Consider the following 91,026-nt stretch of genomic DNA (forward strand, 5'->3'; position numbering starts at 1 on the left):
CCTCTCACCCCAGAGTTTATTCCCTTACTCAGACACAAGCGGGCTTGCTCGCGAAAGCGGTGAACCAGTCGCTTAAAGATGACTGTACTGCCGCCATCGCGAGCAAGCTGTGCTCCCACAGGGGATCTGCGGTGGTCATGGAATCAAAGTCAGCCCCGGTCCATGTGGGAGCGAGCCTGCTCGCGATGGTGGCACATTCGATATCAATGCAGGCAAATCCACCGCTATCGTGAGCAAGCTCAGTTCCCACAGAGGTCAGGGTTCGATACGGGAATCAGGCAAACACGATGTTGTCTCCAACCTGCCCCACCCCTACCCCCACCAAGGTCACGGTACTGTCGCCCACCGTGAGCAACGTGTCGGCACCCACCTGCGACAGGTGCTGGCTGTACTCATAACCCGCCCCGGCCCCCTGTACGCCAATGAACACCAACTTGTCTCCCCCGTCGTAGCCGCTGATCCGGTCCTGGCCGAACACGCCGCTGAAGATGAAGGTGTCGTTGCCGCCACCCGATTGCATCACATCATTGCCTGAACCGCCGACGAAGGTGTCGTTCCCCGCACCTCCCACCAGTCTGTCGTTACCGCCCAGGCCGAACAGCCAGTCACCGGTCGCCCGTGCCACCAGGGTGTCGTCAGCCGCGCTGCCGTTGACCGATGAGGCATACGCCGTCAGGTTGCCCCCGGCCACCAGGCCGTTGGCGGTCACGCTGTGGCTGACCTCATCCTTGAGCATTCCCCAGAGCGATCCGGGCTCCTGGCTGACCAGCGTACCGATGTCACGGGTGATGCTGATCCCGCCATGAGCATCACGCACGTACAACGTACCGGCCCCATCATGGGCAAAACTGAAAGCCTTCACCGATTGCTGCAGGTGCAAACTGTTGTTGCCCTGCCCGCCCAGGATCACGTTATAGCCGCCGCCATCGCGGAACGTATCGTTGCCGGCGCGGCCTTCCAGGTAATCGTTGCCCTGGCCGCCCTGGATCAGATCGGCCTGGTCGCTGCCAATGATGAAGGTGCTGCCGGTGTGGGCTTCGGCATTGCGATTGAGGTCCTGCACCCAGGTATTGCCCCGTGCCGGGTCCGACAGGTTGGCGACGATGACAGTGGAGTCCTTTTCGGTCAGGTCGTAGAACGCCGAGCCCATGATCCGGCCCATGCCATCGCCGTAACCAGTAGGCAGGTGGGAAATCCAGGTGGGGATGTTGAGGATGGAAAATGGCAACACGTTCCAGGCCGTCGAAGCGTAGTGATCATTGAAGCTGACAATGTTGTCAGTGGTCGATTCCCGCTGCGCATCGTGCACACCCACCGACGACAGATTGAACGCCGAGCCGTCCAGCGCCCGGAAGACCGGGTCGTTTTCATAGCCGATGTTCAGCACTTTGTCGGTGCCACTCTGGGTCGGTGAGGCATAGGCGACGTAGTTGGCGCTGTTGTAGAACCCCGACCACTTGCCCGCGCTCAAGTCCGCCATGCTGTTGACCGCCAAGCCGCCCAGGCTGTGACCGCTGACCAGTACGTCCTTGCCCGTCAAACCGTGGGCCTGGGCAAACTTGGCGACATCCCCGAGCAGGTTGCCGAAGGCTTCACCGGCGTAGTTTTTCGCATAGTCCTTGGGACCCAGGGCGGCCATCAGGTCGTTGATCACATCACCTATGGAGTCGGTGATCAGGTTTTCCCGGGGGCCGCTGGTGCCACGAAACGACACGCCGATTTCCTGCAGGTGTCCATCAGCGTCGTACTTGCCAAGGATCTCCACCTGCGCGGTGGTGTAACCGGTTTTCTCGCCAAAAAACGTTCCGCGACCATCCACCTTGCCGGTATAACCCAGTTGCGAGGCGCTGATGGGGGTCCATCCGGCCTTTTGCACCGCTTCGAGGGCAAGCTTTTCCGAGTCGGGGTTCCACGGCACGCCGGGAATCACTCCCTGGGAGTCGGTGCCGCCCAGCAGTGCCGTGACCAGGGTTGCCGGCAAACCGGCACCGAAGCCATTGTGCTGGTACCCGGAGGCAAAGCCGTTGTCGAGGTTATGGTAGGAATACAGCATGATCGCCATTGCATCGCTGACCAATGCCTTGGACTCGGTGGTGCCGAGGTTCTTGTAATCGTAGATACCCATGTGTTGCTGCCTCTCTTTTTGTTGTTGGAATAGGTGCAAAGTAAAGCGGTCTTCCGGTCATTTCTCCCGGGCTCAAAACTGCCAATCCAACGTCAGGCCCACGCCATGGCTTTTGTCCCGGGCACCGAGCAGGCCGTTGTAGTCCAGGTTGACGCGCACATCCTTGGCCACCGCGAGCCCGGCCCGAGCGCCGATCACCGCCGCGTTGCGGTCCATGGACACGCTCTGCACCGCGAAAGTGTCCGCGCTACCGGCAAACGCCAGGTCCTGTTCGGAACGGGTGTTGCTCAAGTTGTGCTGCCAACCAAGGGACCCGGAGAGTTGCAATTGCTGCGTCTGCGACAGCGCCAGGGTATGGCTGGCCCGCATGCCCAGCGTCGACAGCAGTGCATCGCGACGGTCGTCGCCACCGTGCAGGGCTGCGCTGTCGCCTTTCTCATGGAAACTGTCGCTGTCCAGGTGCACGTAGGCCAGGTTGGCGAACGGCTCCAGGGCCACGGGTTGCAGATCGAGGCGATACGCCGCTTCGGTGAAGAGCTGGCCGGTGCGGGCATCGCGCTTGGTTTTCTCCCGGCCACTGACCTCGGCCCACTGCAACTCACGTTTGACGTCGATGCGATGCCAGCTGTAGGCGCCACCGACGGTCAGGCGCAGCGCGTCGACCTCATGCCCCAGGTAAGCCCCCAGGTGATAGCTGTCGGCATCGGCCGACGAATGGGTGCCATCCCCCATGCTCAATGAACTGTCGCTGTATCCGGTGACGAAGCCCAGGCGTGTCCGTTCGCCGATCAAGCCGTCGCCACCGATCAGCAGCCCGCCGATGGAGCTGTTGGAGCTGGCGTTGTCATGCCCCCCATCGCTTTTGCCCCAGGCGCCGAGTGCCTTGACCCAGAGGTTGCTGTCCACATCGGTTGGCGTACTGGCGTCGTACAGTGCGTCCTGGCGCAGGCGATCACCCACGGCGTCTCGCAGGTAACGGCTGTGGTTGATCAACAGTGTGCCGATGGCCGGATGGATCTCGCCGGACAATTGCTGGAACGCCTGCTGGGCCACGGCGGTGCTGGGGGACAGCAACAAGGTTTCGTAGAGGGCGTTGCCGGCGCCCAACTGCTCCGCCGCAGACGCTACGGAACGCTGGTTGGGGGTCAGGCCAAGGCTGCTGAAGGACGTCGCGTTGCGCGCCACCGTCAGTTGAACACCGCTGGCGGAGTACGCCAGGTTTCCTCCCAGGAACGCATAGTTGGGCAGTACCTGGCCAAAACGCCCTTCGATACCGTCGGCCGCCTGCAGGATGTCGAGCTGGCGCCCCAACAAACTGGTCACTCCGCTGGCGGCCAGCAGCGTCGGGCTGTTTTCCAGGGACAGCGACACTGTCGCGCCGTCGACCGTGGCCTTGCCGCCGGAAATGATCAGGTCGCTGGAGGTCGGCGATACCTCCACCGCGTAGGTCGAGCCTGGTTGGAAGGTCACATCCCCGGCCACCTGCAACGTGCCAATGGAATTGCCCGGCGCCACGCTGCCGCCCTGGTTGGCCGTCAGGCTGGCGATGCGTCCGTTCCCGCCCAGCACACCGCCGTCATTGACGGTAACGGCCGACGCCAATGAACCGTTGATTGCCAGGCGTCCCTCGTTGACCAGGGTCGGCCCGCTGTAGGTGTTGTCACCGGTGAGTACCAAGGTGCCGATGCCTTCCTTGGTCAGGCCACCGTGACCGGTTATGTCGTTGCGCCATACATCCAGCCCGCACTGGATTCCGCTGCACACCCGTTCCGTGGGTTTGCCGGCATCGACGATCGCACCGACGCCCGGCAGGTCCGCCACGAATTGCCCGCTGCCGTAGGCGCCGTCCACGCGGAACTCCACCGGAATGTCCCGCTCGGTCACCAGCATCGATGGACCGTCGATGGCCTTGCCCAGGTTGATCATGCCCCAGCCGTACAGCGAATCGACGCCAGGGGCGCCCATGTCGGTGGCCGTGGTACGCAGCACGCTGGCGACCTGGGCGCCGGTCATGTAGGGGAAGCGCTCCATCAACACCGCTACACTGCCGGCGACATGGGGCGCCGCCATGGAGGTGCCGCTCTTGTTGCCGTAGCCAACCGTCAGGTCATCGGCGTTGGTGCCGCCGATCACGGCGCTATAGACCCGGGTGCCTGGCGCCGATACGCAGAAACTGGCGGTATAGCCACAGCGCGACGAGAAGGTGCTGATGGTGTATGGATCAGGGCTGCTGGTATCGGGGTTGATCTGAAGGGCAGCGACCGTGAGCCAGTTCGGCGCGATGTCCGGCACGAAGTACGCCAGGCCCGCGATGGCGTCGGGGTTGTTGAGGTTGTAGTCGTTGCCGGCGGCGAAAATGGTCACGATTCCACTGCGGGCGGCGGCGATGGCGCCTTCGTAGGCGCCGCCCGGCCGGGTGCCCAGCAGCGGCTGGATCTGGTCGAACTGCAGTTGCGCGTCCTGCACGGTGAAGTGCGGGAAGGCTGGGTCCCGGCCGCCCTGGTCGAAGCGGTCGGTGATGCCGATGCCCCAACTGTTGTTGATGATCCGCGCGCCGCTGGCGATCAGCGCATCCCAACCGGCCTTGTACACAGCACCGTCGTTGCCCAGGATGATGCCGTCCTCGGGGCCGGGGTCACCGTTGTCGGCGCTGATGATCTGCGCATCGAACGCCACGCCGTGCATCGGGCTGCCGTCACGGCTGCCGGCGGCGATCCCGCCGACATGGGTGCCATGGGAGCCCAGCTTGCCATCGGAGCCCACCGTGGGAGAGCCGTCGTAGCGGAATGGGTCACCGGCCTTCACCGGAATGTATGGGTCGGTGTATTCGCGGATGCCGCTGGTGACCAGGGTCACGACTTTGTCGGTGCCGGAAAATTCCGGATGTGCGGCATAGACCGGCTGGTCGAAGATCCCCAGCTTGACGCCCTTGCCGGTGTAGCCAGCGGCATAGGCCTGCTGCGCATTGATCGCACCCAGCCCCCACTCGGCGTTGAATTCGGCGCTGCGCCAACTGTCCGGGTCCCCGGACCTGCCACCCTCGACATAAGGCGCCGCCTGGGCCGTGCCCAGGGTCGCCACCGCGCAGAGCATGGCCTGATTCAAGGTTTTGAGCAGGAACAGGCTACGTGTTTTTCCGGGGTACTTTTTGTTATCGATTTTCATGAACCATCCTTAGTTGTTGCAAAGTCCTGTGGTTTTTGCCGCTCTTTGTCGCTTAGGCCCCTGTGGCTCAGCTGGCTGGCACTGGCTCCTGTGGCGAGGGGATTTATCCCCGTTCGACTGCAAAGCAGTCGCCAGCCTTGGTGTCGCTGCGCGACCCAGCGGGGCGGCGCGACGTTTCGCTAAATCCCCTCGCCACAGGAGGCCCGTCCGGTCAATGGATCAGCGGGTGACAAATGCCTCATCCACCTTCGCCAGGTCCTGCTCCCCCAACGTGCCGGCGTAGTAATGCAATTTGACCCAGGCCATGAGGTAGTCATAACGGGCCTGGGCGAGGTCGCGGCGGGTGGTGTAGAGCTGTTGCTCGGCGTTGAGCGCGTCAAGGTTGACCCGCTCGCCGCCAAGAATGCTTTGCCGAGTCGACACCACCAGCGCTTCGGCGGAGACCAGGGCTTTCTGGTAGGCCCGCAGTTTGTTCACCCCCGACACGCAGGCGCTGAACTGCCGGCGCAGTTCGATCAGGGTTTCCCGGGTCTTGGCGTCCAGCTCGTATTCGGCCTGTTCCATGGTGCGGCTGGCCTGGCGAGTCGAAGCCGACACCCCGCCACCGGCATACAAGGGCACGCTGACTTCCAGGCCAATGGTGTTGGTGTCGTAGCGCTGGTTGTAGGTGTTGCCGCTTTCCGACTCGTTCTGGCGCATCGTCGCGTAGGCGCTGACCTTGGGCAGATGCCCGGCGCGGTTGCGCTCTACCTCGTAGCGCGCCACGTCCACGGCCTGGCGCTGGGAGGCCAGGTTGGGGTTGTTGCTCACAGCCAGTTCGTGCCAGGTATCGAAACCGGCGGGCTGCAAGGCGAAGGTCTGGAAGCTTTCGTTCAACGGCGCCAGGTCGCCGATGGCCAGGGTGGGCACGCCGATCAGCGAACCCAGCTCACGCAGGGAGGCATCCTGTTCGTTGTGCGCTTCGATTTCTTCGGCGGTGGCCAGCTCGTAGCGTGACTCGGCCTCGAGGATATCGGTACGGGTGCCTTCGCCCTGGCGGAACAGATGCTCATTCTGGCGGAACTGCTGTTCGAAAGCCTTCTTCTTGGCCTGGGCAATGTCGATCTGGTCCTGGGCGAACAGTGCCTGGGTGTAATGGCTCAGCACCCGCACCAACAACTCCTGGCTCTTGCCGCGGAAATTCTCATCGGCGAACAGCGCCTGCGCCACGCCCTTGCGATAGGCCGCGTAAGCCTCGTAGTCCAGCAGCGGCTGTTGCAGGGTCAGGCTGGAGCCGTAACTGCTGTAGTTGCGATCGTCATGCTGGCTGGCACCGCGGTCATTGAGGTAGGTGACCTTGGACTGGTTGCGGCCCTTGTTGTAGCTGTAGCCCAGGTGCGGCAACAGCCCGGCGCGGCCAATGGCACGATTCTCCAGGCCCGCGTCGCGCTCCTTGATCGCCCCGAGGTAGACCGGGTCGTTGCGCAGGGCCTGTTCGTAGAATTCGAACGGCCCCATGGCCCAGGCAGGGTTGCAGGTAGAAACGGCCAGCAGTGCCAACCCGTAGAAACACTTCATACAGCGGACATCCTTATTCCTCGGTCAACGCAGAGCCGGCCCGGTCGAGCAGCGGTTTGAACAGGTAGTTGAGCAGCGAGCGCTCGCCGGTGCGCACGAACATTTCCGCCGGCATCCCGGGCTTGATCACCAGGCCATTGAGTTTTTCCAGCGCCGCATCGCCAACGCTGCTGCGCAGCACGTAGTACGGCGTACCGGTTTTTTCATCGATCATCTGGTCGGCGGACACCAGGCTGACCTCCCCCGACACCCTTGGTGTGCGACTCTGGTTGAAGGCGGTAAACAGAATGTCCACTGGCAGATGGATACCGACCTTGTCGATCAGGTTCACCGGCAGGTGCCCTTCCACCTCCAGCCGGGTGCCCTGGGGCACGATCTCCAGCAAGGTGTCGCCCTGGCGCACCACGGCGCCTTCGGTGTGCACCCCCAGGTTGACGGCGATGCCATCGGCGGTGGCGAGGATCTCGCTGTGTTGCAGCTCGAACCCGGCCGACGCGAGCTGCTGTTGCAGGGTTTCGCTCTTGAGCTGGGCCTCGGCCAATTGGCTGCGGACCTCCTTCTGGTACTCCTCGCTGTGTTGCTGCAGCTTCAGCCGAGACTCGATGATCCCCTGCTCCACCCGACCGCTTTCGCCGCTGTTCTGCGCCAGTTCCTGCTGCACCTGGGACAATTGCCGTTGATAGTCCAGCAGACGGTTGCGCGGGATATAGCCGTTATCCGCCAGGGGTTGCAGGTTGCCCAGTTGCTGGCGCAGGGACTCGGCCTGGGCCGTCAGGTCGCCACGGGCCCGGCGCATCCCCGCTAACTGCGCGGTGGCACCTTCGATGCTGGCGCGCAACGCGGCCTGCTCCCGAGCGAAGGCTTCGCGACGACTGCTGAACAGTTGTCGCTGGCCTTCGAGCACCAATGCCAGGCGTGGGTCCGGGTCCTGGCTCAACGCGTTCGGAAAACTCACTTGTGCCAGGTTGTCCCGCTCGCTTTGCCAGCGCGCCAGGCTGGCCCAGGCCATCCGGTACTGGGCTTGCAGCGATTGCACATCCGCCGAGGCCTGGGTCTGGTCGAGGCGAAACAGCGGTTGCCCTTGCTTGACCGCTTCGCCTTCACGCACCAGGATCCGGCTGACCATGCCGCTGCTCATCGATTGCACGGCCTTGCGCTTGCCGGAAACCACCACCGTGCCCTGCACGGGAATGCCCTGATCCAACGGGGCCAGGCTCGCCCAGGTAAAGAAGCTGCCCGCGCCAAGGATCGCCAGGGCCCAGCCCATGCGCATGAAGAAGCGGGCGTCACGTTCGGGGTGCTCGTGGAGTCGACTGTGTTCGAGGTTCATGTCGCGATCCTTGCTCATGCGTTGCCGGGTTTGCTGGCGGCCTGGTATTGACGACTCATGCTCAATCCGTTGGGCGTCGCCTGGGGTTTGTCTCGCGGAGTGTCCGATTGGCCGGACAGCGCCCGCAGCACTTCCTGGCTCGGTCCGAAGGCTTGCAACCGACCTTCGTTGAGCACCAGCAACTTGTCGGCCTGAGCCAGTGCCGAAGAGCGATGGGTCACCAGCACGACGCTGCTGCCCTGGGCTTTCAACTGCGCGATGGCGCTGGCCAGCGCCGCCTCACCAACCGTGTCCAGGTTGGAGTTGGGTTCGTCGAGCACCACCAGGCTCGGCCGGTCGTACAGGGCCCGGGCCAGGGCGACCCGTTGTTTCTGTCCGCCGGACAAACCGCAACCGTCCTCCCCCAACACCGTGTCGTAGCCTTGGGGCATGCGCAGGATCAGCTCATGCACACCGGCCTGCTGCGCGGCAGCGACGACTTTCTGTGGGTCGGCCTCGCGAAAGCGGGCGATGTTCTCGGCGATGCTGCCGCTGAACAGCTCGATGTCCTGGGGCAAATAGCCGATGTAGGGGCCGAGTTGGTCACGGTTCCAGCGATGGATATCGGCACCGTCCAGGCGCACCGCGCCACCGAGGATCGGCCACACGCCCACCAGCACACGGGCCAGGGTGGATTTGCCGGAGCCCGACGCGCCCAAGACCCCCAGCACCTCGCCGGCACCGAGACTGAAACTGACTTGATGTAAGGTCGCCTGGCGTTGCCCCGGCGGTCCGGCGCTGACCTGTTCGAAACTCACCTGGCCCTTGGGCGGCGGCAATGGCATCCCATCGTCCTCGGGCGGATAGGCCTGCAACAGTGCGTCGAGACGACGATAGGCCAGCTTCGCGCCGCTCCACTGCTTCCACACGGCAATCAATTGATCGATGGGGCTCAATACCCGCCCCATCAGGATCGAGCCGGCAATCATCATCCCGGCGGTCATGTCGCCCTTGATCACCAGCAGCGCCCCCAGACCCAGCACGAGCGATTGCAGGCACAGGCGCAAGGTCTTGCTGAAGGCGCTGATGACCGCGCCGGTGTCGCTGGCCTGGTTCTGCAAGCCGAGAAAGCGCGAGTGCACGGCAAACCAGCGGTTGCGCAGCGCGTCGAGCATGCCCATGGCCTGGATCGATTCGGCGTTGTGCAAGTGGCTGGTGGCCAGTTGACTGGACTGCTGCGAGTAACCGCTGGCCTGCCCCAACGGCTTGCGGGTCATGACCTCGTTCAGGCATGCCAGCCCGATGAGCAGCAGCGTACCGATGCTGGCGAACACGCCTAGCCAGACGTTGAACAGATAGATCACCAGCAGATAGACCGGGAACCAGGGGGCGTCGAAGAAGGCGAACAGCGCCGGCCCGGTGACGAACTGGCGCAGATGGGTCAAGTCGCCCAGGGATTGCCCGGCGTTGCCTTCGCCCTGCAGCAGGTTGCGCTCGAACGCCGCTTTGTAGACCTGGAGGTTGAAACGCCTTTCCAATTGGCTGCCGATGCGGATGACGATGAAGCTGCGCACCATCTCCAGCAGCCCGATGAAGACAAAGAACCCCACCACCATCAACGACAACATCACCAGAGTGGTTTCGTTTTGCGAGGACAATCCGCGGTCATACACTTGAAGCATGTAAATGGAAGGCGCAAGCATCAGGACGTTAATCAGCGCGGTAAAACAACCGACACTGAGCAGGATGTTTTTATAATCGCCCAGTGCCTTGAACAGCGGCACCGCGGTGGCGGTCTTTGCCCTCTTCATCATTCTTCCCTGCTATTGGCTTCGCCACAGAGTTGGCAAACACTTGAACTTGCCAATCTTTTAATAATTGAACCTGAGCACACCAAAGTGCACGCTTGATGGAACAAGCGCGCGGATTATTGGTAAACAGGCTCAGGCCGTACACATACGTTAGCGAGCGTTCTCTTGGATATTGCGCTCGAGCGTAACGCTCAGTCCTGACTTCAAATTGACTTGATAAGAATGGCCCTGGCGTAGTCCCAGATGAACTCTGGCCTCTTGTTTGCCAAGCAGCGAAAGACCATCGGGTTCCGGAAACCAATGAACCGGCTCATCCCCGAGCCAATGGCCCAGGCAATCGGTTTGCCCACCCACGGTCTGGTCCGCTTTGAGTTCGATGATGCAGATATTCGACGGCTTGTCCTGCAATGCCTGGGTTTGCGCATTGTCCTGGGGGCCTGCCAAAACGGCCCGCCACTGACCGGCCAATTGAGAGGGTTCTGCTAACAACAGGCTGCGCGCCATGGCGACTTCTCCAGAAAACAGCATCAACGTAGCGAGTAACCAGGCGATTGCCGAGAAGCTACAGGGCGTAAAATTTTTTTCCATCTTGTCCATTCCAACGGAGCTCCCGTAGGAGCTGGCGAAGCCTGCGATCTTTTTGCTCATTTGAGCCTCGAATGAAGATCGCAGGCTTCTCCAGCCCCTGCGGGGTGGTTCAGGCCACGATGTCCGAAATCGCTGCCTGGCCGACGGTACTGACCAGGAAATCGGCCACGCCATGCCCGGAGAAGTCCACCGACAGCAGGCTGTTGCCACCCGATGTCGACAGCACCGCATCACCCGCCGCGCCGGTGAACGCGTTCACGAAGTGCAGGCCCGCACCGTTGGTGATACCGGTCAGGTCGATCTTGTCCAGGCCGCTGACGAAATCGAGGATCTGGTCCGTGGCACCCGGCCGAGAGTCGGAGCTCGCGGCGAACACGAACGTGTCGGCACCCGAACCGCCCGACAGCTTGTCCGCACCGCCGCCGCCCCAGAGGATGTCATTGCCGGCTCCCCCCTTGAGCTCGTTGGCCACTTCGTTGCCGATCAGCAGATCGCTGCCCGAGCCGCCGATGGCATTTTCGATGGTGGCGCCCTGGGCGATGGACACGTTGCCCACCATGCCGCCAACGTCGGAGAACGAGGCATCATTGAGGTTTATTTTCTGGTTCTGGGTGAAACCGGAGAAGTCCAGGGTATCGCGACCGCCCGCATCCCATACCGAGAACACCACCTTGTCCGACGAGGAGGACGCACTGAGGAAGTCGCGGCCGGCGTTGGAATTGAAGCCGTAGGTGGTGTCACCGGTACGGGTGCTCATGTTGGCACCGTAGAGCTTCTGGATCGCCGCGATGTCGTCCATCAACGGGCCCGAAGAGTAGGCTTCCACTCCGCCCTTGCTGAAGTTCTGGTCGGTATTGCTTTCGCTCCAGTAGCTCATGACGCTGTAGCCACGGGTGTCCTGGCCGTACGTGGCGTCATCGTAGGTCGGGCTGCCTTCGCCGGCGTTGTAGTCGCCAGGGTGCGCCAGGCCCAGGGTGTGGCCGATTTCGTGGGTCAGCGTCTGCCGGCCATAGTTGTTCAGGTCCGGGTTCTTGTTCTGGGTATAGCTGCTATTGATCAGGTACCAGGATGTCCCGTCATACCCGGCGCCGGTGCCCGGCAGGTAGGCGAACGCCGCTGCGCCGTCCTGGCCGCCGCTGTAGTTGCCGAAGGTCATGTGCCCGTCGCCACCGCTGCTCTTCTCGGTAAAGGTGACATTGGCCACGTCCGCCCAGGATTGCATGGCCAACGCAGCCTGGCCCTTCTGCTGGGCACTGAACTGGCTGAAACCACTGATTCCGTGCTTGTTCATGGTGCTGGAGGACGCGGAGGTGAGAAAGGTATAGGTCAGCTCGATCTTGCCGCTGCCGTCCTTGTCCTGATAGGCCGCGCCGTCGCGCAGCAATTGAGTAGCCGCCTCGTCCACTGAGTACGACGGTTTGCCATTGACGGTGAGATTGCCGCCACGGTCGTATTGATGGCTGAAACTATTGATCTGGTTGAATGCATTACTGGGCGCGGCCAATGATTGCGGTGCCCAGAAGAGTTGTTCGGCAGAATCAATAGTGCTGCTTTTGACTTTCGACATAAACACACTTCCTTGTTTGCAATGGAACAGTTTTTGTCAGACAGACAATCTCTGGCGAGATCGTCCTATCACTCGCCCAATTGAGGACGCAAGAAAACTGACACAATTCGAAATCAAACGTCTAGCAATTTTTTCGACGCATATGAACAACAACTCTGACGACACGCGGGGCACTAGGCGCCCGCCCCGTTAATACAGGCAGCACAGCCTCAGGATCAAGAATTGTCGGACAAAACCCTATTTAAATATTAAATATCGCCCTATGTCGAGCAGCACACTTTCAGCAACTAAGTGCCAGTGAAGTGCTATTAATTAATATGAATTAGTGGCCTATTTGCTCCCCAGTGTTGCGCGCGCAAACCTCACGCAAACAACCTCGCAGCCAGCGGTGTACCGGATCGGCATCCATTCGTGGATGCCAGAGCATGGCAATCGTGAATATCGGCACCGGGAACGGCAGCGCAAAGCTGTGCAGGCCGGCGCGCAGGCGGGTGGTATAGCGTTCGGGCACACTGGCGATCAGGTCACTGGACCGCGCGAGCCCCAACGCCGTGGAAAAACCGGGGACGGTGGTGATGATCTCTCGCGTCAGGTTCAAGGGCTCCAATGCCCGATCGATGGGGCCGTGGTCGAGGTCGCGCAAGGCGACAGCGATATGCCCGCCCTCGGCATAAGCAGCGGCGGTAACCTCGGCCTGGCTCAGCGGATGCCCCAGGCGTACCACGCCGATAAGTCGGTCGACAAACAATGCCTGGGTGCGTAGCTCCGGTCGGGTGTCCTTGTCCACGACGGCGGTTTCCAGGTCCACGGTCCCCTCGCGCAGTGCCGTACTGCTCTTGTCAGCCTTGTCCACGAAGCGCATTCGGACACCGGGGGCCTCCTCGCCGATGCGGGTAATCAGGTCGATCCCGAAGTTTTCCACGAACCCTTCCCGGGTGCGCAGCGTAAAGGTCCGATTCAACCGCCGCAGGTCCGGGGCCTCGACCGGGCGCAGTACTGTCTGGGCATCCTGCACCAGTTGACTGACCTGCTCGCGCAGTTCCAAGGCACGGGGCGTGGCCACCAGCCCTCGCCCGGCCCGCACTAACAGCGGGTCACCGGTGGTATCGCGCAATCGCGCCAACGCCCGGCTCATCGCCGAAGGACTGAGCCGCAGCCGTTGGGCCGCTCGGGCAACGCTGCCTTCCGCCAACAGCACGTCAAGGGTGATCAACAGGTTGAGGTCGGGAATGGACATGGTCAGGCCTCGGGCTCATAGATGGCGTCGTATGCAGCTATAAAGTGCAAATGCTGCGTCTTCCGCCATGTTATGCCCGGGCGTACTGTTCTGACAGTCCAGTTTTTGTGAACCGTTCCGGAGAACAGCATGAAACCAGTCCATACGCCGCCGGACATTCCCGGCGCTCCCCAGGCCTCCTCGTCGCGCTGGGCGTTGACCAGCCTTGCCCTGGCAACCTTGCTCGCCTCGCTGGGCACCAGCGTCGCCACAGTCGGCCTGCCCGCCTTGGCCGAAGCGTTCGGCGCCTCTTTCCAGGCAGTCCAATGGGTGGTGCTGGCTTATCTGCTGGCGATCTCCACGCTGATTGTCAGCGTCGGGCGCCTGGGTGATCTGTTGGGACGCCGGCAACTACTATTGGCCGGGATTCTGCTGTTCACCCTGGCGTCCGTCCTCTGCGGACTCGCCCCTTCCCTTTGGCTATTGATCGCAGGCCGGACGCTGCAAGGCCTGGGAGCGGCGGTCATGATGACCCTGACCCTGGCCCTGGTCGGTGAAACGGTCGACAAGGACCGAACCGGTCGCGCCATGGGCTTGCTGGCCACGCTGTCAGCGGTGGGCACCGCCCTTGGTCCTTCGCTCGGCGGTACGCTGGTCAGCGCCTTTGGCTGGCACGCCATCTTCCTGATCAACGTACCCCTCGGGCTCCTGACGTGGCTGTTGGCCTGGCGTTCCTTGCCCACCCATCGCCCGCAGACGAGTGCCGCAAGACCCGGCTTCGATATCCCGGGCACAGTGCTGCTGGCGACGGCGCTGGGCGCTTATGCACTGGCCATGACCCTGGGACGCGGTCATTTTGGTGGCCTCAATCTCGCCTTGCTGCTGGTGGCAATCCTCGGCGGCGGGCTGTTTGTCCTGGCCCAGCGCCGGGTAACGTCGCCGTTGATCCCCCTGGCATTGTTCCGTGACCGGCTGCTGGTATCAGGCCTGGCAACGAGTGCATTGGTCGCGACGGTCATGATGGCGACGCTGCTGGTAGGGCCTTTCTACTTGTCCATCAGCCTTGGACTGCCGACCGCATTGGTAGGATTGGTGTTGGCCGTGGGTCCCTGCGTTGCTGCGTTGACCGGCGTGCCTGCCGGGCGCCTCACGGATCGGTTCGGCGTGCGGCCCATGCGGCTCGTCGGGTTGGCGACCATGGGACTCGGCTGCTTGATGCTGACACTGGTGCCACCCGCGCTGGGCATGGCTGGCTACATCATGGCTATCGTGGTCACCACCTTGGGCTACGCGCTGTTTCAGACCGCCAACAACACCGCCGTGATGGCGGATATACCTGCGCAGAAGCGCGGCGTCATTGCCGGGTTGCTCAACCTGTCGCGCAACCTGGGCTTCTTTACCGGCGCGGCGGTGCTCGGTGCGATATTCGCCTCAGCGTTACCGGCGAGTGGCGTTTCCGCCGCCAGCCCCGAGGAGGTCGCAAATGGCCTGCATTTCACCTTTGTCGTCGCCCTATCGATGGTGATTTTGGCATTGCTCATCGCCCTGCAATACCGCGCACCAGAGCCGCTGACGGATTCCCAGGCGGCGCCGGACAAAGGATGATGGCATTCTGAGCCCTGACCTTTAAGTCATGATCCAGATCAAAAAAAGTGAACCAATCGCAAAACGGACTGAAAAAAGCCACATGACTTTCATTATCCAATGCTATTTTTAGTTCTCACTGGTAGAGCCATGATGGCTCTTCCTTCCTGACAAGAGCAAACGGAAGCGCTTGATGAAGAAGGTGGGCAACAGATGAATAAAGGATCGTTCAGCAAGGTTACGTTTCCCAACGCTTGCCAGCTGATGCGCTGGCATTTCCATCCAATGGGCTTCGAGGCCAGTATGGATGCACCGGGCAGCATGGTCGCCCGGTTGTTCGATCGCGCCAGCGGTGAAACCATGATCGCGATTGCGGGCATCCCCTGCGCGACCGTGATGAACGCCCCTGACGTGGAACGAATAATCGAAGCGGTGGAAGCCGAGCTGGAAGCCTTCGTACCACCGGTTGGTTTGAGGCGGTTCGCCTCCTGAGCAAAAAAGCCCACATTACGTGGGCTTTTTTGTGGGCGCTGTTTCTAAATATGTGGCTAGCCGTCCCGCCGCTATCGCGAGCAGGCTCGCTCCCACAGGGGGTTGGGTGAACACACTGACTGAAGCCATCCCCGGGACCTTGTGGGAGCGAGCCTGCTCGCGATGGCGATCTTCCAGGCAACCACCAGTCCGGTCCAGCCCACTCAACCCCGGGCGCGGCGATGGTCTGCGAAGAACGGTTTGCCTTTATCGATACGGTCCGAAGCCTTGGGCGCGTTTGCGGCCTGGCTGTCCGGCTCATCGACGTACCAGTAGCAATGCTGCACCGCACGGGTGATGCCCACGTAGGCCAGGCGCAGGATCTCGTCCCTTTGCGCCGTGTCGTACGGCTCGGCGTCACCGTCCTGACCCAGCCCAGCCATTCGATAGACCTGATTCTTGTAGGGTGAACGGGTCAGATGCTGGCAGTCGCCCAACAGGAACACGGCATCGGCTTGGAGCCCCTTGGCGCTGTGATAGGTCATCTGCCTCAGGCGCCTCGCATCATAAGGCAAGCTAGAATCCACATTAACTGTTGGCTTAATATACTTTTCTATCAATGACTTATCGCTGCTTTTTCGATACAACATTAATATCGAATCACCCTTGCGATAGTGCTCATCCAACCGCTGGGCCAAACCTTCATCGTCCCGATCCAGCACGTTGACCGGGCTCAGTAATGTGGATTTACCGCCGGCCTTGGCCTTTTTGCCAGGAATCGCAGCCGCCGCACGGACAATATGCTCAGCCGCGTCAATGATGTGCTGATGACTGCGGTAGTTGTCGGTGAGCATCACTCGGGTATTGGCCGGCGACGGAAATTGTTGGGTGAACCCCATGAAATAGCTCGGTGAGCTGCCGCGCCAGCCATAGATCGACTGCCAATCGTCGCCGACACACAGCAATGAAGAATGTTGGGCGCCACGTCCCACGTGCATGGCAGGCCCTCGGCGGCGCACTTCTCGCAGGCTTGCGCGAAGCCAGGAAACGATCTGCGGGGAAACGTCCTGAAATTCATCGATCATCAGGTGCGACATAGGCCTGAGAAGCGCATCGCCCAATAACTTGAAGTTTTCCGGGGAGTGCTCGCTGAACAGCGCAAACATGCGGTTGTAGGTCATGACGGGAGGCGACTGGTCGAGCAGATGGTCTTCGAATACCCGCCAATAGCGGCTCAACGCCTCGAAAAAATACCGATCAGGGTCATCCTGGGCGAAACGCATCCGCCCTACGGCATCCGGGACATCCAGGCCGAGGTTCTCGATAAAACCGGCAGCGGCGACGAAACAATCCAGCAGCGGCGCCGAACTCAGCTCTCCTTTGACCTTGTAATCGAAGCCCGGCCCGGCGCTGGCATCTCCCGCCAATGAGGCTAGCAAACGCTTGGAGGATTCGTAGCTTTCAATCCAAATCAATGGCTTACGGCAAAAAGCTTGAAACAGGGTACGCTTTACCGCCCATTCCGCACGAAGACTCAGCCGCGCGCCTGGACGACTGAGTCGGGCATCCTCCCGCGAATCGAATCCCAGCATGACCCAGGCGTCCAGGGATGGGATGTAACCATGACAATGGAATGTCGAACCGTTGATCTCGAACGTCTGACGCTTGGGCTCGACGCCCTTGATGGGCCACGCCCCGGCACGAAACCACAAATCCTCGATGGCATCGCACAGTTCTTCGTCGCGCTGGGCAGCCAGCTCGGTCACGGCTATGCGCTTCTGCACGTCGGGGTGATCACGCTCCAGCGCCTTGAGCTGAAAAGCGTGCCGGGACAGCGGTTTGATCAGCTCCCGAAAGCGCTCGTCGCGTTGATAAAGGCGGTGATAACAGGCATTGAGCTGCTGGCGCTGAGCCTCGTTGATGCGCAAGTCGAACGGGTTGCCGTCGGCGTCGTCATCGCCCGGCCCCGTGCGATGGCTCAGGGTTTCAAAGGCCTGGAGCCGCTCGAATCCCGGCAAACTGCGCACCATGGGCAAGATGCGCGAATGAAAGGTCCGTACCAGGTCGCGAGCGTCCTTGGCGCTGACCGTTCGCCCCCACAGGGCAAACACCTCGACCAGCTTCTGGATGAAGTCCTTGCGCGACTCTCGGGTGAACGTCACCACGGTCATCGAATCCAGCTCAAAACCCAGGTACTGGGATAGCAGTACGATGCGCAGCACCAGGGTCGTGGACTTGCCCGCACCCGCGCCGGCAACCACCGAGGTGGAAGGCGTATCGCTGAAGATCATCTTCCATTGAGCTGCACTGGGCTGTGCATTGGCCGGCAGCAATCGGGCAACATCTGCCTTTACGCGTTTCTTGAGTTCGGGGGTCAAGGGCAGGCGCCAGTCGTCAAACAGCAGGTGATCGACCTTGGGAGCCGGGTGTTCCGTATTGCGGGAGTCGCGGATCAACAGGACCTGACGCCCTTCTTCCAAGCCCTCGGCCTTGCCCTCTTTGAAGCCGTAATCGAAACCAGCGGTATGTCCGCTGCGAAAACCATCGGCCTGGCCGTGCAGCCAGGAAGCCCTGTGCTGGGCGCGCAGGCGTGTCAGGCCGTGACCGAAAAAGCGGGCAGCCAGACGTTTGAGCAGCGGCATTTGCGCCAAGGGAAGCAATTCGGGAGGCAGATCGGGAGAGTGTTGCGGCACGCTTTGAGACTCCGGTGTTCAGAACCATGGCCTATGGTGTCTGTATTTACCACGGAGTGCCACCCAAAAGCTTTGAAGTCATGGGGTTAGGCGATGAAGTGAAAGTGGTGTCGCATCGACATGATTGTGGTCTGAACCACCGCTATCGCGAGCAGGCTCGCTCCCACAGGGTATCTGTGGCAGACGACCTTTATACGTACGCAGCAAAACCTGTGGGAGCCGAGCTTGCTCGCGATGACGTCGGCACATTCAACATCGACGTAACTGACCCACCGCTATCGCGAGTAGGCTCGCTCCCACACACGCATCACTTGCCGCTGATAGCGCCATCCACCAGCGTCTGCGCCTCACTCACCAACTGCTTGAGGTGCTCGTCGCCAAGGAAGCTTTCGGCGTAGATCTTGTAGATATCCTCGGTGCCGGACGGACGCGCTGCGAACCAGCCGTTTTCGGTCATCACCTTCAGGCCGCCGATGGCCTGATCGTTCCCCGGTGCATGGCTGAGAATGCTTTGGATCGCCTCACCGGCCAGCTGGGTAGACGCGACCTGATCCGGTGAGAGCTTGCTCAACAAGGCCTTCTGCTGCGGCGTAGCCTTCGCATCGACGCGTACCGAGAACGGCTCGCCCAGTTCTTCCGTCAGGGCACGGTAGGCCTGGCTTGGGTCGCGTCCGGTGCGAGCGGTCATTTCAGCCGCCAGCAACGCCGGGATCAGGCCGTCCTTGTCGGTACTCCACACGCCACCGTCCTTGCGCAGGAACGAAGCGCCGGCGCTTTCCTCGCCGCCGAAGCCCAGGGAGCCGTCGAACAGCCCATCGGCGAACCACTTGAAGCCTACCGGCACTTCATAGAGACGACGACCCAGGCGCTTGGCCACGCGGTCGATCAACCCGCTGCTGACCACCGTCTTGCCGACGCCAGCATCGGCGCGCCATTGCGGACGGTTCTGGAACAGGTAATCGATGGACACCGCCAGGTAATTGTTCGGCGCCAGCAGACCGCCGGACGGTGTCACGATGCCATGGCGGTCGTGATCCGGGTCACAGGCGAAGGCCACGTCGAAGCGCTCCTTCAGGCCGATCAGCCCCTGCATGGCATGGCTGGAAGAAGGATCCATGCGGATCTGCCCGTCCCAGTCGACTGTCATGAAGCGAAACGTCGAATCCACCTGGGTGTTCACCACGTCCAGGTCAAGGCGGTAATGCTCGGCAATGACCGGCCAGTAGCGTACCCCTGCTCCGCCCAGCGGATCGACGCCCAAACGCAACCCAGCGGCGCGGATGACGTCGAAATCGATGACATTGACCAGGTCCGCTACGTAGGTATTGAGGTAGTCGTGACGGTGAGTGGTCTCGGCCTTCAGGGCCTGCTCGTAGCTGATGCGCTTGACGCCGGCCAGTTGGTTGGCCAGCAGCTCGTTGGCCTTGGCTTCGATCCACTTGGTGATATGGGTATCGGCCGGGCCACCGTTGGTGGGGTTGTACTTGTAGCCGCCACTCTGCGGCGGGTTATGGGACGGCGTGATGACGATGCCGTCCGCCAGGCCCGTGGTGCGGCCGCGGTTGTAGCAGATGATCGCGTGGGAAACCGCCGGTGTCGGAGTGTATTCATCGCCTTCGGCGATCATCACGGTCACGCCGTTGGCGGCGAGCACCTCCAGTGCACTGGCACCGGCAGGGGTGGAGAGCGCATGGGTATCGATACCGACGAACAAGGGCCCATCAATGCCCTGGGCTTCACGGTACATGCAAATGGCCTGACTGATAGCCAGTACATGCCATTCGTTGAACCCCAGGTCGAAGGAACTGCCACGGTGACCGGAGGTGCCGAAAGCCACACGCTGGGTTGCAACCGAGGCATCGGGCCGGCCGGTGTAGTAGGCCGTCACCAGTCGCGGGATATCGATCAACAACTCTGCCGGTGCCGGCTTGCCCGCAAATGGACTGACTGTCATGCAAAACCTCTGGATGGAGTGGCTTGTGGAATGGGATGCAGTTTACTGACAGTTCGACCGTGGCGCGATGGGTTCGATCCATCACCCCTCTTACGATTGCTCAAGCCTCAACGCGTTGGCCAACACGCAGAGCGCAGTGTCCAGGTCGGTTGCACCACTCAAGGCATGCGTCACGCGCAAGTGCTGGGTATAAAGCCCTTGGATACTGAACAGTTCACCAGGGGCGATGACGATGCGCTGGGCCAGCAAACGCTGGAAAACCTGTCGCAGGTCCACCCGGCGCGATGATCGAATCCAGATCGTCGCGCCTCCCTGGGCTTCAACCCATTGCAGGCTATCCCCCAGCCGTTCTCGCAGCAGTTGTGTTGTCGAGGTCGCGCTTTCACGCAGCAGCCGCCGCAACACCAGCAGATGCTGGTCGATCCGACCGTTACTGTACAAACGCGCGATGGCCTTCTGCCGGATGGGCGACAGGCGAAACGCGCGCAGCAGGAAATGCCGCTGCAGTTGCAGGGTCAACTGGCGCGATAGCACATAACCATAGGGGGCTTCAGGACCGATGGTTTTCTCGAAAGTGGAGTAGACGATCAGCCGGTCAGGGTCGAGCAGGTCGCGAAAAGGCACCACCCCGGCTTCGAAGACCAGGTCCGTGTAGCTGTCGTTCTCCAGCACCCAGGTACCGTGCAGATCCAGCAAACTCGCCACAGCCTGGCGGTTGTCCTCGGGAATGCGCGTCCCTCTGGGCATGTTCAACACCGAAGACAGCACCACCAGGCGCACGGTTTCGTTCTGTAGAAGCTGCTCCAGTTGCTCGAGACTGATGCCGCCGTCCGCCAACAACGGCAGCTCGATCACCTTGACGTCGGCGGCTTGCAGCAAGCGCAGAATCGTCCAGTCGCAAGGCGATTCGATCAGTACGGTGGCGCCCCTGAGCCCCAGCACGGCGATCAGGATCTCCAGCACACCCCGCAGATCGGCACCGATGTACACGTCATCGGCCTTCCAGCAGCGCGCCGGCGAGGAGGTGTAACGGGCCGCCAAGGCCGCGCGCAGTTCCAGCTCGCCCCAGGGCTGTGAAGGCATCTGAGAGGCGCGCGGGTACTGCCGCAGCAGCTCGCGCTCGAGCAGCAACAGCGGGCTGTCCAGGGGTTGCATCGACGCCGGTTCGTCCGCGCTGAGCACCAGCATGCCTGGTCGCCGGGCATTGACGTAGAGCGTCTCGAGCAGATCGTCACCGCCGCCCAGGGCGACCACGCTGGGCACTGGCAGCGCGTAATAACCGGACTTGGCGACGGAGTAGACCCGCCCTTCCTTTTCCAGCAGCGAATAAGCGTACTGGATAGTAGAAATCGACACGCTCAACCGGTCGGCCAGTTGCCGTAAAGACGGCAGTCGGACCCGGGAATCGCTCCCCAGCTCACTGATCAGGGCCGTCAGGTAACGATAGACCGCCTGGTAGGCGAAATCTGTTTCCCGTGAGCCCTTCATGGCTTCAGACCCGTTGGATGGGCCGCGACCGACCACGGCGAAGCACCAGCAGTGGCGGCCGGATACAAGGTGGGTGAAGCCGTCAAACCGCCCCCCTCAATATCTGCCCGAGCCTTCGCGCAGGCCGTCGCTACCCAGCCCGGGCGTTTCGGTATCGGCGTTGTCGATGGCCTGTTGGGGGTCTATTCCCAGGGTGGTTTCGTGTTCCGGCAGTGCTACGCGCGCCCCATAGAGCCTGCCGAGCATGTCGATCGACAGGCCGCTGACATCCACCATCCATTGCGCCACCTGGTCGGCGACTGTCGCGCCCTGCATGGCCTTGTGCAGGTCCGGCATCGCCACCAGCATGCCGGGGTGACAACAACGCAGGAAATGCTCCAGCCCCGCGCCCTTCTCGACAAAGGGTGCGAACAGCATGCACACCAATTGCGCCTCGTTGAGCCCCAGGGTCGTTTGCGCTTCGGCGGCGGCCTGGGCACGGCGCTCCGCAATGGCCGAAGGCGGGCCGAACAGCTCCCGAGCCTGTTCGCAGACGTGTTCCGGCAGTTGCTTGCGGTGCATGATCATGATTGCCCGCTGCACATAGTCTCCGTAGCCCGCTTCGTAACTGCGTCCCTGCAGGCAAGCCGCTTGCAGGCCATGCAAATGGGCCGACAGCAGCGGACTGAGGTATTCGTTTTCCGGTGCCGAGGCGATAAGGTCGTCGGTCCGCACCCGCAGGAACTCACTGAACAGCAGCCAGTTCATTTCTTCGCAGCGATCGACGATCAGGTCATCGATGCCGATATGCCCTACTCGCCGGCATGCCTCGAAATGGCCCTCGGGTTTCCACATGCCGAGGCGGTGCGATCCATAGAAATGCCGATAGAGATCGTCTCCCAGGGTATCGAGCTGCGCAAAGAGGTTGTCAAAGGTGGTAGTCGTTTCGATACCCAGGCCGATCTTGCGGGTCGCACGTCGCAGGCCCGCCATGAACTGTCTCTGCTGGCGCGGCGTATCGCTGCTGACCAGGGAGTCCACTCCCGATTCCCAGCGCGCCATGTGGCGGTAGAACTCCGCCATGGCCAGGTAGCCGTCATCACCAATCTCCAAAGGGCTGTCGACCGAGCGAAGGTGACCCAGGACCAGCATGTCCATGCGGTTGGACTCGTGCCCGGCCACCGACAATGGCTGCCTGTGGTTGAACGGCACCACTTCGCGGTTATCCGCCATCAGCAGCTCTACACGGGGATCGTCATAGACGAACAGCGCGCTGTAGCAACGATGGATGTTTTCCAGGGTCGCCTGGGTGGTCTCGCTCAACCGCGGCGTGGCAACACGCAGGTCGAAGGTCACGGGATTTCTGCCGGCGATGCTCAGTTGCGCGGCTCTCAGCGCCGTCAGCACGTAAAAGCTGTCCCGGCTCCCGTTCAGGACCGTCAGTACGCGGTATTCACCGATCCGCTCAATGCCACCAGCGGCGACGATCAAACGCTGGATCAAGAGCTGCAACGCCGTACGCTCCGCACGAGAATAAAAACCCAACAGCCGCTGCAGTATCTGTTGATACACGTGAATCATTGCCTGCTCATGAATTGCGCTCATAACCATTTACCTGGAAGTTCAAATATCAGTGTCGCCCCACCCACGTGATCGCGCGACGTGTTCGGATGGAAGACTTATTTCACTACTGCGAAGAGTATTAGCAATACGCCCGAGCTTTGCTCGTCGTAACTATTTGATACATACAAGGGGCGTCGACCGCCGTCCGTGTCGCCAAAGCCTGAAAGCCGCCAATTCATTGGGCCTGACGTCCGTCTCGACGTGTCCTAGGAGAATTCCGACAGCGTCCCACAGACAATGAGTACGAGAAATAAAGAACTTACCGAACTTTAATTGACCGCTTACCTCATACTGTTTTCCCGATAATCGATAGAGGACCCCGCCCCCATTAACGCCTGAAGCATCTTGAACAGACATTGATGGATCAAGCCTTTCTGGAAACATGTATTGAGCCATGACTTCTTCCTTGAGCTGAAAACCAGCATTCAATTATCAGGACTTCAATAATGATTAGAAGATACAGATTGAGGGCAAAAACCAGTTCAGTTGCCGGCAAGGTAAACGGAGTCGTTGTGGACAGGCAGCCGGACACCCTCGCAAGTCGTTCGAGGGCTGAAGCAGAAAAGGAGAGAAGAGGCCCGATCAGGCCGGAGGCAGCGCAAGAGCCAGGGACAATGACTCTTGCGCAGGACAGGAATCAGGCGGGATCGACAACCTGAAGGGCAACGCGCTCACGGCAAGGACATTCGTCCATGTAACGGTGAGCCTCGACAAACTCGGCGAACGGAAAGACCCGGGTCTTGAGTGGCAGCAGGACACGGTCGGCAGTCAGTTGATTGATATCGCGCAGTGCCCGCTGCACCGCCACCTGGTCCTGGATAATGCCCAGTTCCGGCTTGCCGGTGAAATTGCCGATGCAATGCACGAAGAACTGAATGTTCTTCTGAAACGCCGCGCAGGCCGGGAACGGTGTCTGGTTCCCCCCTTGCAGGCCATACAACACCAGGCTGCCTCGTGGGGCCAGGACATCGCCGAGCAGCGACATTTGCGGCCCGCCCAAGCCGTCGAACACCACGTCGACGCCACGATTGTCGGTGAGCTTGTTGATTTGCATCAGCAAGTCCTGCTCTTCCGTGACGATGACTTTCTCGGCCCCCAGGGACAACAGGTACTCTCGCTCGTCAGCGGTCTTGGTGGCCGCGATCACCCGTACACCCAGCGCCTTGCCGAGCTGTACGAAGGAAGGGCCGGCGCAATGGCTGGCATCGGTGACCAGGGCGAACTGCCCGGGTTTGACTCGCGCCAGATCAACATAGGCAAAATAGGCGACCAGCAGCGGCGTGTAGTGCACCGCGGCTTCGATCGGGCTCAAGACGTCCGGGTATCGGGTCAGCGCGGTGCGCGGCAACACGATGATCTCACCGTACACCGGATAATCGTTCGCGCTTTGTGCGGGGAAGCTGGCGACCTTGTCGCCCACGGCCAGATCGTCCACACCGTCGCCGACGGCCGTCACCACGCCGGCCATTTCATGGCCCAGGCCGGAAGGCAGGCGGGCCTGGGACGGCGCCAGGTTCTGGCGCCACAGGGTGTCATGCCAACTGATGCCGATCGCTTCGACACGGACCTGCACTTCTCCTGGCGCAGGGAGAGCCGCCGGCTGCTCTTCGCATTTGAGCACCTCGGCACCACCAAACTTGTGAAAACGGATCGTGCGGGACATCGCAAACCTCGTCAAAGTAACCTCTAATGCCATGAACTCTATCCGGGCTTTGTACCCAAGACCATCAGTGGCTATTAATAGTCGACATGCCTGTCATTGATTCCGCAGCAAGAAAATCAATCAGCCCCGCGGGGCAAATCCTACAAAAATTCATTTAGCCAGTGCAGAGTACCAGTCTTTCCCCGTAAGATTCATGCCGGTCATTGTTCGCATATGGCCGCTCACGTCAAGCTCGCCGAATCTGCCAGGACCCCAGATGAATCGCAATGACCTGCGTCGTGTCGACCTGAACCTGTTGATCGTATTCGAAACACTGATGCATGAACGCAGCGTGACCCGCGCCGCCGAGAAACTGTTCCTCGGCCAGCCGGCCATCAGCGCCGCGCTGTCGCGCCTGCGCAGCCTGTTCGATGACCCGCTGTTCGTGCGTACCGGGCGCAGCATGGAACCCTCGGCCCGGGCGATCGAAATCTTCGCCCTGCTCTCCCCGGCCCTGGATTCGATTTCCACGGCGGTCAGCCGCGCGGCGGAATTCGACCCGGCCACCAGCACCTCGGTGTTTCGCATCGGCCTGTCGGACGATGCCGAATTCGCCCTGCTGCCCATGCTGCTCAAGCGCCTGCGCGCCGAAGCCCCTGGCATCGTGCTGGTGGTGCGCCGGGTCAACTACATCCTGATGCCGAGCCTGCTGGCGTCCGGCGAGATATCCATCGGCGTCAGCTACACCGACGACCTGCCGGCCAACGCCAAGCGCAAGGTGCTGCGCCGCAGCTCGCCCAAGGTGCTGCGGGCCGACACCGCACCGGGGCAACTGACCCTGGACGAATTCTGCGCACGCCCCCACGCCCTGGTGTCCTTCGCGGGCGACCTGAGCGGTTTCATCGATGAAGAGTTGGAAAAACTCGGCCGCAAGCGCCATGTGGTACTGGCGGTGCCGCAGTTCAATGGGCTGAGCACCCTGCTGGCAGGCACGGACATCATCGCCACCGTCCCCGACTACACCGCCGACGCACTGACCGCCGCTGGCGGCGTGCGTGCAGAAGACCCTCCGATCCCGGTGCGCAGCTTTGAACTGCACATGGCTTGGCGTGGGTCCCAGGACAATGACCCGGGGGAACGCTGGTTGCGGTCGCGGATTCAGATGTTTTTTGGCGACCCTGAGAGTCTCTAGGGGCCGGATGGCGGGCTGTTTATCCGATCACTTCTGCCTTTTCAAGGACCATGGAGATCCATCCACCTCCAGTGCATTGCTACATTGGGGGCATATCTGAGGGCATGCTTTGGATGGTTCGAAAAGGATGCCCCCAGTCTAAGGTCTAGCAGCCCAAATCTCGAAAAATCACACGCTGATGACGGGATTGGCAGGGGCAAACTCGGCGTAGGACTACAGGAAGTTGGCGATGGAAAACATCCCATTGAGCGCGATCCAGTCCCACGAGATGAGAATCAAATAAGCCAGAAAATTCAGCTAAAGAACCCAATGACGAATAGCTTATGAACACTTAAGCTGCGAGCTATTACAAGCAGCTCGAGGGTCGACTGATGTCATTTGATTTCCACCACCTTCTACTCGTTTTTACCGCCTACATTGTTGGAGCGGCAAGCCCGGGGCCCAGCAATATGCGGATCATGGGCGTTGCCATGCACCAAGGCAGAAAACCTGCGCTGATGCTTGCAGCCGGAGTGATCAGTGGTTCTTTTTTTTGGGGATCGATGGCCGCCACAGGCGTCTCGGCCATTCTGCTTCAGTTCGCAGAGGCACTCTTCGTGCTCAAGATCGTCGGCGGAGCATACTTGCTGTTCCTAGCCCTGAAAGCGGGACGTTCTGCCCTGACACCTGACGAGAAAATTGAGAAAGCGCTGGGCGCAGCACCGCCTATCTCGGGTTTTGGCCTCTACCGGCGGGGCTTGCTTATGCACCTGACCAACCCAAAGGCATTACTGGGTTGGATCGCCACGATGACGCTCGGCCTGGGACCACAAGCGACACCTGTAACAGTTATGATCATCCTGGCTGGCTGTGCCGTGTTGAGCATTTCTATTTTCTGCGGTTATGCGATCGTTTTCTCCACGGCACCGATGATTCGGGGTTATCGCAGGGCGCGCCGATGGATTGAAGGCACCCTTGCGTTGGTCTTTGGCGCAGCAGGTTTTAAGCTGCTGTTCTCGCGCGCGTGATTCAATGCCTGCTCTTGTAGGGATGGCCTAAGTTCGAAAGCCATCCACCAGCTGCTTGAGTCGTGTGGCTTGTCGTTCAAGATCGTCACAAGCAAGCAGTGTGGCCTGCAGGTTTTCCACCCCTTCCTGGTTGAGGTTTTTGATCTCGGTGATGTCGATGTTCAGTGAACCGATGACCGAAGTTTGCTCTTCAGTTGCTGTCGCCACCGACTGGTTGATTCCGTCAATCTCGCCGATGCGCTGACTGACGCTGCCCAGCCGCTCACCGGCCTGGTTGGCGATAATCACGCCGTCCTTACTGTAGCGCTCGCTTTCGTTCATGGTGAGTACCGCCTCACGTGCGCCCATCTGAAGCTCTGCAATCATTGTATGGATCTCTTGGGCTGACGTCTGCGTGCGGTAAGCCAGGCTGCGAACTTCGTCAGCTACAACAGCAAACCCACGCCCGGCTTCACCCGCCCGCGCGGCCTCGATCGCGGCATTGAGTGCCAGCAGGTTGGTCTGTTCGGAAATGCCCTTGATGACTTCAAGAATTCGACCGATATTTTCGGTCTTACCATTCAGCGCCTCTATGTTGCTGCATGACGTGCGGATTTTCCCAGAGAGCGCGCCCATGGCATTTATCGTTTGGGTCACCACCTCGCGGCCATCTTCAGCCTGGCACCGGGCATCCGACGCCTGAAGGGAAGCGTCACCCGCGTTACGCGCGATTTCCTGGGCCGCCGCGCCGAGTTCGTTAATCGCGGCCGCAATACTGTTGGTGCGATTGGCCTGGTCGTCCGAGTTCGACATTGACGCACTAGAGGTCTGCGTTACACGCCTGGCCACTTCATTGACATGCTCGGTAGCAGAAGACACTTCACGTATTGAGTGCTGAATACGTTCCACGAAAAGGTTGAAGTCTGCGGCCAGTTCTCCGAACTCATCTTTCGAATGCGCACTCAAGCGGCGGGTAAGGTCGCCCTCTCCCTGGGCGATATCCCGCATGGTTGTACCTATCAACCTCAGGGGCCGCATCAGTACGCGAATAAGCAAGCCCAGCAAAAGCAGCGTGGTCGCAACGGCAATAACCATCGACAAAATGGCGGAAGTGCGAAAATCATCAAGTGCCGCATAAGCTTTGCTTTTGTCGATGGACAAACCGATATACCAGTTCACCGAAGGCAGTCCCTTGATCGGCGAGAACATCAAAATTTGAGGTTTTCCGTCCTGCTCCGTCTCGCTGATATGGGAGCTAAGTGATGGCGTGTTCAGGGGGTAAATATCGCTCAATTGCTTCATCACCCGTTCTTTTTCTGGATGAACCAACACCCTGCCATCTGCGTTGACCAGAAAGGCATAGCCAATTCCACCTAGGTCGAGCGAGCTGACAATGGTCGCCAGCGTCTCCAGTGTAAGATCCCCGCCTACCACTCCAAGCGGCTGGCCGTCCTGACTGACCGGCGTTGCAATGGTCATCATCAGTTGCCCTGTCGTCACATCGAGGTAAGGCTCAGTCAGCGTTGTCCCTCCTGCAGCCATTGCGTCGGTATACCAAGGCCGGGTGCGAGGATCGTAATCAGCAGGTAGATCGTCCTTTGGCCGGATGACGAAACTACCGTTACGACTGCCTAGATAAGTGAAGGTAAACGTCGATAGCAACGACCTCTGCTCCAGCAGCCGCGTGATGTTTTGCGACGCGGGATCATTGGCAACCGCCTGGGCAACATGATCTATTAGAAGTACCCGCCCAGAGAGCCAGGACTGAACGCTTGCAGCCGTGATCTTGCTCATTTCCTCTAGGTGGTTTTCAAGGTTCGAGCGAATGGTTTTGCGCTGAATCGAGTCGTTGTAAAGCGTAAAAAGCGAAAACGCTGCGACAACAACGAATGATGCTGCAAGCAATACCTTATGACTGAACTTCAGGTTCGCAATCATCATGGTTTATCTCTAGGCGTGAAGTGTTGCAATTGTTATTCGATACCAAGGTGCGTCGATGAAGGCTTGATGACGGCCAGCTGTGGATAGGCCACCAGTTTCTCGAGGTGCAGTTCAGTGCTCTCCAGCCATGATTCAGTGATTGATCGGAAATGCTCCATATCCCGGCAGCGTATTCGGAGGCAGTAATCAAGCGCACCACTCACCAAGTGACACTCAATGACTTGCGGGCAAGCACTGACAAGCGCCTCAAATACCTTTTGCGTGCTGCATCTCCTGCCCTCAGCCAGTGTCACTAGAACCACCAGTGATAAACCTGGTAATAGCTTGCGCTCGTCAATAAATGCCCCGTAACCGCGGATGACGCCCAGCCTCTCCAGCTTGCGAACGCGTTGCTGACAAGGGCTCTCGCTCAAGTGCACCAGTGAGGCGAGTTTTTTATAGGTGATGCGCCCATTGCGGCGCAATACGTCGACGATGGCCGCGTCGATGCGTCCCAAACCCTCATGGGCCGCGTGGTTCTTTGTTCCGCTGGTCATAGCCAAAGCATTTCACTTAAGCCCGTTGGACAGAAACTGCTGCAGGCGCTCGCTTCTGGGGTTATCCAGAATTTCAGGTCCGCCCTGCTCTTCAACCAGTCCTTGATGAAGGAACAGCAGTTGGTTCGACACTTTGCGTGCAAACCCCATTTCATGGGTCACCATGATCATGGTGCGCCCCTCTTCAGCAAGCCCCTGGATGACTTTGAGCACCTCGCCCACCACCTCAGGGTCAAGCGCCGAGGTGGGTTCGTCGAACAGCATGACTTCGGGCTCCATGGCGAGGGCGCGGGCGATCGCTACCCGCTGCTGTTGACCACCGGAAAGAAATGCAGGGAACTGATCGGCAACACGGGCAGGCAAGCCGACTTTATCCAAGTATCGCCGCGCACGGTCTTCTGCGTCTTTTTTGCTGATGCCTAGCACCCGACGCGGGGCAATGGTGATGTTTTCCAACACGGTCATGTGTCCCCACAGGTTGAAATGCTGGAAGACCATGGCCAAGCGGGTACGCAGTCGTTGCAGCTCGCGGTCATCCGCCACACGTAATCCAGCATGATTTTTAACCATGCAAATTGGTTTGCCATCCAAACTCATGGCACCGTCGTTGGGTGTTTCGAGAAAATTGATACAGCGCAGGAACGTACTCTTTCCCGAACCGCTCGCGCCGATCAGGCTAATGACATCGCCCGTTTTGGCCTGCAGGGAAACACCCTTGAGTACTTCATGGGTACCGTAACTCTTGTGTAGTCCGTCAACCGTCAATTTGTACATGTTCGCAATCATCCTCTAAGCGGGTTGGGAGCGGCCCTGTCAGATACAGGGCTCAGTGAGTCGGCCCTAAAAAGGCCAGCCAATGACGTTCGGCAATTCGGAACACTCCGACCAACGCAAAGGTGACCGCCAGGTAAATCAGTGCCGCAATCCCAAACGATTGAAAGGTTAAAAAGGTCGCTGAGTTCGCGTCACGGGCAACTTTGAGAATGTCCGGCACCGTGGCGGTGAATGCCACCGTGGTTGAGTGCAGCATCAAGATCACTTCGTTGCTGTAATACGGCAGCGAGCGACGCAAGGCTGACGGCATGATCACAAACGCATAGAGTTTCCATCCCGAGAGGCCATACGCTTTTGCCGCCTCGACTTCGCCATGAGCGATGTTGCGAATGGCCCCGGCAAATATCTCGGTGGTGTAAGCGCACGTGTTCAGAGCGAAGGCAAGAATGGTGCAGTTCATTGCATCGCGAAAGAATGCGTCCAACACAGGCTGAGCGCGTATTGCGGCGAGGCTGTAGATTCCGGTGTAGCAGATCAGCAGTTGGATGTAGAGCGGTGTCCCCCTGAACAGGTAGGTATAAAACTGCACTGGCCAGCGCACGTAAAACCTGGGGGACACGCGTGCGATGGACAATGGAATAGATACGATAAAGCCGATGAAAAGCGATGCGCTGAGCAACCATAGTGTCATGGCCAGACCAGTGATTTGCTGGCCATCGCTGTAGACGAATGACCTCCAGTACTCCTGCAGTAGTTCGATCATCGCACTGCCTCCCGTAAACCCGCGGCGTAGTGTTTTTCCAGACAGCGCAGGACGAAGTTGGAGATGCTGGTGATGATCAGATAGGTCAGTGCAGCCAGTACTAGGAAAAAGAACAATTGATAGGTACTTTTTCCTGCGTCCTGGGCAGCCTTTACCAAATCAGCCAGGCCGATGATCGACACCAATGCGGTGGCTTTAAGAATTACCATCCAGTTATTACCCAGCCCCGGGAGGGCAAACCGCATCATTTGCGGGAATACCACAAAGCGAAAACGCTGGGCGCGACTTAACCCATAGGCAGTAGCGGCTTCGACCTGTCCACGGGGTACGGCCAGCATGGCGCCGCGGAAAGTTTCGGTGAAATAGGCGCCGTAGATAAAACCAAGGGTGATGATTCCTGCGACGAAGGGATTGATTTCGATGTACTGCCAGCCCAATGCCACTGTGATGACCGTCAGCCAGGTTTGCAGACTGTAGAAAATCAACAGCATCAGCACCAGATCCGGCACCCCACGAATCAGTGTGGTGTAGAGCTGCGCGGGCATACGCAGCAGCTTGAGACTGGACAGTTTAGCGCTGGCGCCCATCAACCCGAGCAATACGCTAAGCAAAAGAGAGCACAGGGACAGCTTGACGGTCATCCAGGTGCCTTCGAGCAGCAGCGGGCCGAAGCCTTGCAAGCTGAATGCAGAGAGCCCCAATGCGCCTAATAATGGTTCAAACATGATCAACAACCTATAGCGAAAACGCCCATCCAGCGGACGAGCGCCGGGTGGTTATTTGCCGCTGTAAAGATTCAGATCGCCAAAATGCTGCTTCTGGATCGAATCATAGGTGCCATCGTCGTGAAGAGCCTGGATCGCTTTATCCAGCAAGGCCTTGAGCTCTGTATTGCCCTTGGCGATGCCGATGGCTGTTTTGGAGGGAAGATAAGGGCTCTCGACCGACGGGCTCATTTCGTAGTCAGCGCCCTGGGGGGAGTTGATAAAACCCAGTTGGGCTTGAAGCGCATCCTGAAGGGATGCATCCAGCCGCCCCGCTACCAGGTCGTAATACACCTGATCCTGGTTCTGATAGGACTGGATTTTTACCCCGGCTTTGTCCAGCACGGCCTTGGCGTAAGCTTCCTGGATACTGCCTTGAAAATAGCCAACCGTTTTGCCTTTGAGTGATGCCACATCCGTGCTCAGGTCCGATCCCTTCTTGAACACATAGGACGTGAATCCGGAGAAAAGCTCGCTTGAAAAATCAATGGCTTTTTCACGAGTGGCCGTCACGGTCATGGATGACAGGATGCCGTCGAACTTGCCGGCCCTGAGGCCTGGAATCAGGCCATCAAAATCGCTTTCCACCCAGATGCATTTGACTGAAAGCTTGGCGCAAATCGCGTTGCCCAAGTCAATATCAAATCCCTTGAGGCTGCCATCGGCGGCCTTGGACTCAAACGGCGCGTAATTGGCATCTACGCCGAAACGCAAGGTGGAGTATTCTTTGGCAGACACTGCACTTGTGCACAACGCCAAGCCCATTACTAAACATAGCTTTTTTAGCGAAATCATAATTACATCCCTAGATATTGTAGTTGGATTAAGGGCAGTAAACATCCGACAGCATTAACCATGACGCTCGTTATTATTTAGCGAGACCTGCGTCTCGACTTGAACGTTACCTGAGTACGGCGACTTTACGAATATGGCAAATTGAACGTTATCACGAGCAAAATGCTCGCCTTTCAAGCAGACACCAATTTCATCATTAACAGTCCACTGACAATCAATACGGCGGCCACGATACGCAACAGCGTGGCGGGTTCACCCATGAAGAAAATACCTGCAGCAAAAGCCCCCACAGCGCCGATCCCCGTCCAGATGGTGTATGCCGTACCCAGCGGCAAGCTCTTCATCGAGAAGGATAAAAGCGCGAAACTGGCAACCACGGTGACAAATGTAATGACCGTGGGCACCAATCGCGTAAACCCTTCAGATTGTTTCATCGAAAAAGCCCACACAACTTCAAATATCCCCGCAACTATCAAACTCACCCAAGCCATGAGCAACTCCCAATCAATAAAAAACACCAAGACTGTTTGCGCCAGGCGCAATTAACACGTCAACGTTATTAAAAAGCCCCCCGCGAGGACGGGGGTAAAGACGGGTTGACCAAACCCTGGTTACATAGCGCCCGTATTCAAATCACTTGAATGTTGCGTCCAGCGCGAACGCAATATCCTTGATCAAGTCTTCTGGGTCTTCCAGCCCTACAGAAAACCGCAAATGACCGTACTGGCGGAACTCTTCGGGGTACTTGTCAAAGCCACCTCGACCCTCTGCACCTACGTGCACGATCAGTGATTCGTCATGCCCTAATGAAACGGCCGACGTGATGATGCGCAGGTTCGAGACAAAGCGATTCTGGGTATCAGGATCACCCTCTACGGCAAACGCCATCACAGCACCATAGCCCTTGCCCGCAAATTGCCGGCGCGCCAACTCATGCTGCGGGTGGGAGGGCAAACCGGGGTAGTAGACGTAGGCAATCCGATCATCGCTATCCAGAAACTGAGCCAACTTTTCGGCCGAGTTCAATAATTGCTTCAAGCGCAGAGGCAACGTGACCGAGCCGCGCATGATCATCCACGCGTTGAACGGCGAAATGGTCGCGCCGAGGTCAACCAAGGCATCATTCTTGATCTTGTTGATCAACTGGTTGGAGCCGATCACTACCCCGCCCATGGCATCACCATGGCCATTGATGTACTTGGTCAATGAGTGAATGACGAAGTCGACACCGTGTTGACTTGCACGAAAAAATGGAGGCGGCGTGAATGTGGCATCCACAGAGATCAGCGCGCCATGAGCGTGTGCAATCTCAGCCAATGCCGCAATGTCTGCAACTTTCGTGGTGGGGTTGGCGATCGTTTCAGTGTGGATCAGCTTGGTATTGGGGCGAATGGCGTTACGTACCGATTCAAGGTCACCTACGTCTACGAAGGTTGCCTCAATGCCGTAACGTTCAGGCAGTAGTTCGGCGAAAAGCCGCCAGACTGCCTGGTAGGTGATGTCACTGACGATGACGTGATCACCACTTTTCAAGAATGAAAAAAATACCGAGTGCAAGGCAGCAACACCGGTCGCGAATACCACCGCGTCTTCACAACCCTCAAGGGCTGCGAGTTTTTTCTCAAGGCAAACCTGGTTGTGGCCTTGATTGCGTGTGTACACGAGCCCGTCCGGGCTCGACCAGTCCATGGTCGCCGGATCTTCCGGCAAGAGATAGGAGTTCGCCATGACCAATGGTGTACGGACGGCGCCACTGGTGACATCCGCGACATTGCCGCCATGAACAGCAAGTGTCGCTGCAGATAATGTCGAAAGGTTGTGCTTATCGGGGCGCATGTCGTTTCCTCTTTATTGTTGTGTGTTTCATTCTTGAGTTGAGAGAGTTGCTTAGCTTCCACTCACACCGTTAATGCAAACGACCTTGGGTTGCGTCATGTCTTCGTAAGCGAAACGTACGCCCTCACGACCCATGCTCCCGTACTTGAAGCCGCCGAAAGGCATTGCATCAAAACGATAGTCGGAAGAGTCGTTGATCATCACCCCGCCCGCCTCCAGTCGTTTAGCGGCGGTCATTGCAACCTTTAGATTGCTGGTGAAGATCCCAGCATGCAGGCTGTATTCAGGTTCGTTAGCCAGCGCCAATGCTTCATCCAGGGAGGCGACGCTCTGAAGGATGACTACCGGACTGAACACCTCTTCGCACCACAACTTGCATTGGCGGTCGACGCCTTCCAGCACGGTAGGTGAATAGAGCGAGCCGTTACATGTGTTGCCAAACAACAACGTGGCGCCTTTGGCAATGGCGTCATTGACCACTTCCTCGGTACGCTTGGCTGACGCCTCGGTAATCATCGGCCCTACGTCCGTCTGCTCATCTGCAGGGTTACCGACGATCAACTTAGAGGTCTGTTCAACAAAGCGCGTTTTGAAGGTTTCATAGAGTGAGGCCTCGATGAGGATCCGTTGGGTACCGATGCAGTTTTGTCCGGCCGCCCAGAAAGCCCCCGACACGCATGAATCAACGGTTTCATCCAAATCACAATCAGCCATCACGATGACCGGCGCATTACCGCCAAGGTCCATCGCTAGCTTCTTGAGGCCAGCTGTACGAGCGATCTGCTCACCCGTGACAAAGCCGCCAGTGAAAGACACCATGCGCACCGCACGGTGGGCCACAAGAGCCTTGCCCAGGGCGGCGCCGCCTGTTGCGACGGTGGCAACAACCGGAGGCAGACCCGCGTCGATCAAGCACTCCACCAGCTTGATCGCTGATAGCGGTGTGAGCTCAGACGGCTTGAGAACAACTGCATTTCCTCCTGCAATGGCAGGCCCCAATTTATGCGCGACCAGGTTAAGCGGGTCGTTGTAAGGGGTGATGGCAACGATGACGCCCAACGGTTCACGGGTGAACCAGCCCTGACGGGATTCAGACCCGACATAGGCGTCAAAAGGAATGACTTCACCGGCATTGCGCTTGGCTTCTTCGGCAGACAACTTCAAGGTATTGACGCATCGCAACACCTCCTTTCGCGCCTGCTTCAGCGTTTTTCCTGACTCCGCGACGATCAGTTTGGCAAAGGAGTCCTTGTCACGCTCGACTGAGCTTGCGGCCTTTTCCAAGATACGCGCACGCTCATGGCGCGGCAGATCCTTGACAATCAAGGCACCTAAAATGGCGGTGTCAACTATCGTGGTAGCGGATGATGCGGGTATGTCTGCCACTTCACCCACTTTGCTGCCGTCAAACGGGCTGAGCACCGTAATGGCCTTATAATCAGCAGCGAGCGAGAGACTCAAGCTATTCATGATTACTTACCTGACGTGGTTTTGTGGTTGTGGATGCTTACGATGTCGGCGAGCAAGGCAAATGCGGTTTCAAAACGACCTGCCCCCGCACCCACTACAGTGACGGGACCGAGAATGGCCGTGTTGAAGGTAATTGCGTTGGTGGCTCCGCTCACGGCTGAGAGCGCGTCGCTCGCCGGCAAGAGCTTCGGACTCACTGATGCTGAAATCGAACCATCGCTCCGTTTCTCTGCGCTGCCAATCAGCTTCCAGCGGGCATTTGCTTTCGTCGCCTCGGCAATATCCTTGGCCGTGATTTCAGAAATCCCTTTGCACAGGACGTCGCTTGGTTTGAGTTTTGCGCCTAGCAGTTCATTGGCGAGGATGACAACCTTCAAGCGCACATCGTGCCCTTCTACATCCGCTGTTGGGTCAGCTTCGGCATACCCCAATTCCTGCGCTTTTGCGACAGCACTGGAGAAGTCCAACCCCGTCTCCATGCTGGAGAGGACAAAGTTTGAAGTACCGTTGAGGATCCCCTTGAAGCCGGTGATTTCCGAGCCTGCCAGTGACTCCTTGGCCAAACGGATAACCGGGGTCCCGCTCATGACAGAACCTTCAAATTCAAAGCGGGCGCCGGTGCTATCGGCCAGCGTCTTCAAGCTTTGTGCATGCAGCGCCACGGGCCCTTTGTTGGTGGTCACGACACTGACGCCCTTTTCCAGAGCCCAGCGGCAGAAGGTCGTAGCCGGTTCACCATCCACAGGATTGGTGAACGTTGCCTCAGCGACAATATCGGCGCCAGAGAAGCGGATAACGGTTTCGTTTGCCGGCTCAGCAGTCCCGCCGGCCAGGGTCCTGAAACTGCCTTTAGCAGCAGGCACTGCTGCCAATTCACGAGCGTCCAGGCCGTCTTTGTTAATGATCGAACCGAGGTAAAGGTCACTGACACCGACAATCTTCAAGGTAAAACCTAATTCATCGGCCCAACGCGAATTCTTATCGGCAATAAGCTGGGTCAGCGCGCGGTTAACGCCACCAAATCCAAGCAACGCAATTTTGTATTCAGTCACGACAGGGTTCTCATTGTTATGTTGTGGTGCTGAGATAGTAAGCCGCCAACTTAACTTTACGAATATGGCAAACAGAACGTTGTTGCGAGCAAAATGCTCGTACAACAGCGCAACTTGCTATTTTGTGCTCGACAGAACAAAAGACGTTACGGTATTCAGGACTCCCGGCAGCGTCGAGATCTCACTCCATACCCTGTGGATACGATCTGCATTCATCGCCTGAACCGTCAGTACAATATCGAGGTCGCCACTCATCACATTGCAGGAAATAACTTCAGGCATTGCACCAACGGAGCGAACAACTTCTGAATCTCGCATACGATCCTTACGATAAACGAAGATTAATGCATTAATGGGTCCTGCATCAGCTGAAGGCATACCTTTAATAATTGTGTAGCCTCGGACATACCCATCGCGCTCCAATCGCTCAATCCGCAGCCTGACTGCGTTCCTGGACAAATTGACTTTTAGGGCAATATCGTTGTGGGCCAACCGTGCATTGCGAGTTAGCTCCTCCAAAATCTTTTCATCAACTTTATCTAAAACACGTTTCATCTCTGGCTCCGGACTTATAACGAGTGAGACTCCGTGTCTTTTGATAATGCCCTGACCAGTGAGATCAGCGACCTGACGTCGTTGGGAATTGAAGTACAGTCTTGTTCAGCAACTACAGGAACACCAATTGTATTTAGGTGGCCAACAATCTCTGACTTTTGGGTTGCAGTGCCAACTTTCGACGGATGTGTGGTTGCCAGGCAAATCATGGGGATCATCAAGCTGCGTCTGCTTACACGCGCAGCGCGCAAGCCGATAGCGGTATTGGGACTGACCAGATATCCACTCTCTGCAAAGACCTCATGAATACAACTGAATGCGTCTGCATCGTCCACAGCCAGTGAGTCAAACAGTTTGCGTGCATCCAACCATTCATCCTGCGCTAACTGAATAGTTCCCTCACCTTCTAGCAACTGCATATTACGAGCTACTTTTTCTCCGCATCGATTTAAAATGCTCCACTGTAGGCGCTCAAAATTAGAGGCTAATGAAACATTCATAGTGGGAATTTTGGTAGCACGAATTTCATTTCGACTGTACAGATTTGATTGGAGAAAGTTATGCAGTCCGGCGTTAGCATTCGTGGCAACGATAAGCTGTCGAATCGGCAGTCCCATTTGCTTGGCAATATAACCAGCGTACAGGGCGCCAAAATTTCCAGTCGGGACACTGAAAGCAATCTCTCTTTTAGGCGCACCGAGCTGAAGAGCAGAATAGAAATAGAAGGAGAGGTGCGCAAGTACGCGAACCCAGTGCACTGAGTTAAACGAAATAAGATGCTGCTGTGCATTACTACTTTGTTTCAGGAACTGCTCACACAAACGATGACAATCAGAATAGTCTCCGTCGACCGCAACATTCACAACATTATCTTCGTGCGTACCCAGTAAGCGTAGGCGATCCTCCGCCGTTAACCCCATGGAAGGATGCAATACCAACAACGTAACGCCCTTCATTCCCGAAAATGCTTTTATTGCTGCGGCGCCAGTATCTCCACCTGTACAACCTATAATCAGCGCCTTCTTACCAGACCTGAGTAAATCATGATCGATAAAGCGAGACATCAACTGAAGGCCAACGTCTTGGTAGACGCCTGACGGCCCATGAAACAATTCGAGTATCCACTCGTTACTTGCGGTCTGGTACAGCGGTGTCACTGCGTTGCTTTTAAAACAATCAAAAATCTCCTCAAGCATCCGAGACAACAGATCCTGCTCGATCCATCCCCCCAGAAAGGGCTCGATTACGTAGCGAGCCAATTCATGGAAGGGCAACCATTCGAGCTTTGAGAGCTCCTCCTTTTTGAAGCGGGGAACCTTGTGCGGCACGTACAAGCCACCGTCAGGCGCGTACGCCCCCATCAGCACCTCGCTGAATTCGTACGTTCTACCTGGGGTCCGTGTGCTGACGTATTTCATGATCCAAGACACCCTCAAGCCATTTCCGAGCCGGCCACCTGCAAGCTGGGGCTTCTCCGGAATTCAATGCGGTAGCGTTAATCGCCTTTGATCCAGCTTCATACCAATGACCATAAAAGTCAATATATCGACCATCATACCTCGCTAACGGTACTCCGTTCCCGTTACACGAACCCCCCTTTTGTCCAAGCCCATGGGATGTGCGAGGGCCGACAATGCTTAGAAATGGGAGAACACCATGTGTGCCAAGAATCTGCTGCACTCGCTTTATCAGTACAAGGCATGGTCTGAGGAGGTGTTATTCAGGTGCTTGAAAGCGCCCATTTCGCAGTCGTTTCCTGGGGAAATGGAAGAAGGCCTGTTATTGGCTCAGGCACATCAATATTGTGGACCAACTATTCATCGCCAGACTGCAGGGAAAACCGGAGGAATTTGACGACGTCGTCACTGAGCAGCGGCAAGACACTCGTCAGTTGGAAGAGGCTTTCACAACGGCAAATCAATGGTTTGTCGATTACACGAATTCAGTCACTGCAAAGGAGCTGTCTGAACCGGTGGAATTTATTTTCAAGGATGGCAAACCCGGCAACATGACCAAAGAACAAATCCTTGCTCACGTGCTTTCTCATGGCCTGCAGCATCGAGGAAGTGTTAGCACGATCCTTCCCAGGGAAATCCTGGAGGGACACCAAGATCATTTCCCAACGTTTTTGAAACTGTAGGCAGTTGGATTTCTGCCTCCGCAACTGTGATGAGGCAGAGTGTTCACCGCAGTGCTCAGCTCAATTCGAGCGCGTCTATCACCGCTGCAATTTGCTTGCGTCCTTCCCCTTCGATGGTTCTAAGCGGCAAAGGCACGCTCGGAGAGTGAGTAATACCGCGTAGCTCCGCTGCAGTGGCTATCACGCGAAAGCTACCGCCGAATTGGCTGAACAATGCCCAAAGCGGCTTCAAGGATTCGGAGAGGCGCATAGCCTCAAAGGCGTCACCTGACAATGCTGCTCGTGTGATGGCGAGCGCCGTATTGGGGAACAAACCGCCCATGACCGAATACCAGGCATCGCAGCCGGCATTCATTCCAACAGCGGCAAACGCATCGCCGCTTATTCCAATAGTCACGTGACTCGGAATCAATTTCCGCAGGCGCACCACACGCTCCCTGGCCAGATGCGGCGCCTCGGGGACGCCAGGGATTTTGATTGAGCTGACATTGGGTAGCTCTGCAATACGCCCGTGTAACTCATCGGTAAATTCGAAATGAGTGGTACCAGGATTGTCATAGATACATAGCGGGATTGAGACGTTGGCCGAAACCATTTCGTACATCGAGAACACATCGTCCTGAGTCAGTTTTTGATATGACACGGGTGGCAGCAGCAAGGCTTTGACCCCCACGGCTTGCGCATCCTCAGCCAGCAGCAAAACGTCGCGTGTACGCAGCGCGCCGATGCTCACCATCACAGGCACGTCCTCCGCAGCCTCTACTGCCAACTGAGCAACTCGAGAACGTTCGGCTCGAGAAAGATACGCATAGCTTCCGGTGGATCCTAGAGCCCCGATGGAATCTACTTTAGCTGCCACCAATTGCTGCACAAGACAAGTAAAAGCATTTTCGTCCACACCCTGCTCATCCATAGGGGTCAGAGGAAATGCACTAAGACCGGTAAACATCGTCATCACTCCTTGCAGTGGTCTATCGACTATTTGGCCCCAGGACCAATCAGTGAGCTTTCGATCTGGACGCCTGGCATCATTTGCTGCAACCCTTCGATGAGTTTGTCCCCCGCTTCCGTCAAGGCTTCAAGCGGCATCGCCGGCAGACTCTCCAGAATGAACCACATGCTCCTCGCGTCAGCACCGAGACGGGTCCTGACACCTTGCCGCCAATTCCAGCGACGGCAGGTCACGCCTTTGTCATCGCGCCAGACAACCTCGCCGGCATCCGGATACTCGAAGGCAGCAGCACCCTCTTTCATCGTGTCAAAAGGCTCAGTGCCATCAGCGACTACCAGCCGTGGGGAGCCCACATAGGCTTCAATGTTTTCCCCGCCAACCGGGATGGCGTACTCAATGCTGATTGCGTTGTAGAGATCGACGATGGGATCCAGGCTAGGCAAGCTGCCGTCACGTAAAACTCGTTTACGCAGCGCTTCAGCTGAACAAGGTGTGCGCTGCGGCTTGGCCCCAAACTTTCGAAAGGTCTCAGCCCATGCAGCCAGATGGCCTTCTCCCCAGCTTGGCCCACCTTCCTGCACAGCCTTGCAAGCACGGTCCAGCGCAGCCTGGGCCACCTCAGGATGAGCCAGTGGTGCAGCTTCCACCACGATACTCAGGGCCCTGAACTCCGGCGCCAGCTCGGCAACGGCTTGATCGATTAACGGCAGTACGGACAGCATCAAAGACCTCCAGGAACCTAAATGTCATTTCATGCTAGTCAGCGACGACCAATAAAGTCAATATAATGACCATTATCATCTGCTATAACGGCTGAGCCGATTGACGGAGCTACTTATAAAGGCCGAGAATCCCAGCACTTTTTTCTCATGACCTTCATCAATGACCACCAATACCAGTCTGTCGACTACCCCTGGCGCTGATGCTCATGCCGTCAACCTGGCCGTTGCGCGCACACTTAAACAGGCACGCAAAACACAGAAGATCACGTTGGATGAACTTTCCCGCCGTGCTGGCGTGAGCAAAGGAATGGTTGTTGAAATAGAGAAATGTACGGCGAACCCCAGTATCGGCATCCTTTGCAAAATCGCCGCCGCGCTGGGCCTGTCCGTTGCAGACATCGTCAATGTGAGCGAGGCCCCATCCGCCCATATCATCGACAGCCAAGATATCCCCACGCTCTGGACCGGGGACCTGGGAGGAACGGCGCGCCTTCTGGCTGGAACGTCCGGACCTAATATGATCGAACTGTGGCGTTGGGAAATGCACCCAGGCGAATCCTTCTCTTCACAGGGGCATCCTCAGGGCACGCTTGAGCTGTTTCATGTGGAAAAAGGCGCGCTGAAATGTGTGGTAGGGGAAACAGAGTTGGTCATTCCTGCGGGGAGTTCGGCAGTGGCCAAAACCGATGTCCCCCATTCCTATTCCAACGCTGGCAGATCGAAGTTGGTATTCACTATGTCCGTGACGGAGATGCATCAGTAGATAGCAGCAGGCTGGCAGTCAGTAAGCATCTGCAAAGTGGACGAACCTGCCAATTTCAAAGGGGTTGTACCACTGAACCCGATCAATTACTGCGGTGGATCACCGCCAAGGCGCGCATTCACAATTGCTCGAGCAGCGCATGTGACTGGGGGCAAAATTGGGGGCACATTTAGCGTTTTTCAGCCTTAAAATACCGTTCTAGAGCCCTGTTAAAATGTTCTTTGGCGACCCTGAGAGTCTTTAGGTTTCGTCGGACAGGCTGTTCGGCTGATCATTTCTGCCTTTCCCGCTGCTGTTCACAAACGCCACGCAAGGACGTTCTCACATCTGCCGGCGCAGCGGGCGAGGAAAATTTCAGATCTACTGCCGCTTAGAGGGCCCCCCTCTCCAAGCGTTGTACATTCACATGTCTATGAGAAAAATTATCGCCCTACGGCGACGCATTTGATCTCCACGAGAAGGCCGGGGCGAGCCAGCTCGGCGACACCTATGCATGTCCATGCACAAGTACTCCGAGGAAAGACTTCATCTTTCACGCGTCTGAAAATTGGCATGTGGAGGTGCATATCGACGTGATAAGTTGTCATTTCGACGACATCTTCAAATGTGCAGCCACCGGCTTCCAAGACAAGCCGGAGATTGTCCCATGCTGCCAGAAACTGCTGCTCAGGGTCTTCGATAACTGATAATTCGGGCGTCCGGCCTACCTGGCCAGCGCAATAGAGCGTTTTTCCTACCTTTACAGCTGGTGCATAACCAGCATGCTCGCAGAGCAATCTCATGCTATCTGGAACGATGATCTGACGATCAGTCATGATTGTGGAATCCAATATATAAACGGATACGAAAGCTGACTCATATGCCAGAGCGGCGTCCACCCGGGTCACACGCGGAATCTGAACAATTGACCCGCCGCCTGCTTCCTTCAATGGGTAGGATAATCAGAGGTCCACAGTAATCGCCGAAGCTGCATTCCCCGTAGAAATTCTAGCCCGCGGCGAAAGAGCTATCGAGAGCCGTCTGTTTCCCTCCTTCCTCTGAATCTGACTGGTCGAAAAGATGGATCAAGGCTGGAGAGGGTTTGCGACGGTGCGAAATCCGAATATTGGGGGATCGCAGTGGCGCTCGCATAATCTCAATCGGCATCCAAGTAAGGGTTATCGCGGACAGAGCCACTGCAATGGCGAATGCGTTCAGCCCTCCTCCGCAGATAACGTCAGAGGATATTTCGCTTTCTTCGCCACCAGAAGTACATGTGGTCCGGTCATCAAAGGACTGCAAGTAGAGTGGCCTATCCTCTTCATTCAGGCAGCGCTGTTGGGTAACCTCACTGCTAGCCAAAACGCCTCGAACGGGGAAGTTGAAGTTCCCCCTATCCAGGCCACTGGCTCGCGTACCTGGCGCTGATCGACCTGGTCTGCTCGGAGCGCTGTCCGCACGCTTGCGCCATGCCAACATTTGAAGCATTGCTTCCATCTCCGGTCGGCGTGACAAGTTCGTGGTTGAGTCTGATAACAGCTGTGCACTTGGTGTATCCGGCTGCTGCACATGTGACCTGGACTGAGCCTGCAAGAGGGAGCGGAAATCAGCTCCATTGGCAGGAGCTTGCATTTTGCTTTCTGAAGGCGGCAGCACTGTTGGAGCTGGCACCACCGCAGAAATACCGGTCATAAGAGCACCTCATACAATTACGGATGGCATTACTCACTCCGATGCTCCTGCGTTGCCATGCACTAGCAGGACGGAACTGCGCTACTTCGACCTGCCTTATCAGATCCCGCTGAACCAGTTATATCCCTGGTCTTCCCAATACCCGCCCGGGTTGTCGTTGCTCACGACAATCTCGACAACATGCTTGGGGTTTTTAAAGCCTAACTTGGTGGGTACTCGAACCCTGAGGGGATAGCCATACTCGGGCGGCAATGCGACGTCAGCGTAATCCAGTGCCAGCAGCGTTTGTGGGTGCAAGGCTGTTGGCATGTCCAGACTGGAGTAATAACGATCAGCACATTTGAAACCGACAAATTTCGCTGTGGTGTCGGCCCCGATGTGTTCCAGAAAGGTTTTGAGCGGTACACCTCCCCATTGCCCGATCGCGCTCCAGCCTTCAACACAGATCAAACGGGTGATATCGCTACGTTGCGGCAGCTTGCGTAAGCTTTCGAGTGTCCAGGGTGCCTTGTCCCTGACCCGGCCGGAGACGGCGAGCGAGTAACTTGCCGAGTCCACCTCTGGAATGTCGTCCTGACCATAGAATGCGTTGAACGGAAATGGCGTGGTGATCTGCGCCCTTGTGAAGGTCGGGGCCAGTTTCCGTCCGCTGAACAGCCAGGCCTGGACCTGATCGTTCCAGCGCGACATGGCCCAAAGGACCTTGTCGACCTGATCGCCGTCCTGCAAGTTGCAACCGGTCAGCATCGACATCGCGCCCACGGTCAAACCAGCACGAAGAAAATGGCGGCGCTGGATATTTTCCAGCTCAAGCTGTTGCGAAGGTTCAAGCCTGATGCGCTGAGCAGTTCTTTCTTTGCGTTCAATCATGGCCTTTTTTCCCGGTTTCCAAAGACCGCACACCACCTGTAATCATTGGCAGCAGGGTCCTGGGCACCAGCATTACCAACGCAAGATGAATCACGACGAATGCAGCAATCACCGCCATCGCCCCGAAATGTACATAACGTGCAATGTCATAGCCGCCCAGCAGCGCGACCAACGCTTGAAGTTGAATGGGCTTCCAGATCGCCACGCCCGAGATAACGACGAGTGCGCCTGCCACCAGCACCATCCAGTACATCAGACGCTGCACTGCGTTATAGACGCCCTTTTCATGCACCAGCCGTAAGCGCAAAGCGTCCGTCAAATCATGCTTCAACGCAGCAAGCCCTATGGGCAGCAACTCACGTTTGAAATGCCCACTGGCGAACCCATACAGCATATAAATGGCGCCGTTGATCAGCAGCAGCCACATGAATGCGAAATGCCATGCCAGCGCTCCACCCAGCCAACCGCCCACGGTCACTGCCAACGGAAACCTGAAGCCGAACAGTGGCGAGGCGTTGTAAATGGCCCAACCGCTCATGAACATGCAGGCCATGCAGGCAGCGTTGAGCCAGTGGGTGAGGCGAACCGGCCAGGGATGAAGCTTTTTCTGTCTCACGTGTTTCCCCTTGGAAGCCATCCATGTAGCGGAGCGTTGCCAAACGGCAGCGCCCTGCCTTTCAAGTGATTACATCGGCGGTTGGAAGCCATCCTTGCCAACCGCAATGCCGCGCGCGGTGGTTCCATCTGCTGCCGGGAACACGACAATTTTCGTACCTTTGACCAGTTCATCGGCTTTGCCTGGCTCGACGTAGGCGATTGGCACATCATCCGGTACGACGATTTGTTTCTCGCCGCCCTTGTAGTTGACGGTCAATGTACGGCCGTCCGCCTTGGACAGTTTCCCCACGGTACCGTTGGTCATGGTGCCTGTGCTGCCATCCGCGTTCTGCCAGCCGTAATGACCTTCGCCGCTGCCCTTGAGGCTGGCGTCGAATACCGTGACCTCCAGCGCCTTCAATGTTCCGTTGGCCTGAGGGATGGCCGCAGAACCAATGAAACTGTCGGATTTGATCGAGTCGATATTGGCCTTCGATACCCGGTTGATACCGGTCTTGTCTGTCAGTCCGATAGTCTGCTGAGCGCCAGAGCGGACAGTGAATGTCAGAGTATTGTTGCTGACGCTTTCCACCGTGCCACGCAGAGGTTTGATTACCGGCATGTCGGCCGCGGTGGCGATGACGGCAGCACTGAGCATCAACAGACCGAACGTGGTAGATAGGGCGTGTTTGCGTTGCATGGCGACGATTCCTCATTGGTTGATGTGCCGCCATCCTCGTCCGCAGACCGGGACGTCACGATGACCGCCGAATGACATTTTTGTCATTCGCCAGCCCCTTCCAATGAATGACAGAAATGTAACCAACTGCGCCGGCTCATCTCGTTACACTGCGCAGCCGATATACCGATGTCGCGGGCTGAATCCCGTCATGAAGAGACCCGAGCGCGCCTCACGATGCATATCCTGCTGATCGAAGATGACACCAAAACAGGTGAGTACCTCAAAAAGGGGCTCGGCGAGTCCGGTTACAACGTCGACTGGACCCAGCATGGTGCCGACGGCCTGCACATGGCCTTGCATACCACCTACGACCTGATCGTGCTGGACGTCATGTTGCCCGGGATCGACGGGTTCCAGATCATTGAGCTCTTGCGCGCCAGACAAGACGTACCCGTGCTGTTCCTCACCGCGCGCGACCAATTGCATGACCGCATTCGCGGCCTGGAACTGGGCGCCGATGATTACCTGGTCAAACCTTTTTCGTTTACCGAACTGCTGTTACGCATCCGCACCATTTTGCGTCGCGGAGTAGCGCGCGAAGCCGACCATTTCCACCTCGCAGACTTGGAGCTGGATCTGGTGCGGCGCCGCGTTACGCGCCAACAGCAGGTGATCGTGCTGACCAACAAAGAGTTCGCCCTGCTGCATCTGTTTCTGCGCCGGGCAGGCGATGTGCTGTCAAGGACACAGATCGCTTCGGAAGTCTGGGACATGAATTTCGACAGCGATACCAACGTGGTGGACGTAGCGGTCAAGCGTCTGCGCAACAAGGTCGACCAGCCCTATCCGATCAAGCTGATCCATACCATTCGCGGTATCGGCTATGTCTGCGAGGTGAGGCCATGCGGTCCCGACGCCCACCCTCTCTGACCCTGCGATCGACCGTGGCGTTTTCCATGGTAGCGATGCTGGCCGTGGCCGGTGCGGGCGTCTATCTGTATCAGACGATGAAAGCCTCGGTATTGATATACAGCGATCATGCGGTCATGGGCCGTTTGGAGCACTTTCGTAAGCTGCTGCACTACGAACTCGCCATCGAGAAACTGCGCGACAGCCCGCAGATTTTCAAGAACATGCTCGACAGCGAAGACGACATATTCATCATTGAAGAATCCGGACAGCAACCGGTCATCCAGGTAAATCCACTCAACGTCACGTTGCCTGAACTGCCCGTGATCGGCCAGGATACAAAGCTGAGCGTCAGTGACCTGCGCAGCGGCGTGACCGATTCGGGAACAATGCTGCGCGCCGCCACCGTCGTCACCACGTCAGGTGGGCGCGAAGTCCGACTGACGGCAGCGCACCTCATGGGCAAGGAAATGGCTATGCTCGCGGCGTATCGCGAACGTATCTACCTGGCCGTTGCCCTTGCCTTTCTAGCGACAGCGTTGCTGGGTTACCTGGTGCTGCGTCGAGGGCTGCGCCCGTTGCGAAAAATGGCCGCCCATGCGGCAGCCATAACACCCGAACGTCTCCACAGCCGCATGGACAGCGCCGATACGCCGGTTGAACTGCAACAACTGAGTGACGCCTATAATGCGATGCTCGATCGCCTTGCTCAGGGTTATCAGCGATTGACGCAATTTTCCGCGGACCTGGCCCATGAAATCCGCACGCCGGTGGGGTCGCTCATGGGGCATTGCCAAGTCGCACTACGCCAGCGCCGCAGCGAGGACGACTATCAGGCACTGATCGCGTCGAACCTTGAAGAGCTCGAACGGATCTCGCGCATCGTCGAAAGCATTCTGTTCCTTGCACGCGCCGATGAGTCGCACGCGGTGGTGGAGCGCCAGCAACTATCGCTCCATGACGAATCACAGCGCATTGCCGAATATTTTGAGGGCTTGGCTGAAGAGCGGCGAATGACCGTACAGATAACAGGCGATGGCAACGTGCTCGCAGACCCTTTGCTGCTGCGCAGAGCCTTGAGCAACCTGGTGGCAAACGCCGTTCGCTATGCCTACGAGGGCACCGAGATCCAGATGCGGGTGATGGAAACTCCCGGTGGAGCCCGCATTGAAGTGGAGAACCAGGGGCCTGTGCTGAGTGACGAAACCTTGGGCAAACTCTTCGACCGCTTTTACCGCGGCGATGCGTCTCGCCACCAGAACTCTGACTCCTACGGCCTTGGCCTCGCCATCGTCGTGGCAATCATGCAACTGCATGGAGGTCACGTGCGTGTCGAACAGCCAAAGCCCGGGATTATCCGTTTTACGCTGTCATTCCCTGCAGCTTGAACGACATCAGCGGGCATCGCTTGTCGTTCGCGGCTCTTACTGAACATCATGTCATCGCTTTGAAAGCGTACTCAGGCTCTGATGTTGGCTCACTGCGTACTTTTCATCGCCCGCTACGGGTACCCAATCTTTCAACGGTGTCAGGAAGTGCAGTTCAAAACGACGTGACAAGAACGCCCATCTTCCATCCCGCCGTTCAAACCTGTCGTGGTACAGCCCGCTGACTTGAACCGGGCCTTTTTCAATGTCATGAAACAGGCAATCCGCAGCTACCGTACCCGCCGCGCTGTCACCTTCGATTTCAATCAGCGGGTTAGCCATCCAGTGATGCATGTGTGGCATCTGTCGCCAGCTGTTTTGCGCCATCGCGAGGATTTCTTCTCGGTTCCCGGCCTGGCCGAAACCCGGAAGATCCAGTGTCGATTCTTCATGCCAGATACCGCTCAGGAGCGACACGTCGATGCGGTCGAAGGCATTGGCGTAAGCGCTGATCAGCGACTCCAGAGCGACGCGGCTTTCCAGTGCGTCCAGTCGGAGAGTCAGTTCTTCAATGTTCATGATGAGGTTTCCTGCCGAGGCTTTGCAAAAGCGACAAAGGCAGCCCTTGTCAGGGCTGCGCTACGGTTCAACAAGTATTCAGATCTGCGACAGGCCGCCATCGACCATCAGCTCCACACCGTTCACATATTTCGCATCGGCAGACGCAAGGAACAGCGCTGACGAGGCGATTTCTTCAGGTTGGGCCATATACCCCAGCGGAGTGATCTGCTCGACGTGTTGGCGCAGCGCGGCAATGTCGCTTTCGCTCATCTTCAAGCCGTTATCCATCAGAGGCGTGCGGGTGAAGCCAGGGCTCAGAACATTCGCTCGAATTTTGCGCCCCTTGAGTTCGTTCGCCCAAGTCCTGGCGAAGGACCGCACTGCAGCCTTGGATGCGTTGTAGAGGCTCAGTCCTTCCATGCCATTGCTGGAACAGATCGAGGCCGTCAGCACGATCGAAGCGCCATTTCTCAACAACGGCATCAATGTCTGCACGGTAAAAAAGACCCCCTTCACGTTAATGTCGAACATGTTGAAATAGGCGGCCTCGGTGGTCTCGCCCAGCGGGTTCTTTTCGCAAATACCTGCGTTGGCAAACACTGAGTCCAGTTGATCGTTGCGCGCCTCAATCGTCGCCTTGAGCTTGTCTAGATCAGCCTGGCGGGCGACATCGGAAATGACCGCGACCGCCCTATCGCCAAGCTTGGCCACCGCCGCCTCCAGCGTAGCTGCCGAGCGCCCGGTGAGGTAAACGCGCTTGGCGCCCTCGGCAATCAAACCCTGCGCAATTGCAAACCCGATCCCGCTGGACGCCCCGGTGACGACGGCAACCTGATCAGCGAATTTACCTGACATATCTGACTCCTCAATCTCGGTTATGTGGCTCGATTGGAGCCACAGTGCTGCCATTTTGCGAGGAGTCAGGGGCTGGGCGGCACTGCCATAAATGAACATTGGACGTTCATTTATGTGAGGCGTAAGGGACGGTTTGATCGTTTAGATTGGAGTCAGCTGATTCAGAGCATGACCCGCAATCGAGAATATTCTGGAACCGAAGGGTTCCAGGAAGGAGACCTTATGCCTCAGAAAGAAATCGCCCTCCCGGAACCGCGGCGCTGGTTGATGTTTGCCATCTTGCTAGTCGGTGCATTTTTACCGCCGCTGGATTTTTTCATCGTCAATGTAGCGCTGCCTTCAATTCAGCAATCGCTGGGCACGGCTTCCTCCGCAGAACAGTTGATCATCTCCTCGTATGCGGCGCTTTATGCCGTGACGCTGATTACCGGCGGACGACTGGGAGACATCTTTGGCCGCATGAGAATGTTCTTCGTTGGCCTGATTGGCTTTGCCATTGCCTCACTGATCTGCGGTGTCGCCGAGTCCCCCTGGGTGTTGATCGCCGGACGCTCGCTGCAAGGCGTGACGGCAGCCATCATGGCGCCTCAGGCACTCGCATCGGTGCAGGCGATATTTCCCGACTCCGAAAAGCCCTTGGCACTGAGCCTGTATGGCGCGGTCTTTGGTCTGGCATCGGTAGTCGGCCAGGCACTTGGCGGAATATTGATATCGCTCAACCTGATGGATTTGGGCTGGCGGGCGATATTTCTGGTGAATTTACCGATTGCGCTGCTGGTCATCCTGATCGCCATTCCTGTGGTCAAGGAAACACGCGCGCAACAGGCCAGCAAGCTGGATCTGGGCGGAACGCTACTGTCCATGGTGACGCTTGCGGCTCTGATCATTCCACTGATCGAAGGGCGCGAAGCGGGCTGGCCTTTGTGGGCCTGGCTGTCGCTTGCAGCGGTGCCGCTGCTGGCCTGGCTGTTCTGGCGCTACGAAGCCCGTTTGCATCAAGCGCAAGGCGTACCGTTGCTTGATCCTGCCGCACTGCGCGCGCCCGGGCTGGGCCGGGCTTTGCTCGTCGCGCTGACCTTTTACGCGATCGGCGTGTTCTTCCTGCTGTTTTCCATTTATTTACAGGGAGCGCTGCACACGAGCCCACTCAATGCAGGCCTCATCTTCCTTCCTTTCGGCGCTGGATTTTTGCTGGGACCGCTTTCCACCCCTCAGTTCAGGCGTTTTCTGGGGGCATACGTCAATCCGCTCGGCATGGGGCTTGAAGTGTTGGGATTCATTCTCCTGGCCTGGCTCGTGGCGCACACGCCGATGTCCGTCAGCCCCGCTGCGCGGCCCCTTGCCGTCGTCCTCTTTCTGATCGGCTTTGGACAGGGGCTGGCACTCCCGACACTCATGCGCATGATCACAGGACGTGTGGCACCGATGTATTCCGGCATGATTGCGGGCGTTACCAGCTCCACCCTGCAAATCAGCACGTCACTGAGCGTGGCAATAATAGGCGGCATTTTTTACACCCTTCTGGGCACGGATACGAACGCGTCTGCCATCACCCACGCCTTCACCGTCTCCATCCTCTGCATCGCAGCATGCCTGGCGGTAGGCGCGGGACTAAGCCTGACCCTGGCGCGCCAACCTGCTGCAGAGCTGCAAACGGCGGCCATGCGCCCAGCAGAGTGAGTCAACCGTCTGCCTGATTGCCGATCATGATGGCGGCAAGATCGGCAAGCGCACGAAGGCTGTCCATCTGGCGCATGTCCTGGTGGTAGCCCATCCATATGTCGCGGCCCGGTGGCGGCTCGTGCGAATCAATCAGCCTCAGCGCCGTCAATTGGTCGCCCAGGGCGCGGGGCAATACGGCAACGCCCTGCCCCTGCGCGCACATTTGCGCCTGGACTGTGCGGCTGCTACTGGTGAACACGGTACGCGCCAGAGGGTAACGCTGCTGCAGCCACTGCACATCGGGATAATGAGACTGGGCAACACTCATGGTGATCAAACCAACCCCTTCGCCCTGTGGCTCGGGGTCAGCAGTTCCGACGGCCGTGTATAACCCGTAGCTCAGGGAGATCAGCTTGCGGTGGACAATATCGGGTTCGGTGAAAGGGACGATTCGAAACGCGATATCGGCGTCGCGACGAGCCAGGTCAAACAATCGATGCCCAGCGATAACCTCAGGCACTATCAGAGGGTAACGTCGCCCCAGTTCACTCAGGACGGGGGCCAGCACATAGCAGGCAAACCAGTCAGCGCAAGAAATGCGCAGCACACCTTCTGGCTGTGCGCTGTCGCCCGCCAGTCGCCTTTCGATGGCCAACGCACTTTGCTCCATTTCCTGCGCCAGGCTGAGCAGTTTCTCGCCGCTGTCGGTGAGTACCAGCCCCTGCGTGGTGCGCAGGAAAATGGGCTGGCCACTGGACTGCTCAAGCACCTGCAAGCGCCGCCCCACGGTCGGATGGCTAACACCCAGCAGCTTGGCGGCAGCGCCCAATGACCCGCTGCGGGCAATCGCGAGAAAGACCCGCACATCACTCCAGTCCATGCCCTGCCCCCGTACAAAAATGAACAGTGAGAGTGCAGCAATGGCAGTGCCGTAGCAATCCCGCGCCCGACATACTTGTCTGCATTCACCTTCGTCGAATACCAACCGGGGACTGTAAATGAACATTGGTTTTATCGGTGTGGGAAGCATGGGCAGAGCGATCATTCCACGGCTCGTCCGGGCTGGCCATCACGTCTCGGCATGGAACCGCAGTCACGCTTCGATCATGGAACTTGAAGGCATCAGCGTTCTCGAATCGCCGGCCTTGGCATTCAAGCAAGAGGTCGTCATCAGCCTGCTGGCCGATGACACCGCCGTCAGGGAAGTGCTGCTGTCCAGCGCAGCTCTGGAAAATGCGGACAGGGCCTGCGTGCACGTCGTGATGTCGACCTTGTCGCCTTCGCTCATGTTGGAGTTGCAGGACGTGCATGATGCGATCGGCATGGCGTTGATCGCGGCACCGGTTTTCGGTGTGCCCGCCGTGGCGGCCAACGGCGAATTGAATATCCTGGCGGCCGGATCGCAGGCGGCTGTCTTGACGGCTCAACCGCTGTTTGACCTGCTCGGGAAAAAGACCTGGTACCTGGGCGATCAGCCTGAGCACGCGTGTATCGCGAAAATCGCTGGCAACATGATGATCACGCAAGCCATCCAGTCGCTGGGCGAAGCAAGCGAACTCGTTCAGCGCCACGGACTCAGCCCCTCGATTTTCATCAACCTCATGACCCAGACCCTGTTCGCCTGCCCTAGTTACCAACGCTATGGGCAAAACATCGTCAACCGCAGTTTTGAACCGGGTTTCAAACTGTCTCTTGGTCTCAAGGATATCAATCTGGCTATTGATGCGGGCCGTCTCAAGGACCTGGAACTAGCTGCTGCGCAAGCTGTGCGATCGAAAATGACCTCGGCGGTGGCCCGGGGGGACGGCGACAAGGACTGGTCGGCTTTCGCTATGCAGACCGCTAGCAGGTCAACCGATCATGCCGCGCAACCCTGGCGAACCGCACCGGTAAAACGCTCGCGGCGTGGCAACTTCTGGGTGACCGGAACCCGCATTACCCAGAACGGTAAAAGCTTCCAGAAGGGATCAATGTACGTAGCCTGGGAAGCCCCCGAGCACATCACTCAAACCTATCCCGTGGTGCTGGTACACGGTGGCACGCTTCAGGGCACCGAGTGGCTGGATACCCCCGACGGTCGCCCGGGTTGGGCGCAGCGGTTCCTCGAAGCGGGCTTTGTAGTCTTCCGCGTCGACCGACCGGGTCACGGGCGATCGCCCTATCATCCCGACATCATGGGGCCGATGGGGCCCGCATTTTCCTATGAGCGCGCCCGCGAAGTCTACTTTCCAGAGGGAGGCGGAGAAACGCAGTGGCCGTTTGAGCCGGATGACGAAGCAGCATTTGACGCCTTCATTGCAGCCTATGGTCCTATGCCGGCTGACCTCGCAGCTTCGCAGGCTCTAGACGCGGATCGACTGGCCGAATTGCTCGACAGAATCGGTAAGGCCATCATCGTTACGCATTCTGCTTCCGGGCCCAGTGGCTGGTTGGTCGCCGATCGTCGATCCGACCTGATCGCAGGGATTGTGGCGGTGGAGCCTATGGGTCCGGTCTTTGGCCACACGCCGGGTATAGGCAGCCTCGAATGGGGACTGACCGCCGCCCCTTTGACCTTTGATCCGCCTCGCAAGACGGCAGAGCAAGTCCGCACAGCAGAACCATCAACCCTGAAAATTCCCGGATTGCAGAGCACTCCGGTAGCGCTGGTGACCGGCGAGACATCAGCGTTTGCTTCTTACGCATCCAGCATCGTCCCTTTCCTGCGAAATGCCGGTGCCAACATTCACCACCTGGATCTACCGGCACTGGGTATTCACGGCAACGGCCACGGATTGATCTATGAACGCAATTCCGATGCGGCTTTCAAGGTAGTCACGCAGTGGCTGGAGAAATCGTTGGGCATGCCCGATCCCGCGTAAAGCACCTGTTCAGGTTCTCCGTCCAATCATGAAAGGACCCAGGGATAGGTACAAACAAGCCCCTTAGAATGGGCCTGTCCCGTGACAACGGACACCAAGACGCTGGTTATCCAGCCTTGTGCCTCAAGCCTTTGGCATATTCGTTCGCAGAACAGCAGCCCACACACCCGGCGCGAGCGCCCGCTCCTCCCGATCTTCAATGGCAACCGCTGCCCGCATGGCCACGGTGTAACCGAGCTACGTTCTGATCGATGCGGCCTTGGATCGTGCGCAAGGTGTCTTGAGTAATAACCTGTGGGTAGAGGTTTTCGGCGATGCTTGCAAACCGGCTCGCCACATCGCAAATGCCGTCAATCATTCTGCCGGCAACGTCCGGTGGCACCTCGGCTTCCTCGGCAAGCCGAAGCATTTGCGTGCGAGAAATCGACAGGGCTTCCCCCATCACATCCATCTGGTGATATCCACTTGGCCCCTCGCAGAAGGTCACGTCGTAAGCCGGCGACAATCTCCATTGACCGTCTTGCGACATGATGTAGGCAAAGTTCTTGGGATGATCGTCTCTGTTGTTGAACGCTACATTGAAGACCGCACGTTCGAAGGCCACCGCCATCTCTCGCACATCGTTGGTACACATCTGTGTTGCCCGCAAGAAGTTGACGTAGTCCAACACCCCTGGAGACCGGTAATTTGCCCCCGTGAAGGCCGCGAGGCTTTGCATGGGTACGCGCAGACCATCGCGACGGTCAAATCGCTTGCTGGCAAACGCCGCCAACCCATCAGGCAGACTGAAGTACTGCGTGTCAGGGGTCTCGATACCGCACATGCGCATGCATTCGGCGTAGACCATTTCGACAGCGCACACCTCTGCATGCTCTTCTTTGGCCGGGAACTTGACCAGCCATGCTTCAAAACCCGCCGTCACGGCAGTGGTAAAACGGCCAGTTTCGGGATCGCGATAGACGAGGGCCTTAGGCCTCGCACCTTGAGGCGAGCCGCCCACCAGCAGCAACGTCTGCAGGAACTCGCCACCGTCTCCATGGAGTACTTCCTGCACTTCGGCGGCAAGCTGCTCCAGCGGGATATGGACTTCAGACGTCTGCCCTTCTGGTGCCACGGGTTCAAACGTCATGGCCCCCATTGCATTGCAACCGATGTAGGCCAGCCGTTCCAGTGAGCCGATACGCGCCGTGGTGAGCCCGCGGCGCCTGAACATACGGTCCATCAGCAACATACCCCACCCGTCCGGCAAGGAGTCGTAAACAGGCCCTGGCAAGTACAGTTGGTGATCTGGAAAATCTCGGCGCAATTGAGCCCCCTCCAACGGGAGCGTGTAGGAGGACAGTTCCAAGCCCCTTTGCCTGGCTTCATTGCTGTACTCGAACACGATCAGCGGGCGCCCGGTCAGGGCAGTCGTGGAGACCAGCGTGCCCCATTGCCATCTCTCGCCCCAGCCCTCGTAGAAGACGTTCACCTGCTCAAGCATTTCCGGGCTTCCTCTTTGTACGAAGACGATTGGCGCTGTTTTCGTAACGCCGAATATCTTCAATGCTGTCCAGCTTTGGCAGGAACAGGCCTTCAAGTTCCTTGGTTCGGCCAAGAGCCATTGCCACCCGAACGACGTTCTCGAATCCGACATTGCGCCCGGCTTCAAGGTTGGAGACTGTGTTTGTGCCGATGCCGGCACGTCCGGCCAAGTCGGCTTGTGTCATGTCCCGCGCCAAACGCTCTGTGCGCAAGCGATCGCAGAGGCGCTTGACGACCTCACCCGGCTTGCTGAAGCTTAAATCCAACATAGCGTGTACCTAGCCCATTCTTTGCCGGTTAATCCACAAAATTATAGAATTAACGTTCAGCTCCTATCAAGCAACTTAATTCCCTAATCCTGTGCCTTATCGCCCAATTTCTAGCTTTGAATACAACTTAATGGATTTATCTATCATAGCGCCAACAGGCAGGGATAATTATTGAGAGCCGTTCAGAACCGTACTCTGGGTGAAGGCTTGCCTTCTACCCAAGCCCAGGGCGCGTTGGGGCAAAAATGGGGGCAAGCTAAATGATAGGGTTGCGCCCGATCACTACTGGAGACAAAACGCCCGGCATTCAGGGTTGCGGTAACCCTCGTTGTTCCCGAGCTGGAAACCGTGCGGGTCAATCAGCCCGGGCGAATGACTATCAGCGCGAAGCGGTCAGGCCGTCGAAGAACCGCGCGGCGTTTTCATCGAGAGTGGCGATGTCGTAACCGCCTTCCTGCACCACTACGCACGGCAGGCCCAGCGCCTTGATTCGCTGCCCCAGCATCCGGAAACCTTCATCGCTAACGGCGACCTTGGACTGCGGGTCGTTTTCGTAGATATCAAAGCCTAGCGACAGCACCAGTACGTCCGGGGCGAAGGCGCGTAAGGCAGCCTCTGCCTGGTCCATGCAAGCGAAGAAATCCGCCTCGCTGGAGCCGTGGGCCATCGGCAGGTTCAAGTTGAAACCCTTACCTCGGCCAGCGCCGGTTTCGTCGTCGAAGCCGGCCACTACCGGGTAAAAGTTGGTGGGGTCGCCATGGATCGACACGTAGAGCACGTCATCGCGGTCGTAGAAAATCTCCTGGATGCCCTGACCGTGGTGCATGTCAGTATCCAGCACCGCGACTTTGGCGAAGTTGCCTCGCAACACCTGGGCAGCAATCGCCGCATTATTCAGAAAACAGAAGCCGCCAGCGCCTTCGGCACGGGCATGGTGTCCCGGTGGACGGCACAGTGCGTATGCGGCGTCGTCGCCTTCGATAATCGCCTGGGCGGCGGCTACCGCACTTTGCGCTGACCAGTAAGCGGCCTGCCAGGTGTATTGGCCAATCGGGCAACTGCCGTCGGCCAGGTAGCGGGCGGTCTTGCCCAGGATTCCGCGCAGCGGATTGCCCTCGCGAATAAAAATGTTCGACATCACCTCATCGCCCCAGTCCTCAGGCACCTCGTGCCATTGCTGGTAAGCGCTGCTCAGGTATTCCAGATATGCCGGGCTGTGCACCGCGGCCAGTGGCGCCAGACCGGAGTCGGCAGGTTCCAGCAGCGGGTAGCCGAGCTTCTTGACCACCGTCAGCAGCGGGTCGATACGCGCGGGGATCTCTAGCGGCTCGCGCATTTGCCCACGCGACAGGTAGGAGCGTGGATGGTGCAGACGCTGTGCCGGATGGAAAAATGTTTTCATGGATGACCTCATGCCAAGACAATTCAGAATGCACACGCCTCGCGCCGACAACGCAGCACGCAACGCAGTGATTAGTTCTCTGTCCGCTCAATAACCCTGTATGGGATCGACCAGATTCTTCAATGCCAGTCCCGCCGTCAGCCGCGAGACGTTGTCGGCGACCTGCTGGGCGATGCATTGATCCGAGGCGGCAGACGCCATGTGCGGTGTCACCCATACCCCAGGGGTGTGCCATAGCGGCGAATCCGCAGGCAGCGGTTCCTGTTCAAACACATCAAGCAAGGCGCCACGCAGTTGCCCGCTGGCCAGGGCCTGTTGCAGGTCCAACTGATTGAGGTGCTGGCCACGTCCGCAATTGATCAAGGCGCTGCCTCGCGCCATGTACTGGAACACCTCGCAGCCCAGTACACCTTGTGTGGCGGTGGTCAGCGGCAGCAAGTTGACGAGCACATCCAGCTCCGCAAGAAACTCCTGCAGCGCGGACACTCCGCTGAAGGTGTTCACACCGTCGATTACCCGAGGCGTGCGAGCCCAACCGCGCACGTCGTAGCCGGCCTCGGCCAGCCGCGTGGCCACCGGTGCCCCGATCGCTCCGAGGCCCATCACCCCGACCTTGAAGCCTTGCGCACGGCGCTGCAGCGGACGTTGCCAGCGTTGCGTGGCGTTGCCGGTTATGACCTGGTCGAAGCCGCGGTGAAAGTGCAGCACCCCCCAGTGCACGTACTCGCTCATACCCTGGGTGTGATCGGGGTCGACGACCCGACATACCGGCAGCGCGGGGTCACGCGAAGGGTCCTGGGCCAAATGATCGACACCCGAGCCAATCGAATACACCAGGCGCAAGTTCGGTAAGGCACCGAGGCTGCCCGCTGGCGGGAACCAGCACACCGCGATCTGGGCCTGCTGTGCGACTGGGTCTTCAGGGCGCAGCACCTGCAAGTGCGGCGCATGGCTGGCGAACAGTCCGGCCAGCCAGTCGGTCAACGCCGGGTTCTGGCACAACAACACGAGACTGGCCATGGTCAACTGCACCAATCGGCGCGCTGCTCGTCGATCAGACTGAGCGCGGCCTGCCAGGCCAGATCAATGATCCCGTCGATCCCGTCACGACCGAACTGCGCAGCGGTGTGGAGGCATACGGCTTCGTCCGGGACGTTCAGCGCCACCCCGGCGGACATCGCCTGGATCTGCGCCTGGCAGGCGCGCTCCAGGAAGTAGATCTCGTGGAACGCCGCCGCCACGCTGCCACCGGCCGCGAGCAGGCCGTGGTTACGCAGGATCATCGCTTTGTGCGAGCCCAGATCGGCGATCAGCCGCTCGCGTTCCTCCAACGATAACGCGATGCCTTCGTACGTGTGATAAGCCAAGTTGCCGTAGAACTTCAAGGCGTGCTGGGTCAGCGGCAGCAGGCCGTCGCGCTGGGCCGCCACTGCCATACCGCTCGCGGTGTGGGTGTGGATGATGCAGTGCAGGTCCGGGCGCGCTTCATGGATGGCAGAGTGGATGACGAATCCGGCGGCGTTGACCTTGCCACCGTTGTAGCTGCTTTCGACCAAGTTGCCTTCCAGATCGATCAACACCAGATCGCTGGCACGCATTTTTTCGAACGCCACGCCGTAACGGTTGATCAGAAAATAACGCTCCGCCCCCGGTACACGCAGGGTGATGTGAGTGTCGATCAGGTCGGTCATACGGTAGTAAGCGATCACGCGATACAGCGCTGCCAACTCGCAGCGCGATTGCCATTCGATCTCTGACATCGCGAGGGGTTTGCTCATCATGCAACTCCTTGGCTGGTGGACAGGCTGACCGGGTTGGTGTTGACGCTGCGCAGATGCGCCAGCCCCAACACCCCAGTCAGCGACATCAGGGCCAATACGCTGAAGAACAGCGCCAAAGGCACCCATTGCCCCGTGAACTGAGCGGCGATGAAGGTGCCTATCATCGGTGTCAGGCCTCCGGTCAAGCCACTCCCGAGTTGATAGGCTATGGAAATACCCGAATACCGCACCCGCGCCGGGAACGCTTCAGCCATGTAGCCGGCAATCACTGCATACAGCGCCGCCAGCAGGATCACAGCCAGGGCAATGCCGGTCGTCATGTAGAAGAGGTTGCCGGTCTGTACCAACAAAAACATCGGATACGGCACCACGATACACAGCGACGCCACCCACCTGAGGAACCGTCCTTCACCCAGCCGCTCGGCCAGCAGTGCCGAACAGGGTTGCGAAAGGAACTGCAGGATGGTGACAACAAACAGGCAATCCAGGATCGTGGTTTTGGCGATGCCCTGATACTGGGTGACGTAGGTGATCATGAAGGTGTTGGTGAAGAAGAAACCGCCCGAACCGATGGTGACGGCCAGTGCAGCGAACAGAATGTTCTTCCAGCCAGTGCGCAGCACTTCCATTACCGGGCTGTCAGAGGTCTGGGCGCTCTCCTTGACCTCGGCGAACTCTGGCGATTCAGGCACACCGAAGCGAATCGCCAGACCGACTATCATCAGCACGCCGCTCATCAGAAATGGAATGCGCCAGCCCCAACTCATCAGGGCTTCCTGTTCCATTTCACTGATCAAGCGAAATGCAATCAGCGCCAGCAACAGGCCAGCAGGGCTGCCCCATTGGGCGAACGAAGCAAAAAACACTTTGCGTCCCTTGGGCGCATGCTCGCTGGCCATGAGTACCGCGCCGCCCCACTCGCCGCCGACTGAAATACCTTGCAGAAGCCGTAGCAACACCAGGCCGACGGGCGCCCAGATGCCTACCTGGGCGTAAGTGGGCAGCAAGCCTATACCGGTCGTCGCAACGCCCATCAGCACGATGGTCACCAGCAGCATTTTCTTGCGGCCCAGGCGGTCCCCCAGATGGCCGAATACCATCCCGGCGAACGGCCGGGCGATGAAGCCTACAGCGAAGCTGCCGAACGCAGCCATGGTGCTGAGCATCGGGTTTTCACTGGGAAAGAACAGTTGCCCTAACACCAATGCCGCAGCGAAGGCATAGATGTAGTAGTCATAGAATTCGATGGTGGTGCCGATAAATGCGGCGGCTGCGGCACGCCGTGGCGTGGAGGTTTTGCTGGTCATCTGAGGCTCCCGGGAATCATTGTTATAGGCAGGAGATAGGTCATGCTTGAGCATGAAAATCGCACTCTCACGGTGCATTGCTGGATGGTGCGCCAAGCCCTATGCTAGGAAAAGCTTCTAATCTAAATACTTGAGTATAAGCCTGAGCAATAATGACTCTCTCATCGTCTGGTCTTCAGCGGGACCCCGAAGCAAAGCGTTTTCTCAATGATCGCCTGGACTGGAACCTGTTGCGCACCTTCCTGGTTATCGGCCAGGAGGGCAGCATCAGCCGGGCCGCTGCCCGTCTGCACTTGAGTCAACCGGCAATCAGTCAGGCGCTCAAAAGACTGGAGGAGCAACTTGCCAGTGAGCTGGTAGTGCGTCGCGGGCCTCGCATTACGCTGTCCAAGGCCGGCGAGGAAGTCATGCAGATCGCTGCGGAGATTTACGGCACGATCTCCCGTTTAGGCCCGGCGCTGGATGCGCCTGCCGAGTTGGTCACGGGTAAAATCAGGCTGCTGACCATCAGCCGTATCCAGTCTCGCACCTACGATGAATTCCTGGCGCAATTCCACAATGAGTTTCCTCAAGTGGAACTGGAAGTTGATGTGCTGCGCAGCTCGGATGTGATCAGCGCGCTGCTTCAAAAGACCGCGTCTTTCGGTTTGAGCCTGTGCCGAACACCACAGCCCCGCCTCGAACAGCGGGTGATGCTGGAACAGCGATATGCGTTTTTCTGTGGGAAGCGCCATCGGCTGTTTGGTCGCAAGAACCTGACCTTGTCAGACCTGCAAGGCGAAAATTTCGTGAGTTTCACCAGTGACCAAATCGGCGGCAATTTATCGCCGCTCACAGTGTTCAGGGATCAGCAAGGTTTCACCGGGCGCATTGTTGCGTCCTCGCCCAGCCTGGATGAAATCTTGCGTTTGGTCGCTGCCGGATATGGCATTGGCTGCCTGCCCGAACACATTGTCGCCGCTGATGTGCAAGCCGATGAAATCTGGCGCCTGCCGCCCTGGGAGGGCGTCAGCGATGTGAACGTCTATTTGCTCTGGAATCGCGAACAAAAGATGACCCGCGCCGAGTCGGTCTTTCTGGAGCGCTTCCAGCAGATGCTTATGACGACGGACGTGGCGGGAAGGTTTTAGCGCCTTGTTCAGCCCAGAACGTCCGATATTCAATCCTTCCTCAATTTGGGTATGGCCATACGGCTACCCGCTTTGATTTCGCGCAAAGCCAGACTCGACTGAATAGACGCGATACCGACCTGGCGCCTCAGCACTTGCTCGATAAAGTCGCTATAGCTATCAAGATCCTCGGCCAACACTTGAAGTACGTAGTCGGCATCTCCGGTGATCTTGTGGCAGGCCAATACCTCTGGCAATTGCGCAATCACTGCCTCGAAGGCGTCCGGAGCGTGATCGGCATGGGTGGAAAAGCGAATGTGCACGAATGCCATGATATCCAGCCCAAGCATTCGCCGATCAAGGTTGGCTTGATAGCCCTTGATGACGCCCGCCTCCTCCATTCGCTTGCGCCGCCGCCAGCACGGAGTAAGGCTCAACGACAGCCGTTCACTGAGTTCGGCATTGGAAATGTTCGCGTCCTCCTGCAACAACTCAAGAATAGCCAGATCGGTTTCATCGAGACTGATGCGCTTGGATATTTTTTTCTGCATGACGCCACTCCTGAGTAAAAACGCCCGAATAATCCACCGAACCACGAAAACAAAGCAAAGAAAGTGCAGCCCGGCCGGAACAGAATATTTGCACTGGCTTACATTAACGGATGCGCAGAATGTTTACAGTTTTCAGTGATTCCCACCGGTTGCACCACGGCACCGAATTGAAAGACGGTGTGCTCAAACCGTCTTTCGAACAGCCGAGTCGGGCCGACACGGTGCACAACCGCGTCAAACAGGTCGGCCTTGGTCAGATCATCGAACCGCGCGCTTTTGACCGCTCGTGTTACGTCAACGCACACAGCGAGCGCTACGTCAGTTTTCTGGAAATTGCCTGGAGCGAATGGTGCGCTACCGGTCGCACTCACGACGCCTTGCCGCTGGTATGGCCAGTGCGCGATCTGGCCGGCGAAGAGGTGCCAACGTTCATCGACGGCAAGCTCGGCTTCTATGCCATGGATGCCGGCTCACCCATTACCGCGACGACCTGGCAAGCCGTGAAAACCAGCGCCGATATCGCCCTTACCGGCCTGGCCCTGCTCGATGAAGGCCACGACAGTACCTTCGCCCTTTGCCGCCCGCCTGGCCATCACGCCGCGCGCGAATACATGGGCGGTTATTGCTACCTCAACAACGCCGCCATTGCCGCGCAACAGGCCATTACCCAAGGCGCCAAACGTGTCGCGGTGCTGGACGTCGACTTCCATCACGGCAACGGCACGCAGAACATTTTTTATCAGCGCAGCGACGTCATGTTTGTGTCGCTGCACGGCGAACCGACGGTGTCCTACCCGTATTTCTCGGGTTACAGCCACGAAGTCGGCTCGGGTGTCGGCGAGGGTTACAACCTCAACTATCCCCTGCCGAAAAACACCACCTGGGAGAGCTACCGCAACGCCCTGCTCCACGCCTGCAAAAAACTCCAGCAGTTCTCGCCGCAAGTGCTGGTGATTTCCTTGGGAGTCGACACGTTCAAGGACGATCCCATCAGTCACTTCCTGCTTGAAAGTGATGACTTCATTGGCATCGGAGAACTGATCGCGAGCGTCGGCTGCCCGACGCTGTTCGTGATGGAGGGCGGCTACATGGTCGATGAAATCGGCATCAATGCCGTCAACGTACTGCACGGTTTCGAGAGCAAACGCAGCTGAGCCACCCGCGCTCTACAGCCTTTCAATGTCTGGATCGGAGAATAAGAACATGACACTTTTCATAGATGTCGATGATGCTGCACGCCTGTTCACCCAAGTCGGTATCCGCCGCGCCATCCGCGAAATGGCGGGCTACATCGAAGCCGACTACGCACGCTGGGCGCAGTTTGATAAATCACCGCGCACGGCCAACCACTCAACAGACGGCGTGATCGAGTTGATGCCGACCGACGATGGCCAGCAGTACTCGTTCAAATACGTCAACGGCCACCCCAACAACGGCCAGCGAAACTTACTGACGGTCATGGCCTTTGGGCTTCTGGCGGATGTGCAGAGTGGCTATCCCACCCTGCTTAGCGAACTCACCTTGACCACCGCCGTGCGCACCGCAGCCACCTCCGCGTTGGTCGCGCAATCACTGGCTCGCCCCGGTGCGACCTCGATGGCCCTGATCGGCAACGGTGCCCAAAGTGAATTTCAGGCGCTGGCCTTTCATGAAATGTTGGGCATCAACGAAATCCGTATTTTCGATATCGATCAAGAAGCGTCCCTCAAACTGAAGCACAACCTCGCGGCGTACCCGGACATCGAAGTGATTCTGGCCAGCTCGGTGAAGGACGCGGTCAAGGGCGCGGACATCGTCACCACAGTCACCGCCGACAAAGCCTACGCAACCATTCTGACGCCCGAGATGATCGAGCCCGGCATGCACATCAATGCGGTCGGTGGTGACTGCCCGGGTAAAACCGAACTGCACGCCGACATCCTGCGCAACGCCCGGGTCATCGTCGAGTTCGAGCCGCAAACCCGCATTGAAGGCGACATTCAGCAACTGGAAGCCGATTCCCCGGTAATCGAATTTTTCCGGATTGTGCAAGGCGAAGTGGCCGGACGCGAAAACGATGTGCAGGTGACGGTGTTTGATTCGGTGGGCTTTGCCTTGGAAGACTTTTCGTCATTGCGCTATCTCAACGACCTGGCTCAGGCACAGCACATCGGCCAGCGCGTCCATCTGGTCCCGACGCCGGCCAACATCAAAAATCTCTTCCAACTCCTCGATCCGCCGCTGGCCAAAGCCTCGCGTCTACGCACCGTCAGTTGATCGGTAATGGCCGCCCTCGCCACTTGGCGAGGGGGCATTCAACCTCCAGGCATCGTCTTGATTAGCCGTTGCCTCTCTAACAAGAACGCTCGACACCTACTTTCTGCCAAAACTCAAAAACATAAAATCAAGAGGTTTTGTAATGAAATCGAACCCTTCCGGGCTGCTTGAACAGCCCGCGCTGCAGCGCACGCTCAGCAATCGTCACATCCAGTTAATGGCCATGGGCGGTGCCATCGGGACCGGCCTGTTCATGGGCTCCGGAAAGATCATCGCCCTCTCCGGGACGTCGATCATCCTCATCTACATGATCATCGGTCTGTTCGTGTTTTTCGTCATGCGTGCCATGGGCGAAATGCTCCTGTCCAACCTCAACTTCAAAACCTTTGCCGACTTCGCCGGCGCCTACCTCGGCCCGCGCGCGGCGTTCTTTCTCGGCTGGTCGTACTGGCTGAGCTGGAGCGTAGCGGTGATCGGCGACGCCGTCGTGGTCGGCGGATTCTTCCAGTACTGGTTCCCTGATGTGCCGGCGTGGATACCCGCCGTCGGCATGCTGGCGACACTGTTCGCATTGAATGTGCTCACGGTCAGGCTGTTCGGTGAGGTGGAGTTCTGGTTTGCGATCATCAAGATCATTGCTGTCGTGACCCTGATCGGCGTCAGCACCGTGCTGATTGCCAGCTCCTTCGTCTCCCCCAGTGGCGTCACCGCATCTCTGAGTCACCTGGTGGACAAACAGGCGGCTTTCCCTAACGGCTTGCTTGGCTTCTTCGCCGGATTTCAAATGGCGATCTTCTCCTTCGCCGGCACCGAGTTGATCGGCACCGCCGCCGCTGAAACCCGCTCGCCGGAGAAGACTCTGCCCAAAGCCATCAACTCGATTCCGCTGCGGATCATCCTGTTCTACGTCCTCGCGCTGAGCTGCATTATTGCCGTGACATCGTGGCAACAGGTTTCCCCCGTCAAAAGCCCTTTTGTCGAACTGTTCCTCGTCGCCGGGTTCCCCGCCGCGGCCGGTATCGTCAACTTCGTGGTCCTGACCTCGGCGGCCTCATCGGCCAACAGTGGCGTATTTTCATCGAGCCGCATGCTGTTCGGGTTGGCGAATCAAGACAACGCTCCGGGTATTTTTCGGCGTCTATCGGGCAACAGCGTGCCTCTGCTGAGCCTGGCCTTCACTACACTATTGATGCTGCTGGGTGTGCTCGTGCTGTTCATCGTTCCGGAAGTCATGACGGCATTCACCATCGTTTCCACCGTGTCTGCGATTCTGGTGATCTTCACTTGGTCGACCATTCTCGCGTCTTACATTGCCTACCGCAAAAAGCGTCCTGAGCTTCATGCCAAATCTGCGTACAAGATGCCAGGCGGCGTCCCAATGGCATGGTTCTCAATGGCTTTTCTGGGCTTCGTTCTCTGCCTGCTGGCATTAAGACCTGACACCCGCGTTGCCCTGTTGGTCATGCCGGGGTGGTTCATATGGCTGGCAATTGCTTATCAGCTAACACGTAGGAGCAAGCCTGAAAGCGCAGTTGAATCGGCAAGTCAATTCGGTTGAGCCGCTCTAACGGGGCCTCTGCGCTGGAGGGCTGTAACAAAGAGACAGCCCTCTATTTTGAATCGCTGAGCAGAAGCTGTAGTGGCCCCGGCGACCAATTGAAGAGGGAGGTTCTGGGTCCAACCATCCTATCGAGACCAGCATACCGAGGCGCACTGAATACCAGCCACTGCCACACTGGAGTCCGTCGGAGATCGCCATTCGCGATCACTCGCACACCCGATGTGAATGGGGGCAAAACTGGGGGCATATCAACATTTTTCTCAAGCTCAAAACCCCGTTCCAGAGCCCTGTCAAAATGTTCTTCGGGGATCCGGATAGTCTCTGAACCCATACCAGCAGCGCAACGCTTCATCTGGAAGGCTGCGGATCCCTACCCGCCTTTCCCCCAGAACTCTTCGGCAGCCTGGCTGAGCACTGCTTTTGGGCGGGTCAGATGAATTTCCAGGGGGATATCCCAACTTTCGTCGAGCGCTCTGACCAAGCGCCCATCCAGGACTTCCTGCTCGGTGAGGCTCTTGGGCAACCACGCCACACCTTTGCTTTCCAGGGCCATGGACATGAGTACCGCTGCAAGATGACTGCTGAAAAGTGGCTTGAGGTGAAGGTAGTCTTCCTTGCCACGCAGTCTGTGGGCGACGATGCGCCCCAGTCCGGACTCATGGGTGTAAGCGAGGTATGGCAACGTCGCAGGCGAGGTACCGAAGTGAGTGGAAGCACTCGCGAGAGGCACGAGAACGTCCTCACCGACCTTCTTGCTGATGAACTGGTCAGGCGCCAGTAAAGGCGGAACGTCCGGATGGCGATGGCAGAGCAGAAACTGAACCTGACCATGTATCAGCATCTGCTCACAGGCAGCCATGCTGTCTGAGTGCAGCTTCACGGCCTCAATTGGGGCGCCATTTTCTGAGCTTCGAAGCCACTTGGGGAAAAAGGTAAATGACAGCGAATGAGTGGCCGCGAATTGCAGCGACCTGGCAGCCATGCCAGCGACCTCTTGCGCCTCGTTGCGCATTCGATACAGCTGCCTGGCCGCTTCCTGAGCCCTGGGCAAAATCTGCCGGCCTGCCTCGGTCAAGGTGGCGCCTTGTGGCGTGCGCACGAACAACTCCACCCCCATCCAATTCTCCAGTGAACGGACTCTGCGACTAAAGGCCGGCTGAGTCACATGGCGCGCTTCAGCCGCGCGGACAAAGCTGCCGTACTCCGCCAGTGCTGAAAGATCTTCGAGCCAGACGAGTTCCAAGGGGCCATGCCTCCTGTGCATAGGGTGCGGCATTAATAGCATTGGGCGGGTGATGTCGCAAAGCATAACGTGGCCTTACACACAACAAGAGGGACCCGTCATGCGTATCGTCGACATTCGTGAACAAACAGTTTCCATTGCCTCTCCGATTGCCAATGCCTACATCGACTTCTCCAAAATGACCTGCTCGGTCGTCGCTGTCATCACAGATGTGATTCGCGACGGCAAGCCCGTCATTGGCTACGGCTTCAACTCCAACGGCCGCTATGGTCAAGGCGCACTGATGCGTGATCGCTTCCTGGCACGTGTCACCGAGGCGGATCCCGATACGCTCGTCGACCATGAAAACAACAACCTGGACCCGTTTGCCATCTGGAAAACCCTGATGACCAACGAAAAACCAGGGGGACACGGTGAGCGCTCGGTCGCCGTCGGCACCCTCGACATGGCGGTATGGGACGCCGTCGCCAAGATTGAAGGCAAACCGCTGTATCGCCTGCTGGCCGACCGTTACCGTGGCGGCGTGGCAGATGACAAAGTCTGGGTCTACGCAGCGGGCGGCTACTACTACCCTGGCAAGGATCAAACCAAACTCAAGGCAGAAATGCAGAGCTATCTGGACCGTGGCTACGACGTCGTCAAGATGAAGATTGGCGCGGTGCCGCTGGACGAAGATATTCGTCGTATCGAAGCAGTACTTGAAGTGGTCGGCGATGGTCGTCGCCTGGCGGTCGATGCCAACGGTCGTTTCGATCTTCAGACCGGTATTGCGTACGCTGAAGCCATCAAGAAGTACAACCTCTTCTGGTACGAAGAGGTTGGCGATCCGCTGGACTATGCGCTCCAGGCCGAGCTTGCCAATCACTATGAACTGCCAATGGCGACCGGGGAGAACCTGTTCTCCCACCAGGATGCCCGCAATCTTCTGCGCCATGGCGGCATGCGCCCTGATCGCGACTACCTGCAGTTCGATTGCGCGCTGTCCTACGGGCTTGTGGAGTACATGCGCACCCTGAAGGTGATGGAGGAAATGGGCTGGTCTTCGCGCCGCGTGGTTCCTCACGGCGGTCATCAGATGTCCCTGAACATCGCCGCCGGCCTGCACCTGGGCGGCAACGAATCGTACCCTGATGTATTTCAGCCTTTCGGCGGCTTCGCTGACGGCATCCGTGTCGAGAATGGCTACGTAGGCCTGCCGGACATTCCAGGGGTTGGCTTCGAAGCCAAGTCTGCCCTGTATGCCGTCATGCGCAAGTTGGGCGAAGGCTGATCCCCCTGATCTGCGGCCTTGTTGAACGAGGCCGCGACACTCTGGCGTACCCACCGACGCCACGCCACATGCCCATCACAACAATAAAATGAGGTGCTTCCGTGGAAACTTCCAAGTCCCGCTGGTACGGCCAGCTGTATGTGCAAGTGCTGATCGGCATCGTAATCGGTGCAGCAATCGGCTACTTCGTGCCTGATATCGGTGCCAAGCTCCAGCCCTTTGCCGATGGCTTCATCAAACTGATCAAGATGCTCTTGGCGCCGATTATTTTCGGTACGGTCGTCGTAGGCATCGCGAAGATGGGCAGTATCAAAGAGGTCGGGCGTATTGGCGTAAAAGCGCTGATCTATTTCGAGATTCTTTCAACCATCGCTCTAGTCATCGGCCTGATCGTGGTCAACATCGTCAAGCCTGGTGTAGGGATGAACATCAATGCCAACGCGCTTGATGCCAGTGCCATCAACAAGTACAGCCAGGCCGCCAGTGAGCAAGGCGGCATCATCGAGTTTTTTCTCAATATCATCCCCCAGACCTTCATGGGCGCATTCTCCAATGGCGTCATGCTTCAGGTCATCCTGCTTTCAGTATTGATGGGTGTAGCCCTGGTTCAAATGGGCGAAACCAGCAAGCCGCTGATCAACACCATCGATCTGTTCCTGCAGGGCCTGTTCAAGGTCGTCGCAATGGTCATGCGCCTGGCCCCGATCGGTGCCGGTGCCGGCATGGCGTTCACCATCGGCAAATATGGAATCGGTACCCTGCTTTCACTGGGCCAGTTGTTGCTGGCGCTCTACATCACCACCCTGATTTTCATCGTGGTCGTCCTGGGTGCAGTGGCCCGATGGTCGGGGATGCCTCTGATGCAGTTCCTGCGCTATTTCAAGGATGAAATTCTCATCACGCTTGGCACCTGCTCAACCGAAGCCGTGTTGCCACGAATGATGGTGAAGCTGGAAAAGCTTGGCTGCAAAAAATCGGTGGTGGGCATGGTGTTGCCTACCGGCTACACCTTCAATGCCGACGGCACCTGCATCTATCTCACCATGGCCGCCATCTTCATCGCCCAGGCAACCAACACGCCATTGACCTTCATGGATCAGATGATTCTGCTGGATGTATTCCTACTGACCTCGAAAGGCTCGGCTGGCGTGGCGGGTGCGGGGTTTGTGACGCTGGCCGCAACGCTCACGACCATCCACTCCATTCCCCTGGTGGGCCTGGTATTGCTCCTGGGCATCGACCGGTTCCTCAACGAAGCGCGGGCCGTGACCAACCTGATTGGCAATGGCATCGGCACCATCGCCATTGCCAAGTGGGACAACTCATTCGATGTCGAAGCCTGCGAGCGTGAAATCGCCGCGATGAAGCACGAAAAGGCCGGGAGGAAGGCATTGCTGGCGGAAAAATAGTCCGCGAAACGCCCCGGTCATTCCGCTTCAAAATGGCGATGACCGGTGGTGCTTCCCAAGTCTCGTGCAGTCGCGAAATCGGGGACATGAGTGCTCAACAACGTCGCTGGCATTATGGCCGCCCTATAGGCTACGGTTTTTTCTCCAGGTTCTCGGGGCTGCCCGCGCACAGACCATCCATCACCAGGTTCATCAATCTGGCGAGACGTGGGCGCCATTCGCTTTGGGAATCCATTTGCCAAATTCCGGCAATGGCTAGAAAAAAATCGTCGTTAGTAATCCCGCTACGAATCGTGCCGGCCTTTTCATTTGCCCTCAAAAGCGTCTCGGCAGCCTCTTGGACTGGAGCGTATCCCGACTTCCCTGGGAACTCGTAAATAGACGAAGCTTGTTGTATCGCAGTAGCGAGCCCTGCTTTTGTCATTGCATATTCAGCCAGGCAGTCCATCCACTCCCGGAGCGCCTCCTTGGGAGGCTTTGTCGCCAGGAGCTGCTCCGCCAACGATGCCACCTGTTGCATCTCGAATTGATAAACCTCGAATACCAGCTTCTCTCTGGTAGCGAAGTGTCTGTAGAACGTGCCCTGTCCCACCCCGGCCTTCTTTGCAATGGTGCTCAACGGAACCGCAGGATCGCGAGTCAGCTCCAGCACCGCGACCTCCAATATCCGTTCACGGTTTCTCTTGGCATCAGAACGCATTACCAACTCGTCAGTCATGAGCAGATATTTCCTTCACTTTATTTCATTGCTAAGTGGACAGGTGTCCGGTAACTTCCTTGAAGTGGACACTTGTCCGCTTAATGGCGTTTCTGGAGTTTACTATGAACAGCACAGGCAACACGATTCTGGTTACCGGCAGTACCTCAGGCATCGGCCTCGGTCTGGCGCTCAGGCTTCACAAGGCGGGCAATAAAGTCATTATCGCGGGGCGTCGCAAGGCTCTGCTCGACAAGATCGTATCGGAACATCCCGGCATTGAATCAGTATTGCTGGACGTCTCCGATCCACAATCCATCCAGCGCAACAGTGAAGCGCTCGCGATCAGCCATCCGAACCTGAACGTCCTTATCAACAACGCTGGGATCATGCACTGGGAGGATCTGACTGATCGCGAAAGCCTGACCACTGCCGAAGATATCGTGACAACGAACCTGCTTGGCACGATTCGCATGGTGTATGCATTGACTCCCCAGCTGATCAAGCAACCCAGTGCCACGATAGTGAATGTCAGCTCAGCATTGGCCTTTGTACCGCTACCCGCCACGCCGACCTACAGCGCGACCAAAGCGGCAGTACATTCGTTCACCCAAAGCCTTCGAGTTCAGCTGGAAGACTCGTCGGTCGAGGTGATCGAGCTTGCGCCACCGGGGGTACGTACCACTTTGCTGGGGCAGGAAAACGACGAGCACGCGATGCCCTTGGACGCGTTTTTGGATGAGATCTTCGAACTGCTTGAGATATCTCCGACCCCACGGGAACTTATTGTCGAGCGCGCCAAGCCATTACGGTTTGCTGAAGCGAGCGGTTCACATGATGAGGTGTTGAAAATGCTTGCAGGGTACAAACCACCGGCGGAATGACGTTCGCCGCAGGCAGCAACTGATGCCATCGCCGTAGGCAGATGGCATCTGTTTACCTGGACACTCGGCGACTTCTGGTCAGACTGCCTCCTCGCAGTACTCATCGACTCAGCCACGCAAGCCACTCCTCTTTTTTGTAACGACCTATGCCCCGGCAACCGCCTCGCGCACGAAGGCTTCATAAGTACGCAGCGGATGTCCAATGAGGGCTTGCAGCCGCTCCACGGTGCCTTCAGCCGCCTGCATGCCAAACGTCTGGATACCCTCCATCATCAGGCGCATGTCATACGCCAACCAGCTGGGGCCGTACGCAGCCAGTTGCCCTTCAAAGGCCGCTACATCATCACCGCCGTAGGCGATGTCTCGTCCCAGGGCCGAACTCCAGATCTTCGCCACGGAGGCACCGGTGAGTGCTTGGGGCCCGACCAACTCCAACGTCACCCGCTCCAGGGCAGAAGGTGCTCTGTCGCGTCGCAGCAGCTCTGCAACGGCCACATCGGCGATGTCACGCGCATCGATCATCGAAACGCCCGCCGAGCCGATCGGCATCGGGTATACCGAGTAGTTCTGAATCGTCTGCAGGACCATGCCTTCGTTTTGCATGAAGTAAGCCGGACGCAGGATGGTCGCGGGGATGTCGAGGCTTTCGATCATGCGTTCAACCGTATGCTTGCCGGTGAAGTGCGGAACCTGGGTGAACGTGTCGGCATGAATCACCGACAGATAGACGATGCGCTCGATGCCCGCCTCCCGAGCGAGGTTCAGCGTGATGAGGGCTTGCGTCACCTCATCGGGCGTCACGGCGTTGAGCAGAAACAGAGTACGCACCGACGCCAGCGCGGCGCGCATCGAAGCGACGTCGGAGAGGTCGGCGACGACTTCGGTGACACCCGCGGGGAAGTCGCGCTTGCCCGGTTGGCGCACCAGGGCCCTGACTTCGGCGCCCGCGCTGGCAAGGCCTTGGGTAACGAGTGAACCAACAGTGCCGGTGGCACCAACGACGAGAATGCTCATTTTGAATCTCCTGCAGTGGGGTATCCAGGGGTGAGTGAGAAACCATGGAGAGACAATATTCCGTTGCATCGAAGAAACGAAGACCTCAAAATCCAGACACCTCGTTTCATAAACGGAACACCATGAACCTGAAAGCACTGACCGATTTCATCCTTGTCGCTACCAATGGGGGGCTGGGAAAGGCAAGCCGTGCGAGCGGTATTTCCAAGGCCACCTTGTCGCGACGCATCAGCGATCTTGAAGAACAACTGGGTGTGAGGCTGATCGAGCGCAGTGCCCGTGGTCTGAAGCTGACCGAAGCCGGCGAGAGTCTGATGTCGCGAACGGAGGGCCTGCTGAATGAAGTCTCCGAAGCCATGACGGCGGCACGCGAAGGCGTTTCGACACCCCGAGGGCACTTGCGGGTGGCCGCCCCGGTCCTGTTCTCCCAGCTTGCGATGGGGCGCATCGGCGCCGAGTTCTGCGCGGCCTACCCAGAAATCGAGATTGAAGTCACGGCGGAAGACCGCGCAGTGGACCTTGTGGAAGAACAGTTCGACGTCGCCATCCGGATCAACCCGAGCCCGGACAGCAATCTGGTCGGACGGTGTTTCGCCAAGGACCGGCTGGTGGTCGTGGCTGCACCTGAAATCCCCAAGCCGGCGCCCGGCGCAATCAGATCCGTGCCCGGCATCGTCACGACGACTTTTCAGCCCACCCAGTGGAATCTCGACGGAGGACAACTGATTCTGGAACCGATCCCGAAACTGCGCTTTTCGTCGTTCCTGATGGTCCGCGATGCAGCCATCGCCGGTGGCGGTGCGGCACTCATCCCACAGTCCATAGCATGGGGCCCGCTAGCGCGTGGCGAGCTGGTTCAATGGGGCACCGTATCGGGTGTGGAGCCAGCGCTGTGGATCTTGCATACCTCCCGGCGCCTGGCTGCGCCCAAGGTGCGCGCCTTTGTCGACTTCATGTGCGATAGATACCCGGACATGGCGCTGGTTCTGAATGGATAGACCCTTTTCGCCCTACTCGTTCGCCCGCTTTGGCTCGGATACTTCACTGGCGTTAGTGCCCTCAAGCGGGATATCGAGGATGAAGGTTGCACCCTGTCCGGCGCCGTCGCTGTGCACAGTCAAGCTGCCGCCCATTTCCTGCGCCGCCAGCGCGCAGCTGTGCAGGCCGAATCCGTGACCGTCTTTGCGAGTGGTGAACCCATGGGTAAAGATACGCTTCAGGTGCTCTGGCCCAATCCCATTGCCGTTGTCGGTCACCGTAATCCGCAGGACCGGCCCATCAGCGAGGAAGGCGCCAAACGTGATGCAAGGACTGCGATCGCTCACGCCTTCCAACGCTTGCCTGGCATTGCGAATCAGGTTCACCAGAATCAGCAGCACCCGGTGCCGGTCCAGTAACAGCAGGGGCAAGTCGCTGACGTCCTTGACCACCGTCACCTCCTGGCGAGCCCGTGAACCGGTACTCATGCGCAAGGCATCTTCAATCAGTTCTGGAACCGGCACCGCCTCGACGACACTGATGGCAACGGCATGGGACTGCTGGGCCGCGACAACGGTTTTGATGTGGTCAATACCCTTGGTGAGTTGCCCGAGCTCTTCGATGATGCCCTGTTGCTCCGCCGTCACCACCTCCGCCAGCTTGAGCAGGTAGCCGGGTAGCATCTTCCCTTTTTGGTCTCCGGTGAGAAAATCGCTCAGGTCATTGACGTGCTCGTTGATCAGCTGGGCCACCTTGCCCAGTCCCTGGGCTTTGGAGGCGCGCATCTGGCGGCTGACCGTCTCTGCCGACACGTTCACGCTGTTGAGGACGTTGCCGACGTTGTGCAACACAGCAGTGGCGATTTCGGCCATGCCCGCCTGACGGGACTTTGCCTGCAATTCGGCTTGCACGTGGCTCATGCGCAGCGCCGCACGAACGCGAGCCTTGAGTTCCAGCGGCGAGAAGGGTTTGGCGATATAGTCATCAGCGCCACTCTCCAGGCCGGAGACACACGCCTCGCTGCCGCCGCGGGCGGTCAGCAGGATGACGGGCAAATGGGCGAAACCGGCACTGGCCTTGATTCTGGCTGTCAGGCCAAAGCCATCGAGCTCCGGCATCATCACATCCGAGAGGATGACATCGATTGGCCGTTGCTGCAGGAGTGCCCACGCCTGCTCTCCATTAGTTGCGGTTGCGACCATGTAGTCGTCGTGCAAAAGCTCGCTGAGGTAACTCAGCATTTCCGGGCTGTCGTCTACCACCAGCACCCTGGATTGCGAGGCGTGTTCCGGGGGCTGCTCGTCGTTTGCGCCTTGTGCCGTGGCTAAGTCGTCGTGACTGCCGTGGCGGCCATCGTCGAAACGCAGGTGACGCTGTTCGGTGGTGATTGCTGCGCCTGGTGACGATCGCTCGCGCCCATCGCTGGCTTCAGTCAGTACGGCGTTTTGCTCAGCCCCCAGTGGCAGCCGGACAAAGAAGCACGATCCCCGTCCGAGCTCACTGTTGACGCCGACTTCACCCCCCATCAGTTCGGCCAGGTCCTTGACCAGAGCAAGGCCGATGCCTGTGCCGCTGTATTGGCGCGTGGCGGAATTGTCGATCTGGGAGAAACGCTGGAACAGCAACGGCAGTTTGTCCGGCGCAATACCAATACCCGAGTCGTGCACGGCGAGTTTAAATCGCTCGCCTTCAAGCGCAGTTGCTGCCAGGTGCACAGTGCCGCCAGAGGGTGTGAACTTGATGGCATTGCTCACCAGGTTGAGCAGGATTTTTTCGAAGTGCCGGGGGTCCACGAACACCGTACCGAGCGCAGGGTCGATGCTGCAAGTCAAGGTGCAACCTTTGCTCTTGGCGACCATGGCGGCATCCTCGGCAATCACACCCACCGCCTTGTTCAAATCAACGGGCGCCGGACATGACTCGAACTTGCCCGCTTCAGCCTTGGAGAAATCGAGGATGTCGTTCACCCGGTTCATCAGGCGCAACGCGTTGCGTTGGGCGCGGTCGATTTGCACGCGCCAATCCGCCGGCGGGCTGGTCGCCGCCGAAAGCTGCTCCAGCGGGGCGAGAATGAGGGTCAGGGGGGTGCGCAGTTCGTGGCTGACCGTGGCAACGAAATCGCTCTTTGCCTGATTCGCCGCCTCGGCCTGGTTGCGCGCCTGAATGAGTTCGACGGCCTGCGCCTCGAGCATCTCGGTCTGCTGGTGCAGCGCGTCGGTCCGTTCAGCGACCATTCTTTCCAAAGAGGCCTGGACTTGCTGTCGTTCGGCCTCTGCCTCGGCCTCCAGCACCCGGATGCGCAGGGCATTCTCCTGGAACACCCGTACGGCGCGGGTCATGATCCCGATCTCGTCGCCGCGTCCGGCGCTGGCGATCTCGGCGTTCAGGTCGCCGGCCGCAAGCCGGCGCATGACGGTGGCCAGGGCCACGATGGGCTGCGCGACAAACCGAGACGTGCTCCAGGCGATGGCGACGGCCAGCAAGATGGCGACGGCACCCGCCACCACTGTCGCCAGCATGCCGCGATCCTTGTGCACCAGGGCGTCGGAGCGCGCTTCGCCAGCGAAGCGCGCAACCAACAGGCCGGCGCTCCGTGCCTCGTTGCGCACCTGGTCGCGCGCGTCGCTCAAGGCGACGCTCGCCTGATGGAACCTGGCGAATGCCGCCCGGTAGCCGACAATCTGATCACTGACTGTCAGGGGCTTGGCCGCGGCTTGCAGCCCTACAGACGAAGGGAGCACACGAGCAAGACGCGAAAGCTCGTCCAGGATGTCGTCGACAGCGCCGGCGACCTCGGCCGACGGCGCCAGGCGAAACGACAATGTCTGCGCCTCCAGGGTGGCCACACGCTCGGCGAAGCGCTTGGACAATGCGGCGGCATTGTGCAGCAAACCGGTTGCCGCCTGAATGTCGTTTGCGTCATGACCAAGGTGCTCGTCCATTCCACTCAAGATGTCGTCGAGGCCCTCGATCAGATCGCCGGCGGTGGAGAGATGCCGCAAAGCCTCGGCTCCCCGAAGCTTGGGTGCCTCGTCAAGGTGCTCGACCGCCAGGCTGGCGGCCGCGACCGCCTTCGCCAACTGGTCCAGCGTCTCTCCCTCCTGCAGCGCCCCCATCACCTCGCGCAATTGCTCGATCACCGGCGGCAGTGCCGCACAGGCATTGCGCGCTGCGGTAACGGCCGTGCTATCACCGGACACCAGCCTCTTGGCCACACTGGCGATGATGATCCCTTCACTGTTGCGCAGGATATCCAGGATACGGTGGGCGCTTTCGATGTTGCTCACCCGCGCCCCGTGGTCATCGGCGCGGGCATCAAGCGCCTTCAATCCATCGGCGACGCCCTGCTCGATGAGAGTCGTGGCCTCTCGCATCCGGCCATAGTGGGCGGTCATGTTCTCCGTTTCGCCATCCATGGTCAGGGTCGCCGCCCGTAAGGCCGTAATCGCAGTGGCGAGCCGCTCCAGGCTGCCCTTGAGCGATTGCGCTTCTGCCACCGGAATGGCGGTGAGCCCGGCAATCGCCGTCGCCACCATCCCTTCGGCCTGGAGCAGGCTTTCCTGGTCCCGGGTGGCGATGAAGTTTTCCACCCGTCCGGTGGCGCCGTTGACCGAGGCCAGAATTTCCGCGGAATGGCTGGCGGAGTCCACCGCACGTACCATGCCTCGCAGGCCGTAGAAGTTCACGACCGACACCGCCAGCATCAGGAACACCAATGCGGCGACCGCCAGGCCAATCCTGACGGCAATGGGTCTGTCCCTGGCGGGTTTGAATATCGGCATGACGTCTCGCCTCCTCGCGGGCCGCTACGGCTTCGTAACGTCCGGCTGAGGCGTCGGTGACGCTGTACTGTTGCTAGCCGCGTCGATCATTGCCGCAACGGACGCCTGGCTATAGGAAGGATTCGCGGCACCGCCTACTGGCATGGTGGCGAGCCAGGTGTCCAGATCTTTCGCCTCGATGCGTACCAGCGGCACCTCGACGAACTTCGGCACCTGCTTGCCGGCCAGAATTTGCTGGGCTACCCAGAAACCCACCTGAGAAACACTCGGAGAGGCAGAGACCGAGATGGTTTCGTAGCCGTTGGCGTCGCGCTCCTGCTTCCACAAGGCGAGTTCGTCCTGGCGGTTGCCCATGACGATGATCGGTAACGAGCGCCCTGCTGCCTTGAACGCCATGGCAGCACCATAGCCGTCGCCACCCTGGGTCGCGACGGCATCGATGCTGGGCAGCGACGGCAGCGCCAGCGCCACCTCCTTGCGTGCGACGGAAGCCGTCCAGTTCCCGTACACCGTCTTGGCAAACTTCAGGCCTGGATAGTTGCTGGCGGCCTTGTGAATACCGTCACTGATATTCTGATCGGTGGCATCACCGGCAATGCCGCGAATCTCCAGCAGCGTTCCGTTCCCCTTGAGGCGCCCGGCGATATAGTCCATTTCCACGCGCCCCATGGCGGACCAGTTGTAGTCCACGGTATAGACGCAGCGCTCGGTAACCAGGCTGGCCATGACGACCACCACGATGCCGGCATTGCAAGCATCCCGGATCACGCCGTTGAGGGCCGTGTCGGACGCAGCCAGGATGACGATAGCGTTGACGCCCTTGACGATCATGTCCTGGATATGGGCCGCTTGCTCCGACGCGGAGTTATTGGCGCTGACCACCGGAGCCTCCCGGATCAAGCCATCCTTTTGCGCCTGGCCGGCCATCTCTTGCCAGTTGCGCACCATCACCTTGCGAAAATCACTGCCTGCGTAGGAGTTGCTGAACGCAATGCTATGGCTTGCGGTAGGGCCCCGGGCGATGCCGTCGTCGGCCGCTTGGGCTGAATGAGCGGCAACCAGCACCAGTCCGGTCAGGCAGGCGGCGAGGCGCCAATCATGGAATCGGGCATTAAAAACTGTATGCATAGGGACTCCTTTCCTCGACGGCCAACACTTGAAACCCGTAGATTTTCCTGCAGCAGTGGTGAGCATAGTCTCGATTCAGATTGCTTCCTGCTGAAAGCCTACCGCCACTCGCTGACGCTTCAGGAGCGTCACTCCCTCGCAGCCAGGTTCATGCGCCCCGTGCTCTGTTACTTGCAACAAACACGTCAATCGCACCGAACCCCTGCCCTGCAAAACCCTCCAAGCACACGTAAACTGGGAATATCTTCTCGACTCGGCCCTTTCGGAGACCACAATGCTTCGTGTGTTTGAACGAAGACTCGACCCCTTCCCGCCCGACGAGGCACCACCGCCACCGGTTGGCCTGACGCGGTTCCTGTGGGCCTGCACCCGGGGCGCCCGCGGCTATATCCTGGCGTTTGCGCTACTCAGTGCCAGTGTGTCGATCTACGAGGCCTGGTTGTTTTCTTTTCTTGGGCAGGTCGTGGACCTGCTCTCCACCTGGCAGACCGGCGGAGAAGCACAAGGGCAGGAAAGCCGGGTGCTGTGGGGGATCGGCATCGTCCTGATCACCAGCATCGGGCTGGTGGCGCTGCGGACCATGGTCCAACACCAGGTTCTGGCGATCAATTTGCCGTTGCGGCTGCGCTGGGATTTCCATCGCCTGATGCTGCGGCAAAGCCTTTCGTTCTTTTCCGATGAGTTCTCCGGCCGGGTCACGACCAAGGTCATGCAAACGGCCTTGGCGGTGCGCGAAGTCTTGTTCACCGTGATCGAAATCGCACCCGGCATCGGCGTCTACTTCATCGCGATCATCGCGCTGGCCGGTGGCTTCGCCTTGAAACTGATGCTGCCTTTTATTGCCTGGATCGTGCTGTTCGGGCTGGCCATGCTGTATTTCGTGCCGCGCCTGGGGCAAGTCGGCCAGGAACAGGCCCATGCGCGATCGTCGATGACCGGGCGCATTTCGGACGCCTACACCAACATCACCACCGTAAAGCTGTTCTCGCACTCCAAGCGAGAAGCGCACTTCGCGCGCGCGGCGATGGAGGATTTCAAGCAAACCGGCTTTCGCCAGATGCGCCTGGTCAGCCAATTCGAGATCGTCAATCAAGCGCTGGTGGTGGCGCTGATCCTTGGCGCAGGCGGCTATGCCTTGTGGCTCTGGCACCAGGGCGAGGTCGGCACGGGTGCGGTGGCCGCAATCACGGCCATGGCGTTGCGTATCAATGGCATGTCCCATTGGATCATGTGGCAGATGACTTCGCTGTTCGAAAGCATTGGCACCGTGCAGGATGGCATGGACACCTTGACCCGTGGCCCCAAGGTACAGGATGCGCCGGACGCGGGCGTGCTGGTGCCCTCCGGCGGCGCGGTAACGTTCGACAATGTCAGCTTCAACTACAACGGTGAACGCCAGGTGCTCGATGGGCTTAGCCTGACGATCCGCCCAGGTGAAAAAATCGGCCTGGTGGGACGTTCCGGTGCCGGCAAATCCACGCTGATCAACCTGCTGCTGCGTTTCTACGACGTGGACAGCGGCGAGATTCGCATCGACGGGCAAAACATCGCCCACGTCACCCAGGACAGCCTGCGCAGCGCCATCGGCATGGTCACCCAGGACACCTCCCTGCTCCACCGCTCCATTCGCGACAACATCGCCTATGGCCGCCCGGAAGCGACCGAAGCACAGATCCGCAGCGCCGCGGCCAATGCCCAGGCCGACGGATTCATCAGCCAACTGAGCGACCGGCAAGGCCACACCGGCTATGACACCTTGGTGGGTGAGCGCGGCATCAAGCTATCCGGCGGCCAGCGTCAACGCATTGCCATCGCCCGGGTGATGCTCAAGAACGCGCCGATCCTGTTGCTTGACGAGGCCACCAGCGCCCTGGACTCGGAAGTCGAAGTCGCCATCCAGGAAAGCCTCGATGAAATGATGCAGGGCAAGACGGTCATCGCCATTGCCCACCGGCTGTCCACGATCGCGGCGATGGATCGGCTGATTGTCATGGATGACGGACGCATCATCGAACAAGGCACCCACGCCGAACTGCTGGCGAAAAACGGCACCTATGCGCGGTTGTGGCAACATCAGAGCGGTGGCTTCCTGGGTGAAGATCAGGGGGTCGCCGAGGCGATGGTATAGGAATGGCTCCGCCCTCCCAGGCAGGACGCCATTCCCTGTGGCGAGGGAGCTTGCTCCCGCTGGGCCGCGTAGCGCCCCCATACCCATGGCTCGATCAGCCTGACACACCGAACCGCTGGATTTGGGCCTGCTGCGCAGGCCAGCGGGAGCAAGCTCCCTCGCCACAAGAGCGGTACTCCACGCCATAGCCCAACCCGTCAAATCCTAGAACCACGTTTCCATCTGAATCCCGTACTGCCAGACACCACCTGCGTTGAAATCCGTCTTGCCGAACGAATCCGAAGCGCTGTAACGATCCAGATCCGAAGACCAGTTCATGACGCTCGCGAACACCCGCAATTCCGGACGCGTGAGCAGGTCACCCAAGTCCGGCTTGAACGTTGGAGCAACAGTGAATTTCCAAAAGTTGCCGTCCACCGCATTACGCTGCTTGTAGCCCTTGGGATCGAGGTCCATGGTCTGCCAGCTCATCTCGTAGGCCATCTCGAAATTGCTGTTGATCTCGTTGGCCAGTCGCACGTTCAGGGTCATCCAGCGGTAGTCGTCTCCCTTGACGTAGCGGTCCTTGCTCTGCTCGGCCAGCAAGCTAGGGCCAATGCGCCAGCCGGGCGCAATCGGGGTTTCACCGTAAAGCGCCAGGCGCAGGGCCCGGGCTTCGTCGATCAGCTCACCGTCCGCACCGATGTTCTTGACCTCCGCGCCCAGGCCTTGCCCATAGAGCAGCGCCGTCTTGAAGAAGCCTTCGCGGCCAAAAAAAGTGCGCTGATGATTCGCGATCATGCTGTGCAGGCCGGAATCCGCCGGGGCAAGGCCCGCTTCATTGGTGCGGGTGCTGAAGTCGTTTTTCTTCGAGCCGATGCCATTGAACATCCATTGCCACTCTCCGTTGGCGAAAAACTGGTTGGAGGTCAGGACATAGCTCTCCACGTCCGCATTGACCCCTCCCTCACTGAAGTCCCCGTAATTGCGCCCGATCAGCGAGTAGTTCGAGCGCCAGTCCTTGTTCATCTGCACGTCGTAGATGCCACCGCCGGTACCGGCCAGGTAAACGACGTCCGAATCCAGCCAATGGATATCGAAGTTGTCCCGGTCGAATCGCTTGCCTGCCCACAGGGTGGCCTTCTCGAACATCGGGTTGCCCTTGAACGCGGCGAGATGGTCGAGTTCGGTAAACACCTGGCGCACGTTCAGGTTGCTTTCTTCGGCGGTCCAGTCATTGGAACTTTCCACGCCATCGGCAATGGAAACGGTGAATTTGGAACGGGTGCCATTCTGCGCATACAGCTCTTTCGAAAGGTCGATGCGCATGTAGGTGTCGTCCTCGTTGCCCAGTCGTCCGACCGCGCCACCCACGGAACCGGCCGGCGTCGTATAGGGACCGCCGCGCCCTCCCCCCAGCCCATCGTTGATCAGCAATCCCGAGCGGGCGTAGCCCTTGAAGCTGAACCCGTCGGAGAGGTGCCCGCCGCTGCCCGCCTTTTCCAGGTTTTGCTGATTGGCTTCAAGTTTTGCCAACCGCGCGTCCAAGGTGGGCGCCACGGGAGTGCTAGCAACGGAGGCTGTCGGTTGCAAGCCAGGATGAGTGAGCTTGAGTTGCTGCAGTTCCCTGGCGAGAGCCTGGGCCTGCTGTTCGGCTGCGGCGGCACGCTTTTCCGCTGCGCTGGTGCGGGCTTCGAAGGCAGCCATGCGCTCTTCCAGCGTCGCGGCCTGGACAGTCGCCGCCGAGGTTCCGAGCACGCCTGCAATGAGCCAGCTTGATGCTTTCTGCATGTGGATTTCCCTGTTTTGTTTTTATTGTTCTGTCTTGCGAGCGACCTTTTTTCCATGGAGGACCAATTGTCACGTTCCACGAAAAAAAGGATGCCTCATCGCAAATACGCTGCTACATTTGGCGATGTTAACGTTAACTTTTAAAAAAACAAAAATAAAGAGGGCTTTATGAAACGACTCAAATCGCTCCTTCCAGCAGCGCTGTTCAGCGCTTTTGCCGGGCTTCCCTGCCTTTCCAGCGCAGCCGATCTGACGATCTCCTGCGGCGCGGTGGGTGCGGAGTTGCAACTGTGCAAAGAGGCTGTCGAGGCCTGGTCGAAACAGACCGGCCACAGCGTCGACGTGGTTTCCACGCCAAACTCGGCAACCGAGCGGTTGTCGTTCTACCAGCAGATCCTCAGTGCGCAGTCCAGCGACATCGACATCATCCAGATCGACATGGTGTGGCCGGGGATGCTGGCCAACCACTTGATGGATTTGCGCGAGGTACTCCCCGCCAACGCGACCCAAGGCTACTTCCAGGCCCAGGTGGATAACGCCACGGTGAACGGGCGGCTGGTCACGATGCCGTGGTTCACCGACTCGGGGCTGTTGTATTACCGCAAGGACTTGCTCGATAAGTACGACAAGCAGGTCCCCCAGACCTGGGAGGAAATGACCGCTACCGCCAGGGCTGTGCAACAGGCAGAGCGCGACTCCGGAAATGCCAATGCATGGGGTTACGTCTTCCAGGGGCGTGCCTATGAGGGCCTGACGTGCAACGCACTGGAGTGGATCAGCAGTCAACCGGACGGTGGCCTGGTCAATCCGCAAGGCGACATCGTGGTCAATAACCAGGCCTCAAGGGCTGCGCTGACGCTGGCGAAAAGCTGGGTAGGCGATATCTCTCCCCGTGGCGTGCTCAATTACACCGAAGAGGAAGGACGTGGGGTATTCCAGTCGGGCAATGCCCTGTTCATGCGCAACTGGCCGTATGCCTGGGCCCTGGTGCAAAGTCCGGACAGTGCGGTGAAGGACAAGGTCGGCATCGCACCCCTGCCCCGTGGTGGCGCGTCCGGCAGCCATGCTTCCACCCTCGGTGGCTGGGGCCTGGCGGTATCGCGCTACAGCGCCAGGCCCAAGCTCGCCGCGGAACTGGTGAGCTACCTGACCAGCGCCCAACAACAGAAACATCGTGCACTGGTGGGTGCCTACAACCCGGTTATCGAGTCGCTCTACCAAGACCCTGAGCTGATCGCGGCCATGCCGTATTACAGCCAGTTGCACAACATCCTGAACGATGGGGTCATGCGCCCCGCCGCCATCACTGCCGCCCGCTATCCCCGGGTCTCCAATGCGTTCTTCGATCAAGTCCACGGAGTCCTGGCTGGAGAGTTGCCGGTCGATCAGGCGCTGGTCGACCTGGAAAGCGAACTCACGCGCATCAAACGCCGGAACTGGTAAGCCACAAGGAAGGAAATCACCATGTCTGTCTCTTCTGTCCACGCGCCCTGCGCCGAGCATCTGCCCGCCCGGGAAACGCCGGTACAACGCCGCCGAGTACGCGCCGCCTGGCTGTTCCTGGCGCCGATGCTGCTGTGCCTGACCTTGGTAGCGGCCTGGCCGCTGCTGCGTACGTTCTGGTTCAGCCTGACCGACGCCAGCCTCGCGGATACCACGGGCGGCACCTTTGTGGGCCTGAGCAATTACCTGTTCTACAGCGGCTCCGGCTGGTCCGGCGTGCTGGTGGACCCACAGTGGTGGAACGCGGTGCGCAACACCCTGCATTTCACCGTGGTGTCGGTGGGACTGGAAATGGTCCTGGGGCTGCTGGTGGCACTGTTGCTCAACATCAAGTTCACCGGGCGCGCCCTGGTGCGGGCGTTGATCCTGATTCCCTGGGCGATTCCGACCATTGTCTCGGCGAAGATCTGGTCATGGATGCTCAACGACCAGTTCGGCATCATCAATCACCTGATGCTGGGCCTTGGTCTGATTGACGCGCCCCTGGCCTGGACGGCAGACGCGCAGCTGTCGATGTGGGCGGTGATTATCGTCGACGTCTGGAAGACCGTCCCTTTTGTCACGCTGTTGATGCTGGCTGCCTTGCAGATGTTGCCGGGCGATTGCTACGAAGCCGCACGGGTCGATGGCATCCACCCATTGAAAGTGTTCTGGCGGGTCACCCTGCCATTGCTGCTGCCGGCGCTGCTGGTGGCAGCGATCTTCCGCATTCTCGATGCCTTGCGGGTGTTCGATGTCATCTATGTGCTGACCTCGAATTCGTCGAGCACCATGAGCATGTCGGTCTACGCCCGCCAGCACCTGGTGGAATTCCAGGACGTCGGTTACGGCAGCGCCGCCTCGAGCCTGCTGTTCCTGGTCGTGGCAGTGATCGCCATCGTCTATCTGTACCTCGGACGCCGCCAGATGGAGGTCCGCTCATGAGTCGGCGACTGCTGAAAAAAGCGCTGTTGCGCCTCGGGTTCTGGTGCCTGATCGGGATCCTGCTGCTGTATACGGTCTTCCCTTTCTACTACGCCATCGTCACGTCGCTGAAGTCATCCACGGCCTTGTTCCAGGTGAGCTACTGGATCGACAACCCCGACTTTTCCAACTATGCCGCAGTACTCCAGCAAGCCTCGTTCCTGCGGGCCATCGGCAATTCGCTGGTGGTTTCGCTATGCGTGGTCGCGCTGGCGCTGTTCCTCAGTCTGACGGCTGCCTATGCGCTGGGCAGGGTCAAGTTTCGTGGCCGAGGCACGGTGTTGATGCTGGTCCTGGGCGTGTCGATGTTTCCTCAGGTCGCCGTGCTGTCCGGGCTGTTCGAGGTGATACGAGCCCTGGGCCTCTACAACACGTCCTGGGCGCTGATCCTGAGCTACACGATTTTCACCTTGCCCTTCACCGTCTGGGTGCTGACGACCTTCATGGGACAACTGCCCCACGAGCTGGAGGAAGCGGCAATCATGGACGGTGCGTCGCCCTGGGTCACGCTGACTCGCGTGCTGCTGCCGCTGCTCTGGCCGGCACTGGTCACCACCGGCCTGCTGGCCTTCATTGCAGCCTGGAACGAATTCCTGTTCGCCCTGACGTTCACCCTGACCGACACCCAACGCACGGTCCCGGTCGCCATCGCCCTGATTTCCGGCGGCAGCTCCCATGAACTGCCTTGGGGGTTGCTGATGGCGGCATCGGTGCTGGTCACCGTCCCACTGGTCATCCTGGTGCTGATCTTCCAACGCCGGATCGTTTCCGGACTCACCGCTGGCGCGTTGAAGGGCTGAGGCCCCATAAAGACAAGGAACCCTATCGTGAGCAAATTGAAACTGCACAACGTGAACAAACAATTGGGTGGCGCGCGCATTCTGCGCGACGTCAGCCTGGACATCGCGACGGGTGAGTTCGTGGTGTTCGTCGGCCCGTCCGGTTGCGGAAAATCGACCTTGCTACGCCTGATCGCCGGACTGGACTCGATCTGTGACGGTGACCTGCTGATCGACGGACGCCGGGTCAACGACCTGGAACCCCGTGAGCGTGGCGTTGGCATGGTGTTCCAGTCGTATGCGCTGTACCCGCACATGACCGTCTACGACAACATCAGTTTCGGGCTCAAACTGGCCAAGACCGAAAAGACCAGCCTGCGCGAGCGCGTGCTGAAAACCGCGCAGATCCTGCAACTGGACAAGCTCCTGCAACGCAAGCCAAAGGAGTTGTCGGGCGGACAGCGTCAGCGGGTGGCCATGGGCAGGGCCATGGCGAGGGAACCGGACATCCTGTTGTTCGACGAACCGCTGTCCAACCTGGATGCCTTCCTGCGCGTGCAGATGCGCAACGAAATCGCCCGGTTGCACGCCCGGCTGGGTTCGACCGTGATCTACGTCACCCACGATCAGGTCGAGGCGATGACCCTGGCCGACAAAATTGTCGTGCTCAACGGTGGTCGCATCGAGCAGGTCGGCTCGCCGCGTGAACTTTACGAGCGCCCGGCCAGCCGCTTTGTCGCCGGTTTCCTGGGCTCGCCCAGGATGAATTTTCTTGCGGCGTTTCTGCATGCGCCAGGGGAAACCAGCCTGGTGGAAAGCTTTGTGTTGGGCAAGGCATCCCTACCCTTCGACAGCTCCGGCCTCGCGGCGGACACCCAACTGAGCCTGGGGATCCGCCCGGAACACGTGACGCTGGAAGCCGCGCCAGGATCCGCTGGCGTGGTCGTGACCGGGGTCGAATACCTCGGTAGCGAAACCTATGTGCACATCGATACCGGCCAGGACGAGCCGCTGATCTGTCGTTGCGAGGTGAACGCAGGCTGGCAGGTCGGCGACCGGGTCAAACTGCGCCTGGAAACCGACAATCTGCACCTGTTCGATACCGACGGGGTGGCCTTGAAGCGTCACGCCCTTGAAACCCTGCCCGATGGCGTGCCACTGCGCCCGGCCCCCGCAGGCGCCCTATGACCTTGTCTTTGAATACCATGAACGCACCTATGCCCCCTGCAACCCTGTCCCCGGCCCTTGAACATGCACAGCAGGCGCTGAGCGATGGCCTGTCCCGCGTCATCCAGGATTACCGACCCGACTATCATCTTGCCCCTGTGGCGGGCTGGATGAACGACCCTAACGGAGTGGTGTACTTTCGCGGCGAATACCATGTGTTCTATCAACACCACCCCTTCGAAGCGAAATGGGGACCAATGTATTGGGGCCACGCCAAGAGCGCCGACCTGGTTCATTGGCAGCATCTGCCCATCGCTCTGGCGCCAGGCGACGACTTCGACCGTGACGGCTGCTTTTCCGGCAGTGCGGTGGTGTGCGGGGACACCCTGGCGCTGATCTACACCGGGCATGCGTGGCTGGGGGATGTGGGGGATGAACGCCTGATCCGACAAGTCCAGTGCCTGGCCACCAGTACCGACGGCATCCGCTTCGTCAAGCACGGCGCGGTGATCGAGCGCCCACCCGAGAACACGATCATGCACTTTCGTGATCCCAAGGTCTGGAAGCAGGATGACCATTGGTACCTGATTGCCGGCGCCCGCCTGGGCGACACGCCACTGCTGCCGCTGTACCGCTCGACGGATCTGCACGCCTGGGAGTTCCTTGATTATGTCGACCAGGGCGAGGAAGGCGATGGTTATATGTGGGAATGTCCGGATCTGTTTCGACTGGGCGGACGCGATGTGCTGCTGTATTCCCCCCAGGGCATGCATCCCCAGGGTTACGAACGTCTCAACAAGTACCAGACCGGTTACCGGGTAGGCCGGCTCGACAGCGATTGGCACTTCACCGGCGGGCCCTTTATCGAACTGGATAATGGCCATGATTTCTACGCCGCGCAAACGCTGGAGGCCGCCGATGGGCGACGCCTGGTGTGGGCGTGGCTCGACATGTGGGAGAGCCCGATGCCGAGCCAGGCGCATCACTGGTGCGGCATGCTCGGCCTGCCTCGCGAGCTTGAGTTGCAGGCCGATCGCTTGCGCGTGTTTCCGGCGCGGGAGCTGACGGCCTTGCGCCAGGCGCCGCTTCTCGGCACGTCGCCGTGGGCAGGTCCGGGCACTCAATGGTTATCGCACATCAGCGGCGACCGGCTCGAGTTCCTGGTGCACCTGGACCTGCTGGGCTGCACCGACGGTCACCTGGGCGTCGCCTTGCGCTGCAGCACTGATGACGAAAGCGCTGAACAAACCCTGCTCTACTACGATGGGGCGTTGCAACGCCTGGTACTGGATCGCAGTCGCTCGGGGGCGCAAGTCGACGGTCAGCGCAGCGTGCCGATAGACCCGTCACTTGAGCAGTTGGAGTTGCGGGTGTTTCTTGATCGTTCATCCATAGAGGTGTTTGACCAGAGCGGACGCTTCAGCCTCAGCAGCCGCCTCTATCCCCGCTCCGACAGCCTGGGAGTGAAGTTGCTGGCCAGCGGGAACGGCGGACACGTCTCCATTCCCAGGGCATGGCCGCTGGGATCAGGCTGGCTATGAACGGTCGCGAGAAGCCCGGACCCTGTGTCATGATTGCCCGTCAACCTGACGGGCCCCACTTCGCATGACTTCAGTGAAAGACGTTGCACAGCTGGCCGGCGTGTCCCTGATGACGGTTTCCAGAGCGCTCAACAATCCGGAAAAACTGAGCGCCGAAACCCTTCAGCGGGTACGGAGCGCCATTGATGAGTTGCAGTTCGTACCGAGCCTGTCGGCACGCAGAATGCGTGGCGATAACCTCCAGGCACGGACCATCGGTGTGTTCGCCCTGGACACTGCGACCACGCCGTTCGCGGTCGAGCTGCTGCTGTCCATCGAACAGACCGCGCAGCAGGCAGGCTGGAACGTCTTCATCCTCAACCTGTTGAACAACCCGCCCACCGACCAGGACATCGACCTGATGCTCTCGCACCGTCCCGACGGGTTGATCTTCAGTGCCATGGGGTTGCGCCAGGTGAGCATTCCCGAGCGCCTGAAGAGCAAACCGCTGGTGCTCGCCAACTGCCTGGAGGATGACGGTCGTCTGGTCAGTTATGTGCCCGATGACGAGACCGGCCAGCATCGCGCCGTGCATCACGCCTTGAGCCAGGGCTATCGGCGCCCGCTGTGCATCAATCTGCCAAAACGCAGCCTTGCCTGGGGTCTGCGACAGGTCGGCCTGCAGCGTGCCTGCCAGGCATTCGGGCTGCCTCCCGAAACACTGCTGCAATACGACCTTTCCGATCACGATGCCTATGGTGAAACCGCCACCATTCTTGACCGGCACATCGTCGACGGCCGCCCCGAGTTCGACATCCTGATCTGCGGCAACGACCGCATTGCTTTTTGTGCCTATCAGTTGCTGTTGGGCCGTGGCCTGAAGATTCCCGGTGACGTGGCCGTGCTCGGCTATGACAACATGATCGGCATCGCCGAACTGTTCATCCCGCCCCTGACCACGGTGCAACTGCCGTACTACGAGATCGGCCGTCAGGCCGCCCGGCACCTGATCGAAACGCTTGAGGTCACGGGCACCCAGCCAGTGGATTGCCCGTTGGTAATCAGGGCGTCGCTCTAGACCGACGCCCCGTTCGCCCCCCCTACTTCGCACCTTCGCAGTTGACCATCCAGGCAATCCCGAAACGGTCTTCGAACATGGCGAAACGTTCCGCCCAGAAAGTCTTTGCCAACGGCATGTGCACGCTGCCCCCCGCACTCAAGCCATTGAACAGTCGCTCGGCCTCGGCCACGCTGTCGACATTGAGGGACACCGAAACACCCTGCGGCTTGCGGTAAGGCTGGCCCGGCGGACAATCGGAGGCCATCAGGCTGAAGTCGCCGACGGTCAGGCAGGTATGCAGGATCAGGTTGTTGTCCTTGGGCATGCCCGTTTCTTCAGGCGCTTCGGCAAAGGTCATGGAAAACTGCTCACCGCCCAGCACGTCCTTGTACAGCGCGAAGGCTTCCTTGCAGTTACCGTTGAAGGTCAGGTAAGGAATGATTCTCATGGTCGGATCTCCTGGTGTCAGGTTCTACGATTGATCAGACATCTGCGCCCGCAGGCGTGCTTCCTGCTCGCGCAGGTCGGGAGTAAAGGTCTCGCCGAAATCCTCCATTTCGAAGATCTGGCGGATTTCGATTTCGCTGTCGCTGACCATCGGGTTTGGACAACGCTTGACCCAGTCAATGGCCTCCTGCAGCGACTGGACCTGGAAGATCCAGAAGCCGGCGATCAGCTCCTTGGTTTCAGCAAAGGGGCCGTCGACAACGGTCCGGTTCTTGCCGGAAAACTGTACGCGCACGCCCTTGGAACTGGGGTGCAGGCCTTCACCCGCGAGCATTACCCCGGCCTTGACCAATTCTTCATTGTAGGCACCCATGGCGGTCAGCAACGCTTCACTGGGCATTTCCCCGGCTTCCGATTCCGGGCTGGCTTTGACGATCACCAAAAATCGCATGGTCTTATCTCCTGATGCTGAGTAAGCCGCCGTTGCAGCGGTTCCATGGATAATCGAATGACAGTGGGAGAAATCGACAGGCTGGCTAAATTATTTTTCGAACCTATATGAAAACGCCGCCTGATAAGCGCGGCACTGTTCACTTGCTCGGAAACAGTCGCGAGGGAGCTTGCTGCCGCCTGAGTGCAAAGCGCCCACAAAAGAAAGGGCCGCTATGCGGCCCCAGCGGGAGCAAGCTCCCTTTCCACGAATCGGTGTTCTCAGAGGCCGATCAAGCAACCAGATCGCTGGCACTGAAGGTGTTGACACCCACCAGTTGGATTTCGAAATCCGCTCCCAGATTGCCGTCGATATTGCCGGAAAGCACATGGTCGACGAAGCGCAATTGCCCTGCACCGCTGAAGTCAGCCGAATCGATGAAGCTGAACTGGTTGATTCCTGCAGCGAGGATATTGGCATCCAGCTTCGACAGGTCAAGCTTATCGCCTTGGAGTTGACTGAAATCCAGGATGATGTCGCGAGCATTGCCGATACCCAGCTCATTTAACGCGCCGAACATGAAGCTATCGGCTCCGGTCCCCCCCGTCAGGGTGTCAGTGCCAATGCCACCGATCAGCACGTCATTGCCCGCGCCGCCGTCAAGCTGATCATTGTCTGCGCCGCCATCCAGAATGTCCGCGCCGTCCAGGCCGTTGAGCACGTTCGCGGCGCCGTTGCCGATCAGGCTGTTGTCCAGCGCGTTGCCAGTGAGATTGATGGCGGAGAGGCCGACCAGTTGACCATCCTCGACATTGGCCGACAGGGCATAGCTGACCGACGTGCGTACCAGGTCATGGCCTTCGTCGGCGAGCTCGGTGACCGTGTCGCCGATATTGTCGAGGACATAAAGGTCATCCCCCGCACCGCCAATCAGCGTGTCCTGCCCGGCGCCACCGACCAGCACGTTGTTGCCCGCGTTGCCGGTCAGTACGTTGTCAAGGGCGTTACCGAGGCCGTTGATGTTGTCATTTCCGATCAGCGTGAGG

The 91,026-nt window shown here is 58.8% G+C and carries 75 protein-coding genes and 3 pseudogenes; 25 read left to right on the forward strand and 53 right to left on the reverse strand.

Features of this window, described 5'->3' with window-relative positions:
• Positions 1-274 precede the first annotated feature (274 nt).
• The 8 genes from ACODTO_RS18340 to ACODTO_RS18375 form a co-directional block, all read right to left on the reverse strand.
• Positions 275-2,125 carry a polyurethane esterase gene (locus tag ACODTO_RS18340; RefSeq protein WP_489106843.1) on the reverse strand — a complete coding sequence of 617 codons (1,851 nt, stop codon included), beginning with the start codon at positions 2,123-2,125 and terminating at the stop codon, positions 275-277.
• A gap of 72 nt (positions 2,126-2,197) precedes the next feature.
• Entirely contained in the window at positions 2,198-5,218 is a 3,021-nt protein-coding gene (locus tag ACODTO_RS18345) for an autotransporter domain-containing protein (protein ID WP_489106873.1), read from the reverse strand.
• Between the two features lie 291 nt (positions 5,219-5,509).
• The gene (locus ACODTO_RS18350; RefSeq protein ID WP_139645636.1) at positions 5,510-6,847 is read right to left on the reverse strand and encodes a TolC family outer membrane protein; all 1,338 of its coding nucleotides are present in this window, start codon (positions 6,845-6,847) and stop codon (positions 5,510-5,512) included.
• 13 nt (positions 6,848-6,860) lie between these two features.
• Complete coding sequence (locus ACODTO_RS18355; protein WP_489106844.1) at positions 6,861-8,195, reverse strand: HlyD family type I secretion periplasmic adaptor subunit; 1,335 nt, start codon at positions 8,193-8,195, stop codon at positions 6,861-6,863.
• A complete protein-coding gene (locus ACODTO_RS18360; protein ID WP_175384793.1) occupies positions 8,192-9,967 on the reverse strand; it encodes a type I secretion system permease/ATPase in 1,776 nt (591 codons plus the stop codon). The genes ACODTO_RS18355 and ACODTO_RS18360 overlap by 4 nt, the downstream gene beginning before the upstream one ends.
• Before the next feature lie 150 nt (positions 9,968-10,117).
• Complete coding sequence (locus ACODTO_RS18365) at positions 10,118-10,555, reverse strand: AprI/Inh family metalloprotease inhibitor (RefSeq protein ID WP_139645718.1); 438 nt, start codon at positions 10,553-10,555, stop codon at positions 10,118-10,120.
• A 109-nt stretch (positions 10,556-10,664) separates the two neighbouring features.
• Positions 10,665-12,122 (reverse strand): serralysin family metalloprotease, encoded by a 1,458-nt coding sequence (locus tag ACODTO_RS18370; RefSeq protein WP_489106845.1) that lies wholly within the window; start codon positions 12,120-12,122, stop codon positions 10,665-10,667.
• A gap of 322 nt (positions 12,123-12,444) precedes the next feature.
• A complete protein-coding gene (locus ACODTO_RS18375; protein ID WP_024778500.1) occupies positions 12,445-13,359 on the reverse strand; it encodes a LysR family transcriptional regulator in 915 nt (304 codons plus the stop codon).
• 129 nt (positions 13,360-13,488) lie between these two features.
• Here ACODTO_RS18375 and ACODTO_RS18380 point away from each other — a divergent pair, with 129 nt between their 5' ends.
• Both ACODTO_RS18380 and ACODTO_RS18385 read left to right on the forward strand, forming a co-directional pair.
• Positions 13,489-14,943, forward strand: a complete 1,455-nt coding sequence (locus ACODTO_RS18380; RefSeq protein ID WP_489106846.1) for an MFS transporter — start codon at positions 13,489-13,491, stop codon at positions 14,941-14,943.
• 192 nt (positions 14,944-15,135) lie between these two features.
• The gene (locus tag ACODTO_RS18385; protein WP_003201764.1) at positions 15,136-15,414 is read left to right on the forward strand and encodes a DUF1652 domain-containing protein; all 279 of its coding nucleotides are present in this window, start codon (positions 15,136-15,138) and stop codon (positions 15,412-15,414) included.
• 203 nt (positions 15,415-15,617) lie between these two features.
• Here ACODTO_RS18385 and ACODTO_RS18390 read toward each other — a convergent pair whose 3' ends face one another.
• From ACODTO_RS18390 to ACODTO_RS18410, 5 genes are all read right to left on the reverse strand, one after another.
• Positions 15,618-18,086: a UvrD-helicase domain-containing protein gene (locus ACODTO_RS18390; protein ID WP_489106847.1), complete on the reverse strand. Its 2,469-nt coding sequence runs from the start codon at positions 18,084-18,086 to the stop codon at positions 15,618-15,620.
• Between the two features lie 307 nt (positions 18,087-18,393).
• Complete coding sequence (pgm, locus tag ACODTO_RS18395) at positions 18,394-20,040, reverse strand: phosphoglucomutase (alpha-D-glucose-1,6-bisphosphate-dependent) (protein WP_489106848.1); 1,647 nt, start codon at positions 20,038-20,040, stop codon at positions 18,394-18,396.
• A 90-nt stretch (positions 20,041-20,130) separates the two neighbouring features.
• A complete protein-coding gene (locus ACODTO_RS18400) occupies positions 20,131-21,528 on the reverse strand; it encodes an aminotransferase-like domain-containing protein (protein WP_175363366.1) in 1,398 nt (465 codons plus the stop codon).
• A gap of 96 nt (positions 21,529-21,624) precedes the next feature.
• On the reverse strand, positions 21,625-23,112 hold the full coding sequence (locus tag ACODTO_RS18405) for a hypothetical protein (protein WP_489106849.1): 1,488 nt from the start codon (positions 23,110-23,112) through the stop codon (positions 21,625-21,627).
• Positions 23,113-23,767: 655 nt separating this feature from the next.
• Complete coding sequence (locus ACODTO_RS18410) at positions 23,768-24,793, reverse strand: zinc-dependent alcohol dehydrogenase family protein (RefSeq protein ID WP_139645618.1); 1,026 nt, start codon at positions 24,791-24,793, stop codon at positions 23,768-23,770.
• A gap of 256 nt (positions 24,794-25,049) precedes the next feature.
• Between ACODTO_RS18410 and ACODTO_RS18415 the strand changes: the two genes are divergently transcribed.
• Entirely contained in the window at positions 25,050-25,964 is a 915-nt protein-coding gene (locus ACODTO_RS18415; RefSeq protein WP_139645616.1) for a LysR family transcriptional regulator, read from the forward strand.
• A gap of 371 nt (positions 25,965-26,335) precedes the next feature.
• A complete protein-coding gene (locus ACODTO_RS18420; RefSeq protein WP_027616449.1) occupies positions 26,336-26,971 on the forward strand; it encodes a LysE family translocator in 636 nt (211 codons plus the stop codon).
• Positions 26,972-26,998: 27 nt separating this feature from the next.
• Here ACODTO_RS18420 and ACODTO_RS18425 read toward each other — a convergent pair whose 3' ends face one another.
• The 13 genes and pseudogenes from ACODTO_RS18425 to thrC all read right to left on the reverse strand — a co-directional run bounded on the left by ACODTO_RS18425 (position 26,999) and on the right by thrC (position 38,854).
• On the reverse strand, positions 26,999-27,763 hold the full coding sequence (locus ACODTO_RS18425) for a methyl-accepting chemotaxis protein (protein WP_373682479.1): 765 nt from the start codon (positions 27,761-27,763) through the stop codon (positions 26,999-27,001).
• Between the two features lie 93 nt (positions 27,764-27,856).
• Positions 27,857-28,891, reverse strand: a pseudogene (locus tag ACODTO_RS18430) (cache domain-containing protein); the annotation flags it as partial.
• Positions 28,892-28,923: 32 nt separating this feature from the next.
• Positions 28,924-29,427, reverse strand: coding sequence for an Lrp/AsnC family transcriptional regulator (locus tag ACODTO_RS18435; protein ID WP_489106850.1), 504 nt, complete (start codon positions 29,425-29,427; stop codon positions 28,924-28,926).
• Between the two features lie 12 nt (positions 29,428-29,439).
• Entirely contained in the window at positions 29,440-30,201 is a 762-nt protein-coding gene (locus ACODTO_RS18440; RefSeq protein ID WP_027616446.1) for an ABC transporter ATP-binding protein, read from the reverse strand.
• Between the two features lie 52 nt (positions 30,202-30,253).
• Positions 30,254-30,964, reverse strand: a complete 711-nt coding sequence (locus ACODTO_RS18445) for an ABC transporter permease (protein ID WP_027616445.1) — start codon at positions 30,962-30,964, stop codon at positions 30,254-30,256.
• Positions 30,961-31,689 carry an ABC transporter permease gene (locus ACODTO_RS18450; RefSeq protein WP_027616444.1) on the reverse strand — a complete coding sequence of 243 codons (729 nt, stop codon included), beginning with the start codon at positions 31,687-31,689 and terminating at the stop codon, positions 30,961-30,963. The genes ACODTO_RS18445 and ACODTO_RS18450 overlap by 4 nt, the downstream gene beginning before the upstream one ends.
• Before the next feature lie 51 nt (positions 31,690-31,740).
• On the reverse strand, positions 31,741-32,523 hold the full coding sequence (locus tag ACODTO_RS18455) for a transporter substrate-binding domain-containing protein (protein WP_060752886.1): 783 nt from the start codon (positions 32,521-32,523) through the stop codon (positions 31,741-31,743).
• Positions 32,524-32,696: 173 nt separating this feature from the next.
• The gene (locus tag ACODTO_RS18460; protein ID WP_041021439.1) at positions 32,697-33,014 is read right to left on the reverse strand and encodes a DMT family transporter; all 318 of its coding nucleotides are present in this window, start codon (positions 33,012-33,014) and stop codon (positions 32,697-32,699) included.
• A gap of 142 nt (positions 33,015-33,156) precedes the next feature.
• Positions 33,157-34,359, reverse strand: a complete 1,203-nt coding sequence (locus tag ACODTO_RS18465; RefSeq protein WP_139645610.1) for a trans-sulfuration enzyme family protein — start codon at positions 34,357-34,359, stop codon at positions 33,157-33,159.
• 51 nt (positions 34,360-34,410) lie between these two features.
• Entirely contained in the window at positions 34,411-35,829 is a 1,419-nt protein-coding gene (locus ACODTO_RS18470; RefSeq protein ID WP_489106851.1) for an aldehyde dehydrogenase family protein, read from the reverse strand.
• 2 nt (positions 35,830-35,831) lie between these two features.
• Positions 35,832-36,881 carry a homoserine dehydrogenase gene (locus ACODTO_RS18475; RefSeq protein ID WP_041021436.1) on the reverse strand — a complete coding sequence of 350 codons (1,050 nt, stop codon included), beginning with the start codon at positions 36,879-36,881 and terminating at the stop codon, positions 35,832-35,834.
• 117 nt (positions 36,882-36,998) lie between these two features.
• Positions 36,999-37,436 (reverse strand): Lrp/AsnC family transcriptional regulator, encoded by a 438-nt coding sequence (locus ACODTO_RS18480; protein WP_027606629.1) that lies wholly within the window; start codon positions 37,434-37,436, stop codon positions 36,999-37,001.
• A 14-nt stretch (positions 37,437-37,450) separates the two neighbouring features.
• Entirely contained in the window at positions 37,451-38,854 is a 1,404-nt protein-coding gene (gene thrC, locus ACODTO_RS18485) for a threonine synthase (protein WP_175384926.1), read from the reverse strand.
• 377 nt (positions 38,855-39,231) lie between these two features.
• Between thrC and ACODTO_RS18490 the strand changes: the two genes are divergently transcribed.
• On the forward strand, positions 39,232-39,576 hold the full coding sequence (locus ACODTO_RS18490) for a DinB family protein (protein WP_489106874.1): 345 nt from the start codon (positions 39,232-39,234) through the stop codon (positions 39,574-39,576).
• A gap of 55 nt (positions 39,577-39,631) precedes the next feature.
• On the opposite strand, the gene ACODTO_RS18495 is transcribed toward ACODTO_RS18490, so the two are convergent.
• Positions 39,632-40,525 (reverse strand): dihydrodipicolinate synthase family protein, encoded by an 894-nt coding sequence (locus tag ACODTO_RS18495; RefSeq protein WP_041021434.1) that lies wholly within the window; start codon positions 40,523-40,525, stop codon positions 39,632-39,634.
• 29 nt (positions 40,526-40,554) lie between these two features.
• A complete protein-coding gene (locus ACODTO_RS18500; protein ID WP_041021433.1) occupies positions 40,555-41,250 on the reverse strand; it encodes a B3/B4 domain-containing protein in 696 nt (231 codons plus the stop codon).
• Between the two features lie 160 nt (positions 41,251-41,410).
• Here ACODTO_RS18500 and ACODTO_RS18505 point away from each other — a divergent pair, with 160 nt between their 5' ends.
• The gene (locus tag ACODTO_RS18505) at positions 41,411-42,013 is read left to right on the forward strand and encodes a cupin domain-containing protein (RefSeq protein ID WP_489106852.1); all 603 of its coding nucleotides are present in this window, start codon (positions 41,411-41,413) and stop codon (positions 42,011-42,013) included.
• Positions 42,014-42,435: 422 nt separating this feature from the next.
• Here ACODTO_RS18505 and ACODTO_RS18510 read toward each other — a convergent pair whose 3' ends face one another.
• From ACODTO_RS18510 to ACODTO_RS18525, 4 genes are all read right to left on the reverse strand, one after another.
• The gene (locus ACODTO_RS18510) at positions 42,436-42,828 is read right to left on the reverse strand and encodes a RidA family protein (protein WP_175384930.1); all 393 of its coding nucleotides are present in this window, start codon (positions 42,826-42,828) and stop codon (positions 42,436-42,438) included.
• A gap of 955 nt (positions 42,829-43,783) precedes the next feature.
• Entirely contained in the window at positions 43,784-44,554 is a 771-nt protein-coding gene (locus tag ACODTO_RS18515; protein WP_489106853.1) for a molybdopterin-dependent oxidoreductase, read from the reverse strand.
• Entirely contained in the window at positions 44,547-45,170 is a 624-nt protein-coding gene (locus ACODTO_RS18520) for a cytochrome b/b6 domain-containing protein (RefSeq protein ID WP_055136989.1), read from the reverse strand. Before ACODTO_RS18520 ends, ACODTO_RS18515 begins: the two co-directional genes overlap by 8 nt.
• Before the next feature lie 69 nt (positions 45,171-45,239).
• A complete protein-coding gene (locus ACODTO_RS18525; RefSeq protein WP_175363373.1) occupies positions 45,240-45,851 on the reverse strand; it encodes a hypothetical protein in 612 nt (203 codons plus the stop codon).
• A gap of 216 nt (positions 45,852-46,067) precedes the next feature.
• Between ACODTO_RS18525 and ACODTO_RS18530 the strand changes: the two genes are divergently transcribed.
• Positions 46,068-46,763 (forward strand): heavy metal response regulator transcription factor, encoded by a 696-nt coding sequence (locus tag ACODTO_RS18530; RefSeq protein ID WP_139645597.1) that lies wholly within the window; start codon positions 46,068-46,070, stop codon positions 46,761-46,763.
• Positions 46,736-48,130 (forward strand): heavy metal sensor histidine kinase, encoded by a 1,395-nt coding sequence (locus ACODTO_RS18535; RefSeq protein WP_489106854.1) that lies wholly within the window; start codon positions 46,736-46,738, stop codon positions 48,128-48,130. Before ACODTO_RS18530 ends, ACODTO_RS18535 begins: the two co-directional genes overlap by 28 nt.
• Positions 48,131-48,181: 51 nt before the next feature.
• On the opposite strand, the gene ACODTO_RS18540 is transcribed toward ACODTO_RS18535, so the two are convergent.
• Entirely contained in the window at positions 48,182-48,688 is a 507-nt protein-coding gene (locus ACODTO_RS18540; RefSeq protein ID WP_024778524.1) for a nuclear transport factor 2 family protein, read from the reverse strand.
• Between the two features lie 78 nt (positions 48,689-48,766).
• Complete coding sequence (locus tag ACODTO_RS18545; RefSeq protein ID WP_489106855.1) at positions 48,767-49,525, reverse strand: SDR family oxidoreductase; 759 nt, start codon at positions 49,523-49,525, stop codon at positions 48,767-48,769.
• A gap of 222 nt (positions 49,526-49,747) precedes the next feature.
• Here ACODTO_RS18545 and ACODTO_RS18550 point away from each other — a divergent pair, with 222 nt between their 5' ends.
• Complete coding sequence (locus ACODTO_RS18550) at positions 49,748-51,205, forward strand: MFS transporter (protein WP_175363375.1); 1,458 nt, start codon at positions 49,748-49,750, stop codon at positions 51,203-51,205.
• A 1-nt stretch (position 51,206) separates the two neighbouring features.
• Here ACODTO_RS18550 and ACODTO_RS18555 read toward each other — a convergent pair whose 3' ends face one another.
• Positions 51,207-52,067 carry a LysR family transcriptional regulator gene (locus ACODTO_RS18555; RefSeq protein WP_489106875.1) on the reverse strand — a complete coding sequence of 287 codons (861 nt, stop codon included), beginning with the start codon at positions 52,065-52,067 and terminating at the stop codon, positions 51,207-51,209.
• A gap of 118 nt (positions 52,068-52,185) precedes the next feature.
• On the opposite strand from ACODTO_RS18555, the gene ACODTO_RS18560 reads away from it, so the two are divergent.
• Positions 52,186-54,048 (forward strand): NAD(P)-binding domain-containing protein, encoded by a 1,863-nt coding sequence (locus ACODTO_RS18560; RefSeq protein WP_489106856.1) that lies wholly within the window; start codon positions 52,186-52,188, stop codon positions 54,046-54,048.
• Positions 54,049-54,244: 196 nt separating this feature from the next.
• On the opposite strand, the gene ACODTO_RS18565 is transcribed toward ACODTO_RS18560, so the two are convergent.
• From ACODTO_RS18565 to ACODTO_RS18590, 6 genes are all read right to left on the reverse strand, one after another.
• The gene (locus ACODTO_RS18565) at positions 54,245-55,531 is read right to left on the reverse strand and encodes a type II toxin-antitoxin system HipA family toxin (protein ID WP_139645588.1); all 1,287 of its coding nucleotides are present in this window, start codon (positions 55,529-55,531) and stop codon (positions 54,245-54,247) included.
• Positions 55,524-55,841 carry a helix-turn-helix domain-containing protein gene (locus tag ACODTO_RS18570; RefSeq protein WP_055136979.1) on the reverse strand — a complete coding sequence of 106 codons (318 nt, stop codon included), beginning with the start codon at positions 55,839-55,841 and terminating at the stop codon, positions 55,524-55,526. Before ACODTO_RS18570 ends, ACODTO_RS18565 begins: the two co-directional genes overlap by 8 nt.
• A gap of 379 nt (positions 55,842-56,220) precedes the next feature.
• The gene (locus ACODTO_RS18575) at positions 56,221-57,243 is read right to left on the reverse strand and encodes a histone deacetylase family protein (protein ID WP_489106857.1); all 1,023 of its coding nucleotides are present in this window, start codon (positions 57,241-57,243) and stop codon (positions 56,221-56,223) included.
• Positions 57,244-57,330: 87 nt separating this feature from the next.
• Entirely contained in the window at positions 57,331-58,263 is a 933-nt protein-coding gene (locus ACODTO_RS18580; RefSeq protein ID WP_489106858.1) for a 2-hydroxyacid dehydrogenase, read from the reverse strand.
• Between the two features lie 2 nt (positions 58,264-58,265).
• On the reverse strand, positions 58,266-59,021 hold the full coding sequence (locus ACODTO_RS18585) for a class II aldolase/adducin family protein (RefSeq protein ID WP_489106859.1): 756 nt from the start codon (positions 59,019-59,021) through the stop codon (positions 58,266-58,268).
• Positions 59,021-60,331 (reverse strand): MFS transporter, encoded by a 1,311-nt coding sequence (locus ACODTO_RS18590; RefSeq protein WP_055136975.1) that lies wholly within the window; start codon positions 60,329-60,331, stop codon positions 59,021-59,023. Before ACODTO_RS18590 ends, ACODTO_RS18585 begins: the two co-directional genes overlap by 1 nt.
• Before the next feature lie 152 nt (positions 60,332-60,483).
• On the opposite strand from ACODTO_RS18590, the gene ACODTO_RS18595 reads away from it, so the two are divergent.
• Positions 60,484-61,461, forward strand: coding sequence for a LysR family transcriptional regulator (locus ACODTO_RS18595; protein WP_024778534.1), 978 nt, complete (start codon positions 60,484-60,486; stop codon positions 61,459-61,461).
• A gap of 29 nt (positions 61,462-61,490) precedes the next feature.
• On the opposite strand, the gene ACODTO_RS18600 is transcribed toward ACODTO_RS18595, so the two are convergent.
• Positions 61,491-61,991 (reverse strand): Lrp/AsnC family transcriptional regulator, encoded by a 501-nt coding sequence (locus ACODTO_RS18600; RefSeq protein WP_489106860.1) that lies wholly within the window; start codon positions 61,989-61,991, stop codon positions 61,491-61,493.
• Positions 61,992-62,110: 119 nt separating this feature from the next.
• On the opposite strand from ACODTO_RS18600, the gene ACODTO_RS18605 reads away from it, so the two are divergent.
• The 3 genes from ACODTO_RS18605 to ACODTO_RS18615 all read left to right on the forward strand — a co-directional run bounded on the left by ACODTO_RS18605 (position 62,111) and on the right by ACODTO_RS18615 (position 65,805).
• Positions 62,111-63,145: a histone deacetylase family protein gene (locus ACODTO_RS18605; protein ID WP_489106861.1), complete on the forward strand. Its 1,035-nt coding sequence runs from the start codon at positions 62,111-62,113 to the stop codon at positions 63,143-63,145.
• A gap of 49 nt (positions 63,146-63,194) precedes the next feature.
• Positions 63,195-64,247, forward strand: a complete 1,053-nt coding sequence (ocd, locus tag ACODTO_RS18610) for an ornithine cyclodeaminase (protein WP_139645714.1) — start codon at positions 63,195-63,197, stop codon at positions 64,245-64,247.
• 142 nt (positions 64,248-64,389) lie between these two features.
• The gene (locus ACODTO_RS18615; RefSeq protein ID WP_024778538.1) at positions 64,390-65,805 is read left to right on the forward strand and encodes an amino acid permease; all 1,416 of its coding nucleotides are present in this window, start codon (positions 64,390-64,392) and stop codon (positions 65,803-65,805) included.
• A 373-nt stretch (positions 65,806-66,178) separates the two neighbouring features.
• Here ACODTO_RS18615 and ACODTO_RS18620 read toward each other — a convergent pair whose 3' ends face one another.
• Positions 66,179-67,051, reverse strand: a complete 873-nt coding sequence (locus ACODTO_RS18620) for a LysR family transcriptional regulator (protein ID WP_489106862.1) — start codon at positions 67,049-67,051, stop codon at positions 66,179-66,181.
• A gap of 100 nt (positions 67,052-67,151) precedes the next feature.
• Here ACODTO_RS18620 and ACODTO_RS18625 point away from each other — a divergent pair, with 100 nt between their 5' ends.
• Together ACODTO_RS18625 and dctA are read left to right on the forward strand one after the other, a co-directional pair.
• Positions 67,152-68,321, forward strand: a complete 1,170-nt coding sequence (locus ACODTO_RS18625) for a mandelate racemase/muconate lactonizing enzyme family protein (protein WP_024778540.1) — start codon at positions 67,152-67,154, stop codon at positions 68,319-68,321.
• A 101-nt stretch (positions 68,322-68,422) separates the two neighbouring features.
• Entirely contained in the window at positions 68,423-69,730 is a 1,308-nt protein-coding gene (gene dctA, locus ACODTO_RS18630; protein WP_489106863.1) for a C4-dicarboxylate transporter DctA, read from the forward strand.
• A 130-nt stretch (positions 69,731-69,860) separates the two neighbouring features.
• On the opposite strand, the gene ACODTO_RS18635 is transcribed toward dctA, so the two are convergent.
• Positions 69,861-70,448: a TetR/AcrR family transcriptional regulator gene (locus ACODTO_RS18635; RefSeq protein WP_489106864.1), complete on the reverse strand. Its 588-nt coding sequence runs from the start codon at positions 70,446-70,448 to the stop codon at positions 69,861-69,863.
• A 104-nt stretch (positions 70,449-70,552) separates the two neighbouring features.
• Between ACODTO_RS18635 and ACODTO_RS18640 the strand changes: the two genes are divergently transcribed.
• Positions 70,553-71,311 (forward strand): SDR family oxidoreductase, encoded by a 759-nt coding sequence (locus tag ACODTO_RS18640; protein WP_175363392.1) that lies wholly within the window; start codon positions 70,553-70,555, stop codon positions 71,309-71,311.
• A gap of 144 nt (positions 71,312-71,455) precedes the next feature.
• Here the strand turns inward: ACODTO_RS18640 and ACODTO_RS18645 are convergent, their stop codons facing one another.
• On the reverse strand, positions 71,456-72,325 hold the full coding sequence (locus ACODTO_RS18645; RefSeq protein WP_489106865.1) for an NmrA/HSCARG family protein: 870 nt from the start codon (positions 72,323-72,325) through the stop codon (positions 71,456-71,458).
• A gap of 122 nt (positions 72,326-72,447) precedes the next feature.
• On the opposite strand from ACODTO_RS18645, the gene ACODTO_RS18650 reads away from it, so the two are divergent.
• A complete protein-coding gene (locus ACODTO_RS18650) occupies positions 72,448-73,323 on the forward strand; it encodes a LysR family transcriptional regulator (RefSeq protein ID WP_139645569.1) in 876 nt (291 codons plus the stop codon).
• Positions 73,324-73,335: 12 nt separating this feature from the next.
• On the opposite strand, the gene ACODTO_RS18655 is transcribed toward ACODTO_RS18650, so the two are convergent.
• The 4 genes and pseudogenes from ACODTO_RS18655 to ACODTO_RS18670 all read right to left on the reverse strand — a co-directional run bounded on the left by ACODTO_RS18655 (position 73,336) and on the right by ACODTO_RS18670 (position 78,213).
• Entirely contained in the window at positions 73,336-74,223 is an 888-nt protein-coding gene (locus ACODTO_RS18655) for a sensor histidine kinase (RefSeq protein WP_434007051.1), read from the reverse strand.
• Positions 74,224-74,571, reverse strand: a pseudogene (locus tag ACODTO_RS18660) (response regulator transcription factor); the annotation flags it as partial. It abuts the gene before it with no gap.
• A gap of 201 nt (positions 74,572-74,772) precedes the next feature.
• Positions 74,773-77,085, reverse strand: a pseudogene (locus ACODTO_RS18665) (sensor histidine kinase); the annotation flags it as partial.
• Between the two features lie 24 nt (positions 77,086-77,109).
• Complete coding sequence (locus ACODTO_RS18670; protein WP_175384948.1) at positions 77,110-78,213, reverse strand: ABC transporter substrate-binding protein; 1,104 nt, start codon at positions 78,211-78,213, stop codon at positions 77,110-77,112.
• A 274-nt stretch (positions 78,214-78,487) separates the two neighbouring features.
• Between ACODTO_RS18670 and ACODTO_RS18675 the strand changes: the two genes are divergently transcribed.
• Positions 78,488-80,341: an ABC transporter ATP-binding protein gene (locus ACODTO_RS18675; RefSeq protein WP_489106866.1), complete on the forward strand. Its 1,854-nt coding sequence runs from the start codon at positions 78,488-78,490 to the stop codon at positions 80,339-80,341.
• 204 nt (positions 80,342-80,545) lie between these two features.
• Here the strand turns inward: ACODTO_RS18675 and ACODTO_RS18680 are convergent, their stop codons facing one another.
• A complete protein-coding gene (locus ACODTO_RS18680) occupies positions 80,546-82,111 on the reverse strand; it encodes a carbohydrate porin (RefSeq protein ID WP_175363398.1) in 1,566 nt (521 codons plus the stop codon).
• A gap of 168 nt (positions 82,112-82,279) precedes the next feature.
• Between ACODTO_RS18680 and ACODTO_RS18685 the strand changes: the two genes are divergently transcribed.
• The 6 genes from ACODTO_RS18685 (at position 82,280) to ACODTO_RS18710 (ending at position 89,121) form a co-directional block, all read left to right on the forward strand.
• Positions 82,280-83,554, forward strand: coding sequence for an ABC transporter substrate-binding protein (locus ACODTO_RS18685; protein ID WP_489106867.1), 1,275 nt, complete (start codon positions 82,280-82,282; stop codon positions 83,552-83,554).
• 21 nt (positions 83,555-83,575) lie between these two features.
• Positions 83,576-84,538: a carbohydrate ABC transporter permease gene (locus ACODTO_RS18690; RefSeq protein WP_175363400.1), complete on the forward strand. Its 963-nt coding sequence runs from the start codon at positions 83,576-83,578 to the stop codon at positions 84,536-84,538.
• Positions 84,535-85,377 (forward strand): carbohydrate ABC transporter permease, encoded by an 843-nt coding sequence (locus tag ACODTO_RS18695; RefSeq protein ID WP_489106868.1) that lies wholly within the window; start codon positions 84,535-84,537, stop codon positions 85,375-85,377. Before ACODTO_RS18690 ends, ACODTO_RS18695 begins: the two co-directional genes overlap by 4 nt.
• A gap of 27 nt (positions 85,378-85,404) precedes the next feature.
• A complete protein-coding gene (locus ACODTO_RS18700; RefSeq protein WP_489106869.1) occupies positions 85,405-86,544 on the forward strand; it encodes an ABC transporter ATP-binding protein in 1,140 nt (379 codons plus the stop codon).
• On the forward strand, positions 86,541-88,064 hold the full coding sequence (locus ACODTO_RS18705) for a glycoside hydrolase family 32 protein (RefSeq protein WP_489106870.1): 1,524 nt from the start codon (positions 86,541-86,543) through the stop codon (positions 88,062-88,064). Before ACODTO_RS18700 ends, ACODTO_RS18705 begins: the two co-directional genes overlap by 4 nt.
• A 64-nt stretch (positions 88,065-88,128) precedes the next feature.
• Positions 88,129-89,121, forward strand: a complete 993-nt coding sequence (locus tag ACODTO_RS18710) for a LacI family DNA-binding transcriptional regulator (protein WP_489106871.1) — start codon at positions 88,129-88,131, stop codon at positions 89,119-89,121.
• A 22-nt stretch (positions 89,122-89,143) separates the two neighbouring features.
• On the opposite strand, the gene ACODTO_RS18715 is transcribed toward ACODTO_RS18710, so the two are convergent.
• The 3 genes from ACODTO_RS18715 to ACODTO_RS18725 form a co-directional block, all read right to left on the reverse strand.
• Complete coding sequence (locus ACODTO_RS18715; RefSeq protein ID WP_139645548.1) at positions 89,144-89,551, reverse strand: VOC family protein; 408 nt, start codon at positions 89,549-89,551, stop codon at positions 89,144-89,146.
• Positions 89,552-89,575: 24 nt separating this feature from the next.
• Positions 89,576-90,001: a YciI family protein gene (locus ACODTO_RS18720; protein ID WP_139645546.1), complete on the reverse strand. Its 426-nt coding sequence runs from the start codon at positions 89,999-90,001 to the stop codon at positions 89,576-89,578.
• Between the two features lie 271 nt (positions 90,002-90,272).
• On the reverse strand, positions 90,273-91,026 hold a 754-nt coding region (locus ACODTO_RS18725), incomplete at its 5' end, for a calcium-binding protein (protein ID WP_489106872.1).

This window comes from Pseudomonas sp. FG13 (assembly GCF_057809755.1).

Coding starts and splice junctions, on each gene's coding strand:
- ACODTO_RS18715 (WP_139645548.1), bottom strand. CDS start 89,551: ATGAGAATCATTCCTTACCTGACCTTCAACGGTAACTGCAAGGAAGCC.
- ACODTO_RS18500 (WP_041021433.1), bottom strand. CDS start 41,250: ATGCTGTCCGTACTGCCGTTAATCGATCAAGCCGTTGCCGAGCTGGCG.
- ACODTO_RS18525 (WP_175363373.1), bottom strand. CDS start 45,851: ATGCAACGCAAACACGCCCTATCTACCACGTTCGGTCTGTTGATGCTC.
- ACODTO_RS18710 (WP_489106871.1), top strand. CDS start 88,129: ATGACTTCAGTGAAAGACGTTGCACAGCTGGCCGGCGTGTCCCTGATG.
- ACODTO_RS18510 (WP_175384930.1), bottom strand. CDS start 42,828: ATGACTGATCGTCAGATCATCGTTCCAGATAGCATGAGATTGCTCTGC.
- ACODTO_RS18410 (WP_139645618.1), bottom strand. CDS start 24,793: ATGTCCCGCACGATCCGTTTTCACAAGTTTGGTGGTGCCGAGGTGCTC.
- ACODTO_RS18570 (WP_055136979.1), bottom strand. CDS start 55,841: ATGTTGGATTTAAGCTTCAGCAAGCCGGGTGAGGTCGTCAAGCGCCTC.
- ACODTO_RS18705 (WP_489106870.1), top strand. CDS start 86,541: ATGACCTTGTCTTTGAATACCATGAACGCACCTATGCCCCCTGCAACC.
- ACODTO_RS18365 (WP_139645718.1), bottom strand. CDS start 10,555: ATGGAAAAAAATTTTACGCCCTGTAGCTTCTCGGCAATCGCCTGGTTA.
- ACODTO_RS18670 (WP_175384948.1), bottom strand. CDS start 78,213: ATGCATACAGTTTTTAATGCCCGATTCCATGATTGGCGCCTCGCCGCC.
- ACODTO_RS18355 (WP_489106844.1), bottom strand. CDS start 8,195: ATGAGCAAGGATCGCGACATGAACCTCGAACACAGTCGACTCCACGAG.
- ACODTO_RS18615 (WP_024778538.1), top strand. CDS start 64,390: ATGAAATCGAACCCTTCCGGGCTGCTTGAACAGCCCGCGCTGCAGCGC.
- ACODTO_RS18540 (WP_024778524.1), bottom strand. CDS start 48,688: ATGAACATTGAAGAACTGACTCTCCGACTGGACGCACTGGAAAGCCGC.
- ACODTO_RS18550 (WP_175363375.1), top strand. CDS start 49,748: ATGCCTCAGAAAGAAATCGCCCTCCCGGAACCGCGGCGCTGGTTGATG.
- ACODTO_RS18435 (WP_489106850.1), bottom strand. CDS start 29,427: ATGACCAGCGGAACAAAGAACCACGCGGCCCATGAGGGTTTGGGACGC.
- ACODTO_RS18595 (WP_024778534.1), top strand. CDS start 60,484: ATGACTCTCTCATCGTCTGGTCTTCAGCGGGACCCCGAAGCAAAGCGT.
- ACODTO_RS18425 (WP_373682479.1), bottom strand. CDS start 27,763: ATGTCGAACTCGGACGACCAGGCCAATCGCACCAACAGTATTGCGGCC.
- ACODTO_RS18685 (WP_489106867.1), top strand. CDS start 82,280: ATGAAACGACTCAAATCGCTCCTTCCAGCAGCGCTGTTCAGCGCTTTT.
- ACODTO_RS18635 (WP_489106864.1), bottom strand. CDS start 70,448: ATGACTGACGAGTTGGTAATGCGTTCTGATGCCAAGAGAAACCGTGAA.
- ACODTO_RS18385 (WP_003201764.1), top strand. CDS start 15,136: ATGAATAAAGGATCGTTCAGCAAGGTTACGTTTCCCAACGCTTGCCAG.
- ACODTO_RS18675 (WP_489106866.1), top strand. CDS start 78,488: ATGCTTCGTGTGTTTGAACGAAGACTCGACCCCTTCCCGCCCGACGAG.
- ACODTO_RS18495 (WP_041021434.1), bottom strand. CDS start 40,525: ATGTTTACCGGTCTTAGTGCATTTCCTCTGACCCCTATGGATGAGCAG.
- ACODTO_RS18420 (WP_027616449.1), top strand. CDS start 26,336: ATGTCATTTGATTTCCACCACCTTCTACTCGTTTTTACCGCCTACATT.
- ACODTO_RS18360 (WP_175384793.1), bottom strand. CDS start 9,967: ATGAAGAGGGCAAAGACCGCCACCGCGGTGCCGCTGTTCAAGGCACTG.
- ACODTO_RS18720 (WP_139645546.1), bottom strand. CDS start 90,001: ATGCGATTTTTGGTGATCGTCAAAGCCAGCCCGGAATCGGAAGCCGGG.
- ACODTO_RS18350 (WP_139645636.1), bottom strand. CDS start 6,847: ATGAAGTGTTTCTACGGGTTGGCACTGCTGGCCGTTTCTACCTGCAAC.
- ACODTO_RS18375 (WP_024778500.1), bottom strand. CDS start 13,359: ATGTCCATTCCCGACCTCAACCTGTTGATCACCCTTGACGTGCTGTTG.
- ACODTO_RS18640 (WP_175363392.1), top strand. CDS start 70,553: ATGAACAGCACAGGCAACACGATTCTGGTTACCGGCAGTACCTCAGGC.
- ACODTO_RS18645 (WP_489106865.1), bottom strand. CDS start 72,325: ATGAGCATTCTCGTCGTTGGTGCCACCGGCACTGTTGGTTCACTCGTT.
- ACODTO_RS18455 (WP_060752886.1), bottom strand. CDS start 32,523: ATGATTTCGCTAAAAAAGCTATGTTTAGTAATGGGCTTGGCGTTGTGC.
- ACODTO_RS18515 (WP_489106853.1), bottom strand. CDS start 44,554: ATGATTGAACGCAAAGAAAGAACTGCTCAGCGCATCAGGCTTGAACCT.
- ACODTO_RS18625 (WP_024778540.1), top strand. CDS start 67,152: ATGCGTATCGTCGACATTCGTGAACAAACAGTTTCCATTGCCTCTCCG.
- ACODTO_RS18565 (WP_139645588.1), bottom strand. CDS start 55,531: ATGCTTGAGCAGGTGAACGTCTTCTACGAGGGCTGGGGCGAGAGATGG.
- ACODTO_RS18445 (WP_027616445.1), bottom strand. CDS start 30,964: ATGATCGAACTACTGCAGGAGTACTGGAGGTCATTCGTCTACAGCGAT.
- ACODTO_RS18440 (WP_027616446.1), bottom strand. CDS start 30,201: ATGTACAAATTGACGGTTGACGGACTACACAAGAGTTACGGTACCCAT.
- ACODTO_RS18580 (WP_489106858.1), bottom strand. CDS start 58,263: ATGGCCAGTCTCGTGTTGTTGTGCCAGAACCCGGCGTTGACCGACTGG.
- ACODTO_RS18600 (WP_489106860.1), bottom strand. CDS start 61,991: ATGCAGAAAAAAATATCCAAGCGCATCAGTCTCGATGAAACCGATCTG.
- ACODTO_RS18650 (WP_139645569.1), top strand. CDS start 72,448: ATGAACCTGAAAGCACTGACCGATTTCATCCTTGTCGCTACCAATGGG.
- ACODTO_RS18505 (WP_489106852.1), top strand. CDS start 41,411: ATGACCACCAATACCAGTCTGTCGACTACCCCTGGCGCTGATGCTCAT.
- ACODTO_RS18585 (WP_489106859.1), bottom strand. CDS start 59,021: ATGAGCAAACCCCTCGCGATGTCAGAGATCGAATGGCAATCGCGCTGC.
- ACODTO_RS18460 (WP_041021439.1), bottom strand. CDS start 33,014: ATGGCTTGGGTGAGTTTGATAGTTGCGGGGATATTTGAAGTTGTGTGG.
- ACODTO_RS18470 (WP_489106851.1), bottom strand. CDS start 35,829: ATGAATAGCTTGAGTCTCTCGCTCGCTGCTGATTATAAGGCCATTACG.
- ACODTO_RS18345 (WP_489106873.1), bottom strand. CDS start 5,218: ATGCTCTGCGCGGTGGCGACCCTGGGCACGGCCCAGGCGGCGCCTTAT.
- ACODTO_RS18450 (WP_027616444.1), bottom strand. CDS start 31,689: ATGTTTGAACCATTATTAGGCGCATTGGGGCTCTCTGCATTCAGCTTG.
- ACODTO_RS18340 (WP_489106843.1), bottom strand. CDS start 2,125: ATGGGTATCTACGATTACAAGAACCTCGGCACCACCGAGTCCAAGGCA.
- ACODTO_RS18480 (WP_027606629.1), bottom strand. CDS start 37,436: ATGAAACGTGTTTTAGATAAAGTTGATGAAAAGATTTTGGAGGAGCTA.
- ACODTO_RS18415 (WP_139645616.1), top strand. CDS start 25,050: ATGAATCGCAATGACCTGCGTCGTGTCGACCTGAACCTGTTGATCGTA.
- ACODTO_RS18575 (WP_489106857.1), bottom strand. CDS start 57,243: ATGAAAACATTTTTCCATCCGGCACAGCGTCTGCACCATCCACGCTCC.
- ACODTO_RS18655 (WP_434007051.1), bottom strand. CDS start 74,223: ATGAGCCACGTGCAAGCCGAATTGCAGGCAAAGTCCCGTCAGGCGGGC.
- ACODTO_RS18690 (WP_175363400.1), top strand. CDS start 83,576: ATGTCTGTCTCTTCTGTCCACGCGCCCTGCGCCGAGCATCTGCCCGCC.
- ACODTO_RS18695 (WP_489106868.1), top strand. CDS start 84,535: ATGAGTCGGCGACTGCTGAAAAAAGCGCTGTTGCGCCTCGGGTTCTGG.
- thrC (WP_175384926.1), bottom strand. CDS start 38,854: ATGAAATACGTCAGCACACGGACCCCAGGTAGAACGTACGAATTCAGC.
- ACODTO_RS18380 (WP_489106846.1), top strand. CDS start 13,489: ATGAAACCAGTCCATACGCCGCCGGACATTCCCGGCGCTCCCCAGGCC.
- ACODTO_RS18530 (WP_139645597.1), top strand. CDS start 46,068: ATGCATATCCTGCTGATCGAAGATGACACCAAAACAGGTGAGTACCTC.
- ACODTO_RS18545 (WP_489106855.1), bottom strand. CDS start 49,525: ATGTCAGGTAAATTCGCTGATCAGGTTGCCGTCGTCACCGGGGCGTCC.
- ACODTO_RS18465 (WP_139645610.1), bottom strand. CDS start 34,359: ATGCGCCCCGATAAGCACAACCTTTCGACATTATCTGCAGCGACACTT.
- ACODTO_RS18560 (WP_489106856.1), top strand. CDS start 52,186: ATGAACATTGGTTTTATCGGTGTGGGAAGCATGGGCAGAGCGATCATT.
- ocd (WP_139645714.1), top strand. CDS start 63,195: ATGACACTTTTCATAGATGTCGATGATGCTGCACGCCTGTTCACCCAA.
- ACODTO_RS18680 (WP_175363398.1), bottom strand. CDS start 82,111: ATGCAGAAAGCATCAAGCTGGCTCATTGCAGGCGTGCTCGGAACCTCG.
- ACODTO_RS18555 (WP_489106875.1), bottom strand. CDS start 52,067: ATGGACTGGAGTGATGTGCGGGTCTTTCTCGCGATTGCCCGCAGCGGG.
- ACODTO_RS18605 (WP_489106861.1), top strand. CDS start 62,111: ATGTTTACAGTTTTCAGTGATTCCCACCGGTTGCACCACGGCACCGAA.
- ACODTO_RS18405 (WP_489106849.1), bottom strand. CDS start 23,112: ATGAGCGCAATTCATGAGCAGGCAATGATTCACGTGTATCAACAGATA.
- ACODTO_RS18535 (WP_489106854.1), top strand. CDS start 46,736: ATGCGGTCCCGACGCCCACCCTCTCTGACCCTGCGATCGACCGTGGCG.
- ACODTO_RS18400 (WP_175363366.1), bottom strand. CDS start 21,528: ATGAAGGGCTCACGGGAAACAGATTTCGCCTACCAGGCGGTCTATCGT.
- ACODTO_RS18370 (WP_489106845.1), bottom strand. CDS start 12,122: ATGTCGAAAGTCAAAAGCAGCACTATTGATTCTGCCGAACAACTCTTC.
- pgm (WP_489106848.1), bottom strand. CDS start 20,040: ATGACAGTCAGTCCATTTGCGGGCAAGCCGGCACCGGCAGAGTTGTTG.
- ACODTO_RS18590 (WP_055136975.1), bottom strand. CDS start 60,331: ATGACCAGCAAAACCTCCACGCCACGGCGTGCCGCAGCCGCCGCATTT.